General features: G+C 48.0%; 114 protein-coding genes and 5 pseudogenes (1 of these 119 cut by a window edge). 22 read left to right on the forward strand and 97 right to left on the reverse strand.

Annotation, left to right across the window (positions count from 1 at the left end):
• From ACZ439_RS00570 to ACZ439_RS00590, 5 genes are all read right to left on the reverse strand, one after another.
• Window positions 1-159, reverse strand: the start of a protein-coding gene (locus tag ACZ439_RS00570; RefSeq protein ID WP_464620477.1) for a MerR family transcriptional regulator. The gene continues 255 nt to the left of window position 1, outside the view; only the first 159 of its 414 coding nucleotides appear in the window; its start codon is at window positions 157-159; its stop codon lies off the left edge, out of view.
• Between the two features lie 97 nt (window positions 160-256).
• A complete protein-coding gene (locus tag ACZ439_RS00575) occupies window positions 257-1,504 on the reverse strand; it encodes a methionine gamma-lyase family protein (protein ID WP_201318709.1) in 1,248 nt (415 codons plus the stop codon).
• Window positions 1,497-2,831, reverse strand: coding sequence for a GTPase HflX (gene hflX, locus ACZ439_RS00580; protein WP_054797374.1), 1,335 nt, complete (start codon window positions 2,829-2,831; stop codon window positions 1,497-1,499). The genes ACZ439_RS00575 and hflX overlap by 8 nt, the downstream gene beginning before the upstream one ends.
• Window positions 2,828-3,823, reverse strand: coding sequence for a stage V sporulation protein K (gene spoVK, locus ACZ439_RS00585; RefSeq protein WP_127610185.1), 996 nt, complete (start codon window positions 3,821-3,823; stop codon window positions 2,828-2,830). Before spoVK ends, hflX begins: the two co-directional genes overlap by 4 nt.
• A 71-nt stretch (window positions 3,824-3,894) precedes the next feature.
• The gene (locus ACZ439_RS00590; RefSeq protein WP_141336259.1) at window positions 3,895-4,590 is read right to left on the reverse strand and encodes an HAD family hydrolase; all 696 of its coding nucleotides are present in this window, start codon (window positions 4,588-4,590) and stop codon (window positions 3,895-3,897) included.
• 176 nt (window positions 4,591-4,766) lie between these two features.
• Between ACZ439_RS00590 and ACZ439_RS00595 the strand changes: the two genes are divergently transcribed.
• Window positions 4,767-6,127, forward strand: a protein-coding gene (locus ACZ439_RS00595) for an IS3 family transposase (protein WP_464620478.1) whose coding sequence is annotated in 2 segments (ribosomal slippage) — window positions 4,767-5,223 and window positions 5,223-6,127 — 1,362 coding nt in all. Because the reading frame shifts where the segments join, the coding sequence is not laid out codon by codon here.
• Window positions 6,128-6,208: 81 nt separating this feature from the next.
• Here ACZ439_RS00595 and tatC read toward each other — a convergent pair.
• From tatC to ACZ439_RS00700, 21 genes are all read right to left on the reverse strand, one after another.
• A complete protein-coding gene (gene tatC, locus ACZ439_RS00600) occupies window positions 6,209-6,934 on the reverse strand; it encodes a twin-arginine translocase subunit TatC (protein ID WP_127610189.1) in 726 nt (241 codons plus the stop codon).
• Window positions 6,935-7,012: 78 nt separating this feature from the next.
• The gene (gene tatA / locus ACZ439_RS00605) at window positions 7,013-7,273 is read right to left on the reverse strand and encodes a twin-arginine translocase TatA/TatE family subunit (protein ID WP_464620479.1); all 261 of its coding nucleotides are present in this window, start codon (window positions 7,271-7,273) and stop codon (window positions 7,013-7,015) included.
• A gap of 137 nt (window positions 7,274-7,410) precedes the next feature.
• Entirely contained in the window at window positions 7,411-9,084 is a 1,674-nt protein-coding gene (locus ACZ439_RS00610) for a PhoX family protein (protein WP_464620480.1), read from the reverse strand.
• Window positions 9,085-9,334: 250 nt separating this feature from the next.
• Window positions 9,335-9,529, reverse strand: coding sequence for a twin-arginine translocase TatA/TatE family subunit (tatA, locus tag ACZ439_RS00615; RefSeq protein ID WP_054797403.1), 195 nt, complete (start codon window positions 9,527-9,529; stop codon window positions 9,335-9,337).
• An 89-nt stretch (window positions 9,530-9,618) separates the two neighbouring features.
• Window positions 9,619-10,269 (reverse strand): YdcF family protein, encoded by a 651-nt coding sequence (locus tag ACZ439_RS00620; protein WP_054797371.1) that lies wholly within the window; start codon window positions 10,267-10,269, stop codon window positions 9,619-9,621.
• Window positions 10,270-10,297: 28 nt separating this feature from the next.
• Window positions 10,298-10,963: an alpha/beta hydrolase gene (locus ACZ439_RS00625; RefSeq protein WP_054797370.1), complete on the reverse strand. Its 666-nt coding sequence runs from the start codon at window positions 10,961-10,963 to the stop codon at window positions 10,298-10,300.
• A gap of 99 nt (window positions 10,964-11,062) precedes the next feature.
• On the reverse strand, window positions 11,063-11,764 hold the full coding sequence (locus ACZ439_RS00630) for a peptidylprolyl isomerase (RefSeq protein ID WP_127610199.1): 702 nt from the start codon (window positions 11,762-11,764) through the stop codon (window positions 11,063-11,065).
• Between the two features lie 112 nt (window positions 11,765-11,876).
• Window positions 11,877-14,546, reverse strand: coding sequence for a transglycosylase domain-containing protein (locus ACZ439_RS00635; RefSeq protein WP_464620481.1), 2,670 nt, complete (start codon window positions 14,544-14,546; stop codon window positions 11,877-11,879).
• Between the two features lie 196 nt (window positions 14,547-14,742).
• The gene (gene hfq, locus ACZ439_RS00640) at window positions 14,743-14,985 is read right to left on the reverse strand and encodes an RNA chaperone Hfq (RefSeq protein WP_054797369.1); all 243 of its coding nucleotides are present in this window, start codon (window positions 14,983-14,985) and stop codon (window positions 14,743-14,745) included.
• Between the two features lie 22 nt (window positions 14,986-15,007).
• Complete coding sequence (miaA, locus tag ACZ439_RS00645) at window positions 15,008-15,991, reverse strand: tRNA (adenosine(37)-N6)-dimethylallyltransferase MiaA (protein ID WP_141336253.1); 984 nt, start codon at window positions 15,989-15,991, stop codon at window positions 15,008-15,010.
• On the reverse strand, window positions 15,982-16,758 hold the full coding sequence (locus ACZ439_RS00650) for a class I SAM-dependent methyltransferase (protein ID WP_127610205.1): 777 nt from the start codon (window positions 16,756-16,758) through the stop codon (window positions 15,982-15,984). The genes miaA and ACZ439_RS00650 overlap by 10 nt, the downstream gene beginning before the upstream one ends.
• A 2-nt stretch (window positions 16,759-16,760) precedes the next feature.
• Entirely contained in the window at window positions 16,761-18,779 is a 2,019-nt protein-coding gene (gene mutL, locus ACZ439_RS00655; protein ID WP_464620482.1) for a DNA mismatch repair endonuclease MutL, read from the reverse strand.
• 25 nt (window positions 18,780-18,804) lie between these two features.
• Entirely contained in the window at window positions 18,805-20,256 is a 1,452-nt protein-coding gene (locus ACZ439_RS00660; RefSeq protein ID WP_464620483.1) for a S41 family peptidase, read from the reverse strand.
• Between the two features lie 27 nt (window positions 20,257-20,283).
• Window positions 20,284-23,034 (reverse strand): DNA mismatch repair protein MutS, encoded by a 2,751-nt coding sequence (gene mutS / locus ACZ439_RS00665; protein WP_464620484.1) that lies wholly within the window; start codon window positions 23,032-23,034, stop codon window positions 20,284-20,286.
• Between the two features lie 132 nt (window positions 23,035-23,166).
• Window positions 23,167-24,651, reverse strand: a complete 1,485-nt coding sequence (locus ACZ439_RS00670; protein ID WP_127610213.1) for a putative amidoligase domain-containing protein — start codon at window positions 24,649-24,651, stop codon at window positions 23,167-23,169.
• A 147-nt stretch (window positions 24,652-24,798) separates the two neighbouring features.
• Entirely contained in the window at window positions 24,799-25,362 is a 564-nt protein-coding gene (locus tag ACZ439_RS00675; protein ID WP_054797650.1) for an outer spore coat protein CotE, read from the reverse strand.
• Between the two features lie 117 nt (window positions 25,363-25,479).
• Entirely contained in the window at window positions 25,480-26,430 is a 951-nt protein-coding gene (locus ACZ439_RS00680; RefSeq protein WP_141336387.1) for an aromatic acid exporter family protein, read from the reverse strand.
• A 203-nt stretch (window positions 26,431-26,633) separates the two neighbouring features.
• Window positions 26,634-27,467, reverse strand: a complete 834-nt coding sequence (locus ACZ439_RS00685; RefSeq protein WP_054797649.1) for an ABC transporter permease — start codon at window positions 27,465-27,467, stop codon at window positions 26,634-26,636.
• A complete protein-coding gene (locus ACZ439_RS00690) occupies window positions 27,454-28,257 on the reverse strand; it encodes an ABC transporter ATP-binding protein (protein WP_054797648.1) in 804 nt (267 codons plus the stop codon). The genes ACZ439_RS00685 and ACZ439_RS00690 overlap by 14 nt, the downstream gene beginning before the upstream one ends.
• Before the next feature lie 80 nt (window positions 28,258-28,337).
• A complete protein-coding gene (locus ACZ439_RS00695; protein ID WP_054797647.1) occupies window positions 28,338-29,363 on the reverse strand; it encodes an ABC transporter substrate-binding protein in 1,026 nt (341 codons plus the stop codon).
• A gap of 128 nt (window positions 29,364-29,491) precedes the next feature.
• Entirely contained in the window at window positions 29,492-30,955 is a 1,464-nt protein-coding gene (locus ACZ439_RS00700; protein WP_464621178.1) for a carboxypeptidase M32, read from the reverse strand.
• 169 nt (window positions 30,956-31,124) lie between these two features.
• Here ACZ439_RS00700 and ACZ439_RS00705 point away from each other — a divergent pair, with 169 nt between their 5' ends.
• The gene (locus tag ACZ439_RS00705; RefSeq protein WP_054797646.1) at window positions 31,125-31,454 is read left to right on the forward strand and encodes an iron-sulfur cluster biosynthesis family protein; all 330 of its coding nucleotides are present in this window, start codon (window positions 31,125-31,127) and stop codon (window positions 31,452-31,454) included.
• A gap of 1 nt (window position 31,455) precedes the next feature.
• Here ACZ439_RS00705 and ACZ439_RS00710 read toward each other — a convergent pair whose 3' ends face one another.
• A complete protein-coding gene (locus ACZ439_RS00710) occupies window positions 31,456-32,010 on the reverse strand; it encodes a beta-class carbonic anhydrase (protein ID WP_054797645.1) in 555 nt (184 codons plus the stop codon).
• A gap of 101 nt (window positions 32,011-32,111) precedes the next feature.
• Window positions 32,112-32,648: a DUF309 domain-containing protein gene (locus ACZ439_RS00715; protein WP_054797644.1), complete on the reverse strand. Its 537-nt coding sequence runs from the start codon at window positions 32,646-32,648 to the stop codon at window positions 32,112-32,114.
• Between the two features lie 142 nt (window positions 32,649-32,790).
• On the opposite strand from ACZ439_RS00715, the gene ACZ439_RS00720 reads away from it, so the two are divergent.
• The 3 genes from ACZ439_RS00720 (at window position 32,791) to ACZ439_RS00730 (ending at window position 35,621) form a co-directional block, all read left to right on the forward strand.
• Entirely contained in the window at window positions 32,791-33,243 is a 453-nt protein-coding gene (locus tag ACZ439_RS00720; RefSeq protein ID WP_054797643.1) for a hypothetical protein, read from the forward strand.
• Between the two features lie 24 nt (window positions 33,244-33,267).
• Window positions 33,268-33,543, forward strand: a complete 276-nt coding sequence (locus ACZ439_RS00725) for a YxcD family protein (RefSeq protein ID WP_054800019.1) — start codon at window positions 33,268-33,270, stop codon at window positions 33,541-33,543.
• 143 nt (window positions 33,544-33,686) lie between these two features.
• Window positions 33,687-35,621: a glycosyl hydrolase family 18 protein gene (locus tag ACZ439_RS00730; protein ID WP_181410241.1), complete on the forward strand. Its 1,935-nt coding sequence runs from the start codon at window positions 33,687-33,689 to the stop codon at window positions 35,619-35,621.
• Window positions 35,622-35,811: 190 nt separating this feature from the next.
• On the opposite strand, the gene ACZ439_RS00735 is transcribed toward ACZ439_RS00730, so the two are convergent.
• The 10 genes from ACZ439_RS00735 to ACZ439_RS00780 form a co-directional block, all read right to left on the reverse strand.
• On the reverse strand, window positions 35,812-37,740 hold the full coding sequence (locus ACZ439_RS00735; protein WP_464620485.1) for a thioredoxin domain-containing protein: 1,929 nt from the start codon (window positions 37,738-37,740) through the stop codon (window positions 35,812-35,814).
• Between the two features lie 40 nt (window positions 37,741-37,780).
• Window positions 37,781-37,942, reverse strand: a complete 162-nt coding sequence (locus tag ACZ439_RS00740; protein WP_464620486.1) for a DUF255 domain-containing protein — start codon at window positions 37,940-37,942, stop codon at window positions 37,781-37,783.
• A 110-nt stretch (window positions 37,943-38,052) separates the two neighbouring features.
• Entirely contained in the window at window positions 38,053-39,372 is a 1,320-nt protein-coding gene (locus ACZ439_RS00745; RefSeq protein ID WP_464620487.1) for a reverse transcriptase/maturase family protein, read from the reverse strand.
• A gap of 417 nt (window positions 39,373-39,789) precedes the next feature.
• Entirely contained in the window at window positions 39,790-39,909 is a 120-nt protein-coding gene (locus tag ACZ439_RS00750; protein WP_464620488.1) for a DUF255 domain-containing protein, read from the reverse strand.
• A gap of 193 nt (window positions 39,910-40,102) precedes the next feature.
• Window positions 40,103-40,972, reverse strand: coding sequence for a hypothetical protein (locus ACZ439_RS00755; protein WP_464620489.1), 870 nt, complete (start codon window positions 40,970-40,972; stop codon window positions 40,103-40,105).
• Window positions 40,973-41,011: 39 nt separating this feature from the next.
• Window positions 41,012-42,808: a hypothetical protein gene (locus ACZ439_RS00760; protein ID WP_464620490.1), complete on the reverse strand. Its 1,797-nt coding sequence runs from the start codon at window positions 42,806-42,808 to the stop codon at window positions 41,012-41,014.
• Window positions 42,801-43,238 carry a hypothetical protein gene (locus ACZ439_RS00765; RefSeq protein ID WP_464620491.1) on the reverse strand — a complete coding sequence of 146 codons (438 nt, stop codon included), beginning with the start codon at window positions 43,236-43,238 and terminating at the stop codon, window positions 42,801-42,803. Before ACZ439_RS00765 ends, ACZ439_RS00760 begins: the two co-directional genes overlap by 8 nt.
• A complete protein-coding gene (locus ACZ439_RS00770; protein WP_464620492.1) occupies window positions 43,219-44,382 on the reverse strand; it encodes a hypothetical protein in 1,164 nt (387 codons plus the stop codon). The genes ACZ439_RS00765 and ACZ439_RS00770 overlap by 20 nt, the downstream gene beginning before the upstream one ends.
• A gap of 719 nt (window positions 44,383-45,101) precedes the next feature.
• Window positions 45,102-45,428 carry a hypothetical protein gene (locus ACZ439_RS00775; protein ID WP_054797634.1) on the reverse strand — a complete coding sequence of 109 codons (327 nt, stop codon included), beginning with the start codon at window positions 45,426-45,428 and terminating at the stop codon, window positions 45,102-45,104.
• A gap of 42 nt (window positions 45,429-45,470) precedes the next feature.
• The gene (locus tag ACZ439_RS00780) at window positions 45,471-45,917 is read right to left on the reverse strand and encodes a recombinase zinc ribbon domain-containing protein (RefSeq protein WP_464620493.1); all 447 of its coding nucleotides are present in this window, start codon (window positions 45,915-45,917) and stop codon (window positions 45,471-45,473) included.
• 110 nt (window positions 45,918-46,027) lie between these two features.
• On the opposite strand from ACZ439_RS00780, the pseudogene ACZ439_RS00785 reads away from it, so the two are divergent.
• From ACZ439_RS00785 to ACZ439_RS00810, 6 genes and pseudogenes are all read left to right on the forward strand, one after another.
• A pseudogene (locus ACZ439_RS00785) lies at window positions 46,028-46,147 on the forward strand (transposase); the annotation flags it as partial.
• Window positions 46,148-46,320: 173 nt separating this feature from the next.
• The gene (locus ACZ439_RS00790) at window positions 46,321-47,019 is read left to right on the forward strand and encodes a recombinase family protein (RefSeq protein WP_054800026.1); all 699 of its coding nucleotides are present in this window, start codon (window positions 46,321-46,323) and stop codon (window positions 47,017-47,019) included.
• 165 nt (window positions 47,020-47,184) lie between these two features.
• Window positions 47,185-47,247 (forward strand): annotated as a pseudogene (locus ACZ439_RS00795) (hypothetical protein); the annotation flags it as partial.
• Window positions 47,248-47,352: 105 nt separating this feature from the next.
• Complete coding sequence (locus ACZ439_RS00800; protein WP_464621183.1) at window positions 47,353-47,544, forward strand: hypothetical protein; 192 nt, start codon at window positions 47,353-47,355, stop codon at window positions 47,542-47,544.
• Between the two features lie 30 nt (window positions 47,545-47,574).
• Complete coding sequence (locus ACZ439_RS00805; RefSeq protein WP_155615742.1) at window positions 47,575-47,739, forward strand: hypothetical protein; 165 nt, start codon at window positions 47,575-47,577, stop codon at window positions 47,737-47,739.
• A gap of 84 nt (window positions 47,740-47,823) precedes the next feature.
• A complete protein-coding gene (locus ACZ439_RS00810) occupies window positions 47,824-48,267 on the forward strand; it encodes a ferritin-like domain-containing protein (RefSeq protein ID WP_372813809.1) in 444 nt (147 codons plus the stop codon).
• Window positions 48,268-48,402: 135 nt separating this feature from the next.
• On the opposite strand, the gene ACZ439_RS00815 is transcribed toward ACZ439_RS00810, so the two are convergent.
• Entirely contained in the window at window positions 48,403-48,591 is a 189-nt protein-coding gene (locus tag ACZ439_RS00815; RefSeq protein ID WP_464620494.1) for a DUF255 domain-containing protein, read from the reverse strand.
• A 125-nt stretch (window positions 48,592-48,716) separates the two neighbouring features.
• Here ACZ439_RS00815 and ACZ439_RS00820 point away from each other — a divergent pair, with 125 nt between their 5' ends.
• Window positions 48,717-49,499 carry an ExeA family protein gene (locus tag ACZ439_RS00820; protein WP_464620495.1) on the forward strand — a complete coding sequence of 261 codons (783 nt, stop codon included), beginning with the start codon at window positions 48,717-48,719 and terminating at the stop codon, window positions 49,497-49,499.
• A gap of 255 nt (window positions 49,500-49,754) precedes the next feature.
• Here the strand turns inward: ACZ439_RS00820 and ACZ439_RS00825 are convergent, their stop codons facing one another.
• The 10 genes and pseudogenes from ACZ439_RS00825 to ACZ439_RS00870 form a co-directional block, all read right to left on the reverse strand.
• Window positions 49,755-50,201, reverse strand: coding sequence for a hypothetical protein (locus tag ACZ439_RS00825; RefSeq protein ID WP_464620496.1), 447 nt, complete (start codon window positions 50,199-50,201; stop codon window positions 49,755-49,757).
• Between the two features lie 683 nt (window positions 50,202-50,884).
• Entirely contained in the window at window positions 50,885-51,604 is a 720-nt protein-coding gene (locus tag ACZ439_RS00830) for a YebC/PmpR family DNA-binding transcriptional regulator (RefSeq protein WP_127609257.1), read from the reverse strand.
• A gap of 381 nt (window positions 51,605-51,985) precedes the next feature.
• A pseudogene (locus tag ACZ439_RS00835) lies at window positions 51,986-52,602 on the reverse strand (tripartite tricarboxylate transporter permease).
• A gap of 126 nt (window positions 52,603-52,728) precedes the next feature.
• Window positions 52,729-52,971 (reverse strand): annotated as a pseudogene (locus ACZ439_RS00840) (hypothetical protein); the annotation flags it as partial.
• Between the two features lie 117 nt (window positions 52,972-53,088).
• On the reverse strand, window positions 53,089-53,931 hold the full coding sequence (locus tag ACZ439_RS00845; protein ID WP_464620497.1) for an aldo/keto reductase: 843 nt from the start codon (window positions 53,929-53,931) through the stop codon (window positions 53,089-53,091).
• A 24-nt stretch (window positions 53,932-53,955) separates the two neighbouring features.
• A complete protein-coding gene (locus ACZ439_RS00850) occupies window positions 53,956-54,123 on the reverse strand; it encodes a DUF255 domain-containing protein (RefSeq protein WP_244933004.1) in 168 nt (55 codons plus the stop codon).
• Between the two features lie 52 nt (window positions 54,124-54,175).
• Entirely contained in the window at window positions 54,176-55,564 is a 1,389-nt protein-coding gene (locus tag ACZ439_RS00855; RefSeq protein ID WP_464620498.1) for an aldehyde dehydrogenase, read from the reverse strand.
• Window positions 55,565-55,601: 37 nt separating this feature from the next.
• On the reverse strand, window positions 55,602-56,072 hold the full coding sequence (locus ACZ439_RS00860; protein ID WP_464620499.1) for a hypothetical protein: 471 nt from the start codon (window positions 56,070-56,072) through the stop codon (window positions 55,602-55,604).
• Between the two features lie 5 nt (window positions 56,073-56,077).
• Window positions 56,078-56,938, reverse strand: a complete 861-nt coding sequence (locus ACZ439_RS00865) for an NtaA/DmoA family FMN-dependent monooxygenase (RefSeq protein WP_464620500.1) — start codon at window positions 56,936-56,938, stop codon at window positions 56,078-56,080.
• Between the two features lie 31 nt (window positions 56,939-56,969).
• Complete coding sequence (locus tag ACZ439_RS00870) at window positions 56,970-57,458, reverse strand: MFS transporter (protein WP_464620501.1); 489 nt, start codon at window positions 57,456-57,458, stop codon at window positions 56,970-56,972.
• 113 nt (window positions 57,459-57,571) lie between these two features.
• Between ACZ439_RS00870 and ACZ439_RS00875 the strand changes: the two genes are divergently transcribed.
• The 4 genes from ACZ439_RS00875 (at window position 57,572) to ACZ439_RS00890 (ending at window position 60,769) form a co-directional block, all read left to right on the forward strand.
• Entirely contained in the window at window positions 57,572-58,174 is a 603-nt protein-coding gene (locus ACZ439_RS00875; protein ID WP_464620502.1) for a DUF6431 domain-containing protein, read from the forward strand.
• Between the two features lie 174 nt (window positions 58,175-58,348).
• Window positions 58,349-59,734 carry a transposase gene (locus ACZ439_RS00880; protein WP_464620503.1) on the forward strand — a complete coding sequence of 462 codons (1,386 nt, stop codon included), beginning with the start codon at window positions 58,349-58,351 and terminating at the stop codon, window positions 59,732-59,734.
• Window positions 59,731-60,534, forward strand: a complete 804-nt coding sequence (locus tag ACZ439_RS00885; RefSeq protein ID WP_054798675.1) for an ExeA family protein — start codon at window positions 59,731-59,733, stop codon at window positions 60,532-60,534. The genes ACZ439_RS00880 and ACZ439_RS00885 overlap by 4 nt, the downstream gene beginning before the upstream one ends.
• A gap of 22 nt (window positions 60,535-60,556) precedes the next feature.
• Window positions 60,557-60,769, forward strand: a complete 213-nt coding sequence (locus ACZ439_RS00890; protein ID WP_464621115.1) for a DUF5348 domain-containing protein — start codon at window positions 60,557-60,559, stop codon at window positions 60,767-60,769.
• A gap of 59 nt (window positions 60,770-60,828) precedes the next feature.
• Here the strand turns inward: ACZ439_RS00890 and ACZ439_RS00895 are convergent, their stop codons facing one another.
• The 16 genes from ACZ439_RS00895 to ACZ439_RS00970 form a co-directional block, all read right to left on the reverse strand.
• A complete protein-coding gene (locus ACZ439_RS00895) occupies window positions 60,829-61,773 on the reverse strand; it encodes an MFS transporter (protein WP_464620504.1) in 945 nt (314 codons plus the stop codon).
• 370 nt (window positions 61,774-62,143) lie between these two features.
• A complete protein-coding gene (locus tag ACZ439_RS00900) occupies window positions 62,144-62,572 on the reverse strand; it encodes a methyl-accepting chemotaxis protein (protein WP_464620505.1) in 429 nt (142 codons plus the stop codon).
• Window positions 62,573-62,750: 178 nt separating this feature from the next.
• Window positions 62,751-62,978: a HAMP domain-containing protein gene (locus ACZ439_RS00905; RefSeq protein ID WP_054797435.1), complete on the reverse strand. Its 228-nt coding sequence runs from the start codon at window positions 62,976-62,978 to the stop codon at window positions 62,751-62,753.
• Window positions 62,972-63,352: a hypothetical protein gene (locus tag ACZ439_RS00910; protein WP_464620506.1), complete on the reverse strand. Its 381-nt coding sequence runs from the start codon at window positions 63,350-63,352 to the stop codon at window positions 62,972-62,974. Before ACZ439_RS00910 ends, ACZ439_RS00905 begins: the two co-directional genes overlap by 7 nt.
• A gap of 591 nt (window positions 63,353-63,943) precedes the next feature.
• Window positions 63,944-65,842: a XylR N-terminal domain-containing protein gene (locus ACZ439_RS00915; RefSeq protein ID WP_155615337.1), complete on the reverse strand. Its 1,899-nt coding sequence runs from the start codon at window positions 65,840-65,842 to the stop codon at window positions 63,944-63,946.
• 129 nt (window positions 65,843-65,971) lie between these two features.
• Window positions 65,972-66,166: a 2-hydroxymuconate tautomerase gene (locus tag ACZ439_RS00920; protein ID WP_054799906.1), complete on the reverse strand. Its 195-nt coding sequence runs from the start codon at window positions 66,164-66,166 to the stop codon at window positions 65,972-65,974.
• Window positions 66,167-66,243: 77 nt separating this feature from the next.
• A complete protein-coding gene (locus ACZ439_RS00925; protein ID WP_054799900.1) occupies window positions 66,244-67,062 on the reverse strand; it encodes an alpha/beta fold hydrolase in 819 nt (272 codons plus the stop codon).
• A gap of 147 nt (window positions 67,063-67,209) precedes the next feature.
• A complete protein-coding gene (locus ACZ439_RS00930; protein ID WP_127609238.1) occupies window positions 67,210-68,178 on the reverse strand; it encodes a catechol 2,3-dioxygenase in 969 nt (322 codons plus the stop codon).
• A gap of 260 nt (window positions 68,179-68,438) precedes the next feature.
• Window positions 68,439-68,900 carry a flavin reductase family protein gene (locus ACZ439_RS00935; protein WP_054797428.1) on the reverse strand — a complete coding sequence of 154 codons (462 nt, stop codon included), beginning with the start codon at window positions 68,898-68,900 and terminating at the stop codon, window positions 68,439-68,441.
• Entirely contained in the window at window positions 68,900-70,408 is a 1,509-nt protein-coding gene (locus ACZ439_RS00940) for a 4-hydroxyphenylacetate 3-hydroxylase family protein (protein WP_464620507.1), read from the reverse strand. The genes ACZ439_RS00935 and ACZ439_RS00940 overlap by 1 nt, the downstream gene beginning before the upstream one ends.
• 202 nt (window positions 70,409-70,610) lie before the next feature.
• Window positions 70,611-71,540 carry a ketopantoate reductase family protein gene (locus ACZ439_RS00945; RefSeq protein ID WP_054797427.1) on the reverse strand — a complete coding sequence of 310 codons (930 nt, stop codon included), beginning with the start codon at window positions 71,538-71,540 and terminating at the stop codon, window positions 70,611-70,613.
• A gap of 142 nt (window positions 71,541-71,682) precedes the next feature.
• On the reverse strand, window positions 71,683-72,045 hold the full coding sequence (locus tag ACZ439_RS00950; RefSeq protein ID WP_127609232.1) for a DUF779 domain-containing protein: 363 nt from the start codon (window positions 72,043-72,045) through the stop codon (window positions 71,683-71,685).
• A 13-nt stretch (window positions 72,046-72,058) separates the two neighbouring features.
• Window positions 72,059-73,579: an aldehyde dehydrogenase gene (gene adh, locus ACZ439_RS00955; RefSeq protein ID WP_141336720.1), complete on the reverse strand. Its 1,521-nt coding sequence runs from the start codon at window positions 73,577-73,579 to the stop codon at window positions 72,059-72,061.
• Window positions 73,580-73,761: 182 nt separating this feature from the next.
• The gene (locus tag ACZ439_RS00960; RefSeq protein ID WP_464620508.1) at window positions 73,762-75,192 is read right to left on the reverse strand and encodes a sigma-54-dependent transcriptional regulator; all 1,431 of its coding nucleotides are present in this window, start codon (window positions 75,190-75,192) and stop codon (window positions 73,762-73,764) included.
• Window positions 75,167-76,477 (reverse strand): sensor histidine kinase, encoded by a 1,311-nt coding sequence (locus ACZ439_RS00965; protein WP_464620509.1) that lies wholly within the window; start codon window positions 76,475-76,477, stop codon window positions 75,167-75,169. The genes ACZ439_RS00960 and ACZ439_RS00965 overlap by 26 nt, the downstream gene beginning before the upstream one ends.
• A complete protein-coding gene (locus ACZ439_RS00970; RefSeq protein WP_054797426.1) occupies window positions 76,477-77,637 on the reverse strand; it encodes an iron-containing alcohol dehydrogenase in 1,161 nt (386 codons plus the stop codon). Before ACZ439_RS00970 ends, ACZ439_RS00965 begins: the two co-directional genes overlap by 1 nt.
• Window positions 77,638-77,873: 236 nt before the next feature.
• On the opposite strand from ACZ439_RS00970, the gene adhP reads away from it, so the two are divergent.
• Together adhP and ACZ439_RS00980 are read left to right on the forward strand one after the other, a co-directional pair.
• A complete protein-coding gene (adhP, locus tag ACZ439_RS00975; protein ID WP_127609223.1) occupies window positions 77,874-78,884 on the forward strand; it encodes an alcohol dehydrogenase AdhP in 1,011 nt (336 codons plus the stop codon).
• A gap of 400 nt (window positions 78,885-79,284) precedes the next feature.
• Window positions 79,285-80,967, forward strand: a complete 1,683-nt coding sequence (locus ACZ439_RS00980; protein ID WP_464620510.1) for a sigma-54-dependent Fis family transcriptional regulator — start codon at window positions 79,285-79,287, stop codon at window positions 80,965-80,967.
• A gap of 109 nt (window positions 80,968-81,076) precedes the next feature.
• Here ACZ439_RS00980 and ACZ439_RS00985 read toward each other — a convergent pair whose 3' ends face one another.
• The 27 genes from ACZ439_RS00985 to ACZ439_RS01115 form a co-directional block, all read right to left on the reverse strand.
• Complete coding sequence (locus ACZ439_RS00985) at window positions 81,077-81,772, reverse strand: DUF7002 family protein (RefSeq protein ID WP_141335641.1); 696 nt, start codon at window positions 81,770-81,772, stop codon at window positions 81,077-81,079.
• A 98-nt stretch (window positions 81,773-81,870) separates the two neighbouring features.
• Window positions 81,871-82,911, reverse strand: coding sequence for a FecCD family ABC transporter permease (locus ACZ439_RS00990; RefSeq protein WP_464620511.1), 1,041 nt, complete (start codon window positions 82,909-82,911; stop codon window positions 81,871-81,873).
• Window positions 82,908-83,933, reverse strand: a complete 1,026-nt coding sequence (locus tag ACZ439_RS00995) for a FecCD family ABC transporter permease (protein ID WP_127609215.1) — start codon at window positions 83,931-83,933, stop codon at window positions 82,908-82,910. The genes ACZ439_RS00990 and ACZ439_RS00995 overlap by 4 nt, the downstream gene beginning before the upstream one ends.
• Window positions 83,934-84,059: 126 nt before the next feature.
• On the reverse strand, window positions 84,060-85,034 hold the full coding sequence (locus ACZ439_RS01000) for an ABC transporter substrate-binding protein (RefSeq protein ID WP_464620512.1): 975 nt from the start codon (window positions 85,032-85,034) through the stop codon (window positions 84,060-84,062).
• 153 nt (window positions 85,035-85,187) lie between these two features.
• Window positions 85,188-86,807 (reverse strand): helix-turn-helix domain-containing protein, encoded by a 1,620-nt coding sequence (locus tag ACZ439_RS01005; RefSeq protein WP_141335688.1) that lies wholly within the window; start codon window positions 86,805-86,807, stop codon window positions 85,188-85,190.
• Window positions 86,808-87,064: 257 nt separating this feature from the next.
• Window positions 87,065-87,841, reverse strand: a complete 777-nt coding sequence (locus ACZ439_RS01010) for an IucA/IucC family C-terminal-domain containing protein (protein WP_464621179.1) — start codon at window positions 87,839-87,841, stop codon at window positions 87,065-87,067.
• 322 nt (window positions 87,842-88,163) lie between these two features.
• Complete coding sequence (locus ACZ439_RS01015; protein WP_464620513.1) at window positions 88,164-88,985, reverse strand: GGDEF domain-containing protein; 822 nt, start codon at window positions 88,983-88,985, stop codon at window positions 88,164-88,166.
• The gene (locus ACZ439_RS01020) at window positions 88,982-89,335 is read right to left on the reverse strand and encodes a hypothetical protein (RefSeq protein WP_127609850.1); all 354 of its coding nucleotides are present in this window, start codon (window positions 89,333-89,335) and stop codon (window positions 88,982-88,984) included. The genes ACZ439_RS01015 and ACZ439_RS01020 overlap by 4 nt, the downstream gene beginning before the upstream one ends.
• Window positions 89,336-89,372: 37 nt before the next feature.
• Window positions 89,373-90,095 (reverse strand): EAL domain-containing protein, encoded by a 723-nt coding sequence (locus ACZ439_RS01025; protein ID WP_141335646.1) that lies wholly within the window; start codon window positions 90,093-90,095, stop codon window positions 89,373-89,375.
• Window positions 90,096-90,640: 545 nt separating this feature from the next.
• Window positions 90,641-91,465 (reverse strand): MetQ/NlpA family ABC transporter substrate-binding protein, encoded by an 825-nt coding sequence (locus ACZ439_RS01030; RefSeq protein WP_181410162.1) that lies wholly within the window; start codon window positions 91,463-91,465, stop codon window positions 90,641-90,643.
• Between the two features lie 50 nt (window positions 91,466-91,515).
• Window positions 91,516-92,181 (reverse strand): methionine ABC transporter permease, encoded by a 666-nt coding sequence (locus tag ACZ439_RS01035; protein WP_054799897.1) that lies wholly within the window; start codon window positions 92,179-92,181, stop codon window positions 91,516-91,518.
• Window positions 92,171-92,944 (reverse strand): methionine ABC transporter ATP-binding protein, encoded by a 774-nt coding sequence (locus ACZ439_RS01040; RefSeq protein WP_464620514.1) that lies wholly within the window; start codon window positions 92,942-92,944, stop codon window positions 92,171-92,173. Before ACZ439_RS01040 ends, ACZ439_RS01035 begins: the two co-directional genes overlap by 11 nt.
• A 68-nt stretch (window positions 92,945-93,012) precedes the next feature.
• The gene (locus ACZ439_RS01045; protein WP_464620515.1) at window positions 93,013-94,233 is read right to left on the reverse strand and encodes a GNAT family N-acetyltransferase; all 1,221 of its coding nucleotides are present in this window, start codon (window positions 94,231-94,233) and stop codon (window positions 93,013-93,015) included.
• A 44-nt stretch (window positions 94,234-94,277) separates the two neighbouring features.
• Window positions 94,278-95,378 carry an ATP-binding cassette domain-containing protein gene (locus ACZ439_RS01050; RefSeq protein WP_464620516.1) on the reverse strand — a complete coding sequence of 367 codons (1,101 nt, stop codon included), beginning with the start codon at window positions 95,376-95,378 and terminating at the stop codon, window positions 94,278-94,280.
• A gap of 27 nt (window positions 95,379-95,405) precedes the next feature.
• Window positions 95,406-96,296, reverse strand: coding sequence for an ABC transporter permease (locus ACZ439_RS01055; protein ID WP_464620517.1), 891 nt, complete (start codon window positions 96,294-96,296; stop codon window positions 95,406-95,408).
• A 29-nt stretch (window positions 96,297-96,325) separates the two neighbouring features.
• Complete coding sequence (locus ACZ439_RS01060; RefSeq protein WP_054799893.1) at window positions 96,326-97,114, reverse strand: ABC transporter permease; 789 nt, start codon at window positions 97,112-97,114, stop codon at window positions 96,326-96,328.
• Window positions 97,115-97,275: 161 nt separating this feature from the next.
• Entirely contained in the window at window positions 97,276-98,883 is a 1,608-nt protein-coding gene (locus ACZ439_RS01065; RefSeq protein WP_464620518.1) for an ABC transporter substrate-binding protein, read from the reverse strand.
• A gap of 38 nt (window positions 98,884-98,921) precedes the next feature.
• On the reverse strand, window positions 98,922-100,301 hold the full coding sequence (locus ACZ439_RS01070; protein WP_464620519.1) for an LLM class flavin-dependent oxidoreductase: 1,380 nt from the start codon (window positions 100,299-100,301) through the stop codon (window positions 98,922-98,924).
• Between the two features lie 309 nt (window positions 100,302-100,610).
• On the reverse strand, window positions 100,611-101,459 hold the full coding sequence (locus ACZ439_RS01075; RefSeq protein ID WP_054797412.1) for a sugar phosphate isomerase/epimerase family protein: 849 nt from the start codon (window positions 101,457-101,459) through the stop codon (window positions 100,611-100,613).
• An 80-nt stretch (window positions 101,460-101,539) separates the two neighbouring features.
• Window positions 101,540-102,148, reverse strand: coding sequence for an NAD(P)H oxidoreductase (locus ACZ439_RS01080; protein ID WP_464620520.1), 609 nt, complete (start codon window positions 102,146-102,148; stop codon window positions 101,540-101,542).
• A 64-nt stretch (window positions 102,149-102,212) separates the two neighbouring features.
• The gene (locus ACZ439_RS01085; RefSeq protein ID WP_054797411.1) at window positions 102,213-103,181 is read right to left on the reverse strand and encodes an LLM class oxidoreductase; all 969 of its coding nucleotides are present in this window, start codon (window positions 103,179-103,181) and stop codon (window positions 102,213-102,215) included.
• Between the two features lie 110 nt (window positions 103,182-103,291).
• Window positions 103,292-103,594, reverse strand: coding sequence for an ArsR/SmtB family transcription factor (locus ACZ439_RS01090; RefSeq protein WP_127609877.1), 303 nt, complete (start codon window positions 103,592-103,594; stop codon window positions 103,292-103,294).
• Window positions 103,595-104,185: 591 nt separating this feature from the next.
• A complete protein-coding gene (locus tag ACZ439_RS01095; RefSeq protein WP_164751944.1) occupies window positions 104,186-104,812 on the reverse strand; it encodes a Crp/Fnr family transcriptional regulator in 627 nt (208 codons plus the stop codon).
• A gap of 174 nt (window positions 104,813-104,986) precedes the next feature.
• The gene (locus ACZ439_RS01100; protein WP_054799890.1) at window positions 104,987-105,739 is read right to left on the reverse strand and encodes an SDR family NAD(P)-dependent oxidoreductase; all 753 of its coding nucleotides are present in this window, start codon (window positions 105,737-105,739) and stop codon (window positions 104,987-104,989) included.
• A 30-nt stretch (window positions 105,740-105,769) separates the two neighbouring features.
• Entirely contained in the window at window positions 105,770-106,282 is a 513-nt protein-coding gene (locus ACZ439_RS01105) for an aromatic-ring-hydroxylating dioxygenase subunit beta (RefSeq protein ID WP_054799889.1), read from the reverse strand.
• A 46-nt stretch (window positions 106,283-106,328) separates the two neighbouring features.
• Window positions 106,329-107,711, reverse strand: coding sequence for an aromatic ring-hydroxylating oxygenase subunit alpha (locus ACZ439_RS01110; protein ID WP_464620521.1), 1,383 nt, complete (start codon window positions 107,709-107,711; stop codon window positions 106,329-106,331).
• An 84-nt stretch (window positions 107,712-107,795) separates the two neighbouring features.
• The gene (locus ACZ439_RS01115) at window positions 107,796-108,218 is read right to left on the reverse strand and encodes a hypothetical protein (RefSeq protein WP_464620522.1); all 423 of its coding nucleotides are present in this window, start codon (window positions 108,216-108,218) and stop codon (window positions 107,796-107,798) included.
• 116 nt (window positions 108,219-108,334) lie between these two features.
• Between ACZ439_RS01115 and istA the strand changes: the two genes are divergently transcribed.
• From istA to istB, 4 genes and pseudogenes are all read left to right on the forward strand, one after another.
• Complete coding sequence (gene istA, locus ACZ439_RS01120) at window positions 108,335-109,927, forward strand: IS21 family transposase (protein ID WP_464619836.1); 1,593 nt, start codon at window positions 108,335-108,337, stop codon at window positions 109,925-109,927.
• Window positions 109,924-110,178 carry an ATP-binding protein gene (locus ACZ439_RS01125; protein ID WP_464620523.1) on the forward strand — a complete coding sequence of 85 codons (255 nt, stop codon included), beginning with the start codon at window positions 109,924-109,926 and terminating at the stop codon, window positions 110,176-110,178. The genes istA and ACZ439_RS01125 overlap by 4 nt, the downstream gene beginning before the upstream one ends.
• Before the next feature lie 124 nt (window positions 110,179-110,302).
• Entirely contained in the window at window positions 110,303-111,661 is a 1,359-nt protein-coding gene (locus tag ACZ439_RS01130; RefSeq protein ID WP_028406325.1) for an IS4 family transposase, read from the forward strand.
• Window positions 111,662-111,665: 4 nt separating this feature from the next.
• Window positions 111,666-112,226: pseudogene (gene istB / locus ACZ439_RS01135) on the forward strand (IS21-like element helper ATPase IstB); the annotation flags it as partial.
• Window positions 112,227-112,290: 64 nt separating this feature from the next.
• On the opposite strand, the gene ACZ439_RS01140 reads toward istB, so the two are convergent.
• The 5 genes from ACZ439_RS01140 to ACZ439_RS01160 form a co-directional block, all read right to left on the reverse strand.
• Window positions 112,291-112,926: an SDR family NAD(P)-dependent oxidoreductase gene (locus ACZ439_RS01140; protein ID WP_464620524.1), complete on the reverse strand. Its 636-nt coding sequence runs from the start codon at window positions 112,924-112,926 to the stop codon at window positions 112,291-112,293.
• Window positions 112,927-113,096: 170 nt separating this feature from the next.
• A complete protein-coding gene (locus tag ACZ439_RS01145; protein ID WP_127609885.1) occupies window positions 113,097-113,342 on the reverse strand; it encodes a hypothetical protein in 246 nt (81 codons plus the stop codon).
• Window positions 113,343-113,356: 14 nt separating this feature from the next.
• The gene (locus tag ACZ439_RS01150) at window positions 113,357-114,184 is read right to left on the reverse strand and encodes a DODA-type extradiol aromatic ring-opening family dioxygenase (RefSeq protein ID WP_127609887.1); all 828 of its coding nucleotides are present in this window, start codon (window positions 114,182-114,184) and stop codon (window positions 113,357-113,359) included.
• Between the two features lie 72 nt (window positions 114,185-114,256).
• On the reverse strand, window positions 114,257-114,862 hold the full coding sequence (locus ACZ439_RS01155; RefSeq protein ID WP_464620525.1) for an alpha/beta fold hydrolase: 606 nt from the start codon (window positions 114,860-114,862) through the stop codon (window positions 114,257-114,259).
• Window positions 114,831-115,148: an alpha/beta fold hydrolase gene (locus ACZ439_RS01160; protein WP_464620526.1), complete on the reverse strand. Its 318-nt coding sequence runs from the start codon at window positions 115,146-115,148 to the stop codon at window positions 114,831-114,833. The genes ACZ439_RS01155 and ACZ439_RS01160 overlap by 32 nt, the downstream gene beginning before the upstream one ends.
• Between the last annotated feature and the right edge of the window lie 195 nt (window positions 115,149-115,343).

Genomic DNA, 115,343 nt, shown 5'->3' on the forward strand with positions numbered 1-115,343 from the left:
ATCGTTGAACGAGTATAGACGCTGGTTGCCGCCGGTTCTTGCTGGAATGATCAATTCATGCTGCTCGTAGTATCGTATTTGTCTGGCGGTTAAATCCGTCAGCTTCATAACAATACCGATCGGAAAAAGGGCCATATTACGGCGGATATCATCACTCATGACTATCACCCCTAACACATAAAACCTTACTTTTATTGTAACCATGTTCTAGAAACGTGTCAAGTTATGTCAGGTTAATGCCACATGTAAGTAATGATTACAATAATTTGCGGTCGATCATGTTTTGGATGGCCGTCAGAACGCCGAGCTTACAGTGGGAATACGTCAAGCCTCCCTGCATGTAGGCAATATAAGGCTCCCGAATCGGCGCGTCGGCCGATAATTCCAGGCTGCCGCCCTGAATGAAGGTTCCGGCCGCCATAATGACCGGGTGCTCGTAACCCGGCATATCCCAAGGTTCCGGCACGACATGCGCGTCTACGGCCGCCGCCTGCTGAATGCCTTGAACGAAGGCGATCAGATGCTCCGGCCCGGTAAACCGGATGGCCTGAATTAAATCGGTGCGGGGATCGTTCCAACGCGGATGCGTCGTAAATCCCAGCTCGGCGAACAGTGCTGCCGCGAACACCGATCCTTTAACAGCTTGTCCAACCGTATGCGGCGCTAAATACAAGCCTTGGAACAAGGCCCGCGTCGTCCCGAGCATAGCGCCGACCTCCCCGCCGATGCCCGGAGCGGTCAACCGGTAGGACGCCAGCTCAACATACTCGCGCTTGCCCGCGATATAGCCGCCTGTAGGAGCCAATCCGCCGCCCGGGTTCTTAATCAGCGAACCGGCGATCAAGTCGGCCCCGACTTCGGTTGGTTCGTTAAGCTCCGTGAATTCGCCGTAACAGTTGTCCACGAATACGATAACGTCCGGCTTTATTTCTTTCACGAAACGAACCATCTCGCCAATCTGCTCGACGGTGAACGAGGCACGCCATGAATACCCGCGCGACCGTTGAATGCCGATCACTCTCGTTCGCGGAGTGATGCGCCGGGCGATCTCTTCATAGTTCGGCGAACCGTCTTCAAGCAGCTCCACCTCGCCGTAGCCGATGCCCCAGTCTTGCAGCGAGCCGAGTCCGTCGCCCGGTTTGCCTATCACCTTGTGCAGCGTGTCGTACGGACGACCTGTAATCGACAGCAGCTCGTCACCGGGCCGCAGGACGCCGAAGAGCGCCGTCCCGATCGTATGCGTGCCCGACACGAAATGCGGACGCACCAGCGCCGCCTCGGCGCCGAACACGTCGGCATACACGAGATCGAGCACTTCGCGTCCGCGATCATTATAGCCATATCCGGTCGAGCCGGCAAAATGATAATCGCTTACTTTAAACTTCTGAAACGCACGTATGACTTTCCACTGATTGCGATCGATCAACCGATCGAGTTCATTCATTCGTTCCCCGACTACCTTCTCCGCCTTCTCCATCAAGGCGAGCACCTGCTCGTTAAACATGTTCCGACGTCTCTCCTCTGTTCTCTCCCTGCGGCGCACGCGCCGAATCGTATGCAGCCAGCATGTATCCTATCTTATCGAACTCTTTATTGTTTACCCGTACCTTGAACAGCATGTCGCTGCCGTCCACTTCATTCTCCAGCACCTCGCCTACGCGGTACACAAGCGAGATGACATCCCCCTTATCGGCAGGAATACGGTACGTCCGGCTGTCGCCCATCAAATGTTTCTCTAACGCGTCGATCAATCGCCCGAGATCTTCTTCGCGATAAGCCGAGATGCGCAAGTAATCGCCTTCGGTCATCAGCATCTCCAATTGCTCCGGCGTGCACAGATCGATTTTGTTAAACACGGTTATCCGATCCTTGCCGTGTGCGCCGAGCTCTTCGAGCACCTCATCGACGACCTTCATCTGGATCGTCATCATCTCGGTGGAACTGTCCACAACGTGCAGAATAAGATCCGCTTCGTTGGCCTCCTCGAGCGTCGCGCGGAAAGCCGCGACCAAATCGTGCGGCAAGTTCTGAATGAACCCGACCGTATCGGTCAAGACGATCTCCAATCCGGTCGGCAGCTTCAGCGAGCGCGAGGTCGGATCGAGCGTGGCAAACAACTGGTTCTCGACATACACGTCGGCTTGCGTTAGCTGGCGAAGCAGCGTAGACTTGCCGGCGTTCGTATACCCGACGAGAGCGACTTGAAAGACGCCGGTCTTCTTACGCCGCTCCCGGTGAAGCGTACGGTGCTTCACCACTTCCTGCAGCTGGCGCTTCAGCTCGCTGATCCGATCGCGGATATGACGGCGGTCCGTCTCCAGCTTCGACTCCCCGGGTCCCCGGGTCCCAATGCCGCCGCCGAGCCGGGATAAATTCTTCCCGTGGCCGGACAGCCGCGGCAGCAAATAGCTAAGCTGCGCCAGCTCGACCTGGATGATCCCCTCGCGCGTCTTGGCGCGGCCGGCGAAAATATCCAGAATCAGCTGGGTCCGGTCGATGATTTTCACATCCAGAAACTGCTCCAGATTGCGCACCTGCGCGCCCGACAGCTCCTGGTCGAAGATGGCCGTGTTCGCGCCTTTCTCCTCCAGCAGCTCTTTCAATTCTTGCGCTTTTCCTTTGCCTATGAACCACTTGGAATCGGCGTATTCTTTATTTTGCGTCATTGTTCCGAGCACTTCGACATTGGCCGTCTCGGCGAGCCGGATAAGCTCGGCCAGTGAATAGTCGGGGTCGTACGTTTCCTCGCGCTTTAATTCCTGCGTAACCAGACTCACCAGTACTGCGCGTTCTTGGTGGTCCGGCGTAATTTCATGGCTCGTTTTTTTCATATAAATTTATATGTCTCCTTTGGGGATTTACGTTCCAGCTTGACGTCCTCCGGGCGAATGATCATCAAATCCTGTTTGGTCGGATGTACATGCGGGCTGCTTAACAGGCGGACGGCGTGATTGCGCATCGCTTTCTCGATCAAGTTGCGCACGAACCGCGCATTGCTGAAGGCGACCTCCATTTGATTTTTCTCGTTCGTGATTTGCTGCCGGATTTTCATCTCCGTCGATTGGGTTAAAGCATACTCCCGTTCCTTCACGATCAATTCGGCGATCTGCATCAGCTCGTCGACCGTGTAATCGGGGAAATCGAGCTGAATCGGAAACCGCGAAGGCAGCCCCGGATTCGTCGTCAGAAACTGCTCCATCTCTTCGGAGTACCCGGCTAAAATCAAAATAAAATTGTTCTTATGGTCCTCCATCGCCTTTACAAGCGTATCGATGGCCTCTTTACCGAAATCTTTTTCCCCGCCGCGCGCCAAACTATACGCTTCGTCGATAAACAGAATGCCGCCCAGCGCTTTCTTGACAAGCTCCCGCGTCTTCAGCGCGGTATGCCCGATATATTCGCCGACCAAATCGGCACGCTCCACCTCGATAAGATGGCCTTTGTTCAGCACGCCCATCGTCTGAAACAGCTTCGCCACGATACGGGCGACCGTCGTTTTGCCCGTTCCCGGGTTCCCCTTGAAAATCATATGGTACACCTGGGTTCCCGCCATAAGGCCGACTTCCGCCCGCATCCCGGCTATGCGCAGCAGCGCGTAAATTTCGAACACGAGCTCCTTCACATGCTCCAAACCGACCATACGATCCAGTTCTTTCATAATTTCCCCGAACTGGCCTTGCTGGGATAGAGGCTTGCCGTGAAACAAAGCTTCCGATTCGGCGGGGGCATGTGCGACAGGTTCCGGACTGCGCAGGACGACGTTGATTTGCCGGGCGTTTTTCGTGATCTGAATCTGATCCGAAGGCTGTACACGTCCGCTCATGCGTAACATCACCTCTTCTTTGGTGTTAATGTATACGCGCGAGTCGGGCGGATTGTGTCTGTTTTCTTTGTCTATTGTATATCTCTTCCTCGATTTTTCAAAATGTCGGTCTGCTGCAGCCGCTTGATCACCGCTGCAAGCCCGATCTCTTCCATGGACGCCAAGCGAAAATCGTGCGTTCCGAACGTTAACAAGCCCGTTACGGCGTTCGGCACAACTACGCATCGCATGCCCGCGCGATAAGCCGCCAGCGCGCCGTTCGGGGAATCCTCGAACGCCACCGCCTCGTGCGGCTGTACGCCAAGCGCCGCGAGCGCCTTCAAGTAAAGCTCCGGGTCGGGCTTTACCCGGGTAACGTCGTCGCGCGTCCGGATGCATTCGAAGTCATCCAGCAAACCGTACGCCTTTAAATATCCCGTAACCCATTCCCGCGTCGAACTGGAGGCTAGACCGATCCGCAACCCCAGCCGTCTCGCCTCCTTCAGATAAGACCGCACCCCGGGCCTCACGTCAGCTTCGGCCATCCTGGCGTCATAGGCCTGCTTGCGCATCGCACGGGCCGCCTCGCGATCATACGTCCGGCCGATCTGCCGCTCCAAGTCGTCATAAGGATTAAAGGCGTCCGGTCCCGTACCGATGCAGTGCCCCCATACGTCGATGGTCAGCTCGCCACCGTGATGGCGGTACATCGCTTGAACCGACTCAAAATCCGCCGTTTCCGTATCCACGATCAAGCCGTCAAAATCGAATACGACTGCCCGAATCATGACCGCACCTCATCCCGCATTATGTAATGTATCGTACTACGATTGGCGGATTTTGCCTAGTGAACATTCCGTTTCTACCCATTCTCGCCGTGCCGGAGGACGCAAAAAAGGAGCCGCTTGTCTGAACTGCACCCCAATTGTTAGACACACATCTAACAATTGGAGGTGCTTTTCTTTTGGCTAAATTTACAGCAGCAGAAAAAATAAAAGCGGTCAAACGATATTTAGAAGGACATACAGGTTATCAAACAATCGCACAGGAAATCGGTGTACATGTTAGTAAACTGCAGTATTGGGTGAAAAAGTATCAATATCATGGAGAAGGGGCCTTTATAAAAACCTATACAAAATACACTGCCCAATATAAACTAGACGTAATTAACTATATGAACGAACACGGGACGTCCATTATTGAAACGGCAGCGAGATTTAACTTGTCTTCCGAATCGATTCTTTGGAATTGGCAAAATACCTTAGACACACTAGGCTGGGCGGCCCTGGAATCAAAGAAAAAGGGGCGTCCAACGATGAAAAAAGATAGTCAGAAACCAACAAACAAAACTGCACCAGCAGAAGGTTCAGCAGAGGCTTTGCAAGCAGAATTAGAGCGTTTACGTATGGAGAATGCTTATTTAAAAAAGTTGAATGCCTTAGTTCAAAGCAAGGAAAAATCACCAAACAAGACAAAGCGCAAGTAGTCTTTGAATTAAGGCATGAATTTCCGGTGAAATCAGTACTCAAGCTAGCAGGGATTCCACGTAGTACATATTATTACTGGGTGAAAAACTTTGGGAAATCGGATCAAGATGTCGAGTTAAAAAAACAGATCCAATCCATCTTTGACGAACATGAAGGGCGTTATGGTTATCGTCGTATTCGGGATGAATTGGTGAACCGTGGTTATATAGTGAATCATAAAAAAGTACAGCGAATCATGAAAAAATTGAGCTTGAAGTGCGTTGTCCGTATGAAAAAATATCGTTCTTACAAAGGGACAATAGGTAAGATTGCCCCCAATCTCTTAGACCGTCAATTTACAGCGGAAAAACCAAATAAGAAGTGGGTAACGGACATCACAGAGTTCAAATTATTTGGCGAAAAACTTTACCTGTCACCTGTTTTAGACTTATTTAACGGAGAAATTATTGCGTATACAATCGCTTCAAGACCAACCTATTCCCTCGTCTCGAAGATGCTGGAGAAGGCATTTGAACGACTGTCAGAGAACGATGTACTCCTCCTGCATTCCGATCAAGGCTGGCATTATCAGATGAAGCAATATCGTCAAGCCTTACAAGAAAGGGAGATCACGCAAAGTATGTCCCGTAAAGGCAATTGTTACGACAATGCGGTAATTGAGAATTTCTTTGGTATATTGAAATCCGAATTCCTCTATCTAAAGGAATTTGAAAGTGTGGAACACTTTAAACAAGAATTAGCGAAATATATCGATTACTATAACCACAAACGAATGAAGGCAAAATTAAAAGGCATGAGTCCAGTTCAATACCGTACGCATGCCTTACAAGCTGCCTAATAACATAACCTTGTCTAACTTTTTGGGGTCACTTCAGTCCGCGACTCCCCTCCTTCATTCCGCTCACCCGCCGGCTATGATTCAAGCTTCCACTGCAGCTGTCGATAATTTTTTCTTATACACCCATTTCGAAAGCGTAATGCTGAATTCGTATAAGATCAGCAGCGGAACCGTTACCAAAATGTCCGAAATAAAATCCGGAGGCGTAATCATAACCGAGATGACGATAAGCGTAAAATAAGCCACTTTCCTCGCCTTGGCAAGTCGCACCGGGTTCAATACTCCGATTTTCGTTAAAAACATCACCACGACCGGCATTTCAAACAAAAAACCGAACGGCAGCGTCAAATTCAGCATAAACCGGAAATATTTATCTGCCGTATAGAGCGTGTTGACCTGCCCGGCCGCCATGTTCTTCAGGAAGGAAAGCACCATCGGGAACAGGACGAAATAGCCGAAGCCAATGCCTGCGGCAAACAGAACGGCGAGGGCGGGGATATATCCGAGCGCCGCTCTGCGCTCTTCCTCCTTCAGCGCAGGCTTGACGAAATGCCAAGCCTGCGTAGCGGCTACCGGAATCGTCACAGCAATCGCGAAGACCCCGGAAATCATCACATACACCCATAGAATGTCGGTCGGACCGAGGATGGTCAGCTTGTCTCCCAAATCGCGGACGAGCCAGTTATAGATCGGCTTCGCGTATAAGAAAGCGGCAATCATGGCAACAAGAAAGGCGACGAGCGTGATGACGATTCGTTTGCGCATTTCTTCCAGATGACTGAAAACGTGCATTTCATTATTTTTCATCGTAAGGGTCTCCCATAATGAAGCTAGCTTCCGGCAGCATGCGGTTACCGGAAGCCAAACGTATAATGCGGATGGAGTTTAGCTAACTTTGTCTGCGTTGAATTGGGGTTTCGTTTCGGAGACCGCTGGCGTCTTGTCATGGACGGTCGGTTTCGACGCTTCGGAAACCTCCGGCTTCTCGTCTTCGCCGCCTACCAGGCTGCGGGTGGCGCTTTTAAACTCGCTCAAGGTGCGTCCGAAGGCTCGGCCGAGCTCCGGAAGTTTGGAAGGTCCGAAAATGATGAGCGCTATAATTAAAATAAGAATTAATCCGGGAATCCCGATATTGCCGAATGGCATGTTGTCATCTCCTTTGAGGTAAAACGCCCATTGCGGGGCCCGCCGGCCTAATGGATGGTTACGTCCGGCCTGCGGGCTTCACATCGGACATTTACGATCGAGCACTTGCAAGTTACTGCATCTGCATAAATCCCGGATTAGCCGAGCTTGAAGCCGCTGATCGCTACAACGCCGCAGCGAGCTTTGGTGTCGCCTTGGCGGTGCGGCCACAGGCTGGTCGGCTTCGCCAAATCCGTTGTGTTTTCGCCCGGATGCTGAACGGAGAGGAACAGCGTTCTTTCGTCCGGCGTGAAGAAGGGTCCCGTCAATTCCGCATCCGTAGGGGCAGAAGCAAACTGCATCGCTTGCGCTTTGGCCGCACCGTGGGTCGGAACGACGAACAGCCCGTTGTTCATGAATGAAGTATGAACCCCTTTGTGCATGCTGCTGGTGGAGATGTCCGTCACAACCCACAGGTTGCCGTTCGAATCGAACGCAAGGTTGTCCGGCGAGCTGAATCCGGATTGACGTCCGCCTGCAATGAAAATTTCAAAATCGAACTCCGTCGCGCCGAGATCGTTGCCTTTCTCGAAAATACGCGTGATATGACCGTGAATGTTACCATGGTTGTCGTTGTTCGTATGACTGATGAACACCGTATTGTCGAACGGCGAAATTTCCACATCTTCCGGTCGGTCGGTCGGCGTACCGCCGAGGATCAAGGCCGCTTCGTGCACGTTGGTTACCACATCCGCTTGGCTTTGGAACATGCGTTGCAGTTCCTCTCTCGTGCCTTTAACGCCTGCCGGCGCTTTGAATTTGGCGTCGCCGATGACTTTGGACAGCGCTTCGTACGTAACGGCAACCCACTTCCCGGATTTCAGGTTGGCTACATATAGCGTGCCGTCTGCCAGCAGCTCGGAGTTTTGACGGCCGCTCGCCGGCACGTATTTGCCCTTCGTGACGAATTTATACACACAGGCATCCTTCTTATCGTCTCCCATGTAAACGACGACGCGGCCGTCGGCCGTCAAACCCATAGCCGTATTCTCATGGTTGAAGCGGCCAAGCGCCGTGTGCTTCTTCAAGAAGCTGCCGTCGAACGGATCGATTTCTACAACCCAGCCGTAGTGCGTCAGAGGCAGACCGGCTTCCGTCGCCAGCTCGGAGAAGTTCTCTTCACAGGACAGAACCGTATTCCAGAGCGTAACGCCTCCGGAGCAGTTTGCGAACGTGCCTTGGGCGGTGCTTGCGTTTTTCAAGATGGCGGAACTTTTGGCAGGACCGGTGAATTCGAATTTGGTAAAACCGTTGATGCGGCGGGCATGTTTGGAAGTCGTGTCCATTTTCCATGTGCCCTTGTCGTCCTGGAATACTTCAATAACGGACATTCCTTGGTAGTACAGGTCTTTATCCGTTTGTTCTTTCGATTTCTTGCCGTCCTTCACCGGACCGAGCGCAAAAATGTTCGTATATTCGTGGTTATTCACAAGCAGCCCGCGCGTGTTGGAACCGTCAATCGGGAAGTAGGCGTTGTAATCGGAGCCTTGTCCGAATTTTTCGCCAGCTGCGTTGATTACATCGTCGAATGCCGCCACAACGTCGTAACGGTACCCTTTCGGAAGCAACAGCTGGTCTTCTTTGGAAGCCTGAATCGGTTCGAAATAACCGCTGACTTTATTCGTCTTAAACCCGAACAGGTGGTCGGCCGTCGGGGACATCGCGGAAGCTTTGCCTTCCAAGACGCCTAATCCGGCGGATGCAGCTGCCAGCGCCGCCGCCCCCGTACCGAGATAAGATAGAAATGTCCGGCGATCCATGTTTTTCTCCATATGTACACTCCCTATACTAATATAGTATATCCATAGATAAGCATAAGGAACAAAAATCAACAGAAGATTAGGGCCAAGTGAAGGTTTTGTAAAGGGAGAGGATGGGTTAGGCACAAGCGAGTACAGGGATTGTTCGTGGAGGGGCCATCGGCGGCGGACAACGGCGGCGGACAACAAAAAAACTCCCTGCGGCGGATCATGCTCTCGCATGACCGGCAGGGAGTTTGATTACATACGGATTCCCGACGGATTATGACTTCGGTTCGTTCTTCTTGTTGTTCTCTTCCTCATTCTCGCCGGATCTTAAACCTCGCGTCGACTCTTTGAACTCGCTTAACGTACGACCGACCGCACGGCCAAGCTCGGGGAGCTTCGACGGCCCGAATAAGATCAGTATAACGATTAAAATAAGTAAAAGTCCGCCGATTCCGATATTGAACGGCATGTTCGTCACCCCGTTTCTGGGACTATCCTTTCCTTGCATTATACCAAGTCCGCGAGCGAAAAGAAACTTTCAGTTTGGTCCACTGCCGCCTAGCGCTGCAGTTCGTACCCGAGCGAAAGCTGGACCTTGTCCCACTGCCACTTGGCGAAAGCCAGCGTCTCCCGGCTGCGGTGCCAGGACATCATCAGCACGCTTGAATCCATCGGCGAAGCCTGCGGCCGCTCGAAGCCGAGAAAGCGCGCAATGTCGAGGGCGCGTACCGCATGATAGCGATGCGTAATAATGACCGAAGACGTCCATCCGTGCTCTTTCATAATCGCTTGGCTGAATTTCAAATTCTCATAGGTGCTGCGTGCTTCGTTCTCCAAGTAAATGTGGCCCTCCGGAATGCCCTGCTCCATTAAATAATTGCGCATCCCTTCGGCTTCGGTCAGCGTAGACTTCGGCGTGTCGTAGCCGCCGCTGACAATCACCTCGGTAATGACGCCGCTGCGGTACAGCTCCACCGCCCGGTCCAAGCGCTCCTTCAACGCAGGGCTTGGCGCCGTCTGCCAAAGCGAGGCTCCAAGCACGATGCCAACGTCCTGCGGTGGCAGCTCCCGATCGGGCAATGTGGCCATGCGAACCTGCACGACGCCAATCCATAGGACGCCCACAAGTGCAATCGCCAGCAGCCAGCGGCCGCCCCGTATCCAGCGATCCTTTCGTTTCATCGCCTTCCGGCGTCGTTTCTCTTTCATTGCAATCAGTCCCTTACGATTGTTCCCCCTACTGCGTCAGAAAGCGTCGTACGGCTTGAAACACCTCAGCCGCTTCGGGCTCGAGACAAAGCAAATGCCGGGACTTCGGTACATACAGCAGCTCTTTCTCGCCTTGGATACGGTTGTAGATATAGCGGGCGCTGCGCGGATGAACGATCTGGTCCTGACGCCCTTGTATAATTAACGTAGGGACCGAGATGCGGTTCAGCTCATGCCGCTTCGCAAACCGGGCCAATTTCATGAACTGCACCGCAGCGGGCAGCGGCACGCGTTTCACCCGCTGCCAATGCTCCCAATCGTGGGTACGCATCCGGTCGACCAGATCCCGCATGAACCGAACCGGGCTTATGTAAATCGCAGCGGCGCTCAGCAGCACCAAGCGGCGGATCGGGAAGCGGTTGGCCAAATATGCGGAGATCAGTCCCCCCATCGAGAAGCCGATCAGATCGACAGACGCATAATGCCGGCTAAGCCGGCGAGCCTCATCGGCGGCCGCATCCAGCCAATCCTGCCACGTGGAGGCCGCGAGACCCAGCAGCTCCGGATCGTGGCCGGGCAGCGTCGGGACATGACAATCATAACCGTATCCTTGCAAGTAATCCGCCAGCGGTTGAACCTCGTAAGGTCCGCCGGTAAAGCCGTGCAGCAGCAAGCACGCGCGTTCCTCGGCCATATGCAGGTCTCTCCTTTCATTAGACGAATGTATCCGGAATATGGTTCCCTCAGTCGAAACAAAAAGCAGCGTGGATTTCCACGCTGCCTGACCATCCCGTTACTTTTCAGTAATCGTGACCGACTGAATGACGACTTTCTCCTTCGGTTTGCTTGGCGTTGGCTCAGAGCCTTGCTCGACCGGTGTGGCTGCAATTTTTTGCACGGTGTCCATACCTTCGACAACTTTGCCGAAGATCGTGTAGTTCGGCAATTTATTCAAGCTCTTGCTGTCTTCGCCAGTGCAAATGAAGAACTGGCTGCCGTTCGTATTCGGACCGGAATTGGCCATCGCTACGATCCCGGGCTCGTATTTGTAAGGCGACTTCAGTTCATCCGGGAATTTGTAGCCCGGACCTCCCGTCCCGTTGCCGAGCGGATCTCCCGTCTGAACCATGAACGATTGAATGATCCGGTGGAAGGTGATGTTGTTATAAAAGCCTTCTTTCGCCAAAAACACAAAGTTGTTTACCGTTTTGGGCGCATCCTTGGCAAACAATTCGATGACGAACGTCCCCTTGGACGTCGTGACCGTCGCTGTGTACGATTTGTTCGCATCGATCTTCATCTCCGGAGGCGACGACCAGGTTTTCTTGCCCGGTTCAGACGTCGTACCGGTTGAAGCATTCGGCTGGGCGGACGGATGGCTCGCGTTCGAATTGTCGGCGGGCGCCGGCTTCGTGCCGCATCCGGCCAGCATACCGGCAACCAGGCCCGCCGCGAGGGCTGTACGTATCGTTTTTTGCGCAATCTTTGAAATCATCGTTTGGTTCATCTCCATCTGCAGCTATTGGAATCACGTTACGGCATGATTATACTACACCGGAACTCGGAAAATAAAATATTCAAACTGCAACCCGGGGTCACACCCCTTGTTATGGGGAACGCTGCGGCAGCGCGGGACTTCCAAACGTGCCGCCGGTATTGCCGCCGACTGCCGGGTCCGGGGTTATCGGCTGCCCGCCAGTTGGATTTGAGGCTTCTCCGCCGCCGGGCTCGTTCCCGGGCGTCGTACCGCCGGCTCCACCCGTCCCTGGGGGTGTGCCGCTTCCGGCGCCGGCTCCCGTGCCTCCGGTACCTGTTCCCGCGCTCGTCCCCGTCCCAGGCTTCGATCCACCCGGGGTTGTCGTACCGCCGGGCTTACCGGTTCCAGGCTGTTGTCCCGAACCGGCTCCTGTTCCGCCATTTCCGTTAGTTCCGCCCGGATTATGTCCGGTACCGGTGCCCGGCTGTCCGGCTTCCGGCGCGTTCGGATCAAGCGGCTCGCCGTCGTTTTCCTTACCTGGCTGTTGCGGATTTGACGAATCACTGACCGTTACGCTGGCTATGTTCGAGCGAGCGCCAGCCACGTTGTTTTCCGGGTTAAGCGGAACGACCGTATACTCGTACGTATTCGGCTGAATAGCCGAAATATCGTTGACCTCGGTCACCGTTGTCGAAGTGATCGGCTCGCTCGGAAACTCCTGCATTTTGCTGTCCTTACGGAATACCTGGTATACGACGCCTTCGCCGACAGCGGACCAAGTCAGCTTCACCGATTTCTTCTCGGCGACGAACTCCGCTTTCAGATCGCCGATTCCTTTTGGCGGTTCATCCATATCCGCTACACCGCTAGGCTTGACGAATTTCGTTATCGGCTTTTTGGCCAGCGCCTTCTGCATGACTTCCTTGAAGATAGCGGCCGGCGCGCCGCTGCTCATCGAAACATAATGCTTCGCATCTGTTTTATCGAAGCCCATCCAGACGGCGGCCGTCCATTCCGGCGTGTACCCGACAAACCAGAGGTCGCGGTTATATTTCTCGAGACCTTTAAGCTCGAGCTGCGTCGAACCTGTTTTCCCCGCAACCGGGCGTTCGAACTTCGCCGCCGTACCGGTGCCGCCGGGCTCCAGGACGCCTTGCAGCAGTTGGGTCATGTACCAAGCCGTCTTGGCGCTCCAGACGGGAGCCTTCTTCTCCGCCTTGAAAGCCGCGCGCTCTCCGCTGTCGTCCATAATTTTAATGATTGCGTGCGCTTCGACGACGTTTCCGTTGTTCGGAAATGACGTATACGCCTGCGCCATTTGCAGCGTCGTAACGCCTTTCGTCAAACCGCCTAAAGCAATGGCCAAGTTATTATCCGCTTTATCGAACGGGATGCCGAGCTTTTCGACGTACGACTTCGCTTTGCTTATGCCGACTTGGTTTAACACCTCAACGGCCGGAATATTCACCGACTTCTTGATCGCTTCGAACATCGTCACCTGGCCGCGGTAGACGCCGTCCCAGTTCCGCGGCGAATAACCGTTATACGACTTTTGTTCATCCGGAAGCTTCGAATAAGGCGAGAACTTGCCAAGCTCCAGGGCCGGCGCGTAGGAGATCAAAGGCTTGAACGCCGACCCCGGCTGACGCGGCTGGGCAACGGCCCGGTTCAACCCGCGGACTACATAATCCCGCCCGCCGATCATCGCGACGATCCCGCCGTCTTTGTTATTCAAGATGACCATGCTGCTTTGCATCTTCTGAGCAGGTCCATCCTTTTGGAAAAATTTCGGGTTCGCATACGTTTGTTCCATGATCGCCTGCGCATTCGGGTCCAGATTCGTATAAATTTTGTAGCCGCCCCGCAGCAGATCGTCTTCCTCGAAGTTATACTTTTCCTGCGCCTCCCGCAATACGTAATCGATATAGGACTGGAATTGATCTTTCGCTGCGCCGGCAGGCCGTTCATAGTCGTGTGCGGCCGCTTCCGCCCGCTGCGCTTCCGTGATATACCCTTGGTCGTACATCAGCTTCAGCACGACGGCCCGGCGTTCCTTGGATTTGTCCGGATTCGAGATCGGGTTGTACGTATTGGGCGCCTTCGGCATGGCCGCCAGCGTCGCGACCTCCCACAGCTCCAGCTTGCTCAGGTCGGACTTTCCGAAATAAATTTTCGAGGCCGTTTTCACCCCGTAAGCCCGGTTTCCGAAATAAATCCGGTTCAGATAGTACGTCAAAATCTCGTCCTTCGTCTTGTTTTGCTCCAACGCCATCGCAATCGACATTTCCGTCGCTTTACGGAAGAACGTTTTGTCCGCGCTCAAGAACACGTTTTTCGCCAACTGCTGCGTAATGGTGCTTCCGCCTTCGACCATGCTGCGGGCGACGACGTCCTTCACCAGCGCCCGGGCGATCCCGAACAAATCGACCCCGGCGTGCTCGTCGAACCGTTTGTCCTCCGTCGCCACGAACGCTTGTCTCAGCAGCTCTGGCACTTCCTTCGGATCTATATTTTCACGGTTTTCCACCTTCAGAACGCCGACTTCCGCCCCATTGATATCCAGAATATGCGACGCTTCATCAAACTCAAGCTTATCCAGGTTTTCCTGCAATATTTTATTTCCGTTTAATATGACGAAAATGTAGACCCCCATCGCACAAATCGCAGCTAATGCTCCGGCAATGAACATGCCTAAGAATACTTTGCCTGTCGTCATTTTCTTCTTCTTCTTTTTCAAGCCGCTTGACGTCTTTCTCTCCTTCGGCGCTTGGTTCGGTGTCTTTTTGCTTGATCCCGTCATGCCCCGACTTCCTTTCCTTATCTGTGTCACAGTCCTATTAACCTGCGCAAAGCTGTCTTAAACAAAGAAACAACCCGGAAGAATCGGGTTGTTCTTTCGGTTTCTATGCAATTAGACGCGATTCGAACCGGAAATGTTGCTTCCGGCCCCAACCCTGGGTCAAGTACCCTGCGTATGAATAGCGGGCAAAAGCCGATTATTCGGCGTTCTGCTCCTGCTGCTGCATCAACGATACGGCGCGCTGCGGGGTAAACGTAGAAATCGCATGCTTGTACACCATTTGCTGGCGACCTTCACTGTCAATGATAATGGTAAAATTATCGAACGCGCGAATGACTCCGCGGATTTGGAATCCATTAGTCAAATAAACGGTGACCGGAATGTTCTCCTTGCGCAATTGGTTCAGAAACGTGTCTTGAATGTTGATCGACTTGTTCATCAATGGGCCCCCTCAGGTTTAGTTAACGGGTCAAAGTTAATTTAGTTGCTATTATACCACGAACGAATTGCAACTGGGTAGAAAATTCTCCCATTTGGCTCATATCCACCCATTCGATATCTTTCATCCGGCGGAACCACGATAGCTGCCGTTTGGCAAAGTGGCGGGTGTTCTTTTTTAAAACGTCGATTGCTTCGTTCAGCGTTGCTCGGCCTTCCAAATAGGAAACAATTTCTTTGTACCCCAGCCCTTGCATCGATAAGGACGAAGGATCGACGCCTTGGGCCAACAGGCCACGAACCTCGTCCACCAAACCTTGTTCGATCATGAGATCGATTCTCTCTTCAATACGTTTATATAGTAAAGCTCTATCCATTGTCAACCCAATGATACACAATTCGTAAGGCGTTACCCTTTTTTGGACCTTCAGCCGGTCGGAAAGCCGTTCTCCGGTCACTTTATAAATTTCAAGCGCCCGTATGATCCGCCTTTGATCGTTCGGGTGCAGCCGTTCCGCCGATTCGGGATCGACTTCCCGCAATCGGGCATGCAGCGCATCAGCCCCATGGCGCAAAGCAAACGTCTCCATTTCTTCGCGAAACGCTTCGTCCGAGCCGGCTTCGCTGAATTGGAAATCGTAACAAACCGATTCGATATACAAGCCCGTGCCGCCCACAATAAACGGAAGCTTCCCGCGGCGGTCGATATCCCGGATCAACGGCACGCACCGTTCCTGAAACTCGGCGACCGAGAACGGCTCTTCCGGCTCGTGAATGTCGATCAAATGGTGCTTCACCATCGCGCGTTCTTCCGGGGTCGCCTTCGCGGTCCCGATATCCATCCGCCGGTATACCTGCATGGAATCGCCCGATATAATCTCGGCGTCGTACATTTGGGCCAGCGTCAGGCTGAGCTTCGTCTTGCCGACCGCGGTCGGTCCTACTAGCACGAGCAGCTTCGGCTTGCGCGCAGGCGCCGGATTTGTGCCGTCTCTCTCTACGAACATCGTATCACTCCATAAGCAATTTTCGTCGAGGAGCGATGAGCGACGGCAAAGCCGAGCCGCTCGAACTCCATGCTGTCGCGGTGTTCCTTCATGACGACGCAGCGCCGCGACACGCGCTTCGCTTCGGCGACCGCCTCTTCCGAGAGCGCCCGGTCGTCGGCAATTCCCCGAATCGCGCGGATCGAGTTCGATTCCGTGATCGGCTTGCGGAACATCGGGTCGAAGTATACGACATCGCAGCTATCGTCCGGTAGTCCGCGCAAATAGGTCAAATGATCGACCGGATGCACCTGGATGCGTCTCATCGCTTCATTCAAACCGGGCACATCGGAATGATAGGACTTTAAGCCCTCTGCAAGTAAAAAAGCAGGGATCGCCGCACTTTCGAGCGCTACAACCGTTCCTTCATCGCCGACCGCAAACGCGAAAACGATCGCATCGGAGCCGAGTCCGGCCGTACAGTCCACAATCCGGTCGCCGGGACGAACGCCGGCCAAAGCGAGCAGCGTATCAGGCTCGCCATTGCGCAGCCGCTTCACGCGGACGGCCGCCGTGCTCGGGTGAAAAAAGAGCGGCTGCCGGCCGTCGTGATGATACTCAAGCCGCTCCTTCGAAATGACTAAAATATCCTCGTCCCCGAATCGGGCGCGCAGTTGAGCCAGCGTCATTTGGCGGCGCTGCAGGCAGCGTCCGCCGAGCGTTCCGGCCAGACGCCGGGCCTCGGCAAGCTGCGCGGCGTTCGGGTCGTAGGAAGTTGTGACGAACAAAGCTACATCACCCTTTTGAACATTTTCTCCAATTCATAAGTCGAGAAGCTGACGACGATCGGCCGTCCGTGCGGACACGTGTACGGATTTCGGCATGCGGCCAGCCGGTCGAGCAGCACTTCCATCTCGAGCGTACCCATAGTTTGATTCGCTTTGATCGATGCTTTGCAGGAGCACATGATGGCGGCTTTCTCGCGGAATTTCCCGATATCGACGCCCTTCCTCTCGTTTAACAGCCATTCGATCATCTCTTCGATCAACGCCTGCTCTTCGCCGCGCGGCAGCCAGTGCGGGTAAGCGCGCACGAGAAACGAGGAGCCGCCGAACGGCTCAAGGTAAACGCCGGCCTGCTCGAGCTGGCCCAGCTTGTCCTGCAGACGTCCGGCTTCGGACGAAGTCAATTCCAGCGTAATCGGGACGAGCAGCTCCTGACTCGCTTCCGCCGGTTTTCCGAACAAATCGTAATAATGCTCGTAATTGATCCGCTCATGCGCCGCATGCTGATCGATCAGGAACAGCCCTTCTTCGTTCTGCGCGACGATGTACGTCCCGTGAAGCTGCCCGATCGGGTCCAGCTTCGGGAAGGCCGGCAGCGCCGGAGCGGCTTCGCCGGCCGGGGTCAACGAGCGCAGCAGCGCCTCGGACGCGGCCGCCGTCTCGCGCTGGGTGAGCGGGACGCGCGGCGCAGCGGACGTTCCTGGCGTACGCGGCGAAGCGGCTGCCGCTTCGCCGGTCGCCGGTCGCGCGGACTGCGTTCCGTATGCCGATTCCGCCCTGCCCGCGGCAGGCGGCGCCGTGAAGCCCGACGCACCGTTCGCTTCACGCCAAGACGTCGCGGCCGCGCGGCGGCTTTCTTCGAAGCTTCGCTCCGGAATGTCCGGACGCCCCGCATTCCCTGCTTCCACCGCGTTCTCCGCCCGGTTTCCCGCCTGCTCCGCAGCGGTAGAGGCCGCTTGCGGGCGGTACAGCTCAAGCTGCTCTTGAATCACCGCTTCACGCGGCTTCTTCACCGCTCCCGCCTGCGGGATCAAGCGCTGCTGAGCCAAGACGCCGCGCGCCTCCCGCTCGACGAACTGCATCAGCTCCTGCTCCTTGCTGAAGCGCACCTCCAGCTTGGCCGGATGCACATTCACGTCGATGAGCGTCGGGTCCATTTGCAGATGCAGCACGGCAACCGGGAAGCGGTTGATCGGCAGCAGCGTGTGATAACCCTGCAATAGAGCCTGCGCAAGCGTGTAGTTGCGGATGTACCGGCCGTTGATGACCGTCGAGATGCCGCCGCGGTTCGCGCGGGTCATCTCCGGCTTCGAGATGAAGCCGACGAGCTTGTAATCGAGCGTTTCGCCCTCGATCTTCAGCATCGTGCGCGCTACCGCCGTGCCGTAAATGGCCGCGATAGCGTTCAGAAGGTCGCCGTTGCCGAGCGTTTGCAGCAGCGTGTTACCGTTATGCTTCAGCGTAAATGCAATGCCCGGATGCGCCAGCGCCAGCCGGTACATATAATCCGTCACATGGCCGAGCTCGGTTTGAATCGTCTTCATATACTTCAACCGGGCGGGTGTATTGTAGAACAGCTCCCGCACCGTAATATCCGTCCCCCGCGGAGCGGCGTGATCGGTCTTGCTCACCAGCGTTCCGCCTTCGATGACGAGCCGCGTGCCGAGTCCGGTCGTATCCGCGCTCGTCAGCAGCTCGATCTTCGCGACGGCGGCGATACTGGGCAGTGCCTCGCCACGAAAGCCAAGCGTTCGGATCTCGAATAAATCCTGGGCTTTCGCGATCTTGCTCGTGGCGTGGCGGAGGAAAGCCGTCTCGCCATCCTCCGGGTCCATGCCGGAGCCGTTATCCGCGACGCGTATCAAACTGAGGCCGCCCTCTTCAATCGTCACGTCAATCCGGGTGCCGCCGGCGTCAATCGCGTTCTCGACCAATTCCTTCACAACCGACGAAGGACGCTCGACCACTTCGCCGGCGGCGATCTGGTTGGCGATATGCTCGTCTAGAATGTTTATTTTTCCCATGACCGAGGCTCCTTAACCCTCTATCTCACTTGCTTGTGCTCAGCTTCAGCGTCTGTCCGTTGTCGCTCCACTCTAGCGAAGAGAACGCCTCAGCCGCCTTCGCGGCGCTGACATAGCTTGTTCCTTCGCGAAGCAGCACGTCCCCGTCCGCAGGCGTATACGAGGTTTGGTCGTCCGCTGAAGTAATCTGCACCGAACGGGACGCTTCGTTCCATTCCACCTTGGCGCCAAGGAGGGCGGCCAGAACGCGGGATGGTACGTACGTTTGTCCGTTCTCGCGGACGACTTTGAACGTATCCACCACGTCTAATCCGTTCACGGACATACTGATTCGTTTCAATTCCAGCGTAATCGATTGAAGACCCGCGGTGCGGAGCGCCGTCAGCAGCTCCGGCACTTCTCCGCCTTCCACCTTCACGTCCGGCTCCAAGCCGACGCCGTTCACTTTGCGCAGCTTTGGCGTCAAATACTCCTCGACCGTCACCTTTAAAGCGCCGCCGGATTGAAGCGGAACCACCTCTTGTACACTGCCTTTGCCGTATGTTTTCGTTCCTATCACCGTAATCGCCTTGTAATCCTGCAGCGCCCCCGTCAACACCTCCGAAGCGCTGGCGCTGTTGCCGTTGACGAGAAAATAGACCGGGAACGGCTGCGTCTCGCCGCCCGAGAAGGTCACCGGTTCGTCGGTATTATTGCGGTTTTTCGTATGAATCAGCGTACCTTCCTTGACGAACAGTCTTGCCAGTTGCTGCGCCGTTTCCAGCAGGCCTCCCGGATTGTCGCGCAGATCGACAACCAGGCTCTTCAGCTCGCCGGGGGCCTGCAGCCCATCCAGGAACAACGCCGTCATCTCGTCGGCATCGCTGGAAAAGCTCAATATACGAACATAGCCCACGCCCTGGAATCGGTTGGCGATCACGACCGGAACTTGAATCCGTTCGCGCTTCACGGTCAATTCCGATGTCGCGCCGTCGCGTACGATTTGCAGCTTCACCTCAGTGCCCGGCTCGCCCATGATTTTGGCCGTCGCCTTGTTCAAAGGAACGCCGACAGCCGATTGCCCGTCAATCCCGACGATCACGTCGCCGATCCGAATGCCCGCCGCTTGCGCAGGCCCCTCGAACACTTGGGCGATGTAGATGCCGTCGGGCTGCTCGCTGACGCGAACGCCGATCCCGACATATTGATTAGCTATGGAGGATTCGAATTCGGTCAATTGCTCCGCCGTAAAGTACTGCGTATAAGGATCGTTCAAAGATTCGACCATCGCCTTGATCGCGGCATCGGACAGCTTCTTGGCGTCCGGCGCGCTGACATGGTTTTGTTCAAGCAAACTCAGTACTTCCTTCGCGCGGTCGGCCGCGCTCAAACTCTCTGCCGCTGCGAGCGCAGGCTGGGTTGCAGGGACTAGTAGAGATAACGCGAGTACGGAGCTGACGGCATGACGCCACAGTTTGCCTTTATGCTTGATGTTCATCGGAATTCCTCTTCTCTTCGGAATGGTTTAGTTGTTCGTCAGCTGCTTCTTCAATTCGTACAAAAAGTTCATCGCCGCCATCGGCGTCATATTCATTAAATCCGCGTGACGCAGCTGCTCGAGCACTTTGTCGGATTTCCCGGTTTTCTTCGCCGATTTATCAGTCTCCGGGGATTCGGCCGGGAACAAGCTCAACTGGATCGCCGGGCCGGCCGCCGCTTCCGGTGCTGCCGGCGCAAGTGCGGTCGGCGCAGACGCCTCCGGACTGGACTCGACGGCCTCTCGGACAAGCTCCGCTTGCGGCTTGCGGGAAACAGCGGTCGCAGCAGCTTCCTTGCCCGCCGTGCTCTCGGCATGCCCTTGCGCCAGCTCGGCGCGAGTCTCGAATGCGTTCAGCAGCTCGTACGAGCGCTCGATGATCGAGTTCGGCAGTCCGGCGATTTGCGCGCAATAGATGCCGTAGCTGGTGTCGGCGGCGCCGCGAATCAGCTTGCGCAGGAACGTCACGTTCTGTCCGCTCTCCTTAACCGCCATACAATAATTGCGTAAATCCCGAAGGCTCTCTTCGAGATGCGCGAGTTCATGGAAGTGGGTGGAGACGAGCGTCTTGCAGCCGATGTTGTCGTGCAGAAACTCGATGACGGCTTGCGCGATCGCCATCCCTTCGCCGGTCGACGTGCCGCGCCCAAGCTCGTCGATGATGACAAGGCTCCGCGAGGTCGCCTTCTCGGTCATGATCTGGATGTCCATCATCTCGACCATGAACGTGCTCTGGCCGCCGATCAAATCGTCCGCCGCCCCGATGCGTGTGAAAATCCGGTCGACGATCGGTACGACCGCCCGCTTCGCCGGCACGAAGCACCCGATCTGCGCCATCAAGCCGATCATCGCCACTTGGCGCATATAGGTGCTCTTCCCGGCCATATTCGGCCCGGTGATCAGCAGCATGCTGCCGCTCTCGCGCGTCAAGGCCGTATCGTTGGCGATGAAGACGCCGTCCTCCAGCACCGCCTCCACGACAGGATGGCGGCCCTCCTCGATCTCCAAGCCGTAAAACTCGCCGATCGTCGGGCGCGTATACCGCTGTGCGGCGCTGACGTGGGCGATCGACTGGTACACGTCGATCGTGGCGATCCGCTCGGCCAGCTGCTGCAGCCTCGACAATTGTCCGACCAGCCGGTCCCGCAGTTCCGTGAACAGGGCGTATTCGAGATCGATCATGCCCTCCTGGGCTTCCAGAATGAGCGCTTCCTTCTCCTTCAGCTCCGGCGTTACGAAGCGTTCCGCATTCGCCAACGTCTGTTTGCGCTCGTAACGGCCTTCCTCCAGCATCGACAAGTTCGATTTGGTCACTTCGATGAAATAACCGAACACTTTGTTAAAGCCGATTTTGAGCGATTTGATACCGGTGCGTTCCCGCTCGAGCCGCTCCAGCTCGGCAAGCCACTGCTTCCCGTTCGTGCTCGCCTCGCGCAGCTGGTCGAGCCGCGCGTTAACGCCCGCGCGGATCATCCCGCCGTCCCGGACGGAAACCGGCGGCTCGTCCTGGATCGTGTCGGCGATCCAGCTCATCAAGTCTTGGCAAGGATCGATGCCTTCCGCCAAAGCTTTCAGCGTCGCCGAACCGCTGCCCTCGCACAACTCACGCAGCCGGGGCACCTGCTCCAGCGACGCCCGCAGCGCAACCAGATCGCGCGCGTTCGCGCTGCCGTAGGCGATCCGGGCGGTCAACCGCTCCAGGTCATACACTTCCTTCAACGATTGCCTCAGATCGTCGCGCAGCATCAACTGGTTATACAAGCGGTCGACCGCTTCCAGCCGCTCTTCGATCAAGCTTGCGTTCATCAGCGGCTTTTCGATCCAGCGCTTCAACAAACGGCCGCCCATCGCGGTCACCGTCTTATCCAGCAGCCAGAGCAGCGACCCCTTCTTCGTCCGGTCCCGAACCGTTTCCACCAGCTCGAGATTTCGCCGGGTAAACGGGTCCATCACCATATATTGGTTCGGCTCATAGATGCGGATATGTTTGATGTGGCTGAGCGAACGTTTTTGCGTCTCCTGCAAGTAGCCCATCAGCACGGACAGCGCTTCTCTCCCGCCGTCCGGCAATGCGGCGAGCTGCTTGTCCGAGAAGTAGGCGGTAATCGGCTGAAGGCCCGCCGCCGCGAGGCTCTCTTCCGACCTGACCGTCATAACGGCCGTCCGCAGCATCGCTCCCCCGCCGCTTTGAATACGCTCCAGCACCTCCGCTGCGCCGAGCAGCTCAGAAGGGTTGTAGACGTTCAGCTCATCCATCAGCCGCTCGAAGGACCCGGTTAACCGGGTGACGTAAAGCTCGCCGGTCGAGATGTCGCAAGCTGCCAATGCAAAGCCTGCCGCGTCCGACTGAACCGCGGCTATGTAGTTGTTGCTCGTCTCGCTGAGCGAGCGGGCGTCCATCACCGTGCCCGGCGTGACGATCCGCACGATTTCCCGGCGCACGACCCCTTTCGCTTCCGCCGGATTCTCCACCTGCTCGCATATCGCGACCTTATACCCTTTCTCTACCAGCCGGGCAATATAGTTTTCTGCGGAATGATAGGGAACGCCGCACATCGGAATGCGTTCCTCCATGCCGCCTTCCCGGCCTGTCAACGTAATTTCCAGCTCGCGCGCAGCTAGTACCGCGTCTTCGAAAAACATTTCATAGAAATCGCCTAAACGAAAAAACAAAAAAGCGTCCTTGACCTCCGCTTTAATGGCAAGGTACTGCTCGATCATTGGCGTATATTTGGCCATACTCCATCCTCCACGCTCTACGCTTTACGGGGAGACGAAAGCGCGCGCACCTGCAGGCTGCAGCCGGACGCCGCGCTTCGCCTCGTAAGTTATCTATGATTATATCATGAAAAGATAGAGAACACCCGTTTCTTACGAGCGCGTCGTTATTTTCCACTTGGGCCTGATGTCTTCCCGTTCGTTCCAGGCCTTCATCTGCAGCATCATGCGCCATAGGGGCAGCAAATACGACTCGTGCTCCGCATACCCCGGCAGCTTCTCCATATCCCGCCACAATCCGGGAACGAGCGGACGAATGCGCGCCTTGTCGCCGCGGTAGTACGCTTTCACCACCTCCGGTTCGCTCAGCGGCCGCTGCTTGAGCTGCGCGTAATGCTCGGCAATCAGCTTGGCGAGCGCCAGCACGCCTTTGGCGACGGACGGCGACACCATCCAGCTCGGCAGCACGCGATATTCGAAGCCGCCGTGCCGCTGCCGCCGGAAATCGCCGAGAAACCCGTACTGCGGCTTGCGCGCCGCCGTCGTCTCGCCCTCAACCAGCGTCAGCGGAAGGGCCAGGTAATTGTCCAGCGCGCGCAGTAGACGGACATCCAGCTCAACTCCGCTGAAATGAATATGCCCGCCGAGCGGAAAGCCGCGAACCGGCATGCCCCCCGCCACCCACGCGAGCTCCGGGTCGGTGATCCGCTTCGCCGCAAGCTGGAGCGTCCGGTGCAGATGAACGACCAGCTTGCGCACATCGGTGCTCGGCGCCGGACGCAGCTCGGCCAGCGGATATACTTTACGGCGGCTCGGCAGCACGATCGCGTCACAGCCGAACGGGCCGTCCTTGTCGACGAAGGCCGAGGCGAACTTCACTTTCCCTTGCGCATTCAGCAGCAGAAATTCAGGGTCTGCGCCCAGCATCGCCACGGCCGGAGGCTGCGCCTCGAGCTTCCCGATCCGTTCGTCGAAGCGGTTCATCGCGTCCGCGAACAGCTCCGCCAGCCGCGGCGTCAACGCCGGAACCGGTTCTACGCCGCGCACGGCGAGCGTTCCTGCCGGGCGCACCCCGATGCGCACGACGCCGTAGTCCAGTCCGAGCGCATAGATGCTTTTGACGGCTTCGCGTATCGCACGAACCGCATAAAACCCCCGCTGCTCGAGCCCGATCTCGCTGTAAGCCGTCTCCCGGCGGCTTGTCATCGGCTTGCCCGGTCCAGCCCCCGCGCCCGGATCCGCACTCGCGTCCGCCGCCCCACGGCGGCCCGCATAGAACACCCCGCTCGAACGGTGAAACAGCGTCAGCGCCTGCAAATCAAAGACGGGCACCACAAATTCGTGACTCCAGCGGATTTCCTCGCCCTCCGCTTGCGACTCCTCGTCCAAGAAGCAGTCGATGCCGTGCAGGCGGAGCGTATCGGACAGCCGCCGGGGCTGCAGCGCCGCCAATATGCTTTTTACAGGCTGCAGCGCCTCGGGATTGGTTCCTCCTGTATTCGGGTGATAAGCCCCCCAATGAATGATATACGCCGTGTCCTTCCGTTCGGCAGAAAGCCTCGCTCCGTGCGGAATTCGCAAGTTTTCCAGCAGCGGCTGCAGCTCCGGTTCATGGGAATGAAGCAAAAAGGCGGACATCGCGTCCCTCCCTCGCCGTTACGCACGGCTGGCCAGAATGTATTGCGGCGCCGCCTGCCCATTTTGCCGGCGAACGCCTCGGGAAACAAAAAAGAGGGCTGACGCCCTCTGCCGAAATGACTTCTCCCGGCATATACTGTAGCAAGATCAGTTCAATTCGTCGTCGAGCAGATCCGGATCCAAATCTTCAAAGCCGCCGTCATCGGTGTCGAAATCCACATGCTTATCGTCGAAATCGTCAATGCCGTTCGGGCTTACCACCACGTAAACCTTCGTCTCTGCGATCATTTCGACCTTATACTCGCGCTCTACGCGGATCAGCACCGCAGATCCGTTGGATGAGATGCTGGCTTCCACGCAGTTTGGCTCCTGCGTGGCGGCAGCCAACACTTCGGCCGTCGATGGCTTATGTTTCTTATCCAGATAATGAAGCGGCACAACCTCAACATAGGAGACCGTTTCTTTCGCAACATCCGTTTTTGTATTCCGGTCATAAGAATACCAGATGTTGATATCGTAAGTACCTACCACCTCCACATTCTCCCCAGACTTCACCGCGTCGTATTGGTTGTTGATAATCCAAGCACCCAAAATACTGGTCGGAGCATGAGGCGGAGTGACCGTGTTGGTTACTTGCGAAAATTTACGTCCTTTGCCGCAGACAGCCTTCGTATAGATCTCTCTGACTTGCAAGTCTTTATCTAATGACATCCTTCTAACCTCCTCCATACAATCATTCATTACATTTGTATGCAGGACATTCGTCTAGTGTGATAACTTTTTTTGCAAATGTCAGAGGAGATTAGCAGGGACAAATGCCCCTTGTATTTAGACGCCTACCGGGCGTTTTTCTTTTTTGGCTACGTTTAAATAAACTTTCAGTTCTTCAACCAATTGAAGCAGCGCCGCCCGAATTTCGAATTCCTCTCTTGTCAGCGGAAGCGCCATGCCTTTGAACGATTGCTCAAGCTCAAACAAGTGCCGCTCGGTCCGGCCGGTATAATGCGGCATCAGGACATCCTCGCTTAAGGTTTCGAACACGGTCGCGAGCAGCTCGCCATGCGGCAGCGTCTGGTACACCCGTGCGACGTGCTCCGTCATTCTGCCGATCGCTTCAAGCTGCCGCTCCCTCATGTAGAAATATACGGTCCACTCTGCCCCTTCGAAAATCAACCGGTTATCGCTTTGCCGACGGGCCGCGTCAACCGCTTTATGCAGCAGCTCCTCGGCTTCGAGAAGCTCCCGGCCGCTCCATACGTAGGTATTGTCCCGCAGATGACGGGAAAGCTCGATAAAAATTCGCGAGAACAGCTCTTCCACCTGCTTGCGATACTGGACAAGCTGGGTATGCTCTTTCGGCATATAGACGATATTGATCAGCGTCGCGGTGCCGAGACCGATCACCAGCAGCAGGACCTCGTTCACAATGAGCTCCAGGGTAACCGTCTTGGCCGCAAACACGTGAAACATCACGACCGAGCTGGACACGATGCCGTCCTTCAGCTTCAACCGGCTCAGCAGCGGATATAACGTAAGCACGTACAACCCAATGACCCACACCTGATAACCGAGCGTCCAGAACAAGGCCACGCTGAACAGCAGCGCAAAGACGGATGCCGCAATACGTTGAAGCGATAGCGCAATGCCCCGCTTCTTCGTCACCTCCACGCCCATGATGGCGAGCAATCCGGTTGACAAGGGCGAGCTAAGCCCCAAATATTGAGCGATATAAATCGATAGGATGACGGCAAGCGCCGTTTTGATGACGCGAATTCCCATATTACGGTGTCCACCTTACACAAGAGCCACAAAAGAGCCGCAAAGTCAATTTCCACCATCTTACTCTTTTTCCGGAACGCCGACAACCCGGAGATACCCGCTCAGACCGATCCCCGTCAAGCGGACGCATGGAGGAAGCGCGTGAAAGGGCGGGCCGCCTCGCCGGCAGCCCGCCCTTCCCTGCGGTTTCTCCCCATCGCTCCTCACTGGCGCACCAGCTTTCCTTCCAAGTAGGAGACGGCCTGGTACATAAGCGTCGCCGCAATCGCGATGACCACGACACTGCCGATGACAAGCGTGAAATTGAATACCTGAAACCCGTAAATAATCAAATAGCCGAGCCCTTGCTTCGAGACGAGAAACTCGCCGACGATGACCCCGACCCAAGACAAACCGACGTTCACCTTCAGCGTGGACACAATCGTCGGGTACGATGCGGGAAGAATGACCTTCCGGAACACGGTGCTGCGGCTTGCGCCGAACAGCTGTACGACCTTCAACAGCTGCGGATCAACTTCCTTAAAGCTGTTATAGACGACCAAAATCGTGATAATAACGGTGATGGAAAGCGTCGTCGCGACGATGGACAACGCGCCTGGCCCAAGCGCGACAATGAACAGCGGGCCCAGCGCCACCTTAGGCAAGCTGTTCAGCACGACGATGTACGGATCGAGCACCCGCGACAGAAACGGAGAAAACCACAGCAGCGCGGCGATCGCCGTCCCGACCAGCGTACCGAGCACGAAGCCGACGATCGTCTCCCAGACCGTGACCCCGGTGTGCACAAGCAGCGAACCGTCGGCCGTCTTCTCAAGCAGCAGCGTCCCGATGCGGCTCGGCGAACTGAACAACAGCCCGTCGATCCACATCAGCCGGGCCGCTATTTCCCACATCAGCACGAACATCAGCAGCAGAGCGCCTTGCGTCAACCGGACAAATAGCGACTGCCGCTTTTCCCTTCGCAGGAACGTCTCATAAACCCGGGCAGCAAGCAAGTGCATGTCTTCCGCCCGTTCGTTTACCTCATGGCGTTCCATCCGCGCCGCCCCCTTTCCTCTCCACCTGCTCGAACATCGACCACAACCGCCGGAACAGCTCGTGAAAGCCTTCCTTCTCGCGGGCATGAAGCGGCTGCGCCTGACGAATCGGCTCCGGTACCGTCACATCGGCCAGTACACGCCCGGGATTGGGCTGCAGCACGATGATCCGGTCGCTCATCGCGATCGCCTCGGAAATATCATGGGTAACGAGAACGGCCGTTTTCCCCCGCGCCTTCAACGTGGTGACGATCAAATCTTCCAGCTGAAGCTTCGTCTGATAATCGAGCGCCGAGAACGGTTCGTCCAGCAGCAAAATATCTGGCTCCGTCGCCAACGTCCGTACAAGCGCCACACGCTGCCGCATCCCCCCAGACAGTTGATGCGGGAAGGCGTCGGCGAACTCTGCGAGTCCCATTTCCGCCAGAAGCTCCGTCACATATGCCTGCGACGCCTCGTCTTTCCTGCCCAGCAGCTCCAAGCCGAGGCAGACGTTCTCTTTAATGGTCCGCCACGGAAACAAATAATCGTGCTGCAGCATATACCCGACCCGCGGAGTCGGCCGCTTGATCAGCTCGCCCATGATACTCACACTGCCCGAAGTCGGTGTCAGCAAACCGCTGATCAGCGAAAGCAAGGTCGTTTTACCACAGCCGCTCGGTCCGATAATGCTGACGAACTCGCCCGGCTCGATACGGAGATCGATATGCTGCAGCGCGGCAAATGTGCCTTTCCGGTTGACGTACACTTGCGACACGCCGCTTATTTCAATAGAAGACGCCTTTGTCATACGATTCGGTGCCCTCCTTCTTATCATCTTGCAAAGAAAAGGCGAAAGCTGCCGTCCGCACACTTTCGCCGCCCCTTTGGTTACTTCACGGATTGCTTCGCTTTCTCGGCGAACGTATTATCGACTAACTGCCCGTGATCCGCCCGCTGCTTCAGTTCGCCTGCCGCTTCCATCACATCCTGCAGGTTGTTCCATTCCGCCTGGTCGACGATGCCGTCCGTTGCGAATGAACCTTGATCCTTATACCGTTTCACAACATCGCGGACAACCGCTTTGTCCGTATCCGGGAAGAAGGAAATAATCGCGTCGGCAATTTCGTCCGGGGTTGCCTGCTGCACCCAATTTTGCGCCTGCTGCACCGCATTCGCGAATTTCTGCACTGTAGCCGATTGCTTCGTCAAGTAGCTTTTCTTCGTCATGAATACGGTGTACGGCAGCTTGCCGCTTTCCACCCCGAAGGAGGCGATCACGTAGCCTTTGCCCTCCTTCTCGAACACGGTAGCTTGCGGCTCGAATAATTGTACGTAATCGCCGGTACCGGAAGCGAAAGCGGCAGGAATGTTAGCAAAGTCGACGTTCTGAATCAGCGTCAAATCCGCATGCGGGTTAATGCCGTGCTTCTTCAGCGTAAACTCTCCCGCCATCTGCGGCATGCCGCCCTTGCGCTGGCCGAGGAACGTTACACCCTTCAGCTTGCTCCAATCAAACGCGCCTTCCAGCGGTTTGCGGGCGACGAGGAACGTGCCGTCCGTCTGGGTCAGCTGCGCGAAGTTAATGACCGGATCGGCGCTGCCCTGCTGATGGACATAGATCGAAGTCTCCGAGCCCACCAGGGCAACATCGATACCGTTCGATAGCAGCGCGGTCATCGTTTTGTCGCCTCCCGCGGTCGTCGTCAGATCGATCTCCAGCCCCTGCTCCTTGAAAAATCCTTTATTCACCGCCACATATTGCGGTGCATAAAAGATGGAACGCGTCACCTCGCCCACCCGCACCTTAACCGGCCCCTCTTGCGTCTTTGGACCGCACCCGGTCAGCAGCGCCGTACCGGCGAGTACGAGCGTCAACGCCAAAGCCGCGGCCTTCATTCCGGATTTTAATTTCATAAGCAAGTCCCTCCCCTTCTGCTTTCGTATAATTGCAGCATATGCTTCCGCCTAGAGAAGGGTGCAGCGGCCCAACGCAAAAAAAGGAAGCTTCTCCCATTCGGTGAGAAGCTTCCGGTTTATGAACGCTATAGCTTATATATATCGCTGTACTTCGCACGCAAGTATTCCACTAAATAGGAAGGATTTAACTCCTCGCCGGTTACTTGCATGATGATTTCGGATGGCGTCAAGCTTTTGCCGTATTGATAAATTTTATCGGACAGCCACTCCTTGATCGGCAGCAGACGGCCTTCGGCTACAAGCGCGTCCGTTCCGCCAAGCTCGCGATCCAGCGTACGGGCGATTTGCGCCGCATACATGTTGCCCAGCGCGTACGACGGGAAGTAGCCGAATGCCCCGCCGGACCAGTGCACGTCCTGAAGCACGCCTTCACCGTTATGCGACGGAACGACGCCGAGATAGTCCCGGTACTTTTCGTTCCACACCTCCGGCAAATCGGACACGCGCACCGAACCGTCAAACAGCGCCTTCTCGATCTCATACCGCACCATGATATGCAAGTTATACGTCAGCTCGTCAGCCTCGATCCGAATCAAGGACGGCTTCACCTCGTTCGTGGCGCGGTAGAACGCCTCCGCCTCGACCCTATCGAATTGACCCGGATAGTGCTGCTGCAAATCGCGGTAATACCGGCTCCAGAAGGCGCGGCTGCGGCCGATCGTATTCTCCCAGAAGCGCGACTGCGATTCGTGGATGCCCATGGAAGTACCGGTGCAAAGCGGCGTGCCTACCAGCTCCAGCGAGATGTTCTGCTCATACAACGCATGACCTCCCTCGTGGATGGTGCCGAACAGCGCGCTGTTCACATCGTCCGGCAAGTAACGCGTCGTAATACGGACGTCCCCCGGGTTCAAGCCGGTGGCGAACGGATGAACCGTTTCGTCGAGCCTTCCGGCCGCGAAATCATAGCCCATCTGTTCCAGAATGAACAAGCTGAATTTCTTTTGCTTCTCCTTATCGAACTGCTGCTTCAGGAAGCTCGTATCCGGTCGGTGCGGGGAAGCCTGAATGGCTGACAGCAGCGGCACGACCTGCTCGCGCAGCGCGCCGAACACTTGATCGAGCTTCGCCACGGTCATGCCCGGCTCGTACATGTCGAGCAGCGTGTTGTACTTATGCCCCTCATACCCCCACAGGTCGATAAATTCGTGATTCATCGCTACGATTTTCTCCAGATACGGCTGGAACGAAGCAAAATCGGCCTTATCCTTTGCTTCTTCCCAAGCGGCTTCCGCTTGCGAGGTCAGGACGACGTACTCTTGATATCGTTGCGGCGGTATTTTTTTGCTGCGGTCGAATTCTTTTTTGCATTCGCTTACGATTTTACGATCGGTCCGGCTTAATTGCCCGTGGTTGTCTTCCTGCAAGAAATAGTCGAGGAACGCGCCCATCTCGTCGGAAACCGACATCCGGAACAACTCGCCCGATAACTCTCCCACGACTTCGGAACGCTGAGCGATGCCTTTCTTAGGCGCACCGGTCCGCATATCCCAATAAATGAGGCCGATGGCTTCTTCATAGCTTTTCATTTTTTTCAAATACGATTTGAATAACGCCCACTTGGCATCCCTTTGCTCGTTTCCCACAGGTTTTCCCCTTCCTTATCATGGATTCTATACTCGATCATACTTTTTCTTGAAAAGAGAAGCAAATTCCGGCAAAATAAAGATCACTGCACATCATGAGGAGGCATTATCGATGCACATTACATTTTCCGAACAAGCCGCAGAGGCCGCGATGCAGAAGCTGGGAACGGATCGGCCCGGCCTAATGAAGCTCGCTTATGATAATGAAGGATGCGGTTGTGCCGTCAGTGGCGTGCCGACATTGTGGATTATAGAGAAACCGGAGCCGGGCGACTTTGAAGTGGACGGGCAGCCGTTCCCCTTATGGATGGACCGCAAGCACGAGGTGTTCTTCGAGGAACGCATGACGGTGGATTATACAAGCAAAGACCGCTGCTTCGTGTTGAAAAGCAGCGGCCAAATCTACAATGCATTTATGAAAATCATCGATAAGCGCGCTTGACTCAGCCTTCTTCGATGACGTCGAGCTTTCCGGTTGTCGGGTCGATCACGAGACCGTGAATCGGAATGTCCGGGACGAGCGGGTGATTGCGGATCATTTTCACGCTGCTGCGCACGCTCTCCCTCACGTCGTCGAACCCCCGCAGCCAGCGCTCCAGGTTCATCCCGGAGTACTCGATCGTTTGAATCGTCTCCTCTTTAATACCGTGATTGAGAAATTTTTGTTTGATTTTCTCCGGATTTACATTGCTCATCCCGCAATCGTAATGACCGATGACGAACACTTCTTCGGCTCCCAACTCATAGATGGCGACGATGATGCTGCGCATAATGCCGCCGAACGGCGAGGTGACGATGCCTCCCGCGGCCTTAATGATCTTAACGTCCCCGTTCTTGATGTTCATGCTGGCAGGCAGCAGCTCGAGCAATCGGGTGTCCATACAAGAGAGAATGACGAACTTCTTGTCCGGAAACTTCGACGTGATATAAGGCTCATACTTGCGCTGCTCGACAAAGCTTTGGTTATACTCCAAAATTTGCTTTAATGAATTGTTCATGAACTCTCCTCCTTCTCCACATGCTAGCTCTTCGATGTGTCTATGGTTATCTATCACTATCCCCTTAAGATTTTACCTTATAATGACATCAATCGACAAGTTCAAATGACACTTCCGCCGGAGCGCCGTGAAGCTTTAATTTGACGTTGTTTCTCCCGTTCCTCCACAACGCCGCTTCGATCCCGCATCGTATGTTTATGGAGCAGGAACGTGTCGCCGGCCTCGCTAGACGTCCCCCATCTGTCCGGGTCGGAACAGCTTTGCTTACAGCGTTCTAACAACTGCGTATCCGTTATGGGCAAATTGATATCCGAAAAAGGCGTCCCCCGTTCCAACTCCTGCAGTCTGCCCGCCAGCATCGACTTGAGCGCCGTCCCGTCCAGTCCGAGCGTTTGCACGCTCGTTCGAGCCAGCCGTTCCAACGCCGCGTTGAACATTTTGACGGCGCCGCGCAGATTGCCCCGCCGCTGATGATAGGAAGCGACGGCAATCTGAATAAGCGCCACATACGCCTCGGCCTGCGGATCGTCGGGATGCTCCTTCCAGAACTCCTCCAATACTTCGTGGCATTCGAAATAATCCCGCTCCACATGAAAATGATTCAAATACCGCATATAGGCATCCGCATAATCGTTCATGTTCCTACTGTTCCCCTTTGCTCTTTTCGTTATTTTATTTATTTTAACAATTTAAATATAATTGTGAAACCATCAGCCCAGTTGGAACGTATGAATCCCTTGTACGCAAAAACTATACTTGTATGTGGAGGATGTTCTCACCATGTGGAAAAAGCTATCTTTACTCGTTCTGGCAGCTACGATCGCCTTCTCGTTCAGCGCGCCGCAGCACGCCGATGCCAAAGGCTACAAATCTTCGAAGAAAAGCTTCACCCCAAGCAACAATTCAACGAATTCTACAAACCAAACACCGAACAGCGGGGTCAACAATAACGCCCCTGCCGCTACCAAATCGCCGGCAGCGTCTACGACGACTCCGGCTCAGAAACCCGGCTTTTTCAGCGGTGGCTTGATGAAGGGCTTGTTGATCGGCGGTCTGGCCGGCATGTTGTTCGGAGGCTTGTTCGGAGGCTTGGGCGCCCTGGGCAACATTCTCGGCCTGCTGGTGAACGTACTTGCACTGGTCGCTCTGTTCATGGTCATTCGCAAAGTATACGTATACTTCCGCGATCGTAAGAAGATCAACCAAAACCCGCAAAACCCGCGCGGTTATTAATCCGGAATTAAGGAGTAAGGCCGCATGAAATTAATGGAGCAGGACATTATTAACGCGATTTGCTTGAACATCGCCGAACGCAAGCAGCTTCAGCCGACGCAGGTCGAGGTTGAGCTGATGTGGGACGAAGACCTCGGCTTCTCCGCCGAAGTCTTTGCCGAAGGGCGCAGCCAAATCCTGATTGCGGCGAACATGCTGGAGGCCATTGAGCGCTACATGTTTACCCAGCATGGCATGCGGGTGTTCCGCGAACAAATCCGGCTTGAGCTGGAAGAGGAAATCGTGGCGTACGTCGCCTAACCTTATCGCCTATCACGAGCATTACCTGAAAGCTTACCGCGAGGTAAGCTTTTTCTTCATTTATTTTCCTTGCAACTTTCAGGCCTCTTGCCGCGTTTAATAGAGTGGTAGTTTTGTAGACTCGAGCAGAAAGAGGCTGATGCATGTTGAAGCGTAAGACCCTGCTGTCGCTTGCCGCCATAACCTTGTTCTTATCTGTCGCCGGCAACGCCGCGGCAGCCGATAAGACGTCGAAATACCGCGTATATCAAGACACGAAACTCATTTTGGAAACTAGCGATTACAAGACAGCGGAAAATTACGCGCGTTGGTTCGCTGACTCCCATGTCGAAGAAATCGGAACACGCAACTGGCTCTGGGACAATTATCCCCGGTACAAAGTGTATCAGCACGGCTACAGCGCCCCCGATTGGGAATTTGCGACCTTGGACGAAGCCGTCCGCGAAGCGTCCAAGTGGGGCAGCGCAAGCGTGCGCGACCTGCAGTCGGGCGGCTGGGTGTGGAACAATTATCCCCGTTACCGGCTGTATCAAGGCGATAACACGTTGGACGGCTGGACGTTCGTTACGCTTAACGACGCGATTGCCGAAGCGACGAAATGGGCGAACGCACACATTGTCGACCTCAGCACGCATCGTTGGGTGTGGGACAATGTGGCTGCCGCCAAGAAGACAGAGCTTCGCCAAACCGGCGCCAAGACGTATCAGGTGTACCAGGGAAAATACACGACGGATAGCTGGAAGTTCGCTTATTTGGAAGATGCGATCGCCGAATCGCTGCGCTGGAGCAATTCGACGATCGTGAATACGTCCACCGGTAAGGTCGTGTTCTCGAACGTCAAATCGTTCAAGGTCTACCAGAACAACAATTACCTGGACGCATTCTTAAGCGTGGACGATGCGATTGCTTATGCCAAGTGGTATGACCATACCCGGATCGTCAATGAAGAAGCGCCGAAATTGGCGGGAAGCAACCAAACCGTCTGGTCTAATTATCCGTATTATCAAGTTTTCCAAAACAACAACTTGATTGCCGACTTCAACACCATACCAGCGGCGTTGAATTATGCCAAAGGCTACAGCAATGCCTCCATTCGTTTATATGACGGAGGGACCGCCATTTGGGACAACTTGCGCAAGCTTCAATACTGGGGATGGAACGGCACATCCAGCGACGGCACTATCCGCAGCCATGTCAATACGACATCCGGACTTGACGTCGTCTCTCCGACCTATTTTAATCTCGAGGATAGCGCGGGCAATGTGACGGACACGTCCAACAAAGATACGGTTGCCTGGTTGAAGAAACAAGGCTACGCCGTTCACCCGCTCGTTCACAACCAATTCGATCCGAAGCTGACGACGGCCTTCCTCGCCTCCAAGGAAGCGCGGGGCAAGTTTATCGGCACGCTCGTCAATAAAGCGGCCCAGCTCGGCGTCGACGGCTTGAATATCGACTTCGAAAGCCTATCTGGCAGCGACCGCGCCAATTTCACCGCGTTCATGGAAGAGCTCACCGCCGCCGCCCACGCCCGGAACTTGCTCATCTCCGTCGATCTGCCGCGCGGCAGCGCGAAGTGGAATGCGCAAACCGCCTTCGATCACGAGAAGCTGGGAGGCATCGTCGACTACATCATCACGATGACCTACGACCAATACTGGAAAGGCAGTACTGAGCCGGGCTCCGTAGCCGGATTGCCTTGGGTCGAGGAAGGCATCAAAGAATTTTTGTCGTACGGCATTCCTCGCGACAAGCTGATCATGGGCGTGCCATTCTACGTTCGCGAATGGAAAGTCGACAGCGCGGGCAATCTGGAGAGCAACCGCGCCCTGTTGATGAAGGACCTTGAACCGCTCATTCAAGAGAAAAAGGCTACGAAAACGTGGGACGCCCGCTTCCAGCAGTACAGAGTCGAATATATGCAGGACGGGTACAAGAACGTCTTCTGGCTTGAGAACGAAGCGACCATCAAGGCGCGCATCGACCTCGCCAAGAAATACGAGCTGGCCGGTGTAGCGGCCTGGCGTCTCGGCTATGACAACGCCAATGTATGGCAAACGATGATTCAGCAAAAGTAGATAAAAGGCCTGAAGCGTGACAAAGGACCGTTCGGACAAATTGCCGAATGGTCCTTCCGTTTATCCGGTTAGCTCTGACGGATCGTCTCGTCCCTCTTGCCCTTTTACTGATAATCGTGCAAGTTTCCGTTAGTTCAATGCTGTATATAGCCTCCGCCACTCATCATCGGTTTCAGCTTTGAGATTCAGGTTATCCAGCATGCGGATCTTCGCCAATCGATTCCAGGGATACGTGCAGCAGCTCGCGCAATTCCTCTACGTCCGTCGTCGGCGACTGGCAGGCAAAGTTCTCACACACGTAGGCGGTCGTTCGCCCGCCGATGGCGGCTTTGTCCTGCACCAGCGGAAGCAGGCGCCGCACCTCTTCCCCATCCGCGGCGTCCGGTAACACAATGGTCAGCGTATGGGGCCGGAACCCCCGCCTTACTTCGGCCAGCATCCGCTTGGTGGCCTCGCTGTCCGGGTCGCCTGCGATCACAATTTCACTGGGCGCGGAGGCGGCCAAATCCATGGCGATCAGCAGCATGGCGTGACCGTTCGGATGTTGATTGACGGCGCCTCCGAACGCCTGCAGCTGGCGCTCCGCAATTTGCGACAGCTTCGCATCGTAAGTCAGCTTGGCGAGCTTCAGGAAGTTGGAAGCCGCGACGGCATTGCCGGAAGGCATGGCGCCGTCATAAATTTCTTTATTGCGAATAATCAGCTTCTCGCTGTCGGAGCCGTAGAAGTAAAGTCCGCCCTGTTCATCGTCCCAGAAGAGCTGCAGCATCTGTTCGTTCAAGGCAATCGCTTGCCGCAAATACTCGACCTCGAACGTCGCTTCATACAGCTCGAGCAAGCCCCAAACCATGAACGCATAATCGTCCACATAAGCCGGGAACGCCGCATCTCCATCCCGGAAGCGGGCTAACAGCCGCCCGTCCTCCCGGCGCAGCCGCGTCCAAATAAACTGCGCGGCTTTCTCTGCAGCCGTACGGTAGCTATCCTCGCCGAGCGTTTTATATCCTTTCGCCAGCGCCATGATCATCAGGCCGTTCCACGCGGTCAGGATCTTATCGTCTTTGCCGGGATGGACGCGTCTCTCGCGGTAAGAGAACAGCTTGGCCCGTGCCAGTTCTACCCTCGCCCGCAGCGTTTCCAGCGGGATCCTGCGGCGCCGGGCGAACGATTCGATGTCTTGACCGATCAAGTTGGGAATATTGGCGCCTTCGAAATTACCCGCTTCGGTAATATCGTATAATTCACAATAAAGCTCTCCGTCGTCCGGACCGAGAACCTCCAGCACCTCGTCCTCGCTCCATACGTAAAACTTGCCCTCATGCCCTTCCGAATCGGCGTCCTCCGCCGAATAGAAGCCGCCTTCCGCATCCGTCATGTCCCGCAGGACATAAGTGAAAATTTGACCCGCCACCTCGGCATAATCCGATTGGCCCGTCAGTTGATACGCTTCCAAATACGTCCACGCGAGCAGCGCGTTATCGTACAGCATTTTCTCAAAGTGCGGTACCAGCCACCGCTCGTCTACGGAATGCCGGGCGAAGCCGTACCCGATATGATCGTAAATGCCGCCCCTCTGCATCGAATCCAAGGTGCGGGTCACGATTTGCAGCGCTTTATCCTCTCCGGAACGCTGGTAGTATCGCAGCAGAAACGATAAATTGTGCGAGGTCGGAAATTTCGGCGAGCCTCCGAATCCGCCGTATTGCGGATCGAACAGCTGCTCGTAATGGCGGAACGCCTTATCGAAGACTTCATCGGAGACGTCTCCCTTCAGGTTCGAGAGCAGGCGGCCTTGCACCTCTTGTACAATTTGCTCGCTGGTCTCTATCACATGTTCGCCGTCTTCCTGCCATTTGGCCTGCAGCTGAGTTAACACATCCATCAGCCCGATCCGTCCATACCTGCGTTGCTTCGGAAAATAAGTGCCGGCAAAAAACGACTTCTTGTCCGGGGTCATTACGATCGTCAGCGGCCAGCCCCCCTGACCGGTTAAGGCTTGGCACACCGTCATATATAAATGATCGACGTCCGGCCGCTCCTCGCGGTCGACTTTAATCGAGACGTAGTGCTCGTTCAACAGCGCGGCGACCTCTTCGTCCTCGAAAGACTCGTGTTCCATGACGTGACACCAATGGCATGTACGTGTGAATCATTAAACGTTAGCTATACCCAATAGATAAGAAGACAGGTTTATTCTCCTGTTTAGCTTTTTCAAAAGCTTCTTCCGACCAAGGGAACCATTCTACTGGATTGTAGGCATGTTGCAGCAGATATGGTGACTTTTCCTTGGCTAATCTATTGGGTTTGCTGTTCGTTGTCATGGGGCACCACCTCCTTGATTCATGGATATTTTAGTATAAATTGAGCTTAACATACCCTGCTACAAAAAGAAAAACCCATGACTTTTACATGAGTTTTCGAATTGTATCGATTAACTTTTAATTTTATTCAACTGCTTTCTTATTTTTTGCATATGTATTTTTCTAATTCGCGTCACGCCCTTTTCGTTAGCGAATATCCGTTCTGCTCGCTTTACATAGGAGATAAAGTTTCCATCCCCTTGCCCTGCCCCTTTTATTGAGTACTTTATATAGACATTTTCACAACTGATTCTTCTGCCATTTTTCGTTACTCCATTGTTCTTAACAATGGTTTTTAGCTTACGGTATAGCTTGTAATAGTATTTCGAGATTGTTTTATCTCTCAATGTAACGACTTGACCGTCGAATGTGAAGCCTAAATAGTTCATGAAATTATTCCCATTTTTTACATCGCTAAGTACATCCTCGTTGCAACTCCTAATTTGCCGATGTAAATAATGAAACACCTGAGTTTTATCCGGCTCTAATTGTAAACGCGGTACCGATTTAATGGCATCGTGTAACTTATATATTTGACACTTAAATTGAGCTAAAGATACTTTAGGCAAAATAATTATAAAATCATCACTATATCGCATATACAAACCTTGTTTTTCTTCAACTAAATTTTTAACTGTTTTATCAAAATCTAACATGTAAATATTGGATAGAACTGCACTTATTGCAGAGCCTTGAGGAATCCCAAAGTTATTATTATTTGGTTTCACAAATGATTTCTTATACTTCTTAAAGTGCTCAGGAATGATGGCCAATTTCAAGTGTTTAAACTCAGAGATGCCTTTTTCGTTATTTTCTAAATTATTTATCCACAGTAGGCTTTCCATATCCCAAACAGAGAACTTTGTAATATTTTTGAATACTGCGTAAAAGTCATTCGGTAATTTGTTTACATTCAATAAATTGCAAAGCATCTTTTTTAGATAGCCATGATCTAAGCTGTCAAAGAAACTCGTAAAATCACCAATTAGTATGAAGCATTCTTCAGTTTGCTTTATGAAATCTATTGCCTTTTTTGCAAAATGAATATTATTTTTATGTAAATTATCTCGATAAGCAATTGCTGAATCATCTATTTTATCTCGTTTAACTCTTTCATTATAATAACTGTTAAGATGGAAGCCATAATAAGAATAAATAAACCTATCTATATGCGCAGAATAACATATCTCTCGGGTTTTGTTTTTTATCCCTGAACCTTTTTTATATTTCTTAAAAGTTTGAGTATAATGAATGAAAGGATAGAACCCGTGTTTCGCTACTTTGTTCGGATCACTTATTAAATTCCAAACCTTGTCCAAAGAAACTCTTTGGTCAAAATGCGAGTAATTCCGACTCTTCTGGTTCTTTGCTTTCCACTCATCGAGATTCAAAGTTTTTCCCCCTAAAAAGCGTAATACCCATCAGCACGGGGGGTAGCGTCCCTTAACTGACAGGTATAACTCAACTTGTATTCATAATGTTATAATTACATTTTGAACCCAACTACCCAAAAATTCGCCCTAATCATCAACTATGTTATAATAGTTAAGGAGAGGAGTCCATTGAGCAATCTTGTGGCTTGGTTAATCACAATCTTGTTCGCTGAACTGAGTGCAACTGAACCGATATTCTGGATAGAATTAATCGGAAGCCAGTTGACAGCAATCCCTGACCCTTATGTCTAAAACATAAGGCACTTATAATATAGCATATTTTGCTATTTTTTTCAATTAATGATGAAGAAAATTATCACTTTTTGTTAATGAAATACAATAGATTAAAAGATGGGCTTATGGGCATATGTTTGTTTATCGCTTGTAGAAAACCTCATCTGACCAAGGGAACCAGTCTACCAGATTATAAGCATGCTGCAACAAATATGGCGTTTTTTCCTTGGCTAATCTATTGGGTTTGCTGTTCGTTGTCATGGGGCACCACCTCCTTGATTGCTGGATATTTTTGTATTGATATTGAGTTTAGCATACCAAGAGTATAGTAAAGTCCCATAAAGTCCCAACTAAAGCAAATAAGAGATGTCTTAAGCCGGACATCTCAAACATTTCAAGTTCATTTTCGTTACTTCTGAAAATTCAAAAGTACAACATTTGAGTTTATCCCATATCAATGTAGAATATATTTACCAACAATATTTTTTAATCTTATATTTTTATTTATTGTATTCATAAATATTTCATGATCAATTTCCAGTACTTCCCGAAAGATAATGACCTCTGATTCATTACCGCGTTTTTCAGTAATTAAATAATCTATAAATTCTGATTCTTGAGTAATTCGATGATTTGAGAAATAAGCATTCATTGATACATTTCCACTTATACCTTCTTTTCTTACAATTCGTCCATTCTTTATTGTAAACAACTTAGAGTTATTATTAATTGCATTCTGAACTACTCCACTTTTAAACTGATTAATATATTGATATCCTATTTGAATACTTTTTTGCATGTTGAAAAAGGAATATGGTAGATTAAATTTATTAATATATCTGTAGTAATAACCTTCCATACTCATGAAATTAGAAAGCATTTCATCAAATTTTTCCTCGGAAAAGTTAATTTTTGTGAAATCACGAATACTTTTAAGTAATATCTCCGGGTATTCCTTAATAATCGAAAGCAATTCATTCCTCTTATTTTTATTTTCTTTCTTTTCTAAGCTGCTAAAGGAAGTCGGATTCTTGAAAGGACAATCATCATAATTTTCTTGATTATACTTAGCAATCCCTTCAATTTCATCTGGAATATGCCTTGCATGTAATGACATTTTGTTAGCATTTTCATCAAGCCTTTTATCAACATATAAGTTAATTATCATAACTGGATTATTACAAGCCGGACACACAGCATAGTGCCTTATTTCTTTTCCATTTTGTTGATAGTAAGGGTATGTTTTATGCGTCTTGCTTTCGAACTGTGGTACAGTTAATTTAAAATGCTCATTATCCCCTGGCTTTAATTTAATAATTTTCATATTTCCTTCCTCCCACCCCACTACTAGTATAACTAAAATCTATAAATCGGAACTTTCGTTTAATACATCTTTTTCATCTTCTTTTATTTGAGGAATGTAAAAAGGATTAAAACCTGTCTTTCTCTCGGTTACCAAGTTTTCTGAATGATCTGGCTTTATAGCTAAGGTTTCATATTCCTCGTCATCAAACATAAATAACTGTAATTTATCTTTTCCGATATTTTCGAAGGCTGTCGTTATTACTTTCCCTATAGCTCTGCAATTATTTTTGTCGAAAGGTTTTGATATATGGTCTATAACCAATATAGGAATTATAGGATATCTATCTTCTCCCAAAAGCAATTTAAGAAATCCAAAATATCCACATAATTGGATAAGCGTATGTCTCGCCATACTTCCTATATAATAATTTTCTGTTTTCTTTTCTTCAAACTGATTTTCATCAAGTATAGTTTTAGTTATCGTCGGCTGTAACATATTCCCTCTTTTTAAATAAAGTATTCTAAAACCTTCCTGTTTAATATCATCATCTACAACAGAAGAAATTTCTTTAGCAGATTGGTAAAGTTCTGTTATGTAATCAGATAATTCATTTAGCTTTTTAGTATCATCAGAGTTTTGCAATATTCTCAATTCGTCTCGTATCTCTTTAATTCTCTTGTTTTTTTCTTTAAGTTCCTCTTCATAAGAGCGAATATCCGCCGAGAGATAATCTTCAATTAGAGCAATTGCCTTTGCTTTTTCTTCCAATGTAAAAACCTTAAATCTAGAATCATTTCTTTTTATTTCTGTTCTTAAAAGGTTCTGCTGCTTTTTCAGTTCTTTTATAGTATTATCACTTATTGTAAATTTACTAAACGATATTGTAGTATTGAGTTCAGAAATTAGTTTCTGTATGGGAGAAATCAAATATTCAAATTCAATATTCTCTTCTAGTAGTGTATTTAATCTTTGCAATAATAACTTTCTACTCTCATTATTTTTTTCAAGACGCTTGGAATCTTCGATTCGATTTTCGTAGACTTTTATTTGTTCAGTAATATTACTGTACATAACTTCTAACTCCGAGATGTTTTTCTCCTTTTTATTTCTAGCAACACTTTGCATATCTTTGATTTCGTTAAGTCGTTTCTTTATCTCATCTGAATTTTTACCTGTATACCAAGTAGTAGTACCCAGCTTTTGAAGATTATTATTTACTTGTTTACAGATAAAATCATATCTTGCAGTAGAAACTTCTAATTTTTTTACTTCCTCAAGTAAGCTGTTCAATTCTTTTTGTAACTCATAGATTTTTTCAAGGTTTTTATTGAATATAAAATTTAAAATAGGCGTTAGTTTAATTGAATACTTTATATCACTACATTTATCAAAAAAGTCATAGATTGCCCCTTGTCTTTTTTCACCGAGGAAATTAAACATTGTAAAAGATCTATAAGTTAGTTCTTCTTCTGTAAAATTTCTTATATCTTTTAGTAGTTCTACATCTTGAGCAAATATTGAATTGAGCCTCTCTTTGTATTCCCTCAAATCAATGGCATCAGTTTCTTCTTCATCGGAGTAATATAAATAGTTTTGACCCGGATCCCTTGTTCGAGAAATGTTGTAACCAATACCTTTGAATTCAAATATCATTGTTGCTTTTTCTAACGAATTACTATACCATGGCTTTTTTCTTATATCCTCCGAGGAACCAAACATAAAATCAATAAAACTATAAAATTCCGTTTTTCCTGAACTGTTTTTTCCTTTGAAATAGTTTATCCCGGACTCAAATTCATAAGTAAATTCATCACCATCGATACCATACATTTTTAATTTATTTATTTTAAACATTACTAGTAACCTCTTTCAGAAATTGTCTGTCGGTCATTCTTTTGCTAGATTCAATAGCATTTTGCATAAACTTACTTTGCTCAAATATAGTTTTACTTTTGCTTACCTCATGAGACATATGTAATAATTCATTTTCAAAGAATATTAATCCGTTTGTTTTAAGAAGGTGAATGGCTTTAATGATAAATTCAATATTATTACAAAATTCAACGTAATCTCCGGCAAGAAGAGAAATACATTTATATATAACATCTTGTGTAGTATTCCCGTTATATATATTATTAGGTATAAATCGATCTTTTTTGATTAAGTATGCAAAAACAAGCATCTTGTTCACACTTATTTTTTTGTGTTTACATAATATATCCAAAATAACATCGCAATAAATACTAATTTGAATCGATTCTGCCTCAACTTTCAGTTGTTGCATTTTCCTCGTCCTCCCAGGAAATTTGATTCTCCTTAATTTCCTCTTTTGTTAAATATATTCCAGAACCATAACGGATTTGTTCATAATCAGCATGTGCATTACTACGCGTCATTGTTTCTTCAAGTCGATTAAATGGTTCATCTCTACCTTCTTTTTTTAACTTAAATTTGGAAATTTCAAAATTTTCATATGTTGTTTCTTCAATGTTTTGTATCTTCCCCAATTTATTGGTTTCCATATATCTAAAGCGTAGGTCTTTATAATACTCACCATACCCTAGATGTACTTTAATTAAAGGTTGAGGCAATTTACATGCAAGCAATTGCTTGTATTCTCTAGAACTAGCAATACTCAAATCATTAAAATCAATTGTGTGCAGTTTTTTGAAATCAGAATAGTGCGGAAGAGTTAATTGCTCCGTCATTCTACTGCATATATCTTCTATTAATGTCATAAATTCTGGATAGCAAAGAATATAGGGCTCTTTATTATTTATGCTTTCCATAATCTGTACAGTAATATGTTGAAGTAATTCTTTAATTCGATCATAATAAACCACCTTATTTATACCGGCTTTTCTAAAATGTTCGGAACAATTCTCGTCAATTTTTCCATCAATGTTCTCTATAGATATAAATTCATATTTATCCTTAATTGAATTATATATTTTTTCAAAATCCTCAAATTTCCTATACATTTTTTTCACTTTTGTAATGGTAGCTCTAGAACTTTTGGTTGATTCTTTTATAAATTCAAACTGCTCTTGTGCAGATTTACTAAATAAAATATCTACATTTTCATATTCTGCATCGGTAAATAATACATACTTGGTTATTACATGTTCCGATGACTCAAGTAATATCCAATTTAAAAGGATTTTTATAGCACTACTTTCAGTAATACTAGTCCTCTTGACCTGAACAGCAATATTAGTATTGGTGCCAACTATTCTATTGACATAATTATCATCAAAGTTATCTATTTCATTATGTTTAATTTTCCCAATATTTACATCATCAATGGTTTCAAACTCTATTTGCATGCCTTCCTTAAGCGTAAGCATATAGCAAACAAATACTCTTATTTGAAACGAAAAACCACTTAAACTAAATATTCCGCTACTATCCGGTATGTATGTAGCCATTACTACACCTCGTTATTCAAAAAATAAAAGCCGATCGCTTCTTGGGATTCTATTCCATTCATAACCTTAGATCAAATTTTCGGAATAATTTATACTTAGGTAAGGTATTGCCATTCATGTCTCACCATCAAAATACTATGAGTTCTCTCAACAATTCAAAACGACTCTAATGTTTTATAGCCTACTTCTTTCGACACACTTCTGTGTTTCTCCTTCATTTTCCAAATACCTTTGAAGATACATTGCCATAGATCAATTGGAGATTTATCAAATAATGCACTTGAACCTCTGGATTAATTTCCAAAGGTTCAAAATGTATCGATGCCCAATGAATAATTTCAATTATTACCGCTAATAAACAATTCGATCCACCAGTTTCTTCAAACCCTATATTCTGGCGTCGCCACCGTTGCTATCGATTAAATTTTTCCATTATAAATGTTTACGTTTCAGTAATATGGCAATAATAACCACTACCTTCATGAAGGAGGTGAAATACATGGTCAGTCTGACATTAAAAGTGATTTTCATGAGATCAAGTTCAAGAAAATCCAAATGCCACTGCAAGTAAATACTGCGAAAAACATTTTTTTGAGAGAAGAGCGAATGCGCTCTTCCATCAAAAATTAAAAATAAATAATGAAAAATGCCACCGTAATCTTCTTAATTCGGTGGCATTTTTAGGCCAATGGATCTATAACGAGATGTTTAAAATTCTTTCACTTATAACATACCGTCAATTCAATCCGATTGTCCTTCCGATTATAAACAATCCTCTCGATCAACTGTTTTAACGCCTTGTTCTTCTCTTCATCCGTTGCCGCGGCGCTCCATAATTCTATAAATCTATCAATCCGTTTATGAATTTGCTCCACAGTTGGAACCCCTTCCTCGTATGCAATTACATTTCTAAGCTCTCGCAATTCCTCTTCAAGCTTTTGAATTTGCTTTGTCCTAACTACTTTCCGCTCCAAATATACCTGCTTCGTAATTATGTCCTCTTCAAACGATTCATGAAGCTTATCTAATGCCCGCTTGTGCTTCATCAATTCTTGTTCTTTGACTTCGATAATGGCTTTTGTATTGTTTTACCGACTACCATGAAGCTCGATTTCTCTCAGGATATTCGGGTCTATATGAATAATTCGTTCAAAGAGAGCATTATAAAAGTCATCATCCAAAATCTTACCCTTCTGCTCGCACTTGCTGACATCTTTATAAACATGACAGCATAATGCACTCCAATACTGACCTCTGCTTTTGCATTGACCGACCCGAAATTGCATCCGATATCCGCATTTTTCGCAATATAACAAGCCGGACAACGGCAGGATGCTTCTCCGTCCATTGGGATTTATTAATCTATTCTTGGACAAGCGTTCCAAAATAAGATCATGTTCTTCTTGTGTCTTTAATTTCTCATGCGTTCCAATAACCTTAATTCGTTCTTCATCCGGTACAATCTCTACATGTCCCCGCTTCGAACGAGTTTTTCCATACGTGATAAACCCTAAATGTATTTCGCAAATCAGCAAGCGTCGTACAGTGACGTTCGACCATCCTTTCTCTTAAGCCCCGAAATTACCTTTGAGTCTACTCTCCTTATCCACTACAATATGAATTAACAAAAGTGGAGGGATCAAAGATGCAGCGCAAGAGTTACAGCATAGAATTTAAACAGCAGCTCATCCAAGAAGCCTTAGAGGCAGGCAACGCAAGCCAAGTTGCCAGACGACATGGAATCGACGGGAAAATGCTATCCCGCTGGATTCGTCAATCGAAACAGACAAGTTGGAAAAACGCATCACCCGAATCCAAAAAAGAGGATGAGTGTCATGGAGCAAAAATACGAAGTCAAAGACGTTGCCATATACCTTCGAAAAAGCCGCGGCGAAGTAACCGACGACAAGGACGATTTGAACAAAACACGAACACGAATTGATTGAATTGGCAACCTCTTATGGTTGGCGATATTCGATCTACAAAGAAATCGGTTCATCAGCTTCAATCGAATACCGCCCCGAAATGGTTCGCTTGTTACAAGACGTTGAAGCCGATCTTTTCGATGCCGTTCTTGTCATGGATTATGATCGTTTAAGTCGCGGTGATCTTGAAGCTCAAGGCAAGATTCGACGCATCATGAAGAATTCGGTTACGAAGGTCATTACTCCAACAAAGGTTTATGATTTCAACAACGAAGAAGCCGAATTGATAAATGACATCGAAGGCGTGTTTTCTCGTCGCGAGTACCGCATGATCAGGAAGCGTTTGAATCGTGGCAAGAAGCGCGGAGCAAAGAACGGCAACTGGACAAATGGCAAACCGCCCTACCCTTACGTTTATAATCCGCTTACGAAAACGCTTGATGTTGACCCTGATAAGTTGATTATTTATGAACTAATCAAGAAACGTCACTTCGAAGGAAATCCATGTTACCGCATCGCATGGGAATTGAATCGAATGGGTGTTGAGCCACCAGGAAAACCGCGCAGGCTTGACAAGCCTATTTCATGGTCAGAAAACGCGGTTCATCGAATCTTGACATCGGAAATTCACTTGGGTTATGTGATTTATGGCAAAACTTCGGGGAGCGGTCACAAGAACAAACGTACCGCACCTTTGATGGAAAAGCCCTAAGAAGAATGGATCAAGGTTCGCGGCAATCATGCCGTTCTTAAAACCGAAGAAGAACACACTGAAATATTGTCCGCGCTTTCCCGACGTAAACTTGTACCGACAAAAGCACGAAAAATGGCTTATCCCCTATCCGGTCTTGTACGTTGTGGGAAATGCGGCTACAATATGGCTTTCACCTTCAAGACATCGAATCAAAAAGTTTCGTTGAAAACGTGCCAACATGCAGATCACGTTGGGAACCGATGCAGGAATAGTGGTGTTAGTGCCGAGGTAATTTATAACGCGCTGAATCACTTCTTGACCGAATACGAAGATCGGTTACGGGGTGAAGAATTGACAAGCGAAGATGAACACGATTTGAAGAATCTCATCGCTTCGAAAGAAAATAAAATTGAACAGCTAAAAAGCGGATTCGATAGAATCACCGATCTTTACATCATGGGCACATTGAACAAGGAGCAAGTCAAGGTAAAGACGGATGAATTGTCAGCACAAATTCAACGCAAGCAAAACGAACTGAAATAATTGGTCGCGACGTTAGGACATAAGGAAGGATTGACAACCGAAGAACGCTTACAACGCATTGAAGAATTCAAGAAGGCTTGGAATGCGGAGAACGCCGAACCCGAACAATTAAACGGATTAGCGCAAAGCATCATCGAACGAATCACATATACACGCGAAGAGTCTAATATCGATATTGATGTCAAATTCATTTAATTTCTAACCGGACAACGTTCGTCGTAGTCCTTCGCATCATAGTATGAATGGGCGAATGTGCAATTGAAAGGAGACAATTAGAAGATGTATTATAATAATCAAATTCTCTTCCGCTCTTCAGCCGATATGAATCTAATCGCGGATATTGCCAAAGCAATCAATGGAGAATATAGCGCAATTTTTTGCTATGAACAGTTGGCGAAACTTGCTCCTAATCAAGAAGCAAGAAATCAAATTCTTGAAATTCGAAACGATGAAATCAAGCATTACCAAGCCTTCTCACAAATCTTTGTGTCCTTAACTGGAAGGCAGCCTACACCACAAATCATCGAACAATGTGAAACAGAGTACACAGCAGGTCTTAGAGCATCTTTTAAGGATGAACAAATGACAACGGACTTTTATCTTGATATTGCTGAAAAAACCAATGACCCATACATTAAAGAAACTTTCCGGCGTGCGTCGGCAGACGAACAAAACCACGCTGTTTGGTTTTTGTATTACTTAACGGCAAATCAAATGAGATAATATACTTTTTTCCAACCGAGAGACAATGATACGCATTGTCTCTTTTTTTATATAAAACTTGTTTTGACGCGCTCTAAAGTCAATTGTTCCTTGATCGACACGACATCAATGGCAAGTGGAATTTTATTTCATTAACTAAGAATACCCCCTAGATAAGAAGACAGGTTTGTTTTCCTGTTTCGCTTTTTCAAAAGCTTCTTCAGACCAAGGGTACCACTCAACCGAATTGCGCTTACGGTCGAGTACGAAGGTCATACGCCGTGGCGCGTTCGGGAACTTGTCATCGGGGAACGTGCAGGCAAGCGCCCTCCGCTGCCGGAGCATTTGAGCCCCGTTCCAGCAGATACATCAAGACTGCTCACGGTGGCGGAAGAACGAAGTCGAGATCGCAAGGCTGAGCAGATACCCGCCGTGGCCTACCGCCGGGTGAGCAAGGAGGACGGTCATGTTTGAGTCATTCTACGGTCTTGGACGTTCCCCGTTTTCGCGAGACATACCGACGAGCGAGCTCTTTTGAGGAGACGCTCGGCCGTCTCGAGTATGCTGCCCACCGGCAGTGGTTCGCCGTAGTGACCGGTGACTGCGGCACGGGCAAAACGACGACGATTCGCCGGTTCACCGAAGTGCTCGATCCAGCCAAGTACAAGGTGCTCTACTTGTCAGATTCGAAGCTGACCCCGCGGCATTTCTACAAGGGGCTGCTCGAACAGCTCGGCTGCGAATCAAAATTCTACCGTGGCGATGCCAAACGCCAGTTGCATCGTGAGATCGAGCTTATGCGCGGTATTCACCGGCTCTTGCCTGTTGTCGTTGTCGACGAGGCCCATCTGCTCGATCGCGAGATGCTGGAGGAAGTACGCTTTCTGCTCAATTTCAAGATGGATGCGCAGAGTCCCATGGCGCTGATCCTGGTAGGTCAGAGTGTGCTCTGGGATCGCCTGAACCTACAGGCTTATGCGGCTATCCGGCAGCGGATCGACCTGCAGTGTAAATTGCCGCATTACGACAGGTCTCAGACCGGCGATTATATCCGCCGTCACATGACGTACGCCGGCGCTGATCACGACATCTTCACCGCAGGAGCGATTGATGACATCTTCCGTTTCTCGAGCGGAGCCGCCAGACTGATCAACAAAGTATGTACACACGTTCTCATCCATGGATCACAAAACAAACATCGCATCATCGACGATCATATGGTCAAGCGAGTCATCCAGGGAGAATTATCGTAATTCTCCCATTCCCCTAGTCTCGTGCGGACAACTTGTCCGTCACCAGCAGGACAACTTACGCCGTCAACTGGCGGACATTATGCGTTGGCAGTAACACCCAATTAACAATGGTACGTTATCATCTAAGCCTGTACTTGTTCTTCGTTTTGATTTATCAACCACTCTTCGTCCATTTCTGTGCACAATGTCATGTCTATTTTTAATTGCTAAAAATATTTTTGTTAAATCCTTGGGAAAGAAACCGCTAAAGTATCATTATACACCTTTAACCTTATCAATATTATGGTAAATGACATCCATCATAGATTTTGTTACCTTTACACTTAAACTTTCATAATTAATATATATATCTGTCATTTTTAACGTCTCTTTTTTATAGTCATGAAATGTTTCAACAAAATTTCTTATGTACACATCGTTGCTTAATACTGTTTGAATAAATGTATCAGAGTGGTAAGACTCTAATATAGTTATTGTGTTTGCATAGAGCATATTAATTAAATATTCCTTATTGAATACTTGACTATTATCTAAATCATTTATTATTTCAATTATCTTTCTCCTATTTTCATGAAAGTTCGAGTATGCTCCTTTACTATTCAGAATCGCCTCGATAGATGAATAGTTTTCATCATTAGACACAACTAAAATTGTCTTTTTTAGTCTTTGTTCAATCAGTTCTCTTCTATTCAGAGCAAACAATTTAATAGTGTTTTCTCCTTTTATAGTAATGGGAATAAAGTATCCAGTTTCATTAAGTTACACACAATCCTCTCTATCAGTTTCTTATTAAACCTCAATCGAGCCTATGGAATTATTTCCATAGGCTCGATTACTGATTTCGGATATGCAATTTCGACCGGAGCACAAAGAAGCATCATGTTTTGGCATGCCTTTGTTGGTGACGTTGGACTCGTCTAGAGCATTCGTAGTAGCGTTTACAGCAAGTGCGCTTGACTTTCCTTTACGCGACTTGTGATCATCGTCGTCACCATGGGTATCTTCATCTTCGCATGCATCGACTTGTGGTGCAGTTAATGCATCTTCTGTGATTTCCAAGGTTAGCTGTTCATCAGCAAGCCAAGCAACTCAATGAAGTACTGCAAGTAGAGGTTCTCAACGAAATGCTGCACACGTTTCTCGATCCGTGAACCCACAACGCTGCTAAATGATTAAAGAACCGAGTGTAACGCGGATCGACTCTGCTTTTTGACCGCGATCCAAAGCCCTAAAGGATTGGGCATATTTCTCTTCCGCGGCAAGCCCTAAGTAAAATGCAACCAAATCAGGCTATGAATCGACATGACTTAAATACAGGATCCAAATCGTTCAGGTTTATGTCGTAAGACAAAACCTTTCAGATATTCGATGTTTCGGTAATTCGGTTAATCCTCCGCATCCACATTGTGGTAAACTCGCTGTACGTCTTCCAAATCCTCTAACGCATCAATCAACTTTTCGAATTGTGCCTGCGCGTCTTCCGCAAGAGTAACATAATTTTGCGCGAGCATCGTAATCTCAGCAACCGTGAAATCCGTTATTCCGGCATTTTTGAATACTTCTTGCACGGCATGGAACTGATCAGGTTCAGCATAAACAATGGTGGCTTCATCTTCTTCAAAAATGTCACGTACGTCTACATCTGCTTCCATTAATAACTCAAATACTTCATCTGATGTTTTACCCACTAGACCTATGACTGCCGTTGAATCAAACATATATGATACGGACCCGCTTACACCCATGCTTCCGCCATTTTTATTAAAACAGGAGCGTACGTCCGAAGCAGTACGATTCACGTTATTTGTCAGTGCGTCTACGATGACCATAGACCCATTGGGGCCAAAACCTTCATAACGAAGCTCTACATAGTTATCTTCTGAGCTTCCTTTTGCTTTTTCAATCGCCCGGTCAATGATTGCTTTCGGTACATTGTACGTTTTTGCCCGTTCGAGTACGAATTTTAGGGCGCCATTAGATTCCGGATTTGGTTCACCTTTCTTAGCAGCAACATAAATTTCAATTCCAAACTTTGCATAAATACGACTCGTGCTTGCGTCTTTTGAGGCTTTTTTTTCCTTAATATTGTTCCACTTACGTCCCATACTTATCCCGCTTTCTTATTGTACTTGAAATTTGGTTAGAGCCATGTTCTTCTGCAACCTTCAATTTTCTTTACTTTGTTCATTATAAATCTTTAAGCATCACTTGAACAAGTTCCTATCAAGAATTATCAGAATCTCAAAGTACACAAAAGAACTTCTCCTGACATGGAGAAGTTTTTAAGTGACCAAACCAGATATTGAGTACCGCCTTCGTATAACTGAATGACAGATTTGTCAACCTATCGTTCAGTTGCATTATTTGATTGGACTCTCTTACGAAAAAACATTCGAATCAATTTTGACAATAGTGGATACATCGTGACAATTGATGTCAAGACTAGAAGGGAGCACGCGATGGGCTGGTTGATAAAAATGGTAAGGCTACCATGGGATAGCAGCAAGGACTGCTGCAACGCGTCTTCCAACATGGGGCCGATGACCACGGCAAGAATAAGGGGGGGCGTTGAGAAACCTAATTTTTTCCAAAAAGTATCCAACCACTCCTGCGATCATCATAATCCACAAATCGGTAACGGAATTATTAACAGCATAAGCTCCTACGATACACAGTACTAGAATTATGGGCATCAACAGTTTTTTTGACGTACGCAGATATTGATAAATAGGCCTACCAAAGGAAGATTCAGAACCAAAAGCATGATATTCCCAATATACATGCTAGCAATTAATCCCCAGAAAATGTCCGGATGGTTCGTAACTAACAGCGGCCCAGGGGTAACCCCATGAATCATCATGACCGACAATAATATGGCTGCTGTTCAAGAAAATGGTTTTCCAAGTGATAGAAGGGGAACCAAATTCCCTACACCGGCGGAATTATTGGCCGACTCCTGACCGGCAACGCCCTCGGGAGCCCCTTTGCCAAACTCCTCCGGATTTTTGCTCAGTTTCCGCTCCCAAGCGTAAGAAAGAAACGTAGAAATCAGTCCGGAAGGCCCAGGAATCAAGGTGACTTCATTCCCCCTTACGGGTTCCACTAATCTTCTTAAATGCTATTTTATTTTCGTTTAAAGCGCTTCCAATAATTCTCTCTAGAATGACCTTAGGCGAAAGGCACCTCATCAAATGTCTAAAGCCTGACAATGAAAAGTCGTGCCAATTGGTCATAACCCTGTCAAGTAGTCACGAATAAAAAGACACTTATTCGCTGCGACCGTTTCCCGAAATTCCACCGGGGAACGGTCGTTAGTTTCTTCTCGATCCCCAATAGGAACGGCGGCGGCATCCTCATCGGTCATATTGGCCGGTTTTATTGCCACTCCCCCGTCTTCAGGCAGACATTTGTACTTGGCATAAGCGCCATAACCAATACCGCAAGATGCAAAAACTTGGTCGCCTTTCTCAAATCGTTGTACATCATTGCCTACTGCTTCAACTAGCCCTGCTAGCTCATACCCTCCTACAAAAAGAAAAACCCATGTCTAGTTAGACATGAGTTTTGGATTTTCGGGATAATTTCCGGTTTAAAATTCTTCATATGTGGCAGGATCTTGATTATTAATCCTTCCATCAGAGCGAGTTAATCCTGAAATAATGCTCATTTCTGTTTCATCTAGGGAAAAGTCGAAAATGGATATATTTTCAAGCTGCCGTTGGGGAGATGAAGATTTAGGAATTCCAATGGCTCCAAGTTGATAATGCCAGCGTAAAATTACTTGTGAAATTGACTTGTTATGACGCTCGGCAATCTTTTGAATAGTGTCATTTTGTAAGAGTACACTTGCTCGGGCTAGTGGACTCCATGATTCTGTCTTAATGTTGTTCTCTTCATGCCATTTTCTTTGTTGTGCTTGATTGAAAAATGGATGTAATTCTATTTGGTTTACGCTTGGCTTAACGCCCGTTTCTTTTTCTAAACGCTCAATATGTTCAGGCAAGAAATTACTGACACCAATAGAGCGAATAAGACCCCATTTTTTAGCGTCAATTAATGCTTGCCATGCTTCCACATATTTATCCTGTTTAGGGTTAGGCCAATGAATAAGATATAAATCAAAATAATCCAGATTTGCACGGTATAAAGATTCTTGAATGGTAGTAACAGCTTTATCATACGCTTGGTAGCGACCCGGTAATTTAGATGTAATTCTTAATTCTTCTCTTGGAACGCCAGTGCGTTTAACGGCCTCGCCTACTGTTCCTTCATTTTCATAATTATAAGCAGTATCAATTAGTCGATAGCCTATATCAATTGCACCTACTATAGCATTGACACCTTCAGTACCCTTAAGTGTATATGTACCCAAACCTATAACCGGTAAAGTAACTTCATCATTAAGTGTGACCTGTGGAATAGAATTACCCATAACTAATCACTCCTTCCAGTAATACTAGAAAATAGGTTTATTATCGCGCTTTGCAATTTCAAAAGCCTCATCCGACCAAGGGAACCCATCTGCCGGATTGTAAGCATGTTGCAGCAAATACGGTGACGTTGTCTTGGGGCAGCACCTACTTTTTTCTTGGAATTTCTTGTATTTCACATTCAAATATAGCATACCTCAATAGAATGAAAAAAACTATACCGTGTCCGACGCCGCTGGACATCCTTTATTTAATAATCTTTCTCACAATCTTTACCTTTTCTTTATAGGGCGGATATGATAAGTCACTCGCTAGCTTGGTCGAGCGTTTTAAAATGGATTTCGGATGTGTGAAGCTTTCATAACTAGCCTTTCCGTGATACACATTCATTCCTGAAGAACCAACTCCACCGAAAGGTAAATAAACATTACCAACGTGAGACATGGTGTCGTTAATACTACCTCCACCAAAAGGAAGCTCTTGAAGGAAGAATTGGACGGCTTGCTCATTTTCAGAGAATAAATAAGCTGCTAATGGTTTGGTTAACTGTCGAATTTCATGAATGGCCTGTGTTATGTCTGTATATTTCATAATCGGTAAGATAGGTCCAAAAATCTCCGATTCCATCACTTTGCTTTCCCAAGTGACACCTTCTAATAAAGTAGGAGCCATGTATAATTCCGAGATATCTTTTTGACCTCCAAATGTAATAAGATGTGCATCTGCTTCTAATACTTGTTCAATCCTTTGAAAATGACGTTCATTAATAATCCGACCGAAATCAGGGCTCTTTTGTGGGTTTTCTCCATAATATTGTTCAATTGTTTTTTTCAGCTTTTCAATGAATCTTTCATAAATGGACGCATGGACGAACAAGTAATCAGGTGCTACACAGGACTGCCCGGCATTGGTGAATTTTCCCCAAATAATTCGTTTCGCTGCGATACCTAAATTTGCTGTTTCGTCAACGATCACAGGGCTTTTACCACCTAACTCCAATGAAATCGGGGTTAAACGCTCGGCCGCCGCGCGCATCACAATTTTGCCAACCTCAATACTGCCTGTGAAAAAGATGTAGTCAAATGGTGCATGAATTAATTGTTGAACGAGTTCTTTTTCACCTTCGACTATTCGTATATACTTTTCTTCAAAGATCTCTTCTACAATTTTTTTAATAATAGCAGTTGTGTGAATCGATAATTCCGATGGTTTAATAATTGCCGTATTTCCGCCAATGATGGCCCCTAATAAAGGTTCAATCACAAGTTGGAAAGGATAATTAAAGGGTCCGATAATTAATACGGCCCCGTATGGATCTCGTACAATAAAACTTTTTCCCGGTTGGAACTGCAGGGGTGTCTTTACCTGGACAGGTCTGACCCATTTATCTATATGCTTAATCATATGACTTATACTATTTAAAACCAAACCAACTTCTGTTGCATACGCTTCAAATTCACTTTTTCGCAAATCCTTATATAAGGCGTCAATGATTTCCTTCTCATTTGTTTGAATAGCAGTTTTTAATTTTATTAGCTGTTCTTTGCGAAATTCAATATCTTTTGTAGCGCCGCTATAGAAATATTTTTTTTGTTCTAATATCATTTGTTCAACAGATTGTACGTTCAAAACCATATATTTCCCCCCTTGATCATTTATTGAAAACTAGGCGCTACTTGTTGATTTTATGTTTTTTTGTATTAGGGTTTTCCGGAATTTTTAGTCCTAAATGACTGCGCAGCGTATCTCCCTCATACTCTTCTCTAAATAGACCTCGTCTTTGTAGCTCTGGTATGACATAATCGACAATAAGATTTAAGTCTTCCGGGAAGGTTGGCGGGATAATATTGAATCCGTCTGCCCCCCCTTTAACAAACCACTCTTCTAACTGATCTGCAATTTGTTCAGGTGTTCCTATTACTTCAAAATGTCCACGCGCTGAAGAAATGCGTTCATATATATCACGCAGCGTTTTTAATCCCTCATGTTTGGCAATATCGCAAATAATTTTATAACGAACTCGTGGATTTGTAGGATCCGCATATGTATCATAATCTGGGAATGGATCATCTGGATTAAATCCTCTAAAGTCGATTTGTGTAAATTCGGATAAAAACAGAAGCCCAGCACCTGGCATAATCAATTTATTTAGCTCTTCACGCTTTTGACGTGCCTCTTCTTCAGACTTTGCAACCGTAATATATACCCCGGCATAATCTTTACGTCATCACGGTCACGATTATATTTAGCTAGACGACCTTTCAGATCTTCATAAAATGCTTGTGCATGCTGCAAGGATTGGCAAGCTGTAAATATAACTTCAGCTGTTCTGGCAGCGAGTTCTTTACCTGCCTCTGATGATCCAGCTTGAATGATTACCGGATGTCCTTGCGGTGGTGCCGGTGCATCTAATAATCCACTTACTTTAAACCATTTACCTTCATGTTTGACGGGATGAACTTTGGATACTTCAATGAATTGACCGGTTTCTTTATTTGCAACAACCGCATCCCCTTCAATGGAGAACCAAAATTTCTTCACTACATCTAGAAATTCTTCTGCGCGTTCATAACGATCAGCATGTGACAAATGTTCTTCTTTTCCATAGACAGTCGCTTCTAAATCGTTGGCAGATGTAACGACATTCCAACCTGCTCGTCCTTTTGATATATGATCCAGAGAACCAAATTTCCTTGCGATATGAAACGGCTCATTGTAAGTCGTTGATGCTGTAACGGTAAGCCCGATTTTTTTCGTAGCACTTGAGACAGCTGCCAAAATCATTAATGGATCTAGTTTTAATTCGGAATACGAATTTTCATGAATGGGACGAGCTACCGAATCGGCAATAAATAACATATCAAATTTACCACGCTCTGCTATTTGTGCAATTTCAATAAAATAATCGATATCATAATTACGATGTGACTGTGATGACGGATGTCTCCAACTTGCTAAATGTTGCCCAGGTAACTGAATGAATAATCCTAAACTCATTTTTTTACTCATTTTTGCTTGCTCCTTTTATCTCTTTATATAGTCAGCTATTTTCCGTTATTCCCTTATTTTCGAGAGGCTTATTTATGGTTTTCTTACCCGTATCCTGTAAGAAAACCAGGATAAGAATAAGGGAAATGATCGGTAAGCTTACAGCTAGGGCAGCGGCATTCCCTAAGCCGAGCGATAGGGCGATTGTTGTAACAACAGTAGGGACTAAGATTTGCCCTAAGCGGCCAACGATGTTATTTGCCCAGGCCATAGCACTCGCACGAATTTCAGTGGGAAAGAGCTCATTGGTCAGCGTTGATCCGACAATGAGGAAAGAGTTCACGAAACCAGCTGAGATAATGCTACAGATGAGCACAGCGTAAAAATTATGAAGGGTGAACATTAAAACACTACATATACATCCAACGATGATAATGATCGTCGCGGCACGCTTGCTGTTCGCCGCCGGATTATTTGTCGGCAAAAGCGCAACAATTTGCCATTCGGGATGGCGGCGGCTACCCCATTGTTTTACCGCCAATAGCCTAATTCCTTCTGTACAATGACGGAGGATTAGGCTATTTTAGTTAAAAAAAAGAAAAAGTGCTCCCGAACCTTTGGCGAGGATCCCCGGGAACACTTCTCTCAAAACTCATGTATAAAATACTCCATTTTGGACGTTCTTGCAAGGCCTATTTACGTTTGTACGAGGATCGAGCCCCTGAGATCGAGCTTTGTTGTGAAGCATGCGGGCGATCCCTTCATAAGCACGGACGTTACTACCGGTCGGTGACGACGAAGCATAACCTTTACCGGATTCCCATTTACCGGCTTTACTGCCCTGACTGCGGGAAAACCATATCTCTTCTTCCAGATTTCTTGGTACCGTGGGCCCGTTTTGCGACATGGGTGCGGGAGGCGGCGATCACCCGGAAATTCCAAGGGCTTTCGTATCGACAGGCGAGGAAAACCACAACCACGCCTGCTCTTCGTTATTCCCATAGTACGATGAAGCGATGGTGGAAGCGGCACATCCGGATAGCTTCTTCTGTCGCCTTATGGGTCGCAGGGCAGCTTATCTCTGCGGGGGTCGAAGGAGATCTTCTCCGTATGTATCCTCCAGGCGCAGCTAAAAAACCCGCAGATACCCTCATTTGGCTAAGGCAACTCCTGTCCTGTTACTTCCCTGTCTATTCTTGGAGACAAGGGGTCTTTGCGCTGCTCAATTCAAGGCTGCCCGGTGCTGAATTTCTCTAACCCCCCTTTTCGTCTCCGCCAAAATCCAGAAAAACATCAAACGCCGCATGGACGCCTGTCGAAAAAGGGAACATTCTGGCGGTTTGGCCCGAATCCCACAAAATATGCCTCCTGCACAAGACCATCGTGCCCATGGGATACTGTCTGAGACCTGGATAGAGAGGAGACAATGTTATGAATGAACAAGAACGACAGGCGATCGCCAACTTTCGTTATGGCTTGATCGCACCGCTCGTCAGCCGGAAACTGGAGACGGGCGAACAAATGGCTTTAATGCGGGACATTGTAAGCCACGTGTACAACACGCCAGACGGACGGGAGAAGCGGATCAGTTTACGAACGCTGGAACGATATGTCCACGATTACCGGGAAGGTGGCTGGGAGGCTCTGCTTCCCTCGGTACGGGCAGATAAGTTGCAAGCAAGAGAGACTTCGGACGATGTGCTTGAGAAGGCGAAAGCCCTCAAGCAAGAGCATCCCGGCCGCAGCGTCAGACAGATCATCGCGATTTTGGAGCTCGCCCGGTTCGTAGAGCCGGGAGTTCTGAAAGAAAGTACGCTTAGCAAACAGCTCAGACGCCACGGCATGACGCGAAAGCAGCTTATGAGCAGTGGCTGGAGCGAGTTTCGCCGATTTGAAGCAACACACCGCAACGCCATGTGGCAAGGTGATGTACAGCATACGCTCCATTTGCCGCATCCGGATAAACCGGGCAAAAAAGCAATGGCTTATCTGGTCATCTTCATCGACGATTATTCCCGGTTTGTCGTACACGGGCAATTCTACTTCGAGGAGCGTGTGGCCCGGCTCGAGGACTGCTTAAAGAAGGCCATTCTGAAGCACGGCGTTCCCGAATCGATTTATGTAGACAATGGTGCAATTTATTCCTCGCATCACTTTGAGCGGATCTGCGGGCGTCTAAGGACGGAGCTCAAGCACACAAAGCCCGGCCGCCCCCAAGGACGCGGAAAACAAGAAAAGTTCTTCCGGTTCGTTGACCAAAGCTTTGTCCCGGAAGCTTACGCTTTGATCGAGCAAGACAAGATTCGAACGCTGTCCGACTTGAATCGGTTTTTCTCTGCATGGCTCGAGATCGCTTACCACCAGAAAATTCACAACAGCTTCAAACAGCGCCCGATCGACCGCTACCAGAAAGATGATCACCCGATTCGTACAATCCCGCCGCATGAGCTCGTGGAGGTCTTTCTACTCGAGGAAACCCGCAAAGCGGATAAAACCGGCTGTATTTCGTTACTAGGGCAAACGTTCGAGGTGGAAACGAAGCTGGCCGGCAGCCAGGTGCAGGTCCGATTTGATCCGCACGATCTGAGCTTGATCCAAGTATGGAAAGATGAAGTTCGTTATGAGGATGCCAAACCGCTGAAGCTCCGGGATCCGAAGCAAAAACCAAAGAAGTCTGAGATGGAAACAGCCAACCCGGTGCCTCCCAAGACGGGACTGAACTATGTCGAGCTCCTGGTTGAAGAACAAAAGAGACAGCATCGCGAAACACAAGGGGCGGCTCTTTCGCTCGCTATGAAGGAGGTAAAACAGCCATGATTCGAAGCTTCTTTGGATGGGAGCGAAACCCGTTTACAAGGGAGATTGAGATCCGGCACCTTCATCGCTCCCAGCGCTTTGAGGAGTGCGTTGCGCGGATGCAGTACATGGTCATGACAAGGTCGATTGGCTGTGTCACAGGCGAGATCGGCTGCGGAAAATCTACAGCCGTCCGTTGTCTAAAAGACCAGCTCGATGCAAACAAATACCGGTTCCTCTACTTGTCTGACGCGAATCTGAAGCCCCGGGACTTCTACCGGGAACTGCTTCACCACTTTGGGCTGACACCGAAATTTTTACGCAGCGAAGCAAAGCGGCAGTTTCAGCACCTGGTATGGGATCTCTATGAAAACCAGCAGAAAGTGACCGTTATTGTAATTGATGAAGCACACCTTCTGTCCGGCGATATGCTGCAGGAGGTCAGATTCCTAACGAACTTTAATATGGATTCGGTGTCGCCGCTTGCGCTGCTTTTGATCGGGCAGCCGGAACTGCAGGCGACACTACAGCTTCGCATATTTCGGCCGATTACCCAGCGGATGAACATCCGCTTTCACCTGGAAGGACTATCTTTACAAGAAACGAGGGATTACATTGGGCACCAGCTTGAAGTAGCTGGCAGCACGCATCCGGTGTTTACGACCGAAGCGATGGACGCGATCTATGCGCATACGAGGGGAATTAGCCGTGAGGTGAACAACGTATGTACAGCCGCCCTTCTCGAAGCTGTTCTGCGGAAGGATAAATTGATTGATGCCGTTCACATAAGCCGCGTCTTGACGGAATTTAAGGAGCAGTGAAGCGATGATGGAAGCATACGAAATGCGGTTCCATAAAGGAACCCGTCGATGGAGGGTGTACAGTGGCACAGAGTTGCTTTACCCTCTACACTGCGGAGATGCGATGATGTTTCAGGTAGGAAAGTTCTTCATCCCGTCTAATCTGGAAGTTGATAGTGAATGGTACGTGAAATTTGGCGATACGAAGTTCTGGTTACACCGGAAGGCTACATACCGCGTACAGCCGATCTTTTGAAACCTGTTCCTCAGAGCAGGTTTTTTTAATGCCGCTAGGCAATAGACAAATACCGATCGCTAAGAAAGTGACGGTGGCATTAACAAAAAGCCACCGTCATTGGCGGTTCCGAATTCACCGTCAAAGAAAGTGGCTGATGACAGCTTGCGTCCGATACGATCCATCAGCTTGCCATTCAAAGCAATGACAAGCATTGCCGTAATGGTTTGAGTCAATAAGCCGATGCTCACCATGTTTGGGGTCCAGTTCAATTCGTTTACAACCCTTAAGGTAAAGAAATTTAAAGTACCTTTGATTCCGAAATAGAGAAATACCCATACGATGGACATGACCACCGTGTATTTGATATAAGGGCTTTTCCAAGGTCCGAAAAAGTCTCCTTTCGGGAGCTTTTTACCGAGTTTCTTCTCCTCTTGCAATTGCAGGAAAGCCTCTGTTTCAGGCAGTCTCTTTCTAAGCAGGAATACAGGAATCATCGGAAATGCTCCAACAATGTAAAGTACTCGCCAACTTAGCCCAAGCTTCGTTATGATGGGAAGCAGGATTCCAATCAACAAAGCACCAAAAACCGCTGTAAGCTGGAATCGTCCAACAGCACTTCCTCGATGTTCTGTTGAAAACTCCTCACAGAGAATGACATACCCGACAGACCAGCAACCGATTAAGAAAATACGTGCAACAAACTGCAGGAAAATAAAAACCTCAATATTAGGTGCGAAAGCTGTGACTAGACTACAAATTGAATACATATAAACACTTGATAAAAAAACCTGGCGACGTCCGATCGTGTCTGCCATTCGAGATACGAAGAATGCAACCATCGTTCCAACGGCAATGATGGAAAGGGCATACCCGGACATCTGTGTCGTTATTCCAAAATCTTTCATTATATACGGCAGAGCTATATTAATTACCGCATCATCGAAGCCTTCAAAAAAAGCTCCCAATATGAGAATGGGCCACATCCTTTTTTGACGTGAGTTCATCATAAACTTTGTCCCCACATTAACTTCCTCCCAGTAAAAAGCTTTGAACGACCCATTAACAATTTCAAATAAGAATATACTGATTTAAAAAATAATAAAAAGAGGTCTCATTCCCCCTTTAAGAAAATGAGACCTCCATTTGTATGTTCGATCCACATTAACTTCGAGAGAATGAGACCTCCAGTTGAATGGTCGGTCCGCATTAGGAAGCCTTATTATTTATTTGTAAAGAATCATAACATAATTAATTTTAATGATGCAATACTTTTTTCATTCTTTTCCGATTTTATTACTAGGTTTATTCACATTCCTGATTACGAGTACAATTATAATGAGCACGCGAAGAAAGGAATCTCCACGAAAGCTTGTTCCACATCGCGGGCAGCCTTCATGCCGCTTCCCACTTCCCGGACGCCGGAATGCATCTCGCATCCGAGACTTTTCCGGATCGAAGCGAAATATCCTCCAAAATCGCTGCCACGGTTTGTGCCGATTGCTCGTATTGGTTCGCCAATTTCTTCACTTCTCCCGCAACCACGGCAAACCCTTGTCCAGCCTCTCCTGCTCTCGCTGCTTCAATGGAAGCGTTAAGCGAAAGCAATTGGGTCTGGGCTGCGATTTCCCGCATCAGGTCAACAATGTTTCCGATTTCGATTAACCGTTCGTGCAAGTTGTCCATTAGACCGGATGATTCAATTACGGCTTGCTGGACAGCTTCCATATGATCGGACAAACGCCGCAGCAGTTGACTTCCCGATTCTGCTTTCGCGGCTGTTTGCAGAGACGATACATGCATAACTTCCGTTGATTCGGCCAAACGTTGAATCGCCGACGACAACTCTCCAACCGCTCTGAAATTCGATTCGGCTCCTTTGGCCTGACTTTCCGCCCCGAAAGCAATTTCCTGAATCGTTTGAGTGATTTGCTGGCCCGCCTGCGTCGATTGTTCAGCGCTTGCTGCAAGTTCCTGGGAGCTTGCGGATACTCCTTCCGCACTAAAAGAAAACCGTCCGGATCAATGAACGTAAATTTGCCGCCATCTGTTGAAACGCCGCAGACATGCTTCCCATTTCATCACGGCTGCGAATGACCGGAATGTCTTTGGTCAAATCCCCGTCTGCAATCAGTCGCGCGACAGCGGTCATCTCGACAAGCGGTTTAGAAAGGCGTGAAGCAATAAAGAGCGCCATTCCGATCGCTGCGGCAAGCGAAACGATCAACACAAGAAGAACCACATTTTGCGCTTTTCGACTGTATCCGTATTTTCTAGACTTGCTTCCTCCATTTGACTTTGTTGAAGTGAAGCAAGTTCGTCACTATTCTCCCGGATATCACGGCTAAGTGGAAAAAAGTTCTCTGTCGCGTAACGCAACGATTGTTCGGGAGACGCCTGCACTAAACGGACAAATTCCGCTTTGATTTGTTCCATTTTTTGAAGGTTACCCTCCATATACTGCAACAAACGCTTGTTATCGTCCGAATGCACCATAGAGGACGCTTCCCTAGTCAAGTTTAACAATTGGTTCTGGGCCGCATCCATTTTATCCAAAGCAACCGAATCTCGCGTAATCATGTAATCACGTACGCTACTATTCATTTGGGTCGCCTGAACCTGCATTTCTTTCGCTATAAAGCAGAATCGACGCCCTCCGATTTACAAGATCCGAATAACAGCGGTCTACAATTTGCATGTACACGTAAGCAATACTGCCTGCAACACCAAGCATGGCTGATATCACTAGAAAGCTGGCAAGCAATTTGATACGGATTGGCAATGTCATACGGTATTGCTTCATAGCTCCTACCTGCAATTTTTTTTTGGTATCTTGCTTATCATAGCAAAATGAACGAACTTTTTCACTTTCAGCTTCTCGCCTTTTGAGTGTCAAGCTAGCGTGGGCAGTCATTTAAAGCCCTAGGAACGCCGCGCATCTTCTTACCAATTCCCGACTATCCTTAGTCATAAACGTTAGACGTATAATTTTCTTCTGTTGAATAGCGTTTAGAACCCAAAATTCGGTTATTATACGAAAAATGTCATATCGTATGTTTTGGGTAAAATGTTGGCGGGACCCCAGACTGTTCGAATAACCGGCTATGCTTCCTGATTCCTCAACATCATAGAAAATAGGCCGCCACGGCAGCCCTCTCATTTCTATTCATTTTTCAACTAACAATCCCATGTATATTAAATTGCGATTTCGCCTATCACAAGTAACGCCTGGAGCATGAGATACAGTTGATAATTGAAGGCCGGATTACGCAATTCTTGTTCAAGAAGAGTCTCGATCTTATGAATACGATAGCGGAGTCCACTCATGGATAGACAAAGCTCATTTGCTGTTTGTTCGAGATTTCCGCCGTTTGACAAAAATATGTAGAGTGTTTTAATCAATTCCGGATTTTTATTGCAATCAGTCGAATAGAGTGGTCCTAGCAGCTGCCGCGCAGCTTTTTTGATAGCGCTCTCATTTTTATTGTTAATCAACAGCCCTACTATACCGAGAGATTCGAATAAAACCACTTTTTTTGTGCTGGGCATACTCATTCGCAAGGCGACAATAGCTTCATCATAATAGTCTATGGAGCGATCGATTTGTTCCCCTTTCGAACTGACGCCGATCTGAAAGGTGTATTTTCTGAATATATGGGCTAAGTGCTCGATAACACCGTTACATAAGGCTGAAATATCCAAATTAGCTAATGATTCCGTTTGAACAAGCAACACAATGTTATTCCCACGTTGACACATTAATACATTCCACATCTTATTTTTAAAGTATTGCAAGGTCGTTTCTATTATTTCTTCATATATTAGCATTTCATTCTCAAAATACCCATGCTGATTTTGATACTTGAGGATAACGATGTAAAACGGCTGCTCCAGATCAAAATTAATATAACTGCCGTGATTAAGAATATCTTGCTTTGAAGAAAACTGCCCTTGTAAAATTCGCTCCAAGAAATGTCCTTTCATCCGTTCCGCCGATTCTAAACTTGTCTTTTCATTTAACAGATAAAGCGAACAAACGGAGGCAATCCGCTCTAAAGTAACGAGGTCGAATTCCGGATATTCTTTCACTTTTTGAGATATAAATGAACAATAACCCGATATTTTTCCCCGAATGAAAATCGGCGTGATCAAACGAGAATGGCAGGATGCATTGATCGATGTCGAATGCAAAAAAGAACCGTTTGGCGTCACATTCGGATCATGAACGGGTTTCTTGTTTTTTTGGATATAGTCTTTAAAATCTTCATTTGCCTCTTTAAAAAATTGTGGCGTTAAACCTGAATAGGCGAAAGCGCGAAAATTGACATCTTCAATGATCAAGGGAATGCCCGTTGTTTCATAAACGATATGGGCGATCGATTGCAGATCATTCCCGTTGATAATTTCTTCCGTTAATTTTTTATGAATGTTAGATATTCGGGATAGATTGTTGCGCTCTTCCAATAGTTTTTCATAGGTTATTTCCAATTCTTTAACAATGGGTGTGTCTTCATAATAGCGTAGGAAGTCATACACTTCCCCGTCCCATAGGTCAAGGGATTTCCCCACCCATCTACATTCCTTATGCCCCATTCCTTCACAAGTTAATTCCTTTACAATCACAATGTGGTTGCAAATAGCAGACAAATACCCACTAGCGTAGCCGACTAACGTGTAACAACCCGGGGAGCCCAACCGCGACACGTAGTCTTCAGCTTCATACGAGTTATACCAGATACCTTCCATGTGAATGGATTTCACAGTTTTATCCGGGAGATATTCAATTTTCAACATTGTTGTGTTAACGCCGGTAAATCCCTTAATCATGTGAATGTCCGGTCCCATGATAATGGATTCTTCAACCGAGGATAAATTCATAGCGAGAACATTTTTCGCATCTTTCACCCCCAGATCCCTGCCATAACGGATCAGGAATCCCTTCATTCTGTCCATTCCAATATTTTCAATCAAGTCCTTTCGAAACGTTCCGAAAGCGGATGATGATAATAAAATGATTCTCTCGTTGTTCATGTGAATAGTTCCGTTATGGTCTGATACAATATGATGATCGAATAAAAGCTTGTTATTTGTCATCTATCTTCACACCTTTTTTGGTATTAATATCCACACTATGACGTTTCTCCCGTAAATGAAATGAGGCCCATCCCAGGGGCGTGGTCATGCATTCCCCAGCAGAGTCCACTCCACAGCCATCTCTCCCGGTTATTTGGATTGAAGCTTTTTCACAGACTCTCCGGCAATTCCCCAATGTTCCGGGGGCATTTCGTTAATCATGACCCGGACAGTCTCAATTGGTGCGTCCAAAACGTTAGCTACAGTATGGGAGACTTCGTGAATCAGCTTCTCTTTTTTTTCGGGGGTACGTCCCGCTATCATATTGATTTGAATAAATGGCATGCTAACCGCCCCTTTATTATTTGATAAAGACGGCCGAGGCAGAGCCAAGTCCGTCAAGACTGCGATAAGTCTGTCATTCACCGGCTTAAGAACTGAATGACCTGCTCACAGAACGGTTCGGTCTTTTCAATCTGCATCCAGTGTCCACACTTTGAAAACACATGCAGTTCTGCATTGGGCATCAACAACTCCATTTTCAAGCTGGTTTGCTCAAAAGGGATTACCCGGTCTTCTCTGCCGTGAATCAACAAAGTAGGTTTGGTAATACTTTTTAACGCTTCTTCGTTTAAGGCAAGCGCATCAACATGCCGCTGGCGAGGTGCGGGAAACATGGAAGCAAACGCTTCTTGAAAACCTTTTTGGACGCTCGCTTGATAACGCAGTTGGACAAGGTTATCGTTTTTAACCATCGTTTGGTCGTAGGAAAAAGTACTCATCAGACGTTTCATGTTTTCGAAACTAGGTGAATACCCCCAGACCAAATCCAATTCCTCTGTAATCGGAAAAGACAACCCGACGCTGCCCATCAGAATCAGTTTGTTTACCAAGTCCGGCCTTCTATAGGCAATATGGAGTGCCAATGCGCCACCCATCGAATTCCCAATCATAGATAGATTATGGAGCTTATTCGTTTCGATAAACGAAATCATATGGTCTACCCATACATCAACGGAGTAATGGATTCCCTCAGGTCGTTTGGTATATCCAAAACCTACAACATCAGGCGCGTATAATCGAAAATGCTTGGAGAGAGCGGGAAACACCAAACGCCAATTGGCCCAAGCAGACACTCCAGGTCCTGATCCGTGAATTAACAGAAGCGGGTCTCCCTGCCCATCCTCATGAAAATGCGTCATGATGCCCCCGGTTTCCATGTATTTTCCGTGTTCACTCATGCGATCACCTCCTGATATTTCTTTGATGAGTGGAGAATAAACAGAAGATGAGACTGCTTAATCTCCACTCCTGCTTGATTGCGGAAACCAACTTATCGGCTCAAGCGGGTATCCCTTGACGCGACGGTGTCGTTTCAATAGCCGTCTTTACACCTTGGCCGGTTGGATAACTGGCGTGCCGTACATGAAAAACTCGGCAGGAAGCGGAGAACCATACCAGATAATGCCTTTCTCCAATTGTTCCTCTTTCCATTGAATCGGTTGCCATTCCGGATCAAAGATTAAATAACCTGCATCTCCGAATAGCTCTACGCGATTTCCTCCAGGTTCTACCACATAGAGGAAGTAAGCTTGACTTACGCCATGTTTGCCAGGGCCAGCCTCAATTTTGATATTATTCTCTGTGAAAATATCGGAAATGTCGGACAAATGCTGCGGATAACCATACCAATAGCAAACATGATGTAAACGACCACGGCCACCCATTCGATCACCCATGACGGCAACTTCGTGGACCAATGGACTCACACTCAACCAAGCGGCAGCTTCATTGCCATCGTTTAACATAATGTGTTCCCGCAACCGGAATCCAAGTTCATCCATGAGAAAGTTCTTGTTTGACGTGACATCGCTGGCAAGCAGGTTGACATGATCTAAACGACGGACTGGCACACCGTGTAATGGTCTTTTTTGCGGCCGGCTCAAAAGAGCAGATCTTTTCTCTTCAGGAGCCTTATAGTACTCGACATCCCATAAAATTTCCATACTATGACCGTCAGGTGTCTGAAACTGATAAGCATCTCCATGACCAAGATCCCCGTCAATCCACTGATTTCCGTAACCACTTGCTTCAATCGCTTTCACACGACGCTCCAGAGCTGGCTTTGAACTTGCGCGCCAGGCGACATGACCCAGACCGGCATCTTTTGCTTCCGTTACCTTCAATGTGTGGTGATAATGGTCTTCGTAGGCACGAAGATATACCGATTGGCCCTCTCTAGTTGTTTCTTCCATGCCAAGAAGATCTTTAAAAAACCATAGTGTTTCCTCTGGCTTTGGTGAATAAATTTCAACATGGGCAAGTTGTGCAACATCAAAATTCGGTTCTTTGGACATTTTTCATTCCTCCATTATTTAATAAAATAAATACCGTTCTCCATATTTCTAAATATTTGGACATTGTACGATTGAACATTTGGTACCAGCCGCAATGTGACCTCCATTACACTATCAGCGAATGCAACCGCTTACAATACGCGAAGAGAAACTTCTACACATGCACAGTTTTTGCTCGGTTCGCCACATTTCATATGAGTATTTTAAATTAATTGTATGCTATTTTCATTACTATGCAACCCTTTTTTACCTGTTTATGGTTATTTTATCATTTGACCGTATTTTCCTTGTGAAAACAGCAGTGGCTCACCGTCCTGCAGGCGAATATCCGTGACTTCACCGATAAACAAAGTGTGATCACCCACTAAGTATTCAGCCGTAACGTTGCATGTCATGGTTGCAATCGTGTCTTCTAACACAGGAATCCCATCCAACGTTGCGAATCTAACTTCTGTTCCGTCTTTCTTCTGACCAGCAAAAAGCGCTGACAGATCTTGCTGGTGCTCGCTTAATATGTTGACGGCATACCTTTTCGATTCCTTGATTCTGTTGTGCATATGTGCATGTATCCCTACGGAGACGAGCACTAGTTTCGGATTCAAGGAGACAGATACAAACGCGTTTGCCGTCATGCCATAAGGCTTACCCTCTAATTCTGTGGTAATGACTGTAACGCCTGTCGCGAATTTCCCCATTGCGCTGCGAAATAAACGGTCGTCCATTAGCGTACCAGCTCTTCTTTCTTTACATTAATCCAGTTGTTATTCGTCCAGCCGGTAAGGTCGTAATCACTCATCGCATGGTCTACAAAAGATTTAAACCTAGTTGATTGACCCGTAGCATCGGCTATTTTCAGTGTCTCTAAACGAATGTTTTCGGTATTGCCAGCGTAGTTTACTTCGTACAGCTCGTGTCGGCCGCCAAACTCTGTGCCAATGGCATCCCAAACCAACTTCATTAACTTCACGCGTTCTTCAGCAGTTACTCCCGATCCCCGATAGTAAGTATCCAGGTACTGGCGGATTTCAGGATTATTGAAGTCTTCTGCGCTTGACGGCAATTGAATCAATCCGCCCGCGATCACTTGCTCGAAAATGCTCTTTATCTTCAACCATGCCATTGGCGCCAGCACGCGATAGGCTGCTCCCGAATCCATACCCGGCATTACGATGCCATTAGGTCCAGGTACCGCTTCGTGACACATGGCTGTGGAGAGCGCCCAGAACATATTGCGCCAGGCCAACACTTCACCGATATTGACTTGTACACCTCTGAATTGTTGGGTTCCGGACATCTCAGTTGCCTTCAGCAGCATTCCTGCCAGGAAATCAAGTTTTACGGCAAAACGCGTGCAGCCGTGGAGGCAAAAGCGGTTGAAGAATCCCGTTTGTACGAAGAAGTTATTCGTTATTTCTAAATTCTTGTACGTCAGCACGTCCTCCCAGGGGATAAATACGTTATCAAGCACGATAACCGCATCATTCTCATCAAAGCGACTGGATAGCGGATAATCAAACGGCGTACCATTTGTGGCCGCTGCCAATTCATAAGACTGGCGGCTGATCATTTTTAGCCCCGGTGCATTCATCGGAACAAAGAAGATTAATGCGTTGCTTTGATCGCCATCCCCAAGATCAGTAACTCCATAATTGGATACGAAGTTATAGTGAGTGAGCGCTGCTGCTGTTCCCACCAATTTGGCACCGCTTACAATAATTCCGTCATCACGCTCATCGACAGCACGTACGAAGACATCTTTATTCTCATGCAGCGGTTTGGAACGGTCAACTTGCGGATTGACAAGCGTGTGGTTACAAAACGTATTTTCTCTTACCGTCTTGTCGTACCATCTCTGCGCATTTCCTTCGAAACCTTTATAAAAATCAGAAAACGCGCCCAGGTGTGCAGTAAATGAAGCTTTGTAGTCAGGCGTCCGACCCATAAATCCGAAGCTTAGTCTTGACCATTCAGCAACCGCATTTCTGGATTCTAACAGTTCCTGGGCACTCGTAGGCGCTTTAAAAAACTTCTGGGTTACGTATCCCTCTTCGGTTTTTGTCGTCAAAATGGAAGCTTTTTCCGGATCGTGCAGCGAATCATACATGCGTTTAATCGATCTTGCGGAATTCTGGTATGCAGGATGAGTGGTTACATCTTCAATCTTCTTACCGTTCAGGTAAACGACGCGACCATCATTCAAACTTTCCAAATACTCTTTGCCATTCATCATTTCTTTATCAACCTCCCATGAATATTAGTCTTTCATACATGTTTATAGTAACGGACTGCTGGTTAAATCAACAACGACACCAATAGTCTGAAAATTATGTTTTTTTAGACAATCTTTGTTAGTCTCTATCGACGGAGTGAGATAAAAATAGAAGCCTTTCATCAAAAGGATGAAAAGGCTTCTATTCGTCCGGAACATCAAATTACCCCCTGCCGTTGACTTGCTCAAGCACACGAATCATTCTAAACAGCATTTCGTTGACAGGAGTAGGCACGCCATACCGGCGCCCCAGCTGACATACCGTTCCTGCGAAATATTCCACTTCGGTCTTCCGACCTGCTTCGATATCTTGAAGCATCGACGTTTTGCCTTCAGGCGAAAGCGACTGTCTTAAGATGAGATCAAACGCAGCCAAATCCCCTTCGTTTAAATGTACACCTGCTTTCTTCGATAATTCAATGACTTCCTGCATCGCCGTTACCATTAAATCATGCGCCTCTCGTATCTCTTGAAACACTCGGTACGGCGCTTTGAGCACAGCCGATGTCTGATTAATCCCGACATTGATCATGAATTTCCACCACATCGCGTGCTCCATATTTTCCGGAATTTCATAAGGAATTCCGGCTTGTTCAAATAATTGTTTGACTGACCGTACTTTTGGCGAATGAGACGGATTCCTCTTCTCTCCGAAACAAATTCTGCCTATACTCGAAAAGGAGATGTCCGTTCCTTCTCTTCCTGCATCGATCGCGACACACATCGCGTAAAGCAGATTCTCGCTTCCATAGGTATGGGCAATGATTTCTTCGCTAGAAATTCCGTTCATCAGCGACATAATCACGGTTTCCGGTCCGACATGATGTTTAATATCGGCTATAGCCTGTTGAAGCCCCTGGTATTTGACCGCCACCAATACAAGGTCCGCCGGTCCGGCTTCCACTTCCGGCGTCAAATAATTGAAATCGCAGCGTCTGCCGTTGATCCATAGTCCGTCCGATTTGTAACGCCGAATCCGTTCTTCATCAGCAATAACCTGAACGCAGTTCGGGTTCAAATCGTGCAGTTTACTTGCATAAGCAGCTCCGATTGCCCCAAGTCCGATAACCGATACTTTGTTGATTCTTTTCATTTTAAACACTACCTTCGATAGAATCGGTTGAGTGATCTAGCTCGAATTCGCACCAATAAACGGCTGCAGCCCAAGCGATTTCCTGACTACAGCCGCCTAATCGTTCAGTTTCCATTCATATCTGTCTACTTGACAGGGGTGCTTATAATTGAAGCGCCTTCAACTCTTCATCTGTGAAAACGCGAGAGCGTGTCAAGAACCGGCGTCCTTCCGGTCCCTCCAGCGAGAACATGCCTCCCCTGCCGGGAACGACATCAATGAACAGTTGGGTATACTTCCAGTACTCATATTGAGCCTGGCTCATATAAAAGCTGGCTCCGCCGATTTCCCCCAATAACACGTCATAATCGCCGATCAGAAATTCGCCATCTCGATAGCACATCGGAGAGCTGCCATCGCAGCACCCTCCCGATTGATGAAACATGACAGGGCCGTACTTGGCTTTCAAAAACTCGATCAGCTCCAGGGCGGCGTCAGTGGCCAGAACTTTTCGGACTTCTTCCATGGCGCCGGCCTTCTTAGAAGAACCCTAGAGCGTCCGGGCTGTAGCTGACAAGCAGGTTTTTCGTCTGCTGGTAATGGGAAAGCATCATCTTATGCGTTTCGCGGCCAATCCCCGAAACTTTGTAGCCCCCGAATGCGGCGTGCGCCGGATAAGCGTGGTAGCAGTTGGTCCATACGCGCCCGGCCTGAATGCCTCTTCCGAAACGGTAAGCTGTATTCATATCGCGGGTCCATACCCCTGCTCCCAACCCATACAGGGTGTCATTGGCGATGGATAAAGCTTCCTCCTGATCTTTAAAGGTCGTCACAGAAACGACGGGCCCAAAAATTTCTTCCTGGAAGATCCGCATTTTATTGTGCCCTTTGAATACGGTCGGCTCAATATAATACCCGCCTTCCAAGTCGCCTTTCAGCTCCGCTTTGTTTCCGCCGATCAGACATTCCGCTCCTTCCTGCTTTCCAATGCTGATATAGGACAAAATTTTCTCCACCTGCTCCGAAGATGCTTGAGCTCCGATCATCGTTTCCGTATCGAGCGGATTGCCTTGCTTGATCGCGGCCACGCGCTTTAATGCCCGTTCCATGAAGGGTTCGTAAATCGATTCTTGAATAAGGGCGCGGGACGGGCAGGTGCAAACCTCGCCTTGGTTCAGAGCGAACAGCACAAACCCTTCGATGGCCTTATTCAAGAACGCGTCATCTTTGGCGTAAACGTCGTCAAAAAAGAGGTTGGGAGACTTGCCGCCCAATTCCAGCGTAACCGGAATAATGTTCTGTGACGCGTATTGCATAATCAAGCGGCCTGTCGTCGTTTCTCCTGTAAAAGCGATCTTGGCGATACGGTTGCTTGAAGCAAGAGGCTTACCTGCTTCCAGCCCGAAGCCGTTGACGATATTCAACACTCCTGGAGGCAGCAAATCGCCGATCAGCTCCGCCAAAACCATGATGGAAGCAGGCGTTTGCTCCGCTGGCTTCAGCACGATGCAGTTGCCCGCAGCGAGCGCCGGCGCAATCTTCCAAGTAGCCATCAACAGCGGGAAATTCCAGGGGATGATTTGCCCGACGACGCCTAACGGTTCATGGAAATGATAGGCAACCGTATCGCCGTCCACTTCGCCGAGCGTTCCTTCCTGGGCACGAATGCAGCCCGCAAAATAACGGAAATGATCGATCGCCAGAGGAATGTCGGCGGCCAACGTTTCCCGGACCGGCTTTCCGTTATCCCAGGTTTCGGCTACGGCAAGCAGCTCCAAATTGGCTTCCATGCGATCGGCGATTTGGTGAAGAATCAAGGCGCGCTGGGCTGCCGATGTACGTCCCCAAGCCTCTTTGACGGCATGGGCCGCATCCAGGGCCAATTCGATATCTTCCGAAGTCGAACGGGCCACTTCACAAAAAGGCTGACCTTTTACCGGCGTGATGTTCTCAAAATATTGCCCATTGACAGGCGCTACCCATTTTCCTCCGATAAAATTGTCGTAGCGCTTTTTAAAAGTAACTTTGGAGCCAGTTTGCCCCGGTTGTGCATAAATCATTTGTCCAGCCTCCTTATGCCCAATTTTTTTTGGCAATCAAAAATAGAGCAAAAGTCGTGCCAATCGAAAATTAACGGCTGCGCAAGCTTTTTTGTAAGCGCTTGTATCGCTTTGCATACATTATGAAACAGATCAGGTGTTTCATCTTGTTCAAAATAGAACAATCGCAGCAACGGCTCTCGTTACTTCTCATTTAAAATATATCGGAGTGTCCTTATTGAGATATTTAATTTCTTACTCAACAATTGCCTGTCTCTATTTGTCTCGGACAACCTTCTTTCAATCACTTTTCTCCCGATTTCCCTTTCCATCTTTCTGATTCTGTCCATTACTTTTTTTAAATGGATCTGCTCGACTTGGCTTAAGCCATTTACCAGACTTTGCACAAATTGCTCGGCTTCCCGTTCAATAAAATCTTCGATTTGCCGATCAATCGGCATTTGGTTGACGGGATGCTCCGCTCTTTGCAGCAAATATGGCGGAAGATGGTCAGCCTTTAAACACTTGCATTCGTGAATGGCATGCGTCTGATTGAGCACATTGAGGAGTTGTCTCACGTTCCCGGGCCAATCGTACATTTTTAAAATCTCCGCTGCATCCGAATCAAGCCGGCACTCGCCACCATATTTTTTGTCAAGATAGGACTGCGCAATCAACGGAATATCCCCGGGTCTTTCCCGCAAAGGAGGAATGGACAATTTCACTCCCTCCAACCGGTATAAGAGGTCAGCGCGAAATTGTTTGTTTTCGACCTCGGTTTCCAAATTTCGATTTGTGGCTGAGATGAACCGCACATTGCTCTTTTGGATCTCTTCACTGCCTACCCTCATGAACTCTCCTGTCTCTAACACACGCAACAATTTTACCTGAATGGAAGTCGGTGCCTCTCCGATCTCATCCATGAAGAGAGTTCCGTTGTTAGCAAGCTCGAAATATCCCTTCCTGGTCTTGATCGCTCCGGTAAATGCCCCTTTTTCATGACCGAACAATTCACTCTCCATCAGGCTTTCCGGCACCGCCCCGCAATTGATACCGACAAACGGATATGGGGCCCTCAGACTGGAGCCGTGAATGAATCGGGCCATCAATTCCTTGCCGGTGCCCGTCTCTCCCTCGATCAAAATGTTGATGGCTTTCTTGGCCAACTTTTCCGCTACGGCTATGACTTTCTGCAGTGGACTTGAATTCGTATAAATAATTCCGTATTGCGCAGCTTCCATGTTCAGTTTTTCCGTATTGCCGACGGGGTTCAGTAATACCGAATTGATGATGTTTTCAAGACTCTCCAGGTCATCAAACGGCTTTTCCAAATAGTCTTTCGCCCCTGCCTGTATGGCCAGTACAGCTGATTTGACGGTGCTGTAACCGGTCATGATCATGACTTCGCAGTCCGGGTACTTGGTTTTAATTTTGGCCAACAAATCCAATCCATTGGCATCAGGCAGCTTCAGATCCACAAGAGCCAGGTGAAACGGAGATGGATGCCGGTGAAGCAGCTCATCTACCTCCCTCCCTGAATTCGCAATCGCCACGTCACAGCTTTTATCTTCCAAAAAATATCGAAAAAAAGAGGTCACTTCGATTTCATCATCGACTACTAGCACCCTTCTCATATTCTTCCCCTCCTTCATTTTCCTGGATCGGAAGCAAAAGGGAAAACCGGGTGTACTCGCCCACCCTGCTGTCTACCAGAAGCTTTCCTCCATGGGACTCGGCAATGCCTAGGCTCACAGAAAGTCCCAGACCGGTACCCTTCATGCTTTCCTTCGTTGTAAAAAAAGGATTGAATATTTGAGATACATAGTCTTCTTCAATGCCAACTCCGTTGTCGAGCACATAGATGGAAACGAATGACCGGTCCTCTGAACCTGCGAGGCAAGTTCCAATGATCACTTCCGGGTTGCTTTTTCCTTGAACGGCGTCTCTCGCATTAAGAAAGAGGTTAATCAACACCTGTTCGATTTGATTGCGGCTCCCTCTGACAGGAGGAAGTGTCGGATCTATTTCTTTCCGTATCGAAATACCGGAAACTGCCAGTTGATACCCCACCAGCCCTAATACGTCTTCTATCAAACTGGAGAGGTGCATGGTTTCTAATTGATATTCTTCTTGTCTAGAGAATGTCAATAAATTTTGTATTATTTTTTTGCTGCGCAGGCCGCACTGATAAATATCCTCCAGCATTTTGCCCGGACGCCCGTCTTTCATGTCGCGCATCAGAAGCTGGACATTTCCAAGAATGGCGGTTAGCGGACTGTTCAATTCATGGGCGATCCCCGCAGCCATCTCTCCCAAAGCAGCCATCTTTGCAGACTGGATCAGCTGCGCTTCCATGTTGACTTTCTCGCTCACATCTTTAAACAAGTGGATGTTTTCAATGGAGATTCGCACATGTTCTCCCATACGCCTATAAAGCTCAAGCTCCTCTTGGGGGTACTCTACTTTCTCCTGATTCAAAAGAGTAAGAAATCCATAGATGTTTCCGGCTTGATATTGCAAACAAACGGATGTGCCGTAATGATCCGGTATTTCCTTTTTAAGCAGCTTTTTAAATTCTTCAATCGACATGGCCGTCTTCGTCACCATTCGCCTTTTGACAAAACGGCAAGACCAGTTCGCCGCTTCCGGCTCCGAAATATAAAACAACAGATCGGAATGGTCGATAAGTGTCAAGACAAACCGGTCGAAAGAAAGAATTTGTGATAATTGGGCTGCCAGATAGCTGCTGACTTCCTCCCAGGATTTGTCCACATGGATCTGCGTTAACCGGTTAATGACTTCCAGCTGCTTGTTCTTTTTCTTCATTTCTTCGACGATAGCGTTTAATTCACTGTAGTAACTTTTTCGTGAAGATTTAATTCCTGTTAACTTGTCAATCAACTCTTGTTTGCCCGACATCAGAAGTCACTCCCCAGAGCAAGGCGGAACAACATTTTCACATCCGCCGCCTTCATATCCCGCGGGTTCGTAGTCATGCAGGCATCATGAACCGCATTATGGCTCATAAAATCAATCTGTTCCTCTTTCAGGTTCAAACTGGACAAAGAATCAGAGATGCCGAGATCGCCGGCCAATTCTTTAACGGCTCCAATCGCCTTTCTGGCGGCTGCAGTCAGGCTGAGACCGTCCACGTTCTCACCGAAAGCCTCGGAAATGTTTTTAAATTTCTCGGGACAAGAGATCAAATTATACTCCAATACATAAGGCAGCAAAATAGAATTTACCTCCCCATGCGGCAGATCCAGCAAACCGCCTAGTTGATGTGACATGGCATGAACCGCTCCCAAAATCGAGTTGGAGAAAGCGATACCTGCCTGAAGGCTTGCCATCGCCATAGCTTCTTTCGCTTCACGATTGTGTTGGCTTGCCACGGAAGGCCGAAGGTAATTGGCAATTAAGCGAATCGCTTGCAAGGAATACCCTTCAGTCATCGGGGTAGCCGCTAGAGAAATATAAGATTCAATGGCATGTGATAAAACGTCCATACCCGTATGCGCCGTTAAACGCGCATCTTTCGTCATCAAGGTCTGCGGGTCAATGATCGCAATATCGGGAATTAACGATTTGGAAATAATGGTCATTTTCACCTTGTGTTTGGAATTGCGGATAATGGAGAACTGGGAAACTTCCGATCCCGACCCTGCAGTCGTCGGCACCATGACCATTGGCGGAAGCGGCCTGGTTACGAGATCGACACCTTCATATTGTTGGATCGTCCCGCTATTGGTTGCAAGTAAGGCAACTGATTTTGCGGCATCAATTGCACTTCCTCCTCCGATCCCGACAACCGAATTACAACCGCTTTCCATATAGGTTCGAACGCCTTTTTCCACTTCATAGTCCTTGGGGTTGGGGGTAAGTTCCGTCCATAAGCAGTAGTCCAGTTTACATTCTTTCAAATAGCGGACGGCAAGTTCCACCCAACCGGAATTCAGAACGCCTTTATCGGAGACAACAAAAACCTTTTTCGCTCCCAATCGAAGCAGGCTTTCCCCGATTTGACTCAGAGCATTCGTACCGAAAATAATTTCGGGTGTCATGAATTTGAAAATACCCATGGATCTTCCTCCTTCATTGCTATTGTACTTTGTTATTTTACTTTTTGGAAAATATTTTATAAAATGCCGAAAAAATGATAGGGCAGCCGTTTTTTCGGCTTAACGGCCGAATTTTCGTCATTTCAATGATAAAAACATAGCGTTTCTGCGTTTTTGGGGTTGGCATGGGTTTTGCGTATGTATGAAAGTGTTGCATGCCAAGCAACCATATTCGTTCATTTTGAAGGAGGATTCAAATGAAAGCTGCTATTGTAAATCAATTTCATCAAAAGCTGGAAATCAAAGAAGTACCGACTCCGGATGTCGGACAAGGAGAAGTGCTGGTAAGAATCACAGCTTGCGGAGTTTGCCATACCGACCTGCATGCCGCTCATGGGGATTGGCCCGTGAAACCTAAACTTCCTTTGATCCCTGGTCATGAAGGCGTTGGCTATGTAGAAAAAGTCGGTCCGGGAGTAAGTTCCATAAACATCGGGGACAGGGTTGGAATTCCGTGGCTGTTCTCCGCTTGCGGCGAATGTGAGTATTGCTTGACCGGTTGGGAAACGTTATGCAAAAGCCAATTAAATGGCGGCTATTCGGTCGATGGGGGATACGCGGAATATTGCGTCGCACCTGCTGCCTATGTCGCGAGAATCCCGGACGGCGTATCGGATGAAGAAATTGCCCCGATCTTATGCGCAGGCGTAACCACCTATAAAGCCCTGAAGGTAACGGGTGCAAAGCCGGGAGAATGGGTGGCGATCTATGGCATTGGAGGTCTCGGACATATTGCGCTCCAATATGCGAAGGCTATGGGATTTAATGTCATTGCAGTCGATATCAGCGACGATAAATTGGAACTTGCCAAGAAGCTGGGTGCCGATCTTACCATAAACGGCAAGTCGGTAAATCCGGTAGAGGAAATCGAGAACAAAGTCGGCGGCGCTCATGCTGCAGTGAGCGTGGCAGTGACTCCGAAAGCGTTTGAACAAGCGTATCGTTCTGTAAGACGCGGCGGCACACTGGTGGTAGTCGGTCTTCCGAGCGGCGAATTGCCAATCCCGATTTTCGATACGGTTCTCAACGGCGTTACAGTAACAGGTTCGATTGTCGGTACAAGAAAAGACATGCAAGAAGCTTTGGATTTCGCTGCCCGCGGCAAAGTGAAAGCGATCATCGAAACACAGCCACTGGAAAAAATCAATGAAATTTTTGAACGTATGGAAAAAGGAAACATTAACGGACGGATCGTCTTGACATTTTAATAATGTAAGCGCTTGCCGACGAATTTATTGTGCCAGTGACACACAAAACACCGTTACGTTATTGGATTTAGCTGAATCACCACTCCACTGAAATCCAATGCGTAATGGTGTTTTTTTCTGATTTGCCGAATAGAATTGTTGCGAAGCAGTGCTCCTATGTGAAACGGAAACGGTGTCTCTCGGTGTCCGAATTTGATCAAATCGTACCGTCGGCAAGGTGTAACATTTTGAAACAATCTTGTTTAAATGGGCACATCTGGATATCCATTATGTTATACTACAATCAATATCACACATGTTGTGTGTGGAGGTGTTTACGTTGTCATCTCTGGAAATAAGGAAGCATTCAGAAGTTGTGGCAAGCTCTTGGAAGCGTTGTCAACAATATGGATTGAAACAGATGGATCCTGTGGATGACCAATTGGTTACAGGAAAGCAAATTCATGAAATCCTTAAAGAGAATGAGGCTCTGATTAAGCATACCTCACATATTTTCGGGAAAATGGAGCACTTCATTAAGCAATCGAGACAAGTGGCCCTTCTTATCGATGCTCAAGGCAATATTATTTATTCCGTCGGAGATCCTGAATTCTCCAAACGGGCGGCTGCGGTTCAGCTCCAGGTGGGCGCCAATTGGGCTGAAAACAGAAAGGGAACGAATGCCATCGGGGTTGCCATTAACGAAAGAATACCTGTCCGCGTTCATGCCGAAGAACACTACTGCCAGTTGAATCATTTCCTTACTTGCGCATCGTCGCCTGTGTTCAGTCCGACCGGGGAGTTGTTGGGCGCCATCAATTTCAGCAGCAAACAGGAAAACTATAATGCGCTTAGTCTTTCTCTCTCAACGATGGCCGCGGATTCATTGCAGAACCAACTTCTCATCGAAGAATCCAGGAAGGAACATCTCATCACTTTGAAGGAATTGGAATATTCGATGAAAAACAATCCGCTTCCGCTCCTTTCGCTGGATCACGAAAACAGAATCATTCGCGCCAATCAAGCCGCTCTCCGGATTATAGGCAAGGATGCCATCGGCCATGAATTCTCCGGCATCGAAGGATTTATTATCGAAGAAATACACGATCATCAACAAAAGGTTTGGCGTTCCGTAGCGATTCAAAAAAAAGTGATCAGCGTAAATCGCATGTATACTTTTTCCGATATCGCCGGATCGTGCCCAAGCCTCATACAGAAAAAAGAACTGGCCTACAAAGCGGCTCTCACCGACTTTCCGGTTCTGTTGTTGGGAGAAAGCGGCACCGGAAAAGAATTGTTTGCGCAATCCATTCATTCGGCCAGTTTGCGTTCGAATCAACCCTTCATAGCCGTGAATTGCAGCGCAATACCCGACAGCCTGGTGGAAAGCGAATTGTTCGGTTATGAGCGGGGCGCATTTACGGGAGCCAATCGGGAAGGAAATGCCGGGAAATTCGAAGCTGCCCATAAGGGTACGATTTTTTTGGATGAAATCGGCGATATGTCTTTGCGCGCACAGGCGGCTCTATTGAGGGTTTTGCAGGAACGTACCATCACCCCCGTCGGAAGCGCCAAAAGTAAACCCATTGATATAAGAATCATTGCAGCGACTCATAAAAATTTGCAAAATGAAATCAAGGAAGGACGGTTTCGCGCCGATCTTTATTACCGTTTGAAAGGAATTCAAATTACATTGCCTTCACTCCGCGAAAGAAGCGATATCGTTGAGCTTGCCATACATTTGCTGCGCAGCCATAACGATCCGAACCCTCATTTATCGAAAGAAACGGCAAATAAGCTCTTGCAGTATGCTTGGCCCGGAAACATTCGCGAATTAAACAGCATCCTTATTCAGGCCGCTTTTCTTGCCGAGGGAAGTCCCATTCGCCCCGAACATCTGCAGTTCGAAACCGACTGTCAAACCGGGCGGCGGGAGGCTCAGGCTGCCGATGATTCCGTCCCTTCGCTTAAAGAGGCGGAAATCGAGGCAATCAAAAGGGCATTGCAGGCAACGGGCTGGAATTTGAGCAAGGCCGCAGCTCTATTGGAAATCGGAAGAACGACGTTGTACAGAAAAATTGAAGAATACGATATTACAATCTAAAAAAAGCTGCAGGATCTATTGAGATCCACCGGCAGCTTTTTTTGCAGTTCTCAGCTCGATATGAGGTTTTATGAGGTTATGGATTAAGCAACTTCTGTAAGCGATGCATTCATCTTGATTTCATGACTTGCAAATCCGCCAAAGGCTTCGCCCGATCTCTCCAGCACTCAGGTATAACTTTACAATTATCGACGTAAACAGCCCGTAAATACTTTGACACGTTGATAACCTGATCTTCGATGAGTACCTCCCGTATTTCGGACGCTTTTGTCGGCACGATGTTATTCAGTATGATCTTGAAGCCATTTAATGGTAGAAACATATCTGGACTCTTCTTGTAAGAACAGAGAGTCGGAAACCGCGGCGAGCTCCCCGAGTCGTATTTAGATAACTTCACTGCTGAATAATGCTCCAATAATAAGAAATACGCATCGAATTCCAGAATGGCAAACCTTTCATCCGGTTCTCTCCGCGTATAAGTGTCCATCATTTTCTGACAATCCTTTAATGTGGGCCAAAAAAATACATGCCGATCCAGACAAGCCCGAAATTGTTCCTGTGTGGTTTCAGCATCTATCATACTGTCAGGAATCCTTAAATGAGCATTTATTGTAACCGAATATTCATGATAGTTCACTTCCTTGGCCTCTGATCGGCGCTCACCTGCACCGTGGGGATTTAGGTTATAACTGGACAATAGAGCATCAAAATGAGCAATAGCCGGCAAATTCCTTACTCTTGTAAAATGATAAAGGGATTTTCTGCTTGTTGCTTTTGTTATTGCAGTGATAACAGCCTCTTTCATCACCTCACTCCTTCACGTCTATCTTGATAGGAGTAGGATTCCAAAAAAGGCTGCATTTCAAACCCTGTCATTCATTTTTCCGTACGAATAGTGCAACTCTATTTATTGCGATTTCTATAAAGCAGATAAATAAAGAAAGGAGCACCTACACCTGCAGTAAACACACCCGCAGGAATATCGAGTGGAAGAAAGGCCGTTCTGGCAAACGTATCGGCAATCAAAAGCATAAGACTGCCAATAAGAGCCGCAACCGGAATTAAGCCGCCAAAAGAAGGACCTACGAGCTTTCTGGCGATATGCGGAGCAATTAAGCCGATAAACCCGATCGCTCCGGCAATAGCCACGGCTGAACCCGCCAACGCCACACTGATGATCAGCAGCAGGAATCGGTGAAGTTGAACAGAAGCTCCTAAACCTTTCGCGACATCGTCGCCTAGTTCTTGAACATTAATGTTTCTCGAATAAATGAGTGCCAAAGGAATAAAAACAATCACCCAGGGCAGCAAGGCATACACATTATCCCACGATGCACCGTAAATACTTCCAGTTAACCAAATATAGGCTTGACTGGCTGCTTTAATAGGGCTGAGAACAATCATTAACATCGTTAAAGAACTGGTCGCCGCTGAAATCCCAATTCCGATCAACACCAGCCTCGTTGAAGTAACCCCTTTATTCCATGCCAACAAATAAATCACGATCGAAACGAAGCCAGCCCCCAAAAAGGCTGCTACCGGGAGCCACTGGATACTGACCGTACCGGCAAAATAGGTAAAAAAAGCCACTGCCGCAAACGCGGCTCCCCCTGTAATCCCAATAATATCCGGCGAGGCTAGCGGATTTCGGATAATTCCCTGAAGGATCGATCCGGAAACACTCAGAGCCGCTCCAACCAGAACGGCAACTATAATACGAGGAAGCCTTAAAGTGCCAATAATCAACGAATTTACGGCTGTTCCTTGCCCAAGTAACGTTTTGAGCACGTCCACTGGTGAAGTACCCTTGTTGCCCAGCCCCAGACTCAGAACAAATACAATGATCAACATTGCCGTTAACACCGAGAGCTGAATCACCGTTCTTTTCTGCACAAGAAAAGAAAACTGTCCCTTTTTGCTTCGAACAACGATTAACTGCTTCATGGCGAAACCCCTTTCGAGCGAAACCCCTTCCTCGCAGTGTAAATAAAAAATGGCACTCCGATTAAAGCCGTCATCACTCCGATCGGAATCTCTCCAGGCATAATCACAAACCGAGCAATGATATCTGCAAGTAACAACAAGATAGCCCCCAGTACGGCACTGTAAGGAATAACCCAGCGATAATCAATACCCACCAGGAAACGGGCAATGTGCGGAATAACGAGACCTACAAATCCGATGGAGCCGGCAACCGCAACAGAGCTTCCCGCCAATAAAATGACCGCAACCGCAATTGAAATTTTCACAAGGCCCGTTCTTTGCCCCAATCCCTTGGCGACATCCTCTCCCGAAGTCAGGATGTTGACAGGCTGTGCCAGTACCAATGCGGTGATCCCGGCGAATACCATATACGGTAAGACCGGAATTAATCCCTCAGCCGATTTGCCGGCGACAGAACCCGCTAACCAAAACAACACATTTTGTAAGCTGGCTTCATTAACAACCAGCATGCCTTGAGTAAACGAGGTAAACAAGGCCGTCATAGCTGCACCGGCTAACACAATTTTCAGTGGAGTTAATCCGTCCCTGCCCAGGGAACCGAGGAAATAAACGGTCAAAGCGCCAATACCCGCTCCCAAAAAGGCGACCCATACCAATTGATCCAGGGAAGAGACGGGGAAAAACGTTAACGCCAATATCACAAAAAAAACGGCACCCGAATTAATCCCGAAAATACTTGGAGAAGCTAAAGGATTTCGAGTCAACGCCTGCATCAGAGCCCCTGCAACGGCTAAATTCCCCCCGATCAGAGCTGCAAATATGGCGCGAGGGAACCGGGTCGTTTGGATAATCACATGTTCGTTCGATGACATATCATAATGGGTAAATGACTCGACAGCCGTTAGAAAGCTTATCTCCGTTGTTCCAAGGACGATACTTAGTATAAAAGAGATCATAAGTATAAAAAAACCAAACACCAAACCCAGCGCTCTTAAAGGTGTCTGGTGTAATAATGGATTCACAAAGACCCTCCTCTTTGAGGTTCATTCCCTCCATAGCCTTCATAAGACGAAGCGGTATGAAACGAGTGAACTCATTGGAGGCTGTTGACACCAGCGCTCGTCAACAGCCTCTTTAATTTAACTATATTATTTCAATCCATAGAAAGCATAGAGATCATCCAGCATCTCCATAGCTGCTAACGGACCAGAGCCGTTATTCCATACCGCGGTATCTACCTCGAATACTCTATTGTTTTGAACGGCTTTCAAATTTTTCCACAGCGGATGCTCGCTCCATGCTTTTCTCAAATCCAGTCGACCGTCATTTCTTGTCGTACTCGTTTGATCAAATATGATATCTGCATCCATTTGCGGAATATTTTCTTTGGATGAGAGCTGAACTCCCCATTCTGTTCCCCTCTGACTAGCAGGACGGGCAATTCCCAACTCTTCCAAAACGAGAGCTGAGAATCCGGTATAAACAATTCGGGCATGATCCACTCGAAAGTCAACAATGCCCACTTCCAATTTTAATTTATCGCCCATTTCCCCCTTGAAATCAGCTACTTTTCGCTCCCACTCTGTCAGAAATTGTTTCTCTTCTTCCTTTTTGTTTAGAGCTTCTGCTGACAGTTTCAACGTATCCTTCCACAGATGTACCTCTTCTGTCATGACGGTTGGCGCAATGGCCGATAATTGCTGATAAATTTTCTCGTGGCGTGTTTTGGAAGCGATAATCAAGTCAGGTTGAAGTGAAACCAATTTTTCCAAGTCGGGCTGGTTTTCCGAGCCCAAGTTGGTTGCCCCTTCCATCTGGGCTCTGATGTAATTGTACCAAGGTTGTTCTATCCAGGATTCAACGGCTCCCACAGGCTTAATTTTCAGCACTAAGGCAGCGTCCGTAGCTCCTTGAAACAGCGTGACCACTTTCTTAGGTGTACCTTTAACTTCCGTAGTACCCATGGCATGTTGAATGACTCTGGCCTCTTGATTCTCAGTTTCTTGTACTTGTGTCGGCTGAGAAACTGCTCCCCCTTGCTGATTCCCCCCGCAACCAGCGATCACGAACATTAATAGAAAAATCGCTGCTAGTACTAATCCATATTTGTTACTTCTAACCATCCTTGTACCTCTCCTTTTTCTTGTTGAACGTATGGTATTGATATTGATTCTTATTCTCATTATAAGAGAGTAATCTATAAAGAACATGGATATTAATGATTACTTTTTGGACTATTCCGATATTTCAGCAGCTCATGGCGGATGTCCGCTTTTTTACTCCTCATCCGACATCAGCAGCTGATGCACTTTGTCCAGAAATAAGTCATGAGACAGCGCATTATAGCTCGTATAGAGATGCTGGCTGTCATACATACAATAAACTTTTCTGTTCCTGACTGCTTTTAAAGCATGCCATTGTTTGTTGTCATATAACGCACCTACTTCATTTCGGATCGCCTGATCCATCTGTGCAGTACCATTGTGCCTATAGCTAGTTAATAGGATCCGATCCGCTTCAAACTCAAACAAATCCTCCAGCGTTACCTCCTTATAGTGGGCAATACCCGGCACCCCTTGGGGAGCGGTCAACTTTAAATCGCCATACAGCACCGTCCCCATGTTTCGTAGACCATACACACACATTTTCCCTTCGCCAATACCAACGATTAAGAAGGTTTCATCTCCGATTTTGCTTTTTATTTGTTTTCGAATCGTTTCCGCTTTTCGCTCATAACGCTCCAGCCAACCGTTTGCTTCCTTTTCTTTGCCAACGATCTTAGCTATGGTCTGAAAATGAACTCTCCAGTCATTAGAATAATGAAGAGTGATCGTCGGGGCGATTTGATTAAATATTCTCTCTTTTTGAGATTTTTCCACATGGCGAGAACCGCTCGCCACAATTAAGTCTGGCTTGGCAGTCACCAGTCTTTCCAAATCAGGATTGGAGTGGCCGACAGCAATTGTGTTGCGCAACCGGGTGGTGATCGGATAAGCGTTATTGATGACAGCGGCATAAGGCTCGATGCCCAGCGCAATCAAATGACCTGTTGTTTGATGATTAAGTGAAGCAATTTTGCTGGAATATTTGATTTTTTTCACATAAGACATCGGCGAGTAACCTGTCTCTGCTTTAAACTTGCGACTGAAATAAAACTCATCGCTAAAGCCGACGCTGTGGGCAATCGAACGAAACGATCCGTCAGACTGAACCAGCAATTGCTTGGCTTGGCTAATCCGAATTTCAGTCAAATATTCCATCGGGCTTTTTTCGACTTGTTTCTTGAATGCCCGTGAGTAATAATCCGCACTCAAACCTGCGATTTCAGCAAGCTTCTCTCGGGTAATATGTAATGGATAGTATTGTTCCATATATTCCAAGGTGAGATGAATCGCTTGTTTCAAATCTGACTTCTGTTCATGAATGGTATCCTTGAATAGCGCGACTATCATTTCTTGAAACATCATATTCGCTTTCATGACATCCCAGCTACTGTCACTGCGATGTTTTTTCTCCATCTCTTGAACCATGTCGGCCAGAAACTGAAAATGAGCAGTATATAGTTCATCCGGACATTTCAGTTCCGCAAGTACAAAATGACCCGGATCCGCAGGTTGCAGCGCATAAAACTTTATGTAATAATAATCTGCTTGACTACTTGGGTGAATGGACAGTTTTACATAGGCACCGGGAGATACGATGAAAATCTTTTGCCGCTGTAAGGGATAGCTCCGTCCGTCGATGACAATGTCTCCTTCAGCTTCCATAAACAACAACATTCCATACAACGAATTATCATGCTGAAATAAGGTTTCATTCGAAATTACGTGTTGACTATCTTCCAGTTTATACAGGCAAGCAGCGAGTCGCGTTGAAAGATGTGAGCTGTTATTCATTTGCACTCGTCCTTTTCTGTGAATAATAATCATTCTCATTACATGTTATTTCGACAAATCTATCGCGAATTCCTTGTTCGGATACGATTTTATCCTTCCTTTAGAACAGTTGCAGCGGCAAATAGGACCCGACCATATCCGTACTTCTTCCGGATCAGTGAGTCCACGTTTCTACAATAACAACACGGTCCTCTCTTAAAAAAACTCACTTTCATTATAGTAAAGCGGAGCGTTCTTGCAAGCTTCTCCCTATCAAGTCATTCGTGTTTCTTAACTACTTTCGGACAGGTTGAACAGTAGCTTTCGTTCGCGGAAACTTTATAATAGAAACAACAAGTCTTTCGAATACGAACCGGTTGATTTGCAGAAGAAGTCATACATGCAGGAAAGTAAAACTTTTCCATGGGATTGTCCGTTTCCCCGAATACGGTCCCTGGCGCTTTACTTATCAGATATTCGAAGTCCTCCTGTATGCGCTTGTTTTCTTGTGAATTGGCCCCTTCCCCCATTCGTTTCTCATACAGCGAATATAAACGAACTGCGGTATTTTCCCATAAAATAGCCACTGGAATGTTGGCGGTTTCAGAAATGGAACGCCACAGTTTTGCCAAATGCCCTGCGAAGAGATTTCTTATCGTTTCATTACGCCATTCATCCCGTTTCCCAGCCGCAGGTTCGGTAACATGCAAATCTGGCACACATATCCTGGTCGACCAAGATTTATTGTGGGTTACGGACGATTCAAGAAGGCTATTTTCGATACCTAAATCCAATCCTTTATTGTACATCGTCATGGCATATAAACCGGTAGTCAGGGTTAGAAAGGCGTACCTCTTGGAGAACTGCGAAGCGGTAATCATTCTTGACGGAGACCGGAGAACACTTGATAATTCATCCAAATACGACGCACATTTTTTACCGTCAAGCAAATCGACAGATCGAATACAATCCGTTGAATATGGCAATGGCTTGATGGATAAATGAAAATTTTTTGTTAAGTAATCCAATTCTTCCACTTCAAGCCGGGATTGCATATTCACCAAATTTCCTCCCTTTGATTGATTATTATTATTATCAATACAATAAAATGATTTGAACATGGACATTTATGTCCGATTTTTGGAATAATCCGACATAAGCAGGACGACGATAAGCGTTATCCAACCGGAGAGGCAAAATAACCTCTCCCCTTCTGTACGGACCGAAAAAACAGAAAAGCACGCTTAATGCCTATCGGCATTAAGCGTGCTTCGCTTTTTGCGACCCTTCCGGAACTGTTCGGTGCTGCTGCTGGATCTCGAATCGAAACAATTGGACATCGCGGCGAACACTATCCTTGTTGGAATCCACGTTGTCCTAACGCAAGTAAACTTCATCGCTGCCTTCATCATGAATGGGCTTCGCGGAAGTGGACAACAGACTGGCCTTTCTCAAGATTTCCCGGAACGACAAGGAAAAAAAGTCGGGTTCCTCCAGCCCGTTCACGTACCCTACCGCCGCGGAAACGGCAACATTGTTGATGAAGACAGAGCAGGAGAATAACCGGATGTAACGATCGACTTCTGCCTCGTCTGCCAAAGTGATCATGACGAATTCATCGCCGGCATATCTGCAAACAAAATCCCGATCTTCCTTTACCAAGGATGCCATCCTGCCGGAAAATTCACGTATCACATCATCGCCGAAAGGATGGCCGTAACGCTTGTTGATGTTGCCAAAACCGTTCAGGTCAATAAATAAAAGATGAAAAGGTTGTTTCTTTTTCAGGAACGCCTCACCGACGGATTGGATATAAGGTGCACGGTAGAATCCCGTCAGCGAATCCATAAATTCAGACAATTTCATCTTAATGGCTTCCCGGGTTACCAAACCGGCAAGCTTGCCCTCTTCCATGATTAATAGACGTTTAATTCGGTGTTGATCCATAACTTTCAGCGCGTCCCATATAAAGAATTCAGAGGTAATCGTGATAGGGTCGGGCGTCATGGCGTCCGCTACAATCCGGTTGGGATGCGTTGAGCGCACATCACGGGAAGTGAAGATGCCTACGACCGTGCCGTGATCCATAACGATTAGCGACCCCACTCTCCATTCGTTCATGAGTTCCGCTGCATAGAAAACACTCTTGTCTGACGAAACCGTATAAACCGGGGACGTCATGAGCTCGGACACTTTCATCCCAGTTCGACCTCCCGTTGTACGGAAACTGCAATTTTCAGTTCCGAGCGCAGCACCGTAGTATCGAGGATCAATCGTTCCGCTTCCTCCATGACAATCTTCATGAGGAGGGTTTGGTCCAGCATTTGCAAAAGCGAATTTCGGACCAGAATGGCTTCTATTTTGGGATGATCAATCTTAAGCAGGGTAAATTGTCCGGGGGAGAGCGCCTCTGACATTCGCCTGACGGCTTCTGGACCGATTGGCGCTTTTTTCCCGATAATTAACAAGTCCTGCATCGGCGGAACTTCAAATTCGGAAATTTTGAGTGAAAGTGTTGCTTTGCGTGAATACATGCTTTTATCTTCCATCTTGCGTAGTCCTCCAGTTTCAGATTCAACTTCTTCTTCATATGTTCAGTCGATTCGGTTTCCCTAAATAATACCCCTGTCCGATCGTTACACCGAGACATGCTGCACAGACGAAATCCTCTTCCCGCTCAATCCCTTCCAAAATAAGGGTGCTGTCAGCGTCCCCGCAGTAATCGACAAAGAGCTGGACTACCTTTTGTTTCTTCTTGCAAAGGGATAGCTCTTTGGAAAAAAATTGGTCTATCTTAATGAAGTCCGGCGATATCTCGAAGATTTTCCGAAACGTAGTCGTTCCTTCCCCTACATCATCCAAAGCAATCAAGAACCCATTGTTACGGAGATCTTTGATTCTTTGCATAAATACAGGGTTGCTCCAAATCGGCTCTTCGGTAATGGATTCGTTGATTTCAAGCACAATGCGATGGACAAAAGAAAGGAGCCGCCTCCTGAGATCATTCACAAACAAAGGAAAAGCATCGGCAATGATGGTAGATGGGAAAAGATTAATGAACAACAACCCGTCTTCTTGTGCAACCGGAGAAAAAAAGAAGCTGGAAAGCGCATGATCAATGGACCAGGTATCCAATTGATACAATCGGTTCTGTTCAATAGCTCCTTGAAAAAGCGCATTCGGGCCAATGCCGGATGTACTGCGAATCAAAGCTTCATAACCGACCTTGCCTTGATCGGGAAGTCGCCGCAACGGCTGAAATACATGGTAGAAATGATTGTTTTCAATAAGATTTGCAATATTCTCCATCGAGTCATCTTTCCTCTCAAATGAAAGGGCTACTCCGAAAGAAAAGAGTAGCCCTCCAGCATCCATTTCGGTAACCCAACTGCCGCAGATGGAATCCTTAGGCCTGAAGTATTGCTCCCCTGCCTTTGGGCAGGATCGATTCATGCGCCCGATGACCTGTTTTTGAAAAAAGTGAACAGCGACCTCTGGTTAATGTAATTCCAACGTACTGCGCTAATATACCTATATAATACCTTTCGCCAAATTTCACCAAATTCCTTCACAAGCAAATATGTTTTTTGTTTGAACGTTATTCATCTAAACGTTATACATCTAAACGTTCGTCTCGATTGGTGAAGTATTAAGAAGGTTAAGGAAAGAGTGGGGAGATACGAAATGAATTGGTTGCGGATCCGCTTGTTTCGGTTGTTTATGTAACGAGGAATGACGGGGTGTAACCGAATGATCGGGTTGTTGGGGGTCTGTCCCCCAATCAACCGATTCCATTCGGGAATGAAGCCTTTCATTTGTTAGCTTTAGAGGAAACGAATTAAACAGTCAGGCGATTACCAGCCGGGGACTAGCACAGTCTTACCACCATAAGCTTCCAGAAATGCTTTTTTCATTGCATCACTTTGATACGCTTCCTTCAACACCTTTATTTTAGGTGAATCGACCAACTCCGGACGGGTAGCAATGATATCAGGAGATAAAACTTCTTTTCTTTCCTTCGCCAAAGCATCCTTGTCAAAATCGAACCCATTATCTGCAGCTACTGTGGCATGTAAAAAAGCGGCATCTACGTCATCCAGCGAGCGTGGCAACATGGCATACTCAATTTCTTTAAACTTGTAATTGTGGGGGTTTTCCACAATATCATTAACTTTGACCTGAACACCGCTTACACCATCTCTTAACTTAAGTAATCCCGCGTCCTGAAGCATAACCAATGTACGGCCATTGTTGGAGGGTTCAACCGGAATAGCAATAGTTCCGCCGTCCGGAATGTCCTTTAGACTTCTATGTTTTTTGGAAAAAACACCGCCCCAATCGTAAAACGCTTCAAATGCCGCTACCAGATTAGTTCCATTACCGGCATTAAATCCATCCAGATAGGCTTGATGCTGGAAATAATTGGCATCTGCATTTCCTTCTTTAACCGCTAAGTTTAACTGAATACTATCACTAATAAATTTATAATCCAATTTATATCCTCTTTTTTCTACCTCTGCTGCCAGAACACGAGTGGTATCCTGATACAATTTATAATTCGTTGCTAAGAATACAATCGTTTTATCATTGGAATTACTGCCAGTTGCGGTTTCTTTCGTACTGCATGCCGTCATGAGAAGGAAAATCGCGATAATAACCATCAACAGTGTCTTTTTCATAATAACTCTCCATTTTTTCATATTTTATACTTTTTAGTTTTAGATCTTATTTATTTCCTTTTATCCAGTTTCCGGACTGCCATATTTCCGATCATCTGAATCAGCTGCACGATGATCACAATCATCACAACCGTAAAAACCATTACATCTGTCTGATACCTGTAATATCCATATCTTATGGCAAAATCTCCAATGCCGCCGCCTCCAACTAGTCCTGCAACTGTCGAGTACGAAAGGAAGCTGACACTAATAATCGTAGCGGCATTTGCAATTCCTGATCTCGCCTCTACATAAAGAACCTTCCAAATGATCTGATAAGTATTCGCTCCCATAGACTCCGCAGCCTCTATAACACCACGGTTAACTTCAAGCAAGGTTTGCTCTACAAACCTTGCAAACTCTGGAATGGCGCTAATAGCCAGAGGAACCGTAACTGCTGTAGTGCCGATCGGTGTCCCAACTATAAAGCGGGTAAGAGGAATAATGGCAATCAATAAAATGAGAAACGGGAAAGAGCGAACGATATTGACCATTCCGTCAATGACAACGTAAAGACGAGGCGCATTTACGAGCGAGCCGGGACGGATTAAAAATAATAAGGTCCCAAGTGGTGTACCTATCACGATCGCAATACCGAGCGAAATGACCATCATGTAAAACGTCTGGCCGAGCGCTACAACGATCTCCGGCCATAATGCGATGATATTATCCAACAAATACACCCTCTCCTTCCCGGCGTACTTCAATTTCATTATTAAATAAAAACATCGTGATTCTTGTTTGAGGAACAAAATTCGGGTCTTTTAATTGAAACTTTTCCACGACATGACCATTTTCCATAACGGAGACTTTATTGCAAATAGATTTGATCACCTCCATTTCATGGGTTACGATGACAATGGTGATCCCGGATTTTTCATTCAGTTCTTTTAAAAATGCTAAGATACTTTCCGTTGTTTGCGGATCCAATGCGGATGTCGGTTCATCACAAAGCAGTATTTTAGGCTGAGTCACCATGGTTCTGGCAATGGCCACTCTCTGTTTTTGCCCACCGCTCAATGTAACCGGATAATGATCTGCTTTGTCCGATAAACCAACAATCTCCAAGCACTCCCTGATTTTTTTTCTGCGTTCTGATTTCGACACCCCTGCTATCTCTAAAGGAAAAGAGACATTATCAAAAACGGTTCGGTTGCCGATTAAATTGTAGTTCTGAAAAATCATCCCCATAGACATTCTTTTTTTCAGTAGTTGTTTTTTGGTAAGAAGGGTCAAATCTTCCCCATCCACGATAACTGAACCGCTGTCAGGCTTTTCAAGCAAATTAATCGTCCGTAAAAGTGTTGATTTTCCTGCTCCGCTAAAGCCTATAATTCCGTAAATATCCCCTTGATCGACTTCCAACGACGCAGAAGAAATGGCCTGGAATTTCCCCCCTGGAGTTACAAACGTTTTATTGATGTTATCTAATAAAATCAATTTTTCATTCCTCCACACTCACGAAGTAACTTGAAAAGCAGGATATCCATTTCCACAGCTTCCAACTCTCAAAAGAAATCGAGCATATAGGTCGTCCGCCGTGGAATAATCGCTTCCCATTGAGCAAGAACTTCTTCCACTCCCCCGATCCGTCCGATTCGATGCAACTCTTCAGGTCTCTTATATCCTAGCAGCAGAGCTGACAGGGTTTGGATATCGCAGCGAATCGCCGTTCGATCAGACACAGTATCGTTTTCATTCAAAGGATTTATGCCTGCCCTCCCTTCCCCATTTATCGTTAGCTCCCATAATCCATCGTTCCACGGCGCGTACTTGTCGGTAAGACGAATGGCAAGCTTAAGTGATTCGCCTGTTGCTGAAAAAACGTACTGCTCTATGAATTGTTGGACATCGACAATTCGCGCCATAAAATACGGCAGCACCTCCTGTTGAATGCGCGGGTCGGGAAGGAAAAATGGCAGCGCATCATCTACCGGCGCCGTCACCACGGCTCTTTCCACCATGGAATCGTGATTGGACAAATACGACCACAATCCCCATCTGGCATCCTCATCTAAAAATACAAATTCATGAACGAGTAATTCCCTCTGTACCCGAAATTGTTTGGCCTTAAGATGTTCCGACTGCTTCCTGATCTCGTAAAGAGCATACCCCGCAGGCGTACCGTCCTCCCGAAAATATACAGCTGCATGGCCTTTCTTGCGCTGAAAAATCGGACTTTTCCACCAATCTAACGGACGGACTAACGTACCGTTATATCGTGCGGCATAAACTTCGTATACTCGACTCAATAATTCGATGTCTCCGTCCCGGCGTTCCACATATCCGTTCGTTTCTACACGAGGCGGAAATTGAGCCGTCTCCAGGACATATTGTTTATATTCAGTGTACGTTTCCCATCCGTACTTACGGTAAAAACCAAAGGAAAAGGGCACAAGGAAGGAGAGGGACTGCCCATTCTCCTTCATCGTTTTGAGAGAATGCAATATGAGTTTGGATATCAGCCCCTGCCGACGCAGTTCAGGCCATGTCGATACACGTGTAACCCCCCCTATCGCAACACGAGTTCCATTGATATACGTTTCAAACGGAACGATCGCTAATTGAGCGGAGAGGCGGACTTCGTCAAATATGCCCCATGTTTGCTCCTTCGTGAAACGTGCGCGTAAAATTTCTTTATCCTTTTCATTAAAGTCCAATTGAAAGGCATACTTCGTTAATTCCAGACTCGTTTCGAAATCGTCCTGACCTAAAGCGCGAATCTCCATGCGACACCTCATCTTTTGTACGGAATTTCAACTGCATGATGAAATCAAGAGTAATAGCCTGGCGTTGGATATTCTTTGGTTAACACCCACCTTCCCACGTTGCGTAGCTTGTATTCCGCAGGATTATGGAGAGTATGCGTACGAACGTTGCGCCAGAAACGGTCAAAACCGTATTTGGTCGTGGCAGAACGCGCGCCCATCACATCAAAGATCCGGCTGGTCACGTCCAACGCCACTTTCCCGGCCAGCACATTGGCGGCAGCGACAAGAACGGCCGTTTCCCCGCGTTCCTCTTCGGTCAAATCGAACTCTTTCTCCCAAGCCCGGTCTAATTGGACCCATGCTCTGTCGGCCAAACTTACAGCCCCTTGGACTTCGACCCAAAACTCGCCATACTGACGGAGGATAGAGGGATCCTCCGAGGCTTTTTCCACTCCGGAAGTTATCCATGCGCGTGAAGTCGTAGTGGTGTACTTGCTTGCCTCTTCAATGGCGCCAAGCGCACTGCCGATAAATACATTGAGCAGCACACTTAACTCCTGGTTGATGCTCTTCAATAAATTCAGAATCTGTTTCTGAATGGTGGCGTCGAGTGCCGTAGTAGGTTCGTCCGCAATAATTAGCTTGGGTCGGCAGCTGATCGCCATCGCGATCATCATACGCTGCCTCATCCCGCCGCTTAAGGCGTGAGGATAGGACTTCAGCACACGCTCTACATCGGAAATTCCCACTCTTTGAAGCCACTGCCGGGCTTCGATCACCGCCTCTTTCTTGTTGATCCCCCGGCGGTACGCAATCGTCTCAACCAATTGCGTGCCGATTTTGTAAGAGGGGTCGAGCGCCGTCAATGGATTTTGAAAGATCATCGAGATTTCTTTACCGCGAATCAGGTTATAATCTTTCTCTTCCAAACTAGTGATTTCCGTTTGATTAAAACGTATTTCACCAGACGTGATTTGTGCCGTATTCTTGGGAAGCAATCCCATAATGGAAAGTGCGGTCATGCTCTTTCCAGATCCGGATTCCCCTACCAGTGCCAACACTTCACCGGGAGACACTTGGAAATCGATACCATTCACCGCTTTGACAGTACCACGGGGAGTGACAAGCTCCGTATGGAGATTGCGAACTTCCAGTAATGACAAGCAAACGCCTCCTTTTATCGGATTTTATCATTTCATTCGTTTATAAGGATCCAGCCAATCTCTTAATCCATCTCCCAGCCAATTAAATCCAAGTGAGACCAGCATGATGAGTAATCCTGGAATCGTAGCCACATGGGGCGCACCTTGCGTCAAAACCTTCATTCCATCTCCAGTCATTCTGCCCCAGTCTGAATCGGGCGGTTGAATACCCAATCCCAGAAAACTAAGTCCCGATGAGAATACGATCATGGAACCGACTAAAGTAGTGGCATAGACGATTAACGGTGAGATGACGTTAGGAAGCAATTCCCTGAAAAGTATGGACGTCGTAGAAGCTCCAAGCATACGTGCCGCCTCAATATATTCTTTACCTTTCTCCTCTTTGACGGAAGCGAAAACGACTCTCGACATATAAGGGATGAGCGCTACTGTAATGGTAACAAGTATGGTCATCACACCTGGACCTAATATTGCTGCTATCGCAATCGCGAAAAGAATCATTGGGAACGCAAAAAGTACATCCAAGATCCGCATGATCAATTCGCCAATCCTCCCTTGGACAAAGCCAGCCGTTAGACCTAACCATATACTGATAACAAAAGCGATTGTGATCGGCAGCAGAGCCGCAAGCAAGGAATATCGGCTCCCCCATATCAGACGGCTCAGTATATCCCTGCCTTGATCATCCAGCCCCAGCAGATGCCCTGGCGTACCAGGAGGCGAAAGGCGTAGAGCACCATCGCCGGCATTCGGGTCATAAGGGGAGATCCATGGCGCCAGCAACGAGATCAGAATAGCGGCTAGCACGATCAAAATGCCTGCTAAAGTTTGTTTGTCTTGACGGATTCTTCTCCATGTCTGATTTACATCTAATTTCGGGTTTAACGTCGTCGGAATCCATGCCTCTCTGTTTCGCATTTTGTACACCTCTTGCCTGCTTGGAAAACTTAGCCGCTCATTCGCGGATTGAGCATATCTACAACGAGATCGGTAATCAAGTTCACGAGTACAAAACTGAAAGCAACGAACAAAACGCCTGCTTGAATCATCGGAATGTCATGGGCTGTTATGGCTTGGTAAAGCAGCGTTCCTATGCCGGGCCAGGAGAAAACCATTTCCACGAATAATACGCCCCCAAGCAAATGTCCGATTTGCAAGCCAGTAATATTGATGACTGGAGATAGCATATTACGGAACACGTGTCTTCGTATGATCAAGCTTGCCGGCATCCCATAGGATCGAAACGTTTTAATGTAATCGGCATTCATGACATCCATCAAGCTCGAACGGGTCAGCCTTGCAATAACAGCTAGTGAAACGATAGCCGTAGCAATAGACGGTAACAGCATATGTTCGAGAAGACTGAAGAAGCTTCCCTCATTTCTCATATCGTACATGCCGGATGAAGGGAGCCATCCGAGTTGAAGGGAGAATATCCACATGAGGACAATCCCAAGCCAAAACACCGGAACACTGGCACCGAGCTGTGCAAGAAACATACTGATTCGATCAAACCAGGAAGACGGTTTTAAACCGGACAACACACCGATTACTACTCCTAAACCGACACAAATGATTAGGCTTCCCAAAGTCAGAATGAGCGTGTTTTTAAAATTTTTCATCAAAACATCCATAACCGGAACACGCATAATGATCGAATCTCCCAAATCCCCTTTTACGATGTGGCTCAACCAAAGGAAATACTGCATCAAAAACGGTTCATCTAAACCGAACACTTTACGTAATTCCGCGACATTCTCCGGCGTGGCCTGGGGCTTAAATAGACGGTTAAAAATACAAAGAAAGTCACGCTGAAGAGCACAGGAAGTACCGAGAGAATTCTCTTCAATACGAATCCCGACATCAAATCGATCTTCCCCTCCTTATCAAGATTTGTTTACTGTTTAATCCAAACTTTGTTCAGGTCATACCAATCTTGGGCAGCGACAACAAATCCGTTCACATTTTTACCAATCGCATAATGTGTGCGATCGTAATAGATTGGCAGTATTCCAGCATCCTCAGCAATAATCTTGTTAGCTTCTTTCCAATAGGTAATTGATTTTTGCTGGTTCGGTTCCAGAATGGCTTTGTCTACGGCTTGATCGAAGGCAGGGCTTACGTACTTTCCGCTGTTTGACCCGCTATTAGAATGAGCTACAATATATAGCCAATAGGGAGTAACAAATCCCCATTCCATACTGTCTAAACCTATATCTGGCGTCTTGGCTTTCTTTACGGCTAAATAGCTGTTCCAGTCATAGGTCTGGATCTTTAACTTGATTCCGACTTTGGCCAAGTCCCGTTGTATCCATTCGGCGACAGGTTCCTTCCCCGCATAGATGATCAATTTTGTTTCGAACCCTTCCGGATAACCTGCCTCTTTCAAAAGCGCCTTAGCCTTCTCCGGATCATAGCTGAAATCCTTAAAATTCGGATCAAAAGCTTCATTGCCGGGATTTTGAATACTAAAAGCCGGAGAAACGGTGTTTTTTAACAGATCTCTCGCAAGTCCTTCTCGATCAATGGCATAAATAAACGCTTGCCGGATTTTGGGATCTTTAAAGTATGGACTATCAAAATTAAAAGCATAATAAAAAATAGATGGCAAGTCACCTTCCCCAATTTTGAACCCTTTATCCCTTAGTTTGGCAACACTATCCCTTGATGGCCACGAAATGATATCGATTTCCCCTGTCTCCAAAGCGGTTACTCGAGCATTGTCATCAGGAATCGGCCGGAAAATCACTTTGTCGAGATAAGGTTTATCTCCCCAGTATCCATCGAAACGTTTCAACTCAATTTTTTCCCCACGAATCCTTTCAACGAATTGGAACGGGCCTGTTCCAACGGGATGCTCTGCATAACCGTCGTTCCCCCATTTCTTGAGCGCCGTAGGACTCAAGATCAATCCCGTACCCCCACTGCCTTGAGCGAGCATGCGCAGGAAAGGGGAAAACGGCTTTTCAAATATCAATTCGACCGTGTAATCATCCGGGGTTTTAATTTCTTTCAAGCCGTTATAGGTAAGCTGCATGACTGCGGCGCTAATCTTATCGTAATATTCGAACTGAGGATCCCAGGCTCGGCGGATATTAAATTCCACAGCCGCAGCGTTGAATGGCGTGCCGTCATGGAAATTGACTCCCCGCCTCAAGTGAAACGTATATATCAGACCATCCTCAGAAACTTTCCAGGATTCAGCCAGTGCAGGTTTAAGAGGAGGAATCGGCACTTCCTTTGTCGGCTTGGATAAATCCTCGGTTACCAACGATTCGTGAATTTGACGGTTGACCCGGAAAGTTTCCCAACCTGCCTCCCGTGAAGGATCGAGTACCGTAATTTCCGCATTAAGACCTACGATGAGCGTTCCGCCTTGTTTCGGTGCGTCTTTCGTGGAGGTAGATTCGGCGATGGTTCCCTGCTCTTTGCTTGTGCAGCCCGAAAGTATCATGGCAAAAACGACGACTAATGCTATAAATGCATGTGCTGTCTTTGTTTTCATTGGTTACCCTCCCCCTAAAAATAAATTGTGATAGGTCATCACTTTGCAAGACCGACTTTGCGGAAGCGGGCTCCCGGATGATGGTCGGGCAGTCGACCGTTGCCCCCGAATAGTTTTTGCCGATACGAGCCTTCCTCGTACTCTTCTTTTACAAGCCCGCGGTTTTGCAGCTCCGGCAGCACAAGTTCGATAAAATCCTTCACGGTTCCCGGTGTCGTGACTTGGGCCAGATTAATGCCGTCGATTCCGGCTTCCTCGACCAACTGCTGAATACGATCGGCAACCTCGATCGGCGTTCCGACAACCATATTGGCTCCGCCTGCACTGCCTCCGAAATCCCCGATAGCTTCCATCACCTCCCGCACAGTCCGCTTTTTGTTCCCGAACTTGCTATACTGAGCGGTGTGTGTTTGGTTGCCCACGGTTTCCACATATTCGAAGATTTCATCCGGATCATAATCAGCCAAATTCAAATTCGTCGATCCGCCAAAATGAGCCAAAGCTCCTTCGGCACTCCAATATTTTTTGTAATCTTCGAACTTCTCCCTGGCTTCGCCTGCTGTTTTCCCAACAACCACATTCTGTCCCTTGAACATTAAAAGCTGTTCGGGATCACGGCCGTAAGCCTTTGCCTTCTCACGAATATCCTGTGTGTAATAACGAACAGCATCCATCGAAGTACCACCGACAAAAACGCACTCCGCATGCCTGGCCGCAAATTTCCGCCCGCGATCTGAATTGCCTGCCTGATAAATGACCGGCGTACGCTGTAATGACGGTTCGCATAAGTGAGGACCTTCTACTTTGAAATACTGACCTTGATGATTAATTTCATGTACTTTGGCCGGATCGGCATAGATGCCGTTCTCGAGCACTACTGCATCGTCTTCCCAGCTGCCTTCCCACAATTTATAGCAAACTTCTAAAAATTCGTCAGCGATGTCATATCGGTTGTCATGTTGAATCACCTCGCTCAGCCCAAAATTACGGGCAGCGCTCGTCACGGCCGTGGTTACAATATTCCATGCCACCCGTCCATTGGTTAAATGGTCGAGAGTAGACAACCGGCGGGCTAAGGAAAAGGGATGCTCGTAAGTTGTCGAAATGGTTACCGCGAAGCTCAAATGAGTCGTAGCTTGCGCCATCGCCGGGACAATCAGCATGGGATCGTTGGCTGGTACCTGCATGCCCGTCTTCACGGAAATGTCCCGCGATTGTTGATAAATGTCACACACCCCAAGAATGTCTGCTAAAAAAATGGCGTCAAACTTCCCCCGTTCTGCAAGCTGCGCCAATTCCACCCAATAGCTCAGTTCATTGAACCGCCGGCGTTCATCGGATGGATGATTCCATATTCCATGTGCAAGATGCCCGATCACATTCATATCAAATAGATTTAAGCGTATCTTTTTTTCCATAGTGGTCAATCCCCTTTCTTGTCTAAACTTGATCCCGATAATTTGATTATGTTTATCGGTTTAGTCAGTTTTAAGATATAAAAATATATTACTTTATTCCGTGTCAGATCCCCCTTCTACCCTCTAAACCAAAAAGGTTCCCTTTACTTTCGGACTGTGAAAGTAGTAGGGAACCTCCGTTTGAACGGTCGATTAAGTTGTTATATCCAGCTGCAAATCTTTATTCTTATCATGGATCATATTGATTTTAATCATACTATTCATATCTGTCAAGTTAGTTTATGCAAATATATTCCTGTTTTCCAAACGCTACGGAAGCAATTTCAACTCCGCCCAATGCGGATGTGCCTCAAGACGCCGTTCCATGTCACGGAATGCTTGGAGCGAGCGACTCAGCTTCAGGTAGGCGTCGCCCCCCTCGCTCCAACCCTGAAAGCCGATCATCCCGTGAAAACCGATCTGTTTAAGCTGCCCAAGCAACGCGAAATTATCCAACTCGCCTTCGTCCAATGGCTCGATCGTCGCAACGTCACCAAAACCGTGCGGATTCCGACGGCTGCCGGACAGGTTCACTTGCTTCAGGTACGGCGCCACCGCCTCCAGCGTACCTGTTAGATTGGTCCCGTCAACGGCGTACCAATGGAAACCGCAGAATACGATCCCCAAACGGGGATGATTCAGACGCCGGCACAGTCGCACCGCATCTTCGTGGCGTTCGACCCAGAAGGATAGATGCGTGTATAGCAGGATGTCGATGTTGCGCCGCTCGCAAATCTGGAGCGCTTGTTCCAGCCACTTCACCACAGCGTCGTCACCCGCCGGGTCTGAGGGGCGCAGATGACTTCCTGCGGATTGGATCGCCAGCTCAACGGTCGAACAACCCTCCAGCGTCTCCAACAAATTCAGGATGCCTTGGTTTCTCGGATGGCTCTCGCCTAAAGAGAGATCCAACACGACGTACACACCCGCGACGTCCAGCCCATATCTCTGCTTGACGCTGCCGAGCTTCGCCGCGTCCCGCCACCGCTCTCCGTGCCAGATGGACAAATGCGCCGCATCGTACCCGATCTCTTTCAGCATCTCGCATCGTGCTTCAAAACTGTAAATTCCTATGGAGTTGTAGAAGGAAAAATCCATAGCATAAACACGGTAAGCCATCGCTGCCAGCTCCTCCTTATCGGCAAATCGATTCCCGGGTCTTTCTCCCATGAACGCATCGATTTAATACGTCGTCATTTTTACTTGTGAGCGAGCGAATCGCTGTAGGTATACCCTAACTCATACACTCGTTGAAACATACTTTCGTAATGCTTGTTAATTTCATCCCCGCTCTCCAGTTCTTCAGCCAGCGTGTTATACAGAAATGCTACTTCCGACTGTGAAATGCCCGTATATCCAGCCAGACCGACATTCAGATAATGGGAAATCATGGTATCGAAACTCCGTTTTTTCAAGCTATCTTCTGTCTCCCCGACAAGCGGAATCCAGAGTACTTTTTGGTGTGGAAGGTGCGCTCCGCCATAAGCGAAACCATAGTTCCACGCGCGGTCTATATAGCCTTTCGTCATGGCCGGTAAGGAATACCACCATAACGGAAAGATGAACGCAAGTCCCTCGTTTCTCTTCAGCCTTGCCATTTCAGCTTGAACACGTGCGGAATAGCTCTTCCGGGGGTTATCCCAATCAGGTTCATCTTGTTCGAAGACGAGCGGTTGAAATTCCTCCCCGTACAAATCCGCCATTTCAACTTCATGTCCGGCATCGGTGAGTCCTTGAACAAAACGATCGGCCACAGAAAACGTAAGGGATTCCCTTCTGGGATGCGAGACGATCGTCAGCACCTTCATTATCAGCCACTCCCCATCAGATTTTGGTGAACCAACCGATCACGCGGCAACCGGGGCTTTCCTGTTACGAAATTTCTTGTGGTTCGCCGGTTAATGCGGGAAAGTGCGGGAGAACCTCTTCTCCCAGTTCTTCAATCACTTCTTCAATAGGACGATGGCCATATTTCAAGTTGATAATCACATGATTGACACCCACATTTTTAAGAAACTGAATGAATTCAATCAGCGGTTTGCGCCCGATTCGGAATCCTAGATGAATAGGGATTGGCGCCTGATTCGGATCCTCCGCCAAATCTATATAGAGAGACTGGCTGAATGGTTTAAACTCATCGGTAAGAGAGCGCCAATTTTTAATCAGATCCGCCTGGAATTTCAAGTTTCGGGGATAATACATCCAACCGTCACTATTTTCGGCAATCCATTCAACAGACTGCGAGCTGTGGCCGGTTACCAGCACTGGAATATCCGCCAGCCGCGGTTTGGGCAACAGGTCCCCCCCTTGCAACAGTTCGACTCGTTGCGATCGGATCGTCGAAAAGCTCTCTCCCCACACTTTTCTCATGACCGTTAAGGCTTCCTGAAACAATTGGGGACGGTCTTCGAAATCCACTGAGAAGGCCGGGAATTCTATTGGGCGATCCCCGGTCGCCACGCCGAGAACCAGACGTTCGCCGGACAGGTGATCGATGGAAGCCGCTGCTTTAGCGACATGCAGCGGGTGACGCAAGGTGAGAATAATGCTTGCGGTGCCCAGTGCGATGTTTCGGGTATGGGCGGCAATATATCCTAAATAGGCCCAGGGATCATAGATTTGGCCCACATCCCCAAAATTCGGGTCATGCAACGGAACATCCCTGACGAACAATGCGGCAAAATTCAGCTCCTCCGCTCTTTTCGCCAGTTTAATTTGCTTTTCCAGATTCATCTCCGGAATGCTGCCTGCGTAGGATTCCAACGGAAAGAACAATCCGAGAGTCAGATTGTTTTCTTTAAACATGCGTGAGTACCCTTTATGCTTTCCAAATTTATTCATCTTCGTCCCTCCATATCCTTATTTTTAGATATCTATAATTATCGATATAATAAAATAAAAATCGGGATCATGCAAGCATTAAAAAAGGAGTGGAATACAAAGATTATGATTTACAATTCTTTGGATAACCATTCCGTCATTTTTTTGATGTTTTCCTCATCCCTTTTATAATAAGTAAATTGCCCAATGCGTTTTGCTTTTATCAACCCGGCGTTTTGCAGCATGGATAGGTAAAGGGACACTGTGGATTGTGACAATCCAACTTTTTTATGGATATCGCTCACGCAAACCCCGTCTTCTTGTATATCCCCGTTTTGCGGTTTTGGAAAATGAATCTCCGGATCTTTTAACCACTGTATGATCTGCATTCTCGTTTCATTGGACAACGCTTTAAATACTTCCAGAAGTTCCATGGCGCTTCCTCCAGAATCTCCGTTTTACTCATTCTAACACTACATCATGACCGTTTGGAATACCCTTATTAGAATACACTTCATCTTAGACTCCCATGCCGCCTTAAGCTTGTTATACAGTGGTGATGATGACTCCATGAAAAAGATACTTTCAACGTTCCGTCTTAAAATTTAGACATTTCTCCCATAATTTAATTAAGGGCCCGCTCCGGGAATGATCCCCAAGTTTAATTCCGGAAGTCCCAATCTGGCATTCGAGCCTAAACGACCCGTTCTTCGACCGGAACTTCCGGCTTGATCCGGCCTTCCTTGATCCATTGACTGATTAACTGGGTGTGAGATGATACACTTCCGCTGTCCATCCGAATTCCGGATATTCAATTATTTACGGTTTCATGTGAATGGTAATTATGATCATTAACGAAAAAAATCAACAAGCATTAAACAACAAAAAGGTAAGTTGTTTAATGCTTGTTAATTTTTTGCGCCCATATCAGGCTGCCTATAAACTTAACGTTATATTGGGCAATACGGCGAAACACCATAAGAAAACTCGAAAGGCAGGACGTTTTTCTTCCGTCCATGCCTGCTCTATTTTTGTAGATTCCCTGATAAATACGCTAACTCTACCTCATTTTCAATGACTATCTTTTTCTTTCCTATTAATCTGATAATTCCTAAATCTTGCAATTGATGAAGCGACTTTGCTACAGTAATTCTAGACTTACCGATAATTGATGCCAGTTCTTCCTGGGAGAGTGTCACATAATTTCTTCCGGATTTTTGTTGTTTAGGAAAAGAATTTAAAACAGAAGCCACTTGGAATATTAAATCGCCGAAACTGTCTATTTCAACATGATTGAATAAACTTTCAATTTGAAGGGCTACACACTTTAGTAAATAGGAGGCTATATTCGGATTATTATGAATGCAATTCAGGACAACTTCCTTGGATATGGATAAGATTTCCACATCCGTTACAGACATAACTACGATCGAATTCGAAATAGGACGCTCCAGAAAAACGGCTGATAACCCAAAGAAGATACCAGGCGTCACATAATTAACCGTTCGAATCTGTCCGGTTTCAGATAGTAGTACCACTTTCGCGATCCCTTTGACTGTGCAATAGGCATATTTCCCGACATCCTTCTGCTCAAAAACGACAGATCTTTTGGAGTGACAAGTTATACTGCCCAGGCTTTTAAAAATTTCCAAATAAGACAAGTCATCCTTTGAAAGTTCATCAAGGTATACTAACATATGCATTGCATGGTAAAATTATTATTTCGGGATGATGCCAGAGCAGTCGCAATTTTCCCCATAGTTATACCTCCATAATAAACAGCTTGCTGAATCAGACGAATCTGCGGATCCTCATTCGGATAGAACCTACATTGCAGTATGCCCGCCATCTACAGCAATGGCTTGCCCCGTAATCCACGACGATTCATCCGAACATAAAAATAAAGCACATTGCGCAATATCTTCCACTTGGCCATGACGTTTAATCGGCTGAACCTGAAGCATCATGTTGATAAACTGATCGTTGGATAGATCTTCCGTTTGCTGCGTATAGGGAATAAACCCTGGCGCTATCGCGTTACAACGTATCCCTTTGGGTCCATAGTCCACAGCGATGGAGCGGGTCAAGCCAATCACGCCCGCTTTCGATGCAGCATGCGGACCATGACCCGGTATGCCAATCAACCCGGACGTGGACGCTGTATTCAGAATCACACCGTATCCTTGCTTCTCCATTTGTTGAAGCGCATATTTACAACCGTAATACACCTGGTTTAACTCGAACCTGATTGTAAAATCCCATTCATCCGTGGGCAACTCACCTATAGGGCGCATTTTGACCAAACCGGCATTGTTGTACATAATGTCCAATTTACCGTACTTTTCTACGGTATACTTCACCAATGATTCGACCAACGACTCTTCCGTTACATCGACATGATAGAACTCCGCATGTCCATGCCCGGCCGCAATTTCATCGACCACTTTTCGTCCTTGTTCATCGTTAAAATCCGCCACAATAACCGTTGAGCCCTCTTGGGCAAACAACAAAGATGCTGCCTTGCCTTGTCCTGATGCTGCACCCGTAATAATAGCAACCTTGTTTTTTAAGCGTTCCATCTTTTCCTCCCCGGGAGAGCAGTCGTTCTCCTACAAGAATATGCCCAGTGTACGCGGTATTACCGAACCGAGCAAGATCACTTTACGTTTGGCCAGCTTCCATTGTCCATTCGTGCTGCGCAGCAGATCCTCCCGCCGGGCGCGCCAGACCGTCTCAATATCTCCATGGCGAACCTGGGTCACCTGCAGATTGGAATGCACTTTCACTTCTCCTTCCCGCTCGGCGGGATCTACAAGAATATTGGTAACGATTCGTTGCGTGACTGAAACTGGAATCTCGCTGTGTCGCAGCCCCGTCTCCAGTTGAATGACCCGCATTTCTATCAGATCACGATTATCATCTACATACGGGACATAAGGAACATCCTCGCGATAAGACCCGGTTTCTCCAAAAACGCTCTCGATTGTCGGAATCCAGTAGCGGATATCGTCCGTAAGGAGTTCGAGCCAATCGCGTACCTTGTAGTTGTCGAGCAGCCAAGCCTCCCGGTAGAGAAACTCCTCAATCTCCTGTTTCAGTACTGTTGTCGAAGCGAAGCTCATGTCACACCTTCCTTTCACAATGGGTTACATATCAATGGGGGACGCTTCAGCGTTCCTTTTTCATGAGATCACGATAATACTGATAGAATGCAAGAGCCTTCTCCTCGGTGAATACCGACAAAGGAGTTCCTGGTAGCGCTTCCAAATCAAGGCCTGCCTCACGAAATTCCGCATAGAAGCGCTGCAGGTCAATACCAGGCATGGCATAGTTGAAGGGACGTTCTTCCACTCCTTTGGATATAACGTTCTTATACATCCGGTCGAAGTTCTCCGTATCGTCGGTCGTAATCATGCCGGCCGGCGCCTGATCAGCCGCCAGAACACTCGCGCCATACCGCTTCACAACGTCCGGAGCGTCCTTCTCAACAGCAAACCACTGCCAGCCTTCAAGCATCATAGGCCCCTTCGGGTGCCATTGGATAATGCCGCTTGCCCGCAAGGCACCGGGCATAAGAATCAAGCTGAGGTTGGGGAAAATGGTCCAGTTCGCGCTGCCATGAACCTTATGTTGTTCTTCCTCCATGAATTCTTTCATCCTGCGCTCCCGCTCCTGCAGCCATTCTACGGCTTCGGGACCTAGACGCTCAGCTATGGCCCGGTCATTCAGGGGTTGGACTTGAGCCGATGAATCCGGACGCGGGTCATTCCAGAATTCAACCAGGCCAGCGGCATGGGGAACGCCTGCCGGAGAAGTGGAGAGAACATTAAAACCCCGATCAAACTGATTGCCGCACATCCAGTTGTCTCCACCATTCTGAGACATATGCATCAGCGCACGAAAAAAGGAGACATGGGTGATGGGCACATGATACTCGTCGTGCATGAAATTATCCGCCATCATCTTCCAATTGGTCGGCATCATATATTTTCCCCTACCGGGCAGCACCTCGATGCCACCGAGAAAAGGCTTGAGGAGCATGCGGTCAAGATACCAGCGAATGTCGCCCAGGTAATCGTCCAGGGAGCAGATCTCTTCATCCCAACTGGCAAAAATGAGCCCTCCGTAGCTGCTGACTTTCGGAACCTCCTTGAGGCCCCACTCTTCCCGCTTCAAGCTGCCGGCATAGGATTCGCCTTGCGGAAGTCCCATCAGCCCACCCTCGATATTATACTGCCAGCCATGAAACGTACAGGTGAAACTCTTCTGCGAACCGCGGTCAAAAAGACAAACTTTATTCCCGCGATGCGTACAGCGGTTCAAAAAGACGCGTACACGATTGCTCCGATCGCGGACCACGATGACTTCGTCCTCGCCCATTTTATTGAGGATATAATCGCCCGGCTTGGGGAGACTCGATTCGTGACCAACAAATAACCAGGTGTGTTGAAAAACCTTTTCCATTTCCAGGCGATAAAGCTCTTCATCCGTGAAAATCCTGGAATCGATGTAGCCCTCCTGATCTCTGATTGCCTTATCCAAGTTCAGCATTACTCAATCACCTCCATTGAGATTTAAAAAGTTGCACAATCACAGTTCTCGATGCCGTCTGACAGGATCGACACGGTTGTTCCGCTATGACTGCCCTTGCTCTGAAGCAAGCCTTTCAGAGGCGGAAATCCAAAGAGCGGCCCAAGCGTCAAACGGCAAGTGCGACACGCCCGAACGGCTGTATTTCGGCATGACGGCTTCCAGTTTGCTGTACATCTCTTCCATTTCCGGCGGCAACGAAACGTCGCTCCAAGCAGCGGAATCGCCGAATCCGTGATCGTAGTTCCATTCCGGGACATAAACGAGCCGTCCTGTGACCCCTTGCCCGTTTTGCCCCGCTAGGAAAAGAATCGAAGGCGTGACATGTTCCGGAATGGATGGCCGCATGAAGTAAACCATCCCCATTTCGCTCCAAGACTTCGCCGTTGCGTCGAACCACGAAGCACGCGTATGTCCGGGCATGATCGCATTGACGGCAACGCCTTCCCCCCGAACCTCTTCCCCCAAATAGAAGGTCAGCTGTCTATGATAACTTAAAAACAGGCCACCGTAATCATTGAAAAACCGGCCACAACCGATAAACCTACTTGGAGAATAAATCGACAAGTGGGTGCCGGGAGAGAATGATTACGATGAATATTATGCAGAAGATTTTGATGATGCACATCCATGAAGGAAGGTCACGCCGGGAAATTGCTAGATTGACCGGGATTCATCGAGAAACGGTTGGAAAATACATCCACCAATATGAGGAAAGGAGACGGCAGTTGTTGGCGGAGGGGAACGACTCAGTAGATATTCAAGCATTAATTGATGCCCTGACCACCGCTCCCAAGTACAATGTAGGAATCCGACCGAATCGGAAACTGACCGATGAAATAGCAAAAAAAATCCAAGCGCATTTGAATGAGAATGAAATCAAGCGAAACCAAGGGCAACGCAAACAACAAAAGAAGGCAATGGACATCTTCGAAGCACTGGAAGCCGAAGGCGTAGATATTAGCTACAGTACGGTTCTCCGAACAATCCGTGGTTTGGAACGCAAACCCAAGGAAGCATTCATCAAGGCACTGTATGAACCTGGGGAAATCTGTGAATTCGATTGGGGTGAAGTGAAACTTAAAATCAATGGTAGACTACAAACTTTTCAAATGGCGGTTTTCACATCCGCTTATGGGAACTACCGTTTTGCGTATTTGTTTACCAAACAAACGACAGAATGCTTTCAGGAAGCACATGCTTTGTTTTTTCAGCATATTGGCGGCGTACATCGAACGATGGTATATGATAACATGAAAGTGGCGGTCAAACGGTTCGTTGGAACGGGAAAGGAGCCGACGCAAGGTCTTCTGCAGTTGTCGCTTTATTATGGGTTTCAGCACCGTTTTTGCAATATCCACAGCGGCAATGAAAAAGGTCATGTGGAGCGCAGCGTGGAGGTCGTACGCCGAAAAGCATTCGCCTTTCGGGACGAGTTCGACTCGTTAGAGGAAGCGAACCAATATCTGCAGCAGGTATGTACACGGCGCAACCAAAAACCGCAAACCGAGTTGAGCGGCCAGACGGCGATCGAACGACTGGAACAGGAACGCTCTTTCCTTCTCCCTGCCATGCCCCCGTTTGATGCCGCTCGTGTACTCTACGGACGGGTAGACAAATATGCGACGATCATGGTGGACCAGAATCGTTATTCAGTACCGGATCATTTGGTTGGCGAGTCGATCATGACCAAGGTCTACTCCACGAGAGTGGTTTGCTTTCATCAGGAAATTCAGGTGGCGGAGCATATGCGACTGACCGGCAGCCATGAGTGGCGATTTGATCTGAATCATTATTTAGAAACGTTAAAGAAAAAACCTGGTGCATTCGCCGGTAGCGCGGCGTGGCATCAGGCTCCCCAAAAGATAAAAACAATTTACGAGATGTATTATACCAGACGAGAGAGAGATTTTGTACAACTACTGCAATATATTCGCGACGATGTCGGTTTCACAGAGGTAGAGCAGGCCATAGAGGCGTTGCAGCGTATCCATCCGAGCCATGTCACGACGGATAAAATTAAAGTGCTGTGTGCTAAGAACCGGGAAATGGTAGTTGCTCATGCCACGCTTTCCAAAACCGGTCAAGAGATCACGGATCGATCGGTCGAACAATTGCGCGCGTACGATGATCTGTTTCATACCGATACGTTAGAAACGAAGGAGGACGTTGCATGAGTCATTCACCGCGCAAGGCGTGGAAAGAAGCGATTATGGAATACAGTAAGGAACTACGGCTTCCGATGATTCGGAAGCATCTGGAGGAGTACGTGCGGGAGGCCAGCCAACGGGACGTTTGCTACGAAGAGTTCCTGGCTCAGTTGCTGGAGAAGGAATGCGATGCCCGACGGGAGGCATCCCGGTACAACCGAATCCGACTGGCAGAATTCACACATAACTCAACTTTCGCAGAGCAAAAACTAGCCTAAATCCTTGCAGCCACAGGGCTACTAAGCAATCAGATACATGGCTTGCAAAATAGAAAAACACCGCTTCGTTTGGTAAAGTGAAAGTGCGAGCAATCACTATCAAACAGAAGAGGTGTCTTCCATCATGATAGACCATCAGCCCGATCTTAATCAACTGCCAAACGAATTAAAGTCTGCTTTTCAAGAACTGAACGTCATGAAACATCTTCGACAAGCTGGGTTGCGCAAGCGATTTGGTTTCAGCTGTGCCCGACTGTTCCAACTCGTCTTTGTCCTGTTGTTTCATCAAAAGAACTGGTTTCGTCTGCTCGAGAGCAGCAAGGGAGAATCGTTTCCCGGCAAAGATGCGGTGTATCGCTTCCTCAATCATGCCGGCTTTGCCTGGCGTCGCTTTCTGACATCACTCAGTGTCGCCACGGTACGGAAGGTCAGCACTCTTACGTCTGTCGACCGGGACACCGTCTTCATCGTTGACGATTCGATGTTCGAACGCAATCGCAGCAAGGCTGTTGAGTTGCTCGCCCGATTCAAAGATCATGCCACCGGCGCTTATTACAAAGGATTTCGTATGCTCACCATGGGCTGGTCCGACGGGCATACCTTCTTGCCGCTCGACTTCGCGCTGCTCAGTTCAAGCAAGTCTGCCATCAACGGCATGAGCGAGAACATCGACAAACGATCGCACGGCTACAAGCGCCGTCAGGAATCGCTCCGATCGGCTCCGCAGGTCATTGCGTCCATGCTGGATCGCGCTTTGGCAGCAGGGGCGACCGCCTCCTACGTCTTGATGGACAGCTGGTTTACGCATGCGCCTCTCATTGGCGAAGTCATTGCCCGCGGGCTCGACGTGATCGGCATGGTCAAGAATGACAATAAGCGTTTCCTGGTTCAAGGCCGGAAGCTGTCGCTCAAAGAACTGTACGCGGCAGCGTTTCCTGTGGTGAGCAACAAGCGTGGCATTCTCCGCTGCATTCGAACCGAGCTTGCCCCAGACATTCCGGTTCGCGTGGTGTTCGTTCGTCATCGTACGAAGAAGAATGAATGGCTCGCTATTTTGACGACAGACCTTTCCCTTTCCGTAGAGGACGTGATCCGCATCTACGCGATTCGCTGGGACATTGAGGTCTTCTTCAAGTGCACCAAATCACTGCTTCGTTTGCAAAAAGAGTTTCAAGGCCGCTCCTATGATTTGCTGATCAGCCATACGACGCTTGTGTTTTCGCGCTACATCCTGCTGGCTTGGCAGCATCGGCAAAGCACCGATGCGCGCTCCTTCGGAGGCTTGTTTTATTTGCTATGCGACGAAGTCGGTACGCTCGATTGGGCGGTTGCCTTACAACAATTGCTCGATCTCATCAACGAAATTGCCACGAAGGCCGGCAAAAAGCTTTCGGCTCTGATACAGCGTCAACTCCAGCAATGGATTGCCGTTTTGCCCAGTTACATCAAGGCTTGTTTGCCGATTTCATGCTGCGAAAGTTGAGACACATAAGAAATATCTTGAGGATTTATCTGTAGATGAGCTTCCTCAGGACGCACAAAAGAAACTGAAACTGCTCAAAACGCTAGGGTTTATTCCGGAAGGACGTAACGTCATCTTGGCCGGCAATCCAGGAACCGGAAAAACCCATGTGGCTATTGGGCTCGGTCTAAAAGCTTGTTTGGAGGGTTACAAAGTATGGTTCACTACCGTGCCTTTGCTTGTGAACCGCATCAAAGAGTGTCGGGCAGAGCAAACACTCCGAGTGTTTCAGAACCGGTTTGAGAAATATGACCTGGTCATTGCCGATGAGATGGGATACATCTCATTCGATAAGGAGGGTTCCGAGCTACTGTTTACCCATCTTTCGCTTCGAGCAGGACGGAAGTCAACGATCATCACGACGAATTTGTCATTTGAACGCTGGGGAGAGATCTTTCAGGATCCGATCATGACCGCAGCGATGATCGACCGATTGACCCATCAGTCCTACCTCGTCAACATGAATGGGAACTCCTATCGCATGAAAGAAACTAAGGAATGGCTGCAGAAGCAGCAATTGGCCTGAGCTACATGTAGCCATATTTTTTGTACCGCATGGCCGGAAATTAAATGATTATGTGGCCGGATTTTCAGTTGACAAATACAGTCAGCGCCATCGTCGCTGCCTTTGTGGCTTGATACGGCATTTCCACCGTCCACGGGCGCAGCGCGAAATAAGATCCCCCTTGATGGGTCGGCAGCACTCCACTGCTAACGACGTTGATGATGCTGCCGCTGCCTTTATCAAGCATCGGGCGAATAAACCGCCGGATCGCTTTCAAAACACCGAACGTGTTCACTTTGAACATCGTTTCCCAATCGCTATCCTTTGTATCGAGCGTCTTGACATGACCTTGCGGATAAAAAAGTGTCTCCGATACAAGAGCGGCGTTGTTCACCAGAGCATCAACAGTCCCAAATCTCTCCATAACTGCTTCATAAGCCGAATCCAGTGAAGCGTCCTCCGCCACGTCCACTTGTACGGCCATTCCTCTTCCCGTGCTTTCTAAATGCTTGCGAAACTCTTCAGCATTGTCCCACTTTTGATCCGCAGCCACTACGTTGGCTCCAGCCGCAAGAAGACCTTCTACGATCACTCGGCCAATCCCGCGAGCACCGCCTGTGACTACCGCAACCTTTCCGTCCACTTGACCTTTCCACTGTTGTGTGGCTTGACGGACCATCTCACGTTGACGAACCATAATCTCATCTTTTTGTTGAACCATTTTTAAATTTCCCCTTTCACCGCCATAATTTTATCAGCATTCTTAATCCTAAAGTCCCACAATGAGATATTAGACATTTATTTCCTCAATCCTTTAGTGCCGTCTATATTTTCAACTCAACTTCTGTAAGGAGACCTTCATCCAAGGCGACTTTATACCTCTATGGATTGTTATATCCCCTGTCTGTACAGTTCCCGTATGTCCATCCTATGGATCAGAGACAGGTGCATAAGCAGCAGCGGATGAACACCCTCCTGATGTAAACGGGTTACGCTGCACTGCAAGATCGCTTCACGCTCTTCAGGTTCAAGATCGTAATCATCAAAAAGATTTGCATCGCCTTGCAAAAAGAGAAGCTGGTGCTCTTCCCGTTGCGACAGGTGAAACAAAAATTTGTTGATGCGGTAACCGTTCATGCCACACACCTCTTTCACTTGATCACTGCACCAAAATCAATAAGGGCAATTCCCGTTCCCCAAGCTTCGACTGGTTCATAGCAAATAAGCTCACGCCGTCCCTGCGGCAGCGCTCCTGCCAGAGCCATCCAGCTTTTAATTTCCAACGCGCCGTTGCCCGCTTCTTCCTCGATGTGTGCGTTGCTCCATCCGAGAATTTCCTCGTCCCTATGGTGCAGCAGCAATTCCAGGAAACGCCGGTCAAAGGATTCGGCGATCTCCCCCATGCGGGGAACAGCCACCCAATGCGAAATTCCGCCCGTGGCCACCAGCGCCACCTTCCGGTCCTTCTCCCACCCGTTAACCGCATCGGCCACCATCTTCCCAAAGTGGTACAAGCGGTGGAGCGGCGCAATCGGGGGCGATGCGGCATTCATGAACACAGGAACAACCGGAATGTTCATCTGCGGTGTCAGAAAGTGCAATGGTACCATAAAGCCATGATCCAGTCGCATCTCGTAAGAATAAGCCAGGTCGAACTCCTGATCAAGACCGTACTGCAATACATGCTGTGACAAGTCCAAATCCAGATCAACCGAATAGGGGGGAACGCCGGCTTCGCCCCATCCCTGTGCTTTTTCACCTGTCCCTATACAAAGTGAAGGCATGTTATCCAAGAAAAAACTCTTCATGTGTTCGGCGGAAAAAAGGATCACCGTCTCTGCCCCGCTTTCCTCCAGGCGGCGTCTTATTTCTCCAAAAGCCTTATAAACCCGTTCCATTTGTTCCTGAGGAGCCTTGTCTTTGGCCCGCAGTATCAGCGCTGTATGAGCAACGGCAGCTGCGAAGACGATTCTTGCCATCGTTCAACATCCACCTTCCTTTCTTATCTATCTGATCGGCTGCATGGACACATGCAGCCTTGATGTCCACGCTTACTCTTGCCGGAAGAACTCGATCACCATGCGATTTACCAATTCCGGCTGATCCGTTTGGCACTGGTGACCCGCCTCTCTGATGTAAGAAAATGGAATATTGGGCAACAGCTTCTCTAATTCATGCCCCATCTCCACAGGAGCGAAGCTGTCGTCGATCCCCCATATAAACTCGGTCGGCACCTTCAATTGTGGCAATGAATCCTTTAAGCTGAACCGATCCCAAAGTTGAGGCTCTCTCCGCATACGCGACTGGTAGTCTTGAAAAGCCTGCATCGATTCGCGAATACCAGGACGGTTGGCCGCCACATGGCGAGCTCTCACAAGCTCATCCGTCACTTTGGTCGGGTCGTTGATAATGGCCGTGAGGAACTTGCGCATCGCCTCTTCTGTATAGTCATAGTGGAGCAGGGCTTGGAAAGCCGCATTGTTCCCCCCGTCCGGCCGCTCGAGGCCCATGGACATGGCGATGGTGGCACTGCCAATAAGGAAGCATTTCCTCACACGTTCCGGATGGTCAATCGTATACTTAGCCGCCACGTAAGCTCCTTGCGAATTGCCAACCAAATACACCTCATCCAAACCATAACGCGTCAATAAAATCACTTACATGATTAACCAGGCTCTGATGCCCCAGCACAGGCCAAGCATGAGGCCGGGCATCCGTCCATCCCATGGAAATCTGGTCAGGCGCATATACACGAAAGCCTGCTTCTGCCAAAGCCGGCAGCATGAATCTCCAACCGGCTCCTCCAGACGAACCGGGGCCGCCGCCATGACATAAAACAACTGCAGGCCCTTCAGTTCCGGCCCAAGAATAATGTGTTCTCACCCCATTTGCCAAAACCCATCCGTTATGGTACGAGGAACCAAGTTTCATTTTTTGCACCATCTCCTTGCAATCCAGTTTTTATTGTACCATTCTCATTATGTAAGGGCTTTCATATCGATAATATCAACTTAAGCAAATAAAAACTGCTAAACGCTTATCATTTCAAAAACTTTCATTACACCGGGTCACCGGATTTGTGCATCTTGGATTACTTGATTATCGTCGCCTTCTCCAATACGATTTGTGTATTTTGGC

It is taken from the genome of Paenibacillus sp. JCM 9796 (genome assembly GCF_055379675.1).

Coding starts and splice junctions, on each gene's coding strand:
- ACZ439_RS01100 (WP_054799890.1), bottom strand. CDS start 105,739: ATGGAACGCTTAAAAAACAAGGTTGCTATTATTACGGGTGCAGCATCA.
- ACZ439_RS00915 (WP_155615337.1), bottom strand. CDS start 65,842: ATGACAAATAACAAGCTTTTATTCGATCATCATATTGTATCAGACCAT.
- ACZ439_RS01005 (WP_141335688.1), bottom strand. CDS start 86,807: ATGAATAACAGCTCACATCTTTCAACGCGACTCGCTGCTTGCCTGTAT.
- ACZ439_RS00740 (WP_464620486.1), bottom strand. CDS start 37,942: ATGACAACGAACAGCAAACCCAATAGATTAGCCAAGGAAAAGTCACCA.
- ACZ439_RS00830 (WP_127609257.1), bottom strand. CDS start 51,604: ATGGGACGTAAGTGGAACAATATTAAGGAAAAAAAAGCCTCAAAAGAC.
- ACZ439_RS00850 (WP_244933004.1), bottom strand. CDS start 54,123: ATGCTATATTTGAATGTGAAATACAAGAAATTCCAAGAAAAAAGTAGG.
- ACZ439_RS01070 (WP_464620519.1), bottom strand. CDS start 100,301: ATGGAAAAAAAGATACGCTTAAATCTATTTGATATGAATGTGATCGGG.
- ACZ439_RS00705 (WP_054797646.1), top strand. CDS start 31,125: ATGCACATTACATTTTCCGAACAAGCCGCAGAGGCCGCGATGCAGAAG.
- ACZ439_RS00755 (WP_464620489.1), bottom strand. CDS start 40,972: ATGAAAATTATTAAATTAAAGCCAGGGGATAATGAGCATTTTAAATTA.
- ACZ439_RS00950 (WP_127609232.1), bottom strand. CDS start 72,045: ATGGAAGAAGTCCGAAAAGTTCTGGCCACTGACGCCGCCCTGGAGCTG.
- miaA (WP_141336253.1), bottom strand. CDS start 15,991: ATGTTCGTAGAGAGAGACGGCACAAATCCGGCGCCTGCGCGCAAGCCG.
- ACZ439_RS00610 (WP_464620480.1), bottom strand. CDS start 9,084: ATGGAGAAAAACATGGATCGCCGGACATTTCTATCTTATCTCGGTACG.
- ACZ439_RS00675 (WP_054797650.1), bottom strand. CDS start 25,362: ATGTCATTAGATAAAGACTTGCAAGTCAGAGAGATCTATACGAAGGCT.
- ACZ439_RS01080 (WP_464620520.1), bottom strand. CDS start 102,148: ATGAAGGTGCTGACGATCGTCTCGCATCCCAGAAGGGAATCCCTTACG.
- ACZ439_RS00880 (WP_464620503.1), top strand. CDS start 58,349: ATGAATGAACAAGAACGACAGGCGATCGCCAACTTTCGTTATGGCTTG.
- ACZ439_RS00845 (WP_464620497.1), bottom strand. CDS start 53,931: ATGGGTAATTCTATTCCACAGGTCACACTTAATGATGAAGTTACTTTA.
- ACZ439_RS00945 (WP_054797427.1), bottom strand. CDS start 71,540: ATGAAAAGAATCAACAAAGTATCGGTTATCGGACTTGGGGCAATCGGA.
- hflX (WP_054797374.1), bottom strand. CDS start 2,831: ATGAAAAAAACGAGCCATGAAATTACGCCGGACCACCAAGAACGCGCA.
- ACZ439_RS00670 (WP_127610213.1), bottom strand. CDS start 24,651: ATGTCCGCCTTTTTGCTTCATTCCCATGAACCGGAGCTGCAGCCGCTG.
- ACZ439_RS00700 (WP_464621178.1), bottom strand. CDS start 30,955: ATGAAAAGCTATGAAGAAGCCATCGGCCTCATTTATTGGGATATGCGG.
- ACZ439_RS00965 (WP_464620509.1), bottom strand. CDS start 76,477: ATGTCGGGCAAACAAGAGTTGATTGACAAGTTAACAGGAATTAAATCT.
- ACZ439_RS00935 (WP_054797428.1), bottom strand. CDS start 68,900: ATGGACGACCGTTTATTTCGCAGCGCAATGGGGAAATTCGCGACAGGC.
- ACZ439_RS00810 (WP_372813809.1), top strand. CDS start 47,824: ATGTATTATAATAATCAAATTCTCTTCCGCTCTTCAGCCGATATGAAT.
- ACZ439_RS01015 (WP_464620513.1), bottom strand. CDS start 88,985: ATGAAAGTGTCCGAGCTCATGACGTCCCCGGTTTATACGGTTTCGTCA.
- ACZ439_RS00625 (WP_054797370.1), bottom strand. CDS start 10,963: ATGGCCGAGGAACGCGCGTGCTTGCTGCTGCACGGCTTTACCGGCGGA.
- ACZ439_RS00680 (WP_141336387.1), bottom strand. CDS start 26,430: ATGGGAATTCGCGTCATCAAAACGGCGCTTGCCGTCATCCTATCGATT.
- ACZ439_RS00695 (WP_054797647.1), bottom strand. CDS start 29,363: ATGAAATTAAAATCCGGAATGAAGGCCGCGGCTTTGGCGTTGACGCTC.
- ACZ439_RS00635 (WP_464620481.1), bottom strand. CDS start 14,546: ATGACGGGATCAAGCAAAAAGACACCGAACCAAGCGCCGAAGGAGAGA.
- ACZ439_RS00925 (WP_054799900.1), bottom strand. CDS start 67,062: ATGAGTGAACACGGAAAATACATGGAAACCGGGGGCATCATGACGCAT.
- ACZ439_RS01160 (WP_464620526.1), bottom strand. CDS start 115,148: ATGGTGCAAAAAATGAAACTTGGTTCCTCGTACCATAACGGATGGGTT.
- ACZ439_RS01105 (WP_054799889.1), bottom strand. CDS start 106,282: ATGAGCTTCGCTTCGACAACAGTACTGAAACAGGAGATTGAGGAGTTT.
- ACZ439_RS01075 (WP_054797412.1), bottom strand. CDS start 101,459: ATGGCTTACCGTGTTTATGCTATGGATTTTTCCTTCTACAACTCCATA.
- ACZ439_RS00970 (WP_054797426.1), bottom strand. CDS start 77,637: ATGGGTATTTTCAAATTCATGACACCCGAAATTATTTTCGGTACGAAT.
- ACZ439_RS00630 (WP_127610199.1), bottom strand. CDS start 11,764: ATGATTTCAAAGATTGCGCAAAAAACGATACGTACAGCCCTCGCGGCG.
- tatA (WP_464620479.1), bottom strand. CDS start 7,273: ATGCCATTCGGCAATATCGGGATTCCCGGATTAATTCTTATTTTAATT.
- ACZ439_RS00735 (WP_464620485.1), bottom strand. CDS start 37,740: ATGGAACACGAGTCTTTCGAGGACGAAGAGGTCGCCGCGCTGTTGAAC.
- ACZ439_RS01025 (WP_141335646.1), bottom strand. CDS start 90,095: ATGGAGAATATTGCAAATCTTATTGAAAACAATCATTTCTACCATGTA.
- ACZ439_RS00885 (WP_054798675.1), top strand. CDS start 59,731: ATGATTCGAAGCTTCTTTGGATGGGAGCGAAACCCGTTTACAAGGGAG.
- ACZ439_RS01030 (WP_181410162.1), bottom strand. CDS start 91,465: ATGAAAAAGACACTGTTGATGGTTATTATCGCGATTTTCCTTCTCATG.
- ACZ439_RS01145 (WP_127609885.1), bottom strand. CDS start 113,342: ATGAACGGTTACCGCATCAACAAATTTTTGTTTCACCTGTCGCAACGG.
- ACZ439_RS00855 (WP_464620498.1), bottom strand. CDS start 55,564: ATGGTTTTGAACGTACAATCTGTTGAACAAATGATATTAGAACAAAAA.
- spoVK (WP_127610185.1), bottom strand. CDS start 3,823: ATGAGCGGACGTGTACAGCCTTCGGATCAGATTCAGATCACGAAAAAC.
- tatC (WP_127610189.1), bottom strand. CDS start 6,934: ATGAAAAATAATGAAATGCACGTTTTCAGTCATCTGGAAGAAATGCGC.
- ACZ439_RS00985 (WP_141335641.1), bottom strand. CDS start 81,772: ATGAAAGAGGCTGTTATCACTGCAATAACAAAAGCAACAAGCAGAAAA.
- hfq (WP_054797369.1), bottom strand. CDS start 14,985: ATGAACAAGTCGATCAACATTCAAGACACGTTTCTGAACCAATTGCGC.
- ACZ439_RS00750 (WP_464620488.1), bottom strand. CDS start 39,909: ATGACAACGAACAGCAAACCCAATAGATTAGCCAAGGAAAAAACGCCA.
- ACZ439_RS01130 (WP_028406325.1), top strand. CDS start 110,303: ATGATAGACCATCAGCCCGATCTTAATCAACTGCCAAACGAATTAAAG.
- ACZ439_RS00620 (WP_054797371.1), bottom strand. CDS start 10,269: ATGAAAGAGAAACGACGCCGGAAGGCGATGAAACGAAAGGATCGCTGG.
- ACZ439_RS01010 (WP_464621179.1), bottom strand. CDS start 87,841: ATGCAATCCCGGCTTGAAGTGGAAGAATTGGATTACTTAACAAAAAAT.
- ACZ439_RS00990 (WP_464620511.1), bottom strand. CDS start 82,911: ATGAAGCAGTTAATCGTTGTTCGAAGCAAAAAGGGACAGTTTTCTTTT.
- ACZ439_RS00960 (WP_464620508.1), bottom strand. CDS start 75,192: ATGAGAAGGGTGCTAGTAGTCGATGATGAAATCGAAGTGACCTCTTTT.
- ACZ439_RS00730 (WP_181410241.1), top strand. CDS start 33,687: ATGTTGAAGCGTAAGACCCTGCTGTCGCTTGCCGCCATAACCTTGTTC.
- ACZ439_RS00765 (WP_464620491.1), bottom strand. CDS start 43,238: ATGCAACAACTGAAAGTTGAGGCAGAATCGATTCAAATTAGTATTTAT.
- ACZ439_RS01065 (WP_464620518.1), bottom strand. CDS start 98,883: ATGAAAACAAAGACAGCACATGCATTTATAGCATTAGTCGTCGTTTTT.
- ACZ439_RS00875 (WP_464620502.1), top strand. CDS start 57,572: ATGTATAAAATACTCCATTTTGGACGTTCTTGCAAGGCCTATTTACGT.
- ACZ439_RS01110 (WP_464620521.1), bottom strand. CDS start 107,711: ATGCTGAACTTGGATAAGGCAATCAGAGATCAGGAGGGCTACATCGAT.
- ACZ439_RS00980 (WP_464620510.1), top strand. CDS start 79,285: ATGGATCCTGTGGATGACCAATTGGTTACAGGAAAGCAAATTCATGAA.
- mutS (WP_464620484.1), bottom strand. CDS start 23,034: ATGGCCAAATATACGCCAATGATCGAGCAGTACCTTGCCATTAAAGCG.
- ACZ439_RS00720 (WP_054797643.1), top strand. CDS start 32,791: ATGTGGAAAAAGCTATCTTTACTCGTTCTGGCAGCTACGATCGCCTTC.
- ACZ439_RS00930 (WP_127609238.1), bottom strand. CDS start 68,178: ATGTCCAAAGAACCGAATTTTGATGTTGCACAACTTGCCCATGTTGAA.
- ACZ439_RS00815 (WP_464620494.1), bottom strand. CDS start 48,591: ATGCTCCGGCAGCGGAGGGCGCTTGCCTGCACGTTCCCCGATGACAAG.
- ACZ439_RS00725 (WP_054800019.1), top strand. CDS start 33,268: ATGAAATTAATGGAGCAGGACATTATTAACGCGATTTGCTTGAACATC.
- ACZ439_RS01000 (WP_464620512.1), bottom strand. CDS start 85,034: ATGGTTAGAAGTAACAAATATGGATTAGTACTAGCAGCGATTTTTCTA.
- ACZ439_RS00770 (WP_464620492.1), bottom strand. CDS start 44,382: ATGGCTACATACATACCGGATAGTAGCGGAATATTTAGTTTAAGTGGT.
- ACZ439_RS01125 (WP_464620523.1), top strand. CDS start 109,924: ATGAGTCATTCACCGCGCAAGGCGTGGAAAGAAGCGATTATGGAATAC.
- ACZ439_RS00890 (WP_464621115.1), top strand. CDS start 60,557: ATGCGGTTCCATAAAGGAACCCGTCGATGGAGGGTGTACAGTGGCACA.
- ACZ439_RS00715 (WP_054797644.1), bottom strand. CDS start 32,648: ATGAACGATTATGCGGATGCCTATATGCGGTATTTGAATCATTTTCAT.
- tatA (WP_054797403.1), bottom strand. CDS start 9,529: ATGCCGTTCAATATCGGAATCGGCGGACTTTTACTTATTTTAATCGTT.
- ACZ439_RS00575 (WP_201318709.1), bottom strand. CDS start 1,504: ATGTTTAACGAGCAGGTGCTCGCCTTGATGGAGAAGGCGGAGAAGGTA.
- ACZ439_RS01150 (WP_127609887.1), bottom strand. CDS start 114,184: ATGGCAAGAATCGTCTTCGCAGCTGCCGTTGCTCATACAGCGCTGATA.
- ACZ439_RS00690 (WP_054797648.1), bottom strand. CDS start 28,257: ATGACAAAGGCGTCTTCTATTGAAATAAGCGGCGTGTCGCAAGTGTAC.
- ACZ439_RS00710 (WP_054797645.1), bottom strand. CDS start 32,010: ATGAACAATTCATTAAAGCAAATTTTGGAGTATAACCAAAGCTTTGTC.
- ACZ439_RS01055 (WP_464620517.1), bottom strand. CDS start 96,296: ATGCGAAACAGAGAGGCATGGATTCCGACGACGTTAAACCCGAAATTA.
- mutL (WP_464620482.1), bottom strand. CDS start 18,779: ATGGGAAAAATAAACATTCTAGACGAGCATATCGCCAACCAGATCGCC.
- ACZ439_RS01090 (WP_127609877.1), bottom strand. CDS start 103,594: ATGGAACTTCTGGAAGTATTTAAAGCGTTGTCCAATGAAACGAGAATG.
- adhP (WP_127609223.1), top strand. CDS start 77,874: ATGAAAGCTGCTATTGTAAATCAATTTCATCAAAAGCTGGAAATCAAA.
- istA (WP_464619836.1), top strand. CDS start 108,335: ATGATTACGATGAATATTATGCAGAAGATTTTGATGATGCACATCCAT.
- ACZ439_RS00775 (WP_054797634.1), bottom strand. CDS start 45,428: ATGAAGCACAAGCGGGCATTAGATAAGCTTCATGAATCGTTTGAAGAG.
- ACZ439_RS01140 (WP_464620524.1), bottom strand. CDS start 112,926: ATGGTTCAACAAAAAGATGAGATTATGGTTCGTCAACGTGAGATGGTC.
- ACZ439_RS01085 (WP_054797411.1), bottom strand. CDS start 103,181: ATGAATAAATTTGGAAAGCATAAAGGGTACTCACGCATGTTTAAAGAA.
- ACZ439_RS01045 (WP_464620515.1), bottom strand. CDS start 94,233: ATGGAGATTCGCGCTTTAGGTCAGGACGATTTCGAAACGAGTCTGGAA.
- ACZ439_RS00940 (WP_464620507.1), bottom strand. CDS start 70,408: ATGATGAATGGCAAAGAGTATTTGGAAAGTTTGAATGATGGTCGCGTC.
- ACZ439_RS00760 (WP_464620490.1), bottom strand. CDS start 42,808: ATGTTTAAAATAAATAAATTAAAAATGTATGGTATCGATGGTGATGAA.
- ACZ439_RS00910 (WP_464620506.1), bottom strand. CDS start 63,352: ATGAATAGTAGCGTACGTGATTACATGATTACGCGAGATTCGGTTGCT.
- ACZ439_RS00590 (WP_141336259.1), bottom strand. CDS start 4,590: ATGATTCGGGCAGTCGTATTCGATTTTGACGGCTTGATCGTGGATACG.
- ACZ439_RS00685 (WP_054797649.1), bottom strand. CDS start 27,467: ATGGAACGCCATGAGGTAAACGAACGGGCGGAAGACATGCACTTGCTT.
- ACZ439_RS00660 (WP_464620483.1), bottom strand. CDS start 20,256: ATGAACATCAAGCATAAAGGCAAACTGTGGCGTCATGCCGTCAGCTCC.
- ACZ439_RS00865 (WP_464620500.1), bottom strand. CDS start 56,938: ATGAGTAAAAAAATGAGTTTAGGATTATTCATTCAGTTACCTGGGCAA.
- ACZ439_RS01020 (WP_127609850.1), bottom strand. CDS start 89,335: ATGGAAGATAAAAGCATGTATTCACGCAAAGCAACACTTTCACTCAAA.
- ACZ439_RS00920 (WP_054799906.1), bottom strand. CDS start 66,166: ATGCCATTTATTCAAATCAATATGATAGCGGGACGTACCCCCGAAAAA.
- adh (WP_141336720.1), bottom strand. CDS start 73,579: ATGATTTATGCACAACCGGGGCAAACTGGCTCCAAAGTTACTTTTAAA.